Origin of the sequence: Acetobacterium fimetarium, assembly GCF_014284475.1 — a bacterium.
GTDB lineage: Bacteria > Bacillota > Clostridia > Eubacteriales > Eubacteriaceae > Acetobacterium > Acetobacterium fimetarium.
On the sequence record NZ_WJBC01000004.1, the window covers coordinates 57,672 to 173,014 of the forward strand.

The following is a 115,343-nucleotide window of genomic DNA, read 5'->3' on the forward strand; positions in this document are numbered from 1 at the left end:
CATGATGGCTGAAGCGAACAGCGGCTTGATGAAAATATGAAAAAAGTCCAACCTTATTTTTGTAAACCGTTTGACCGAATAGTAGTTCGCAATTGCCAGATAAGCAAAAGTGATGATGCTGCTTACGACAATCCCCTGGATGTTAATCGACGGGATCGAGAGAAACACCCAGCCCGTGACGAAACGGATGACAATCGCAACACCAAGGTTAATCAGCGGAATCCGAAAGCGGTCAATGGATTGCAGAATACTCTGAAAAGTATTCGACAGCATCATGAAAATGGTCGCATAGGAGAAGGTGCTTAAAATCGCGCCCCCATAAGGCGATCCCGGAAAAAGCAGGTCAAATATGCCATAGGAAAGAACCGATAAACCGATGCATGAAGGAAATGCCACCAATAAAACAATCCGAATGGACAGGATAATTTTCTGGTTCATTTCCTTTCGTTCTCTTCGCGCAAAGGATTCGGAAATCGTCGGGATCATCGCTACTGCCAGATTTCCGCTGATAATCAGAGGAATACCAATTAGCATATCGGCATTGGTGTAATCCCCGAACATCATGGTCGCCGTCACTTCATTAAAGCCGGCAACGCCAAGACGGGAAACGTAAATAAAGGAGTCAATGATTGAAAACATTGAAACCAACGCTGAAGTCAGTGTTACCGGAATGGCGATGATGACCAGTCTTTTCAGGAGTGATCCATTGGTTCGCTGTCGCCTTCTTGTTCGGGTTTTTAATAACTGTTTGTTTTGGGAGGTAAAGCCATGATATAGATAACCGAGCAGGATGGCGGCCACAATTCCGCCTGCCGTAGCGCCAAAAACAGCACCGCCGACACCCAGTCCGATGCCAAAACTACTGGCAAAAACCCAGCATAAAAGCACCCCCAGAAAGACCCGAATAATCTGTTCAACAATCTGGGAAATAGCGGTCGGTGTCATGATTTGAAAGCCCTGAAAAAAGCCCCGATAGGCAGCACAGATCGATATGAAAAAGGGCGATAATGCAATTGCCACGATCGCAGGGTAGCTTTCGGCTGTCCAGTTTGCCGTTTCGATAATCCACTCGGCGCCGAAAAACAGGAATAGACTTGACGCCACTCCCATCAGAATCAGAATTGCTAGCGAAATTTTAAACACCCGATGTGCCGTCGCATATTCATTCTTTGCTATATTTTCAGAAACCATTTTAGAAATTGCCACCGGCAAACCAATCGTCGAAATCATTAACAGCAAATTGTAAATGTTTGTGACATTGCCATAGATTCCAATCCCGTAGCTTCCAACCAGCTGATATAAAGGTATTTTGAAAAAGAGGCCTAACAGCCGGGATAAGATACCGGCGGCTGCTAAGATACTGGCGCCCTTTAAAAAACTTGATGATCGATCAGACATAGAAAAACCTCATTAATTTTTTTCTGCGGATGCCAATGATTGCATTCTTATTTTGCAGATTTTTTTATTATATCCTTAACGCCGTTTCAACGCAATCAAAAAGCACTGAAATTCAGTGCTTTTTGACTGTTGAAAAACAATTATTAATATGCGTTTAGCTAGATTCTTTTTTCATAAACTTTTACGTTTAAGTCCTTTTTCAGTTGTTCAACATAGGTTTCGGCCGGATCGACAATCTCATTAATCGTGATTTTCGATTTAGCCACCAGTTTGTTTTTTAGTTTGTCGTATTCATCCGAGACTTTGTCACTTTTCAAGGTTTCTGTAATTTCGTCCTTTTTATCTTCCAGTGATGCCACTTCGCCTGGTGTTTTGGCATAGACATAGATAACATGGTAGCCATAGTCCGATTTTACCGGTTCGCTGACTGTATTAACCTCCATTTTAAAGGCTGTATCCGAAAATGCCGATACCATGGTGTTATAGGAAAATGCGCCCAGATCTGATGCATCTTCAACGCCATCAGTCGCTTTATATTTTGCCATCAGCGCATCAAACTCTTCAGCTGTTTTGATATTTTTTGCTTCTGCATAAATCTGATCGGCCAGCGCCTGATCCGATGTTAAAATATGTTTTGCCGAAACGGTACTGGTATCATATGACTGTTTGTTTTCATCGTAGTACGTTTTGATTTCCTTGTCCGTTACTTTTATCGAGTCTTTCAGGCTTGCCTTAACCGCTGTAATCGTTGCAGAGGCTGTTGCTTCCTGCTTTTCAAACTCACGGTATTGAGCAATGGTGAGATATTTTGTATCCAGGAATTGCTGTAATTGTTCATCTCCCTGAAGCATGTAGTTTAAGAACGCATCCTCGGTTTTAATAAAATTGTCAATATCGGTCTGCGCTGGCGTGATATTTTTTTCGCTGGCATATTGGGTCATCGCTTTTTGTTCCGCAATGGTGTTAAAAATCGTCTCATTAGTCGTCTTCATGGTTGCATCATCTGTCGCCAAGGCTTTCTGAGTTTGATAATAGGTTGTTAATTCCTGATTAGCCAACTGATAGTTGTAAAGATCTTTTTTTATCTCTTCGTCGCCGATTTTTCCAACAACCGTATTCAGCTCTTTACTCGGATCCGCCTTTAAAGAGTTGGTATAATTCGTTTCCTGCGTACTTGAATAGCTATAATCAATAAGGAATGTCTTCATGAAAGCTTCAAAAGAGGTTGTATCGGTATTGTAAGTTTTCAGAATGTTTGCATATTTTTCTTCGCCAAGTGTTGTTTTCAAGCTTGCAATCATGCTGTCGGTATTGGTCCCGATCGATGCTTCATCAACAGTAACCCCATCCTTTTTCGCCTGCGCGGTCAGGGTATTGACACGTACCAGATCGTTTAAAATGTCCGTTTTCAGAGTTTTCAGTTCATCTCCGGTCGGGAAAGCTTTGCTGCTGGCATTGTAATACATCTGGTAATAAGCCATGTAATTATTAAAGCTTTCTTTCAGTATTGGGGTGCCGTCGATTTCCGCAACCACCTGCTGTTTGTCCTTCTCAGGATTGACCTGAACCACACTGCATCCTCCGGCCAGCAAACTGATGAGCACAACGCCGATCAGCAGCAGGGACACGCTTCCAAATCTTTTCTTTTCCATATAGTTCTCCTTAATTTTATTATAATCTTGCCTAGTTTAACATAAAACAACAACTTTTTTCCTTAATTCTTTTCCGAAACCAGTGCTGCCAGAATTTTTCCCAGCTCATTCAAATAGGTCTGGTCCTTTTCATGTTTCAGCACAATCCGCCAGCGTATCTGGTCACCTTTTCCGGCATTGAATTTGATTTTGTATTCATCAAAAAGCCGCTTCATTAATTCCGGAGCCGGAATCGGGATCTCTCTTTTATTATCAAATGTGAATAAAACACTGCTCCCTCTTTCGCGAATTTCAGTCATTCCCAGTGATCTTCCCAAATGCTTGATCATGGCCAGTGCCATCAGATTATATACCCCATCCGGGATTTCTCCAAAGCGGTCCAGCAGCTCATCTTCCAGATCATTATAATCATCCTGCGATTTAACATAAGACAATTTTTTATAGATATCGTACTTCAGCTCTTCATCCGATATGTATCTTTCCGGAATATAGCTGCTGACATTTAAATTAATGATCAGTTCACTGGTTGCGAACGCCGTCTTCTTGCCCAAACGCTCATTGACTGCCTCATCAAGAATTCGACAATACAGTTCATAGCCGATCGTCGCCAGATTCCCGGATTGGGCCGATCCCAGAATATTGCCGGCACCCCTGATTTCCAGATCCCGCAGCGCAATTTTGAATCCCGAACCGAAGGCCGTAAAATCCTTGATCGCCTTTAAACGCTTCTGCGAAAGTTCTGAAAGCACTTTGGGACGATGGGTCACGTACGTGTAGCCCTGAACATTGGACCGTCCAACCCGGCCGCGCAGTTGGTATAATTGTGAAAGGCCCATGTAATCGCCATTGTCGATAATCAGGGTGTTTGCATTTTTAATATCCAGTCCCGACTCGATAATGGTGGTGGTCACCAGAATATCATAATTGTATTCCAGAAAATCCAGCATGATGTCTTCCAGTTCTGATCCCGTCATTCGTCCGTGCGCCACCAGAATTCGGGCGTCCGGGACCAGTTTCTGGATCTTTCTGGCAACTTCAAAGATATCATGGATCCGGTTGTGGACAAAATAAACCTGTCCATTTCTTGCCAGCTCCCGCTCAATCGCATCTTTGACAATAGCGTCATTGAACTCCATGACATAAGTCAGGACCGGTCGGCGGCCTGCCGGTGGTTCATCGATGATGCTCATATCCCGCACCCCGATCATCGACATATGCAGCGTTCGCGGAATCGGGGTTGCGCTCAGCGTCAGGACGTCAACATTCTCTTTCAACTGCTTGATCCGCTCTTTATGACCGACCCCAAACCGCTGTTCTTCGTCAACCACCAGGAGCCCCAGATCTTTGAATTTCACGTCTTTTGATAACAGGCGATGGGTTCCGATAACCAGATCAATCTGACCCGCCGCCAATTCTTTGATTGTCTTTTCCTGCTCTGTTTTTGTTCTGAAACGGCTGAGGACGCCAACGCTCACCGGATACTTTTTGAACCGGTCCATGACCGTCTGGTAATGCTGCTGCGCCAGAATCGTTGTCGGCACCAGAAAAGCGACCTGTTTTCCTTCCATCACCGCTTTGAAGATGGCCCTCAGTGCAACCTCCGTCTTGCCGTAACCGACATCTCCGCAGAGCAGCCGATCCATGGGGCGGGTCGACTCCATATCCGCCTTGATTTCTTCCACGGCCTGGAGCTGGTCATTGGTTTCTTCATGGGGAAATGATTCCTCAAACTCCCGCTGCCAGTTGGAATCCGGTCCAAAGGCGTAACCTTTCAGGTTTTGCCTTTGGGCATAGAGCGTAATCAGTTCATCTGCCATCTCCGCAACTGCAGCCTTGACGCGTGACTTTGATTTGCTCCAGTCGTTGGTTCCCAGTTGATTGATCTTCGGTTTTTTCTCACCCGTGCCGACGTATACCTGAATGGCATCCATCTGATCCACCGGGCAGTAAAAACGGGCATCGTTGGCGTATTCAATCACCATCAGATCTTTTCTGGTTTCATCAATTTTCAGCTGTTCAATGCCACGGTAGATCCCAATTCCATGGGTATCATGAACGACAAAGTCGCCCTGGTTGAGTTGGGTGAAAGAATCGATCTTTCGCCCTTTTTTCTTTCTTCTTTTTTTATCCCGGCCGGATTCCTTGATGATTTCACTTTGATTGACACAGACCAGTCTTTCCTCCGGCATTTCAAAGCCACTGTTGATTTCCCCAATGACAAGCTGAATGCCCGGCATCACGTCTTTGGTAAAACGGTAAATTTCCGCTTCTGTCAGCAGTTTTTCGATTTTTTGTAAACCGGCTTCATCCCGGGCCCGCAGCTGAATGATGGCATTCTTTGCAAGCTGTTTTTGAATAAACGCAACAAACAGAGGCCACTGACCTAAAAACGAATCGTTGTCCTTTACCCCCATATCCAGCGTGATTCCCTTTTTTCCCCGGGAGGTGAATAAATGATATTTCAGCTGAGTCTGTTTTTCTACCGCCTTCTCGATTTTCGAAAAAGAATAGAATTTATTCTTTTCTTCCGGCAACATCAAATAATCCTGCATCAGGGTTTCGAGATCACTGAACAGTTTTTTCTGAAAAACGCCTTCTGATTCTTTTATCCGCGGCGGCTCATCCCAAATGACGAGGCATTCTCCGATATAATCAAGCAGCGTCGCATCTGTTTTGATGAAGGCAAACAGTGTTTCGTCATGCGCAGTCGGGTCTTCACTCAGCCGCTCAATCAGTGCTGCATATTCTAGACTGTCACCATAGTTTTTTCTGATTTGCCTGAATGCCTTGCTCCGCTCGTCTTCATCAAGGATGATCTCACGCCCCGGCAGTATCTCTGCTTTTTCAAGATTATGCGTAGATAGCTGTGTCTGCGGATCAAAATGCCGGATCGACTCGATGGTGTCTCCGAAAAAATCAATCCGATAAGCCTGTTCGCCGGTGGGTGGAAAAACATCAATAATCCCGCCGCGATGGGCAACTTGTCCCTTGGCTTCGACCTGGGAAACCGCTTCATACCCCAAATCATAAAAACGGGTCATTAATTCCACCGGATCTGCGGTGTCCTCCAGCGCTAAAGAAAACACCAATGACTCAAATCGCTTCCGCGGCATCAGTTTTTTCAGGAGCGTTTCGGCGCCTGCCACCACCACATATTTTTCATCTGACAGCAGTTTTTCAAAAACATCTAACCGCTGATGGCTGATTTCGTGGCTATGAACATCCGCAAAATAATCATGAATGGGCTCCATCGGAAAGTAAAGCACTTTTTGGGGCAGTATTGTTTCCAGTTCCCGGGCTATTTTTTGAGCCTGATAATCCGTTGCGGCGATATAAAGAATCCGCTCACCGACATGGCCGAAAACCAGGCCGGTAAGGACTTCCTTTAAACCGCCATTCATATTGGAAAGATTGATGATCTCCCGGGATGATAGCTGTCCTATCAACGTTTCTATTTTTTCTGACCTCATCAGGTCTTGATAAAGTAATTGCATCGGTCACTTCTTTCATTAACAAACACGGATAGCCCAGGTTTTTCAACCCGGGCCTGTCCTCGTTCAATTTTAATTCAATCGATTATTTTCATGATTAAACACAAACGCAAGTTGCTTTGATGACGGTTTCCGCAACCAATTTTGTAACGTGTAGGCGAACAGTCGATAGACTGTCCGCCGTACAGTGTAAAAATTGGTTCGCGGAAACCATCAGCGAAGCTCACAGCAGTTTCTTAATAAGCGATACTAAACATCGCTTTCTTCTGGTTTCTTTCGAATGTTCACCTGATTCATTGCCAGATCAACGCCATCTTTCACAAAAAAATCGATGCCTCTGGCGGCTTCCGTCACGGCGTTTTCCATCAATGGCAGTTCACTTTTGGCAAAACGCCCCAGCACAAAGTGAACTAAATCTGCTCCCTCTTTGGGCCGGCCGGTTCCAATTCGGATTCTCGGGAAATCCTGGCTGCCTAAATGCTGAATGATCGAACGCATGCCGTTGTGGGTGCCGGCGCTGCCGCGCTGTCTGATCCGCACAGCTCCGGTTGCCAGATCGATATCGTCGTAAATGACGAGCAGGTTTTCTGGCGGCACCTGATAGAAATTCACCAGACCGGCGACGCAAAGCCCGCTGTTATTCATATAAGTCGTGGGTTTTGCCAGCAAAATCTTTTCCCCGAACTCATGATAAACGCCGGTAAGGCCATTCTGTTCTTTCTTTTTTACAGCGATCCCTTTTTTCGCGCTGAGATAATCGATCACTTCAAAACCAATATTATGTCGGGTTCCATCGTATTCTTTGCCGATGTTTCCCAATCCCACGATCAGATACATGATTTTTTCCTAAGCGTATCGGCCAACAAAAAGCTTGCTCAATGAACGTCCAAAATGCACATAATCGATGGCACGGCCAAAAAGCGTTCCAGTGGACAGAATTTTGATCTTGTCAATCTGTTTTTCCTCTGGAATAACCAGCGTATTAAGCGTCAGCAGTTCTTCGATGGCCGAATCCTGGATCCGCTGGATCGCCGGTCCCGAGAAAACGCCGTGGCTGCAGGCGGCAAAAATGGAATTGGCCCCCAGGTCAATTAAGGCATTTGCGCCGGTTGTGATGGTTCCGGCGGTGTCGATCATATCGTCGATGAGAATACAGTTTTTTCCTTTGACCTCGCCGATGACATTCATAACCGCCGTTTCATTGGGGCGGGGACGTTCCTTATCGATGATGGCAAACGGACAGTTTAACGCTCTTGCCAATTTTCGCGAACGCTTGACACTGCCGACATCCGGTGATACGACGACCATGTTATCCAGATTCTTGTTTCGGTAGTATTCGGTTATCAGTGAACTCCCTGACAGATGATCCAGGGGGATATCGAAGAATCCCTGAATCTGGTTTGAGTGAAGATCCATGGTGATCACGCGGTCGGCTCCAGCGGTTGTCAGCAGATTGGCCACCAATTTTGCCGTAATGGGATCTCTCGATTTTGCTTTACGGTCCTGTCTGGCATAGCCATAATAGGGAATGACCGCATTGATCCGACCAGCCGAAGCACGCTTCATGGAATCAATCAGAATCAGCAACTCCATCAAATTTTCGTTAACTGGGGTTCCGGTGGATTGAATAACAAAAACATCGGCACCACGAACTGATTCGTAGACATTTACTCCGATTTCACCGTCGCTAAATGACACAACTTCAGCATTGCATAATTGCACTTCCAGATAATCGGCAATTTCTTTGGCCAAAGCAGTGTTTGAGTTTCCAGCAATAATCTTAATTCCACTATACTTTCCATCCATACGTTTTATACCTCTTCTTAATTTCTCTTTTTTCTTTATTTTAATGGCGGCTTATTTTTTTAAATATCCAACCTTATTAACTTGTCTTGCTCTGGCAATCGCCAGGCTTTCTTCCGGAACATCATCGGTAATGGTCGATCCCGCAGCGATATACGCGCCTTCTTTCACGGTTACCGGTGCAATGAGATTGGTATTACACCCCACAAAAGCATCCTTCTCTACAACCGTCCGATATTTCTTCTTGCCATCATAATTCACAAAAACGGTTCCACAGCCCAGGTTTACATTTTCACCCACATCGCCATCTCCGATATAAGTCAAATGCGAGGCCTTCGCGCCATCACCCATTGTGGAATTCTTGACTTCCACAAAATCGCCAACTTTGCAGTGTTTGCCAATTTTGCTGCCGGGACGAATATAGGCATAAGGTCCAATGCTAGTGCCATCATCCACTTCGCTGTCCAAAATAGTGGAAATTTGAATGGTCACGTCATTCCCTATTTTTGCATTAACCAGACGGCTGTTCGCTCCAATTGTCGTGTTGCTGCCGATCGCGGTCTCGCCCTCGAGGATTACCCCGGGATACAGAATGGTGTCCTGACCGACAATGGTTTGACTGCTGATGTATGTCGTTGCCGGGTCAATCATGGTCACCCCGGCATCCATCAGTTTGCGGTTAATTCGCTTTCGCATCACGGCTTCTGCTTCAGCCAACTGACTTCTGGAATTAACGGCCTGAATATCTTCACAATCCGGTGTTGTGTAGGTACCGGCCGTTTTTCCCATTTTTCGCATGATCTCAATCACATCGGTGAGATAGTATTCGCCCTGAACGTTATCCGTTTTGAGCTCCTTCAATGCCGAAATCAGCGTTTGGGTATCAAAGCAGTACATCCCGGAATTGATTTCCGTTACTTTTTTTTCTTCCGGGGACGCGTCTTTTTCCTCGACAATTTTAATCAGTTCATTCGCAGCGTTCTTAATCATCCGTCCGTAACCGGTCGGATTAGCAAATTCCGCTGTTAAAACCGTTGCGGCATAGCCATTTTTTTCATGGATAGCAATAAGGCCCTGAATGGTTTCCGGTCGGATCAGGGGGGCATCCCCGACCAGTACGATCAGATTCCCCTTTAATTCATTGAAAAAGGGCAATGCCTGTAAAACGGCATGTCCGGTTCCCAGCTGTTCTTTCTGCAGAATTGTCTCAATTTCAGGTGAAAGACTCGCTTTTACGGTCTCCGCCTGGCAACCCACAATCACTCCAATATCGCTGATTCCAGATGCTTTACTCGCTTCCACCACATAGTCCAGAATATTCTTTCCACATACCTGATGCAGAACCTTCGGCTTCTGTGAGTGCATCCGGGTTCCCTGCCCGGCAGCCAAAATAATTGTTTTTGATTTTTTCATCATTTAATCTCCAACATGAATTTATAATCTCAATAATTTAACAACAAAAAAAGGGAAGTACTGCTCCCCCTTTTCATTTTAACTTTTATTCTTCTTCGTAATCCACTTCTAGTTCAACGTCTGCTTCTTCTTCATTGGTTTTCTGGTTGTCCTCTGCTATGGCCTTCTCGTAAGCTCGCAGAACGCATTCCTGCATTTCTCTACGGGTACCCATGTTTATTGGATGGGCAATGTCTTTAAACTCGCCATCCGGTGTTTTCCGGCTGGGCATCGCAATAAAGAAACCGCTCTGGCCCTCAATCACCTTGATATCATGAACAACGAATTGATCATCAAATGTAACTGAGACAATCGCTCTCATTTTTCCATCTGGATACGTTTTCCGTACTCTTACGTCTGTTATTTCCATCTCGTAAGCTCCCCCTTTGAAATAAAGTCACATGTCTAGTTTATACGTATATCCTACCACAAATTCAACAATATTAAAACAAAAACCTAAACTTTTTTCCACAGCTTATCATTTCTTAAAAGGGTTAAAAAAACGATCTGCAATCAGGCGATAAAATTCAGCGGTTTAATTGTCTGTTCATGTTGTTGTTTCAGGATTTGCGATTTAAACCGGCATGCCGGCATCATGGCGGCAATGTCTGCACGCGACCTCTTTCAAAGCAGTGTTTCGGTTTATGCTTCATGACAAACGATCCTGTCTCGGGGTGAGACGTGAGTCAGTTATGTCATGATTCTTTAATACTCAGCAGAAAAAGAAACGCCGATTCCGTTTCCCTCGATGTTCTCATCATCCATCCAAATTAAAGAGGTGAAGTTGTCCACCAGCTTTTCAAGCGGTGATCGGGTCACAAAGATCACACAGATTCCCATCACTTCAGCGCCGACCTCTTCCATCAGATTTGCCATCCCCTTGGCTGTCCCGCCGCCTTTCATAAAATCATCAATAATCAGGACTTTCTTGGCTGTCAGATCAATACGCCGGCTTAAATACATGGTTTTTATTTTATTCGACGACCCCGAGATGTAATTGACACTCGTTGTGGCGCCTTCTGTCACACGGTTTGATCGTCTGATGATACCCATTGGCACATTCAGATAATGGGCTGTTTCCAGAGCCGCGGGAATTCCCTTTGTTTCCGTTGTGACCACGTACTCAATATTCATATCCACATATTTTGAAGCGATAATGCGTCCGATTTTCTTTGAATAGCGTGGGCTTGAAAGGATATCGCTGTAATAAACAAACCCTCCCTGAATTTTACGGGAAGGCTCCTGCAGCAGATCGGCTATCTCTGTGAGAATTGCCATCTCTTCTGTCTTGGTAACGCCGGGACGGTAAACGACCCCTCCCGAAGCGCCGGAATACGTTTCAACACAGCCTGCACCCATCATTTCGACCGCATTTTTTACGATGGCCACATCCTCACAGACACTTGATTTTCCAACCTCCAACAGATCGGTAAAATAATTATAGCTGAACACCTTGCTGGGATGGTCTGATAATACTTTGGTTATGATGCTGATTCTTTCATTTTTCTTCATTTTCCACCTGTTGACCAATTTTTTCTAAAATCCGAACATTATTCTCAATATTCATAATTTTATTCGTATTTTAAAAAAAGTGCAAGTTTTTTTTAATCTTTACTCTGATGAAACAGATGTGTTATAATTTTCCGTAAAGTGTTTTTCTGGATTTAACGTGGTATTTTCGATTATTTTATACCCCCGCTCAGAGAATAATTGGACACTTTAAATATATCATTAAGAAATAATTAAGATTTTATCATCAATCAATAAAGGAGCTGTTTATTTGAAATCGCAACTAGAAAAAAAATTCAATCGACCCATTAATAAATTATTCTTCATTGGAATCGGCGGAAGCAGCATGAGCGGTCTTGCATCCATGGCTTTATCTCAGGGTTTTACCATCGAAGGTTCTGATATGGTTACCTCGTCCTATGTTGAAAAACTGGAAAGCATGGGCGTGAAGGTACACATTGGACACAACTACGAAAATATTCCCACCGATACAGACTGTGTAGTATATTCCGCGGCTATCCATGAAGATAATCCTGATATGATTAAAGCAACCGATTTGAACATTCCCAAAATCGAACGTTCGAATTTTCTGGGACTTTTTTCCAATATTTTCGATAAAACCATTGCCGTTTCCGGTACCCACGGCAAGACAACCACTTCATCCATGATCGCCTGTCTGTTGCACTACGCTGATTTGAAGCCAAGTTTAAGCATCGGCGGCAAGCTTGACGAGTTCGGCGGCAATGCCCTGATCGACTCCAAAGACTATTTTGTCGTCGAAGCCTGTGAATATGTGGACAGCTTTCTGACGACTTCCCATTCCATCGGTGTGATTACCAACATTGAAGAAGACCATCTGGATTATTTCAAAGACGGGCTTCCCCAAATCAAGGAATCCTTTCATAAATTCGGAAAGATCCTGCCTGCTGACGGACTGATGATCGCCTATGGTGATTCTCCGGATGTGCTGGACGTTGTGAAAAAATTAGCCTGTCCGGTTGTCACCTACGGCTTAAGCGCTGAAAATGACTGGCATCCTGAAAACATCCAGTACGACACTGTCGGTAAACCAACCTTTGACGTTTATAAAGGCAACGCCTTTTATGGTCATTATGAACTAAACATACCCGGCCAGCACAATGTGCTGAATTCCCTGGCCGCCATTATCTGCGGCGACTTCCTCGGCATTCCCGTTGAAACGTCGATCCCGGCGATGGCACGCTTTCATGGCGCCAAACGCCGGTTTGAATTCCGCGGTGAAGTCAATGGCATCAATGTCTACGAAGATTATGCTCACCATCCCACTGAGCTGAAAGTCGTGATCGATGCTGCTCTGAACTATGAACACAATAAACTCTGGGTCGTTTTTCAGCCCCATACCTACTCCCGAACCTACTTTTTCTTTGATGATTTCGTGGATGCTTTTGCGAAGGCCGACTTTGTTATCCTCAACGATATTTATTCAGACCGGGAAGGCAATGACTGGAACATCTATTCCGAAGATCTCCAAAAGGCCATTGAGGAAAAATACCATATCCCAACTGTAACCATTTCGGTTTTTTCCGATATCATCGACTATCTGACCAGCCATCTGACTAAAAATGACCTCGTGCTCGTAGCCGGCTCTCAGACCATTAACCATGTTGCTTTTGATCTCATTGACAAGTTAAAAGAAATTCATAATTCTTGACATTTTTTCCTGATTAGTATATTCTGAATTGAAATATATTTTTTAGGAGGCTATTATAATGGAGCAATATAATAATAAAGCGACCGCTTCCCTTGTCTTGGGAATCATCTCTTTGGTTTGCATCTGGTTTGGCTATTCCGCACTGATCGGTATTGTCTGCGCAATTGTCGGTTTGGTTTTTGCAGTTCAAATTCGCAAGGCATCTCAGGAAGAAGGCTTTACCCCGAGTGCTATGGCTACCGCCGGTTTAGTTCTCTGTATCATTGGCCTGGCATTATGCGCTGTCGGCTTTGTCGTCTGTGTAACCTGTGTCGGTTGCGTCAGTATGGCCGCCTATCTATAAAACTGCATTTAAAATAGACGATTTCAATCGTCTATTTTTTTTATCATTGACTAGTAAATGATAAAAAAGTACCGTAAGCTTTGCATGCAGTTTCGCACGAACCAATTTTTACACTGTACGGCGGACAGTCTACCGACTGTTCGCCTACACGTTACAAAATTGGTTGTGGAAACTACTTGCAAAGCAATCGTTGTTCAGTGTTTATAAATTTTTCAGTCACCTAATTGACTGAAAACGAAGGGAGCCTTATGTATCCGGTTATTCATATTTTAAATTACGCGATTCCGACTTTTGGTATTTTATTTCTGATTGGCGTCGGAGCCGGGTTCCTGCTGGCGCTTATAACCGCCAAAAAGTATGCAATTCCAACGATGGACGCCATGTTCTTTGGCCTTTTTGCGATTATCGGAGGTGTTTTGGGGGCGAAACTGCTCTACATTATCGTGGTGCTTCCCAGCTTCTTTGCCAACCCGGAAACGGCTTTAATCAAACTCATGACCGGTGGCGCCGTTTTTTACGGCGGGCTGATCGGCGGCATTCTCGGCGGATTTCTTTACACTCAGGTTTATCATCTTGACACTATCCGATATTTCGACATCGCGGTGCCCTGTCTCGCCCTGGCGCAGGCTTTCGGACGAATTGGCTGCTTTTTCAATGGCTGCTGTTACGGAATTCCCTATGAGGGATTTGGCGCTGTGCATTATCCTGTCGGATCCTACCCGCCATCCGGCATCGGTCTTTTCCCTGCCCAGTTGGCCGAGTCGTTTTTTCTTTTCATCCTGACCCTGGTCCTCGTTCTTGTTTTATCAAAAAGCAACACCCCCGGCTTTACCACCGGTATCTACCTGAGCGGTTATGGCCTTTTCCGTTTTATCATTGAGTTTTTCCGTTCAGATCCCCGAGGGAATATTTTATTTCTTTCCACTTCCCAGGTGATCAGTCTTTTCATTTTTCTGCTGGGATTGCTTTTTATTTTCAGAATTCCCCAACGCCTTTATAAAAAACACCTGAAAAGCATCGGATAAATTAGATAATTAAAAGCGTTTGGGGTATAATCACTTTAATTCATTCAAATTCAGGAGGTTTTATTATGAACAATTTTGAATACTATTTTGGAAATACGATGCCATATTCTTCGCATTCAGATGATTTTTGGACCGTCATGCCCCTGGTCATGACGATTCTTGCGATTGTATTCGCCATTGTCCTTATCATCGGCATCATTTGTTATGTCTTCAGCTCCATCGGCTTGTATACAATGGCAAAGAACAGAAACCTGGATCACGCGTGGTTGGCCTGGATTCCGATTGCGCAGTTCTATATCATGGGTTCCCTCATTAATGATGATGTATCCATCAGCACGTTGCACATTCCCTACGCTAAAATATTCCTGCCGCTGCTGAGTCTGGCTTTCTCCCTGGTCATGTCAGTCCTCGGTCTCATCCCTTACCTCGGTGTTCTATTCGGCATTGTTTTATCTTTGGCTGTCGGCTTTTATTATTATACCGCTCAATTCTGGCTTTTCAGTATCTATGATCAGGAACATCACGTCCTTTATCTGGTACTGAGCATTATCTTTCCTTTTATGGGACCGATTTTTACATTTGTCATCCGAAATCGGGATGGTTATGATGAACGACATCCGGAAGAGATTGTTGAAGTCAACTATGATTCAAAATCCATCATTGCACTTTGTCTCGGTATTTTTTCGATTGTCAGTTTCTTCACCTTGATGGGCTCCGGATTACTCTCCGGTGCTGTTGGCATTATTTTTGGCATCATCGCCATGAAAGAGATGAAATTAAAACAGAAACCGACAAGTATGGCCTTGGCCGGTTTGGTCTGCTCAATTGTCGGTGCCTCACTCACGGTTCTGATCCTGTTTGCCTGCATCATTTGCATTGGCGTGGGCACCTCTGGCATGATGGGCGGTATCTTAAACAACATCTATTGACACAACTTAACGTTTTTTAGTATAAAGAGGTGAATCAACAATGTCTCAGTGTGAATATGGTCTGGTCCTCAGTGGCGGCGGCGCAAAGGGCGCCTTTGAAATGGGTGTATGGAAAGCGCTCAGGGAATGTAATTATTCACTGGGCGCCGTAATCGGAACATCGGTAGGTGCCCTGAACGCAGCTGTCATTGCCCAGGACAATTTTGATCTTGGCATGGAATTCTGGTCAAATCTCACGATCAACCAGGTTCTTAATCTGAACCGGGAAATGACCAATACCTATTTGAATCAATGGTCAAAAGAAAATTTTGATGTGTTTCGAAATGGTTTTCTGAACATCCTTTTTTCCGACGGGCTGGATATTACCCCGTTGCGGGAAAACCTCAACCGTCTGATCTCTGAAGATGCCATCCGAAAATCACCCATTCGGCTTGGCCTGGTTACGGTCGATCTGACCAGCCTCACGCCCAGACAAATGATGATTGAAGAGATTCCCGAAGGGCAGCTCATTGATTATCTGCTTGCCAGTTCGGCTCTGCCGGTTTTCCAGAAACAGGAAATAGACGGAAAAACCTATCTCGACGGCGGTTTTTTCGATAATGTTCCGATCAATTTTATGATTGAGCAGAACTTCAATAAGATCATTTCTGTCGAATTTCCCGCAATCGGCATGCGCAAATGGGTCCGGGAGAAAAATGTTGAGATCATCACCGTCAATAATTCCCAGCTTTTAGGTGGAACCCTGAATTTTGATACCGAAAGAATTCAGCAGAATATTCAGCTGGGTTATCTGGATGCGATGAAAGCATTTGGCGCTGTTGACGGCAAATATTACTATCTGGACACGCAAAACAACAATACCATTTATCAGAAATTTCAGAAACAATTGGGGATGCCCCTTTCCAACCCCAAGCAACGAAAAAAAATGCTGTCATTGCTGCAGCTGCCGGAGACTGCTGATCAGAACGCAATATTGGCGGCGCTGGAAAACCTGCAAAAGAAAACAATCTATAAAAATCGTTCCTTGCCTCTTTCCCTCCTTGAAATAACCGGAAAAAACCTCGGTGTATCCCGTCTGGAAAACTACCCCATTGATTTTTTCTTTCAGGCGCTTTTAAAGCAACTGAATACGCTTTTGGCTGAAAACCTCAATGTGCTTGAAAACCCCGGAATCATCAAAACTTTTTTTACCCCGTCAAGCGATAATTTCCTGCGGTTCAATTTCATCACATTCTATATCGTTTTCTTGAGCATCCGAAACGATCTGGCGCCTGATCGGGAATTGACTTTTATGAGCAAATTCACCCCGGAAGTATCCCTTTCCATGATCACCATTTTTTACATTCACGAACTGATCAAGCACTAAAAAAAGAGCTTTCGCTCTTTTTAAGTTATCGGCTAACCCCGTACCGACCAATTGTTAATCTGTTGTTCGCTGCAGATTCGGACAGGCTATCGCCGTGTCCGCTCTGATGCGTACAACATGATGTAACAATTGTCGGTACTACGTTAGTACTTTATTATCTACCGTCTCAAGAGTGTTTTGCTCTTTATTTGCTTAACGACCGCAGCATTTTTTGTATTTTTTGCCGGAACCACAGGGGCAGGGATCATTTCGGCCCACTTTGACCTCATTGACCACTGTTTTCGAACGTTTGTATTCTTTTGTCAGCTCATCCCGTTCTTCTTTCGTGAAGATATTGTCCCATTCTTCCAGGGTATACAACCATTCTGCCGGAACGCCTAACATGTTTTTGTAAAGCTTTGAAAAATCGATGTCCAGTTTTATTTCGGTATCCGCTTCAATGGCTTCAAGATCAATTGGTGTGATCAGGCTTTCGCTGATTCCATCAATAAATCCCATAAATTGCGGAAGCACCATATTGTTTTCTTTCGCCAGATCTTCCACTTTTCCGGCAACTGTTTTTGTTTTATTTCCCAGTATCTTTTGATACAGATCTTTTTCCTCGGAACAGTATTTTTCCCAGAATGCATTCTGTTCTGTTTCGGTCTTGCAATTCTCTTCTATATAGTTTTTCCAGTCTTCGTATAAACTCATTTATTTTCTCCTCATCGTAATCTAATCGTTATTATATCGCAAATTCACTCAGAGTAAAACAACTTTCTTTCTATTCGCTTCCACATTATTCTGCCAGCCCAATTCTTTTTATCTTCATCCTTCCAGTCACATTAACTTGGTGGCCAAAATATGCGTTGATACCGCGTTTCCGGCACCGATTATTTCGTGTAATTTAATTAGATTTAATACTTCGGTTGCTTTAAATAGGATTCCAGTTTACAATATTTATATCAGTATATCTTGAGAGGATCAATCATGAAAAACAACAAACAAATCAAAAAAAGCAAACATAAAAAAAGTGCCAACCGGCAACTGCGTTCCACTTTTTTAAAATATTCACTCTTCGCACTGGTGGGTGCCGCCGTATTAAACATCTTAATCAACATCATCATCCTTCCGGCTTTTGATGGCGCCAGTTTATGGCTGACTGTGGTGCTGAACCTGATCCCCTATTTATTTATGAGTGTGGTTTTTGCCGACTTTTTTCGAAAAAAAATCCGCTATATCAAAAGAATCCGAAATGAAACCCGCATGCTCAGATCGGGGAATTTTGACTCTGCCCTTCCCATTCAGGGCGAGGACGAACTCACCGCAATTGCTAAGAACATCAACACCTTTCATCAGCAATACGATGCCAAAAGCAAGGCCGAAACGCTCGCACAGATGGAAAACCATCAAATCATCACTTCGGTTTCCAGAGAAATCCATGCCCCTTTAACCAGCATCATTGCTTATCTTGAACGCATGCAAAACGACCAAGATGATGATCAGGCCCAAAAAGACAATTATCTGGCCACCGCTTTAAAAAAATCCTACCATATTAAAGCATTTATCGAGGACCTGTTTGATCGTGCTTTTACCGATGATGGAAAAGGCTACTATCAGTTTAAAGTCTATAACGGAAAACTGCTGCTCAATAGAATTCTCGATACCACCACCGCAGCACTCAAAGAAGGCGATTTTAACATTGTTGTCGAAAACTGTCTTGATCAGAATTTTTCATTGTGGGTCGATTTCGAACAGATTCAACGTGTATTTGACAACCTGATTTCAAACATCATCAAATATGCCGACCCTGCGAAACCGGTTGATTTCGGACTGATCCTCAATAAAAACGAACTGTGTATTATTCTGCGCAATAAGACCCTTACTGATTCCGGGACTCCGGGAAAAAGCATCATTGAAACAGCTGGTTCCAGTTTGGACTCCTGCAAAAAAATCATTACCCGTCACCAGGGACGCATCGATTATTACCAGCTCAATCAGCTGTTTAAAGTTGAAATCACGCTTCCGATTCACCAGTAGAAAAGAACCTCAAGGCGTTCTTTTTAAACTGCGGATCATCTTTTTTGTACCGGCATCAACTCTTCTCGACTCGGTAATCTTCTGCAAGGCCTTATTAAACGTAAAGGTATCGAGTTGGCTGTCATGCAAATAATTCATGGTTTTATCGGGATCATCCACAAAGAAACTTGAAATCGCCCAGGCAACAGCCATCTTCACGTAGTAATCGTCGTGGCTGATGGCATCAAAAACCGCAAATGCCTCGTCAATATAATCACACTCCACAAAATAAGCGTTGATCATGACCACCCCGAAACGGATTTCGTAGGTCTGATCCGACCGGAAGTAGGGCCTGAGAAACTGCCATACTTCTTTTTTATGTTGCTTTGTGAATTTCAGTCCGGTGATAAAGCTGTCGCAGATCGACCAGTTGTCTATTTTTGGCAAGAACGCTGCTATCAGTGAAAAACGCTGTTCCAAACTCACATCGACCAAACCGATTACAATTCCCTGCAGCATCACTTCTTCAAAATACTCGTCGTCCGCCGTACTCAGATAGGTCTCCCAGTCTTTTTCGACAATCTGTTTTGCCAGTTTCCTCAGCAGCGGCAGTCTCACGCCGATCATGTTATCGGTTCCCGGCAGCAAAGCACTCGAAAATTTCTGATACTTTTCATCTCTCAGCTGCAGCAGTTCCTTTTTTACGTTCTTTCCGGTTATCTCCATCATTTATTTTCCTGTCCTTGAATGACTAAAATAAAAAGGGGGCATCACAAAATAAAATGAAACTTATTTATCGTTTCACTTAAACCTCTATCATTGTCTGAGGCTGCTCATTATCCTGTGATGCGCGCCCCGGCGAAACACTCGCTAGAGTGTCCGATCTCATGCGTGTCACGGATAATAGCAGCAACGGACAATCACATCGGAGTTTTGCAAAAGCCCCCTGAATTTATCAACCGCCATTTTCTATTTTATTTTCATGGGAATGCCGGAAACCGTGAAGTAGACTTCATCGGCGCGGCTGGCCACCAGCTGGTTCATCCGTCCAGCGATATCTCTGAAATAGCTTCCCAGTTTGTAGGATGGTACGAGTCCCAGGCCGACCTCGTTGGACACCAGAATCAGGGTTTTATTTCCACAGACATCCAGCAGCTTTTCCACTTCGGTTTTTATTGCCGTCTCAATTTCCGATACCGTATCCATCGTACAGGTATCGTAGTCCACCGGGAAATCCAGCATGTTATTGGTCGTCATCACCGTGAGGCAATCAAAAAGCACGACATCCGAATTTTGAAAGACTGGATTATCTGCCAATGTTTCAAAATTTTTGTATTGTTCAATGGTTTGCCAATCATCGGGACGCTGAGCCTGATGTTTGGCAATACGATCTATCATGCCGTCATCAAAAGCAATCGCCGTGGCGATGTAAACCACTGGCCTTGACAGCTGCTTTGCTAAATGCTCGGCATAACTGCTCTTACCACTCCGGGCACCCCCGGTAATAAATACTAAACCCATTTTAGGCCCTCCAATTTTTAAGAAACGAAAGCAGTCGATCATTTTCAGCCGGCTGCTTAATGGCAATCCGGAAATAGGACGCGTCCAGACCGATAAAGTCTTCGCAGGTGCGAATGGACATGCCTGCCAATTCGATCGCCCTTTTCAAGTCCGCCGCTGTACCTTCTATCAGGCGGCAGAGATGAAAATCCGTTCCGCTTTGATATACTTTTATCGTTGTAATTTTTTTCAGTTCGTTGTAAATACGATACCGTTCCTGCTCAATGTAGTCTCTTGTCTTTTTGGCGTAGTCAATTTCATCGTAAACAGCGGTTGCAGCAATCAGCCCCAAGCCGTTGATGGTCCAGGGTTCTTTGAAACACTCCATCTGCTTGATGACAGCAGGATTGCCAACCCCGTATCCGATTCGCAGACCCGGCAAGGCGTAAAATTTAGTCAGTGATTTTAATATGAAAATCCGATGGCTAGCCTCTTTAATCAGAGCAAGCCCGCCGGTTTCGTTTGAAAAATCCATAAATGATTCATCCAGAAACCAGGTGATCTCATCTGATGATTTTTCAATCAGCTCGGCAATAAATGCATTTGAATAAACGATGCCGGTCGGGTTGTTGGGATTGCACAGGAAAACCGCCTGGGGCTTTGTTTTAGACAAGACCTTCTCTAGTTCAACCGGATCAATGATAAAATCATTTTCTTCCTTCATGCGGTAGTATTCGACATCCCAGCCATACAGTTTCAGCGCCCGTTCATATTCATTGAAGGTCGGCTGAATCACCAGCGCCTTGCCCGGTCCATTGCTTCGGGCAAACAGATAGATCAGCTCAATGGCACCGTTTCCCAGAATCACTTGCTCCGGCTGCACGCCCAAATCCTGCGCGATCTTTGCGATTGCCGAACATCCGGTAATCTCCGGGTATTTCACCAGCTCATCAATGCCGTCGATGAGTTTTTTCTTGATTGTTTCGGGAATTCCCAGCGGATTGATGTTGACGCTGAAATCAACCATCCGCTTATTTTCTCCCGTATATCCGCCATGTTTATTCATTTTTGCTCCCACTCAATTTCTTCAGTCTTTTTTGTAAAAACAATCGGTCATTACGCTATTCTTAACACCGAACAATTGTTGCTTTGCAAGTAGTTTCCACAACCAATTGTGTAACGTGTAGGCGAACAGTCGATAGACTGTCCGCCGTACAGTGTAACAATTGGTTCGTGCGAAACTGCTCGCAAAGCTTACGGCACTTTCGCAATAACCTGTTAAATCGAAAGCATGAGAATTGCGATGATGGTACTGACAACCATGACGACAACCTCACTTCCGTACATAATGGTGATGGTTTCTCTGATATCCAGTATTTCCAGCGGCGTTTTGGCCTCGCCGATCGTCGGTTTTTCGAGCGTCTCGCCAAAATACTGGTTGGTTCCGCCCAATTGAATTCCCAGAAGTCCCGCCACGACCGATTCCGGATGTGCCGAGTTCGGGCTTTTATGTTTCAGACGATCCCGTTTGAAGATACGACAGGCATCATTAAACGGATACCCCAGGAACATGCCGGCTACCAGCATAAAAAGACTGCCGATTCGGGCCGGAATGAAATTGATGATATCATCAAATTTTGCCGATGCGTAGCCGAAATCCTTGTACGGTTCCTGCACATATCCGACCATGGAATCCAGGGTGTTGGTTGCTTTATACAGCATCACCAGCATTGCCGGATTGAGCCAGGGAATCGGGATCAGGGCGCCAATCAGCAAATAGAATATCGGTGCCAGAACGCCGTCAATGGTGTTTTCTGCCGTGGTTTCCACCGTCGCCCGAATGATCTCTTTTTCTTTAAGCGCCGATGTATCCCGCCCTACCAGGTAGCCTACCTGCGTCCGGGAAACTTCAATATCGCCGCCTTTTAAGGCGGTCATGACTTTCTTGACTTCAACCGCCAGCGTTTTCGCCGCCAGCGACGTCACGATCAGATACAAATTGAAAATGATGTACAAAACGATGTGAATCTTTAAGCATATCCATTGCAGCGCAAAAACAGCGAAGGCGGTCAATGCGAGCATTAAAAACAGCAGCAGAAACCCCTTTGCTTTGCGGTGATTGCCACGATTCAATTTCTTGTTTAAAAAGCCGATGGTTTTTCCCATTCCGACAATCGGATGCGGCAGCCAGGCCGGATCGCCGATCAACCAGTCCAGCAGAATTCCCGTGAGGATGAGCAAAAACCAGAAACCGCCGCCCAAACCGGAGGTAAGTCCTTCAATCAGATTCAATTTTCTGTCGCTCCAATTATTTCCATTATTTTTTTCATATCGATGTTGGTTTCCACAGTTTCCGCCAGAAGATCGTATTGTTCTTCCTTGAAAGCTTTGAAATCAAAGGCAACCGGCCCGGCTTCCAGATGTTTCTTCTCCCGGATTGTCTCGACAATTTTTTCCCGGAAATCATCATTATCAAAAATACCATGCAGATAGGTTCCCATGACGGTTCCATCTGCCGCAATAACACCATCCACGGTACCATCTTCCAGGACGGCAAAACTTCTGGCATTATCAAGCGCTTCGCTTTCGCCCATGTGAATTTCATAGCCTTCCACCGTCATGTCAGTCAATTCCATTCCCATGAAATTTCCCTGAACTTTTCCGGTCGTGCGGACGGTCCTTTTTTCATCTCCGATGGTGGTCACAATATTCAGCAAGCCCAAACCTTCAACACTGCCTCTGGTTGATTCCACACACAGAGGATCCCGGATCTCTTTGCCGAGCAGCTGATAACCGCCGCAGATGCCGACAATGGGGACCCCGCTGTCATGGATCCGACGGATTTCATCGGCCATTTTGCTTTCTATCACATGGCAGGTATCATCAATGGTATTTTTGGTTCCGGGGATCACCAGCAGATCCGGGCTGGCCAGCTGGAGTTCCCGCTGGTTCCGGTAGTATTCAATCTTGACATCCGGATGCATTTCAAAAGCGGTGCAGTCGGTAAAATTCGAAAGATGCGGCAGATAGACTACGCCAATGGTGATCAGACCCTCGTTCTGGTTGTCAAATCGTTCGGAGACGCTGTCCTCGTCATCGATGACAAAACGTTTGTAGGGAATAACGCCGAGGCAGGGAATATTGATTTTTTCTTCGATCATTTCAATCCCGGGTTTCAACAGTTCAACATCCCCCCGGAATTTATTGATCACAAAACCCTTGATTCGCTGCTGCTCTTCCGGCTCCAGCAGCATGATGGTTCCATAAATGGATGCAAAAACGCCGCCTTTGTCAATATCACCGATCAGGATAACCGGCGCATCGACAAGCTCTGCCAGTCCCATGTTCACGATATCGTTGTCTCTCAAATTGATTTCGGCCGGACTGCCGGCGCCTTCGATGACGATGATATCTTTTCCTTCGGCCAGCGTGTCATAGGCCGAAACAACGGTATCCACCAGTTTCGGCTTATGTTTATGGTAATCCATCGCATCCATATTGAATTCCGCTTTTCCCATCAGAATGACCTGCGCCCCCATATCCGAATTGGGTTTTAACAGCACCGGATTCATTTCCACCTGCGGTTCCATTCTGGCACATTCTGCCTGAACAACCTGCGCCCGGCCCATCTCTTTGCCATCCCTGGTGATAAATGAATTAAGGGCCATATTCTGTGATTTATATGGTGCCACCGTATAGCCATGATTATCTAATATGCGACACATGGCTGCTGTAAGAAGGCTTTTTCCAACCGAAGAGCCCGTGCCCATGAACATAATATTCTTTGCCATTATTTCTCCTTCTTATTTTCAACTAATACCGTCTTTGCAAAACGACCGTGAGCTTCGCTGCCGGTTTGCGCGAACCAATGTGTACACTGTACGGCGGACAGTCTATCGACTGTTCGCCTACACGTTACCAAATTGGTTGCGTAAACCGACATCAAAGCAACAATTGTTCGCAACGATCTATTTTCCACTTAAATCAAACGTCATATTTTCTCTGGTTGCCAGATCAACGGCTGCCGCAACTGTCGTAATGACTTTGGGATAGGCAACCACCGGCCGGCGGATGAATAATACTCTGGCACCAACTTTCCGCGCTGCCTCAACTTTTTCACCGACGCCGCCAACATCGCCGCTGTCCTTGGTCACGACAAAGCCGATGTTGTATTCTTTCATGATGGCCGCATTCAGTTCCACTGAAAACGGCCCCTGTAAAGCAAGTATATTCCGTGTTTTAAAGCCGAGATTCTCACATTTTTTGAGGACGCCAGCCGTCGGCAGCACGCGGATATAGGTTCTTTCTTTGGGAAGGTCTTCAAAAATTTCCAGTTGCCGGCTGCCGGTCGTCAGCAGAATGTTGCCGTTGTTATTGCCCATGGCCCCGACCAGATAATCCCGAACCTCTTCGTAAGTCTCATAGGACAGGATATCGTCACCTTCATCAATATGGGACGGTCTTTCCAGGCGGATGTAAGAAACGTTCATCGCATCACAGGCCCAGATGGCGTTTTCCGATATTTCCCGTGCGTAGGGATGGGTCGCATCGATGCAAAGATGAATATTGTAGACAGTCAGGGTTTCCCTAAGGGTGTTTCCATCCAGCTGACCGGAAATCTTTATCAGTCGGGGATTTTCTTGAATAGTATCTGTCGAAATATTGGTGAGAGACGAATAACAAACCTCTTTGCCTTTTGCTAGCAACGTTTCAGTCAGTTCCCGGCCATCAACGGTTCCTCCAAGTACTAGAATCATAGCTGATACCCTCTCGGTGTGATCATTTTTAACTGGTCTCTGGTGACATATGTTTTTGAATTGCCGATAATGACCATTGAAAACATATCGATGTCGGCCTCATTCATTTTTTTGAGGGTGGTAATCACATAGGATTCGTCCTGCCGTTTGGCGTTTCTGACAATGCCAACCGGTGTTTCCGGCGCTTTGTATTTCAACAGGATTTCCTGGGCCTTTTCAATATTATGGGGTCGTCCATTGCTTTTCGGGTTGTAAAGACTGATGACGAAATCCCCGTCGCCGGCACAATGGAGCCGTTTTTCAATCACTGCCCAGTCAGTCAGCAGGTCGCTGAGGCTGATGACGGCATAGTCATGCATCAGCGGCGCGCCTAGTGTTGCCGCTGCCGCATTGGCGGCCGAAATGCCAGGAATGATTTCAACTGCCACCGCACTGTGCTTTGCCTCCACCACTTCAAGCATGATGCCGGCCATGCCAAAAACGCCGGCGTCCCCGCTGCTGACGAGACAGATGTTTTTGCCTTGCTCGGCCAGTTCCAGCGCTTTTTCGCAGCGGTCAATTTCCCGGCGCATTCCGGAAGATAAAACTTCCTTATCTCCAATCAGATCTGCAATGATATCGATATAGGTTTTATACCCGATAATGATATCCGCATCGGCCAAACTCGCTTTAGCCGCCTCCGTCATATGCTCATAAAGTCCCGGGCCAATGCCCGTGACGTAAATTTTACTCATCTTGTTCTCCTTCTTATTCACAGGCTGCATTCCTGCATCTATTTTTCCGGCAGCCACACCGATAGTGTGATGCCATTCATTTTCCGTTTTTCCAAAAGACATTTTCCAAAACTCGAAGCGATATAGCCGCAGGGTTCAGAAACGGCATACAAGCCGGTTGTCTTGAAAACAAAATCCGAGCCGTCAAAGCGACTCTGCACCATCTGAACCATCGCATCGGGAATAATCACCTTTTTGGCTTTAAACTGTTTGCATGCTTCTTCAATACCGGGCTCATTCTGCTTTAACGCAATGGTTGCAAAAGCCTTGATGCATTTTTCATTAAGCTGAAGCTCCGCCAGTGTCGCCGCCACGGCGGCAATTATTTTTTCTCCCGGGGTATCCCGGCGACAGCCGATTCCCAGCACCAGTTTTTGGGGCACCAGCTGCACCGAAGGTATTGCGAATTCCGGCTTCTGTCTGCTCATTGACGTCAGAATCACGCCGGCATATTTGCCCTCTTCCAGATCCCGCGATGTCTCGAGCAGCTCCAGATTATTCGGCAGCACCACGCCATCGAGCTCACAGTTTTCCTGATTGACCAGGGCGACGGCCTCATTGTTTAAAATCAGTGCCGTCACATCCTTGGCAGCTGTAAAATCGGCGATGACACAGTTCAGTTTTTCGGCCAGCACATCCACGGCCATGCTGCCTTTGACGTCCGTGCCGGTGGTGATCACGGCCTGCGCATCCATCCGTTTAGCCAGCAGCCGCGCCGCATCATTGGCACCGCCAAGATGGCCGGACAATAAGCTGATAACATAATCCCCTTTGGTATCGATGACCAGAATTCCCGGATCGCTTGACTTATGCCCCAGATTCGGGGCAATCGCTCTGACGACAATGCCGGTGGCCATAATACCGCAGATGATATCGTACTGATCCATGATACTCCTGAAAAAGGAGGTAATATCGGTGTCAAAAACCTGCATGTTTTGTTTTGCGTATTTTTCTTTGGTGTAGATATGACACATCTTATCATCAAGCTGTTGGGCAACCCGTTGTGCCAGGGCAACGCCATCCTGAGACAGGGTGACAATGGCCCATTTTTCTTTATTCACTTTTCTGATCGGTTCCTTGTCGATATTCAGTGGTAAAAGCGGGATCATACAGTTTAGACAGGCTGTATTCATCGCCTAAAAAATCGCCAACCAGTATTTGAGCGGTTTTTGTGATATTTTCTTCTTTAACCTTCTGAGCAATGGTTTCCAGTGTTCCCATGACGATCTTCTGATCTTCCCAGGTTGCCCGCTGAATGACTGCAATCGGCGTGGTGGGGGCATAATGCTTCATTAATTGGGCTGTCACATCATCGATCATCTGAACGGATAAAAAGATGCACATCGATGCCTGGTGCGATGCCAGATTCTCCAGTTTTTCCTTTTCCGGAACCGGTGTTCTGCCCTCTAAGCGAGTCAGAATAACAGTCTGGGATACATCCGGCAGCGTGAATTCTTTTTTAAGAACCGCCGCGGAGGCCACAAATGAACTGACCCCCGGAATCACTTCATAGGGAATGCCGAGCGCATCGAGACGGTCCATCTGTTCCCGGATGGCGCCATAGATCGAAGGATCTCCGGTATGAACCCGGGCTATTTTCTTGCCTTCGTCGGTGCCTCTTTTGATCACGGCAATGACCTCATCCAGCGTCATGTAGGCGGAGTTAAAAATCTCCGCATCCGCCTTGTGTCCGCCGATGATGGCTTTATTGACCAGCGATCCGGCGTAAATGATGATGTCCGCTTCGTTGACAATCCGTTGGCCTTTGACGGTAATCAGCTCTGGATCTCCAGGGCCTGCACCCACTAAATAAACAGTATTCATAAATAATTTCTCCTAAACTCTATAATGTCCCTACATTTCTGTAACGGGTTGTGCCTTTTTTAAATGTTCCACAAACAGGTCCTGAATGCCGGGATATTCCCCCAGGCCTTCCAGAATACATTCCACCCTGAAACGTTCTTCTTCCAGAACGCTTTTCCACGACTCTTCATCATCGCTGGCCATATCATTGGTGGCATGATCGCCGGCGACTAACATAAATGGTGCCAGATAGACTTTTTTGTATTTTTTCTCTTTCAGGATCGGAACGATGTTTTCCAGTTCCGGGAAACCCTCCACGGTGCCGACATAGACATCCTCATAGCCCTTCATCTTGAACATGTAATCCAGACATGGATAGGTTGCGTTGGCATGGTGATCGGTGCCGTGTCCCATGTAAACAAGCGCTTCGCCTTTTTTAAGCTTCGGCAATTTGCCCATCACGATGTCGATGGTTTCTTCATAGTCTTCCACCGTGGTCAGCAGCGGCCGTCCCAGTGTCAGGGATTCAAAATCAGCTTCAAAATCCTTGATTTCTTTTAACGTGATATCATACTCATGGCCATTGATGATGTGGGTGGTCTGGCAGCGGACATGGGTATAGCCGGCTGCTTTCAGTTTTGTTAATACCTCCCGAGGCACATCCACAATTTCATTGTCCCGTTTCTTCAGCTTGCTGATGATCATCCTTGACGTGAAGGCACGGTAAAAATCATGGTCCGGAAAGGCTTTCTGCAAACGCTGTTCCGTTGCCGCGATGGTTTTTTTCCTTGTCTCAGCGTAGGATGTTCCAAAGCTGATGACCAGTAACGCTTTTTTCTGCATAGTGTGTCTCCTCTGTAAATTTATACTTAGCTAATTGCGAAACTATTGCAAACTTCGCTGCCGGTTTACACGAAACAATTTTTACACTGTACGGCGGACAGTCTATCGACTGTTCGCCTACACGTTACAAAATTGTTTGTGCAAACCACCATCGAAGTAACCATTGTTCGATTATTTTAAATTTCGCAATTATCTGAAATTTATACTAACTGCTGCAATGCCTGGTAATTGTCGGCAATGGTTTTTTCGATATCCTCTTTCGTATGGGCAGCGGAAATGAAAATTGCCTCAAACTGGGACGGCGGCAGGAAATTGCCGGCATCCAGCATCGCTTTGAAATATTTTGTATAGGCTCCGGTATCGGAGGTCATGACGGCTGCGTAACTGTCAACCGGCTGATCGGTAAAGAACAGACAAGTCATTCCCTTGAAACGAACCACCTGCGCCTTGACGCCGGTCTTTTTTATGTTTTCTCTGAAGCCGGCTTCCAGCAGCTTGGCCTTTTCTTCCAGCCCCTGATAAACCTCAGGATGATCCCGCAGATAGGTCAGGGTGTTTAAACCCATTTTCATGGCAATGGGGTTTCCCGACAGGGTTCCCGCCTGATAGACACCGCCAAGCGGCGCCACGGTTTCCATGATATCGCGGCGACCGCCAAAAGCACCGACCGGCATGCCGCCGCCGATGATTTTTCCCAGGGTGGTCATATCCGGCTTGATGTCCAGAACCGCCTGGGCTCCGCCGTAGGCCAGCCGGAATCCGGTGATGACTTCATCAAAAATCAGCACCGTCCCTTGATCCTCGGTAATCTGTCGAAGACCTTTCATAAAATTGATATCCGGGGCAACAACGCCCATATTGCCGGCCACCGGCTCAACGATGACGGCTGCAATCTCGCCGGGATTTTGTGCAAAAAGCGCTTTCACGCTGTCGAGATCATTGTAAACCGCGACCAACGTATCTTGGGCGGTTCCCGGTGTGACGCCCGAGCTGGTCGGGACGCCAAAAGTCAGGGTGCCGGAACCGGATTTTACCAGCAGTCCATCACTGTGGCCGTGATAGCAGCCTTCAAATTTGATGATTTTATTGCGGCCGGTATAGCCTCTGGCCACACGCAGGGCGCTCATGGTGGCTTCGGTTCCGGAGCTGACCATGCGCACCATTTCCATGGAAGGATACGCTTCGGTGATCAGCTTGGCAATTTCAACTTCAACTGCCGTCGGTGCGCCGAAGGTGGTTCCTTTTGCGAGTGCTTCCTGAATCCCCTCGTAATAAACCGGGGAAGCATGGCCTAAAATAAGCGGCCCCCAGGAACAGATGTAATCGGTGTATTCGTTTCCGTCCACATCATAAATCCGGGCACCCTTGCCGCGGTCGACAAATACCGGTGGCATATCCACCGACTTGAACGCGCGAACCGGGCTGTTGACCCCGCCGGGGATGTATTTTTCGGCTTCAATAAATAATTTTTCTGACTTTTCTCTCTTCATCTCTATCTCCAATAATGATCATATTTTTCGTCTGAATTCCTGATTTTTACAAGGATGAATTCAGCCCAAAATTACGTTAGCTTTTACACCAGCCACACGCTCGCGCTTAGTGGCTTACCAAATTTAAAAAAAATTCGGGTAAAAGCGTCACTGGTAATCTTTAATCATGGCCTGCAGTTCTTTGGCAAAATAGGTGATGATGATGTCGGCGCCGGCACGTTTGATGCTCAGCAGGCTCTCAAAAATCACGCGGGAATCCATCAGGCCATTATCGACCGCGGTTCTGATCATGGCGTATTCGCCGCTAACCTGGTAGGCTGCCATCGGCAGGTAGGACAGTTCCTTGCCCTGGGCGATGATATCCAGATACGGCATGGCCGGTTTTACCATGATGATGTCGGCGCCCTCGTCGATATCCAGCATGATTTCCTTCAGTGCTTCGCGTGAATTGGCAGGATCCATCTGATAGCTTCGTCGGTCACCGAAAGACGGCGTTGAATTGGCTGCTTCCCGGAACGGGCCATAAAAGCTCGACGCGTATTTGGCCGAATACGCCATAATCGGAATCGACTCGTAGCCAGCCCGATCCAGCGTCTCACGCATGTGGCCGATCCGGCCGTCCATCATATCCGAAGGCGCTACCATATCGGCTCCGGCTTCGGCATGACTTAACGCCGTTTTGCTCAGCGTTTCCAGCGTTTTTCCCCGTTTGATATCGCCGTCGTCTTCAAAGAAACAACAGTGACCGTCGCTTTTATACTCGCATAGACAGACATCCGTAATGACGTACATCCCGGGGTCGGTCTTTTTAATGATCCGGATGGCTTCCTGTACCAGACCGTTTTCGATAAAAGCCGGTGTCGCTTCACCATCTTTTTCATCCGGCACGCCGAAAAGAATCACATAGCGGATTCCCAGCTCTTTAAGGGCTAAAGTTTCCGCCCCCAGCCTGTCCAGAGACAGCTGGTACTGGTCTTTCATCGCGCCGATTTCCTTGCGGATTCCCTGTCCATCCACGACAAACAGGGGATAAACCACATCGTTCATCGAAAGCTGCGTTTCTCTAACTAAATTCCGGATTTCGCTATTTTTTCGCAATCGTGTTGGTAACATTTTTCAAGCCTCCAAATTTATTTTTCTGTATTTTTTAAGATGGCATCCAGCATTCCCTGAATGGTATATTTTTCTGCTTCAATATCGACATTTATACCCAGCTCCGCACATTTTTTTGAAGTCTGAGGTCCGATGGATACGCATTGGGCTGTGTTGATCGCATCGATGTGATCGGCGCCGATTTTCTCCACGAAAAACTGGACGGTGGTGGAGCTGGTAAAGGTGATATAATCAATTTCCCTGTGTTCAAGCATTTCCAGGGGATTGACGGTGGCATGGTCTTCCCGGACGGTTTCGTAGGTTTGAACCTCATCCACCGAACAGACTTTGGATAATTCCGCCACCACATAAACCCGCGCATTTTTGGATCGCGGAATCAGAATTTTCGAGTCTTTATCGATGATCGGCAGCAGTCCGCTGACCAGCTCTTCGCCCACATATTTGTCCGGCACGAAATCCGCCTGAAGGCCCCGGTCTGCCAGCGCCTTTCTGGTTCCTGCTCCGATGGCGGTGATATGAAGATCGCCAAAAGCTCTGGCATCCTTGCCGCATCGCGTCAACGAATCAAAGAAGATTTCAACACCATTGCTGCTGGTAAAGATGATATGGGTGTATGCCTTTAAATTCTTCACCTTCTGATCACAGATATCCTGGTTGATCGGTGCAATCCGGATCGTCGGGAATTCGATGGCATTGCCGCCCAGCTCCGCGATCTTTTCAACCATTTTCGAACTCTGTTCGCGGGATCGTGTGACGATGATGTTTTTCCCGAACAGTGGTTTTTCGTCAAAGAACCGCAGTTTTTTGCGTTTGTTGACAACTTCGCCGACTACGATCAAACTGGGTGCGGTTATTTTCGCCGCGGTGGCGATCTCATAAATGGTTTCCAGATTGCCGGTGACCACCCGCTGGAAGGGGGTCGATGCCCGGTGTACAACCGCCACCGGCATCTGCGGATTCATGCCGTTTTTGACCAGCTCTGCACAGATTTTTTTCAGGTTTTTGACACCCATCAGAAAGACGATCGTGCCTTTGAGTTTTCCGAGCACCGGCCAGTCCAGATCCGAAGACCCGTCATAGGCATTGGATTTCAAGTGCCCGGTGACGACATGAAAAGAGGAAACGCAGTCCCGATGGGTAATCGGAATACCGGCATAGGCCAGCCCGCCGATCACCGAAGTGATTCCCGGGATGATTTCAAAGGGAACGCCGGCATCATAAAGATCCTCGCCCTCTTCGCCGCCCCGTCCGAACACGTAGGGATCTCCGCCCTTGAGGCGCAATACGTGTTTGCCCTCTAACCCTTTTCTGACCAGCAACGCGTTGATTTCTTCCTGAACCATGGCGTGATTTCCCGCGCGCTTGCCAACGTAGATGATCTCAGCATCCTGCTTCGCTTCGTTTAAGAAGGCTTCATTGACCAGGGCATCGTAAACCACCACATCGGCCTTTTTCAGGATTTCGCTGGCTTTGACCGTCAACAGGCCGGGATCGCCGCAACCGCCGCCGGCCAGATAGACTTTGCCCGGTTTTTTATTCAATTCCTGATCACATGCTTTTGCCAGTTTTTCGCCCAAAATTTCTGCCTCCTCCGGTCGTCCTTCAATCGTCTGAATCACCGCACGGCTGCCGTCTTCCAAACCATAAAGCCCGTATAACTTAATTTTCTCTTCCTTAATCTCACAATAAGCGCCGATGGGGATATGACAGCTGCCGTCAAGCGCCTTGAGGAAACTGCGTTCGCCCTTCATCTGAACCAGGGTATTTGCATCGCAGATGGCCGCCATCAGTCCTTTCGCCGTCTCATTATCCGCTCGGACTTCCACGGCCAGAATGCCCTGGGCCGGTGCCGGAATAAACGCCGTTTCCGGCAGCGGCACCGTCTGATAGGCGGCGTCTTCAAAACGGCCAATCCGTTTGAGTCCCGCTGCAGCCAGAATGATGCCGTCCAGTTTCTGCTCCTGCATTTTCCGGATCCGGGTATCGATGTTTCCCCGGATTCCCACCACTTCAAGATCCGGTCTCAATTTCTGCAGCTGATAAATGCGGCGTTTGCTCCCGGTTGCCACGACCGCGCCATCCGGCAGTTCATCGAGAGAACTGATTTGATGCGGTGTCAGCAGCACATCCCTAGGGTCTTCCCTTACCGTGGGGACCGTCAGCATCAACCCTTGTGGCAACCTTGACGGCATGTCCTTCATGCTGTGAATGGCCATCTGTATTTCTCCCGACAGTAAAGCTTCCTCCAATTCCTTGGTGAATAGCCCTTTATCGCCGATTTTATCCAGCGGTTTGTTCTGAATCAAATCGCCTTTTGTTTTGATGATGACCATTTCAAAATTTATCTGCGGATGCGCCTTCGCCAGCACGTCGATCAGCCATTGACTCTGAATTCTTGCCAGGGTACTTCCCCGGGTTCCAACTTTTATATTCATCTGTTTTTCTCCAATTCCTCTTGTGTCCGTTTATCTTTTGCAACCGGATTCCTGATTTCTTTGCATTTCTCTCTGAGCGCTGCAAGGGAGCACCGTGAAAATGCTTCCAGTTTTTCCGCTTTTTCTTTTCTCGTTTCATCGCCGGCTAAAATATGTTTCCTGAGCACACGCAGCAATTCCGTTCTCTCGGCGTAGCTTTCGTCATACTGTTTTGACAAATCGGCCACGATGCTTTTTGTCAGAAAAGGACTGGCCCCTTCGGTGCATACCGATACCGTTAAATCACCCCGTCTGATCACGCTGGGAAAAATGAAATCCGAATCATCCGGATCATCCGCCCGATTGCACCAGATTTTTTCGGATGCGCAGTCCGCTTTAATCTGCCGGTTCAGCTCGCGGCAGTCGGTCGCCGCCACCGCCAAATCAATCTCCTTCAGCCATTTTCTTTCATAATAGCCCTGAACCAGATTCAGCCGTTCGTTTTTCATCTCGCGAATGCGCTCTGAAAATTCCGGGCTGATGCAGACAACCCCTGCGCCGTTTCCTAAAAGCGCGCTGATTTTTCGGGCGGCCACCTGCCCGCCGCCGATGACCAACGCCGTTTTATCGTTCAGATTAAATAGCAGCGGCATCATCATTTTTTTTGATCTCCCCAAAGCGATTTTTCATTCATACCCGGGAAAAGATAAGTGACTGTTTTTTCCATCCGGATGATTTCCTCTTCGGTGTCCAGCGACTTCAATTGTTTGATCGGCGGCATGACCATTTCCCTGAATTTAGACCGGATAATCTTTGACAGATAGGTTTCTTCCTTTTCGCTGAGGCTCAACCGGCCGCACAGATTTTCAATGGTTTCTTCCGCCAATTGACGCGAGGTCTCATTGAGATCCCGAACCATGTTATCAACCTTGGCATGAGTGACCCACGAAAGCAGGCCATCGATTTCGTGCTGTATTTCCCCGGAAATCGCTGCCGCGACTTTGAGGCGATACGCCATCGTCTCATCGATAATCTCCCGGAAATCATCGATGGTCAGCAGCTCGACGCCGGCAATATTTCCCACCGCTTCCTCGATATCCCTCGGCAGAGCCAAGTCGATGACGGTCAGCGGTTTAGTCAGTTCTGGCATTTCGTCGGCCTTCAAAATGACATGGGGGGATGCCGTTGCTGAAATGATGACATCCATTTCCGGGATCAAATCGTAGCGGTTTTCATAATGGATGGTTTTGACATTTTCATGGATGGCTTCGCATTTATCCATATTATGAAAGGTCCGGTTGGTCATGTAGGGATTCTGAAATCCCTCGGCCTTCATATAACGCAGAGCCAGCTCGCCCATTTTACCGGATCCGATAATCAGTATTTTTTTAGCCCCATAATCTTCGGGGTACTGTCGTTTAACATGCTTGACGGCGGTTGAGCTTAACGACAAAGGTGTCTCGGAAATTTTATATTCCGTCTTGACCTTTTTGGAAAAGGTGATCGCCTCGCGGAACATTTTGGTCAGGTATTTTCCGCAGCCCTTGATGGCCTGGGATTTTTCAAGCGCATCTTTGACCTGGCCTAAAATCTGATCTTCCCCCAGAATCATCGAATCCAGGCCGGTCACTACCTCGTAAAGATGCACCATGGCCGCCCGCTCCTTTTTGATAAAAAGATAGGGTTCCAATTGATCGGATTTGTTTTTCAGATAGAATTCCTTTAAAATTTCTCCGGCTGCATCCGCATTCCGGGTGGCCACATAGATCTCGCTTCGGTTGCAGGTTGAAAGGATGATCGCTTCGGCAATATCATTTTCATTCAAAAGCGTTCGAATCCCTTCATTGAGAGTCCGATGAATAAACGCACCCTTTTCCCGAATTTCTAAAGGGGTATCCTTATGATTAATACCGACTGCCACCAATTTCATTTGGTTAATTCCTCCTTTTAGTGTCCTTGAGTCCTTCTTCGACTTCTTGTCTGCTTTACTGATATGCCCTTTTTTCAACGCATCGCTCCGATGCTAATCAAAAAAAGCACATCAAAAAACCTCTTTTTCCCATATCTCAACGAAAAAAGAGGCTCAATTATTAGTATTACCTGATCTTTGATTTTCAATTTTTGACATTAAAAATCAATTCCTGTTAATGTTACTAATTTCCCTTTTCCCTGGAAGGATATTTCAGTACTTCAATTTAGTAGGTTTCCTGACTTATAGCTTTTATTCTCCTTGCCTTCCCAGGCATGATGCCCAGTGGCCTGTTAAGGAGGCATAACTAATCACAGTGACCGGATCGTTCTGGATTCCCACCAGATTCCCTCAATGAATGCTTCAGCCTAAATGAATTTATACATTTTATTATTTAGTTGCATTTTATATTATAACATGCTTCGCTTCAAAATAAATGATTTTTTGGTTGCAACGATATCGGCTGAACCCGTTCTTTATTCTTACTGTCCGCTGCAGACAACCAGTAAAGGTCTGACCCTCAACCTTCTGCTGCCCAAATCAGATTTTTGAAAACTGCTCCACCGCTTTGGCAAGGCTGCCGATCGTGCGATCAAAGTCACCATGCTCAAGGCCCTCTTTTACACAGTGATTGATATGACCCTCAAAGATAATCTGACCCACTTTGTGAGTCGCCCCTTTCACCGCATTCACCTGGATAAGAATATCTTCACAAGGGATGTCCTCGTCAATCATCTTATCAATTGCATTCAACTGCCCGATTATCCGGTGAATCCGCCGATGCAGATTCTCCGAGTCCATACACTGTCGCATATGATGCACCTCTCTTTTTTGTTACCCCCACGGGTATCTATATCGTATCATTACCATAAACTGATGTCAATATAACAGTTTTCTATTTTGTGAACCATATAACAGTTTTCTATTTTGTGAACCACCAGAGCATCAACAACAACACCACAAAAATCGCTGCCGCGATGATCTGGCCTGCTGCCACCTTTTTTTCTTCCTCCAGAAAGACCATTTCGCCATCGTAACATCTGGATTCCATGGCATCATAGTAAACATTCGCCTTTTTCAGTGAAACGATCAGCATATTTCCCGCAACGCCGCCAAAGGTATAGCAGGAAGTCCTGAAATCGCAATAGCCCTGCCGGGAATCGGCCGAATTTTTCATTTTGGAGTAAACGTCCAATAAGATAAAAATATAACGGTAAATGATGTTCATCAGCTCGATGATGAGTGTTGGCACATGGGCCTTGCGCATCACCGAAATAATCTCGGACGACGGCGTCGACAATGTCATCATCTGCAATGCGCTGACGGCGGCAAATACTTTTAGAATCAGGAAAATCATCTCTTTGAGCTTATCCTGCGACGTATAAACATAGAAAAATCCGCAGTGCAGATTATACTGACCGATTGGCTGATACGAAAACTCAATGGCAATGGCCAGCGTCCCCAGAAGAATAAAGACAATCGGGATCATCATCACCGACAGATACTCACTGACTGAAAGCCCGCCCTTCACCATGGTCAGGTAGGCCATGGCGATCAGCACTGCAAGGGATACGCAGGGGTTATTCAAAGCGATGCACAGAACCAGCGTCACGATCGCAAGGATCACTTTGAAGGTCGGGTTCCAATGGCTGATCTTCGAAGCATAGGCATGCATGTCGATCACGAAGCCTTCCCCATGTTTATGCCCGATTTTATGCCGATGGTGTGTCCCTTCATGAGCATGGTTGTGCTGTCTAACCTCTGCCAGCAGAAAAACAGCCGCCAAAAGCCCGCACAAAAGCAGCAGCATCATTTCATTCATGGCAATCCCCCTTTCTTCTTGCAATGATTCAGAGGCAGATCAGCTGATCGCCTGAATCATTTTCTGGAATTCCTCGATGCTTCGCGGATATGTTTTTTCATCCGCCACCAGCTGTTTCTGCACCAGCGATTCATATACATTCAGCAGCATCGGCTGCTTCAAGTTTGACTGCTTCAGCACTTCTTCATTCTGAAAAATTTCCAGCGGCGATCCGTCGGCGATGATTTTCCCCTGGCAGAACACAATGATCCGTTCTGCCCAGCGGTAGGCAAAATCCACATCATGGGTGGAAATCAGCATTGTTTTTTCTTCCCTGCTCAATTTTTCCAGAACCTCTTCCAGCATTTCTGCATTCAGCGGATCCAGAGCAACCGTCGGTTCGTCAAAAATAATGATCTCCGACTTCATCGCGATGATGTCTGCGATACTGACCTTTTTCTTTTCACCGCCGCTTAAGTAATGGGGTGGCCGGTCTTTGAAATCCAGAATATTCATATAGGTCAATGCCTCATCAACCCTTTTGATGACTTCCTCTTTTGGCAGTTTCAAATTCATTGGTCCGAACCCCACCTCGGCCCGGACTGTCGAAGCGATGATCTGATTATCAGCATCCTGAAAGACAATTCCGATATTCTTTCGCAGCTCTTTCAGATTCTTCCGGGTGATAGTCGTGCCCCGATAAATGATCTCGCCGCGCTCCGCTTTCAGAACCCCGTTCACATTCAAAAAAAATGTCGATTTTCCGGCGCCGTTGGAACCGATCACGGCAATCTTTTCACCTTCATTGATATCAATATTGACTCCGTCTAATCCGGCCTGGCCATTGCCGTAGACGTAGTGTAAATCACGGACACTTAAAATTGGTTGTTTCATAATCGATCCTCTTCATATTTATGTATAGACTCGGGTAATTGATTTTCTTTTTCTCGCAACTTTTTCTCCCATTTCGTTTTTTCAACATATCGGCCCAGAAAGAAAAACAGCACGCCGGCACCGATGCCGGTCTGCAGGCAGAACATCAGGCTCTCCACTTCACCGGGTATTTCTCCGCCCATCCATTTTTCCAACACCGGTGTAAACCAGGGCTGATAATCCGACCCGGTAATTTCTTCAATGGTCTGGCTTCCGGCATCATCGGAACCGCCAAACGCTGCTCCTTTTAAAACGAACAAAGGGATCACTGCAATCAATACTGCAATCAGCAATAAAACAATAATCGTCATTTTTTTTGACTTCGGCATCATTCCTCACCCCTTTCAACTATCCCATCTCATGTCATTGCGAAACTGCCATAAGTTTCGCTGCCGGTTTGCGCGAACCAATTTGTACACTGTACGGCGGACAGTCTATCGACTGTTCGCCTACACGTTACCAAATTGGTTGCGGAAACCGACATCGAAACAACTTCTGTTCGAGTTTTTAATCATCATTATACGAAATCATCCCGAAAAAAAGCTCTTTTTCCATATTCCTATAGAAAAAGAGCTTTCATTATTAATTTTCGATCGATTCTAAATTCATGACATAAAAAATCAACTTATTTTAACGTTACTAATTTCCCTTTTCCCTGGAAGGATACTTCAGCACTTCAATTTAGTAGGTTTCCTGACTCATAGCTTTTATTCTCCTCGCCTTCCCGAAACAAAACGTGCTCAGTGACATATTAAGGAGACATAACTAATTACAGTGACCGGATCGCTCTGGATTCTAACCAGATTCCCTCAATGAACTTGTTCAGCCTAAATGAATTTATACATTGCTTATTAAATTGTGTTTACATTATAACATGGTTTACTTAAAAGTACAGTTTTTTTTTGCGTGCGTCCCTTCCGCTAAAACAACTGCAGGCGTTTCAGCTTTCTCTTTATATCTGTTACTGCTTATCGTTTTTCACTTCTTTTTCGCCATCAATTGGCTCACTACAAGTTTGGACATGTTATCCGGATTTTGAGCTTTTACTATGGCATAAGCATATTGTGGTGAAAAAGGTTTGGGATAGTACGCTATATATCGTTCTTCCCAATATGAAGGTGCATACTTTTCTTTGGCATGATGAAGTGCCTTAAAATCATAGGCATCATTCATATTGTTATAAACATAGGCAAAGAGTTTTTCATTGATCGTTTTTTTATCTCCTGAAGCCACATTATAGAGTGGCGACAGTCCCATATTCACCAGCTGAACGCCTTCACTCTTAAACAGCATAAATGCCTCATAAATGATTTTTTCCAGAACGCCCTGAGGGGCATCATTTTTTCTTCTCGTAACATCAGCCAGATAAGCCGTTCCATCTAAATAGGGCAGAAAGACAACAAAACCAAGCATTTCTCCCTGATCATTCCTGGCATAGAAGTACCGCCGATCAAGGGGATTGTCAAGTCCGATGCCGCCTAACATGAACGTCATTTCCGATGCTTTCTTGCTACTAACCCATTCTTCCGATATTTCCAGTATTTCTTTTTCAATTTCCGGATCATGCGATTTTTCTGGTTCATATTCCGAAACAGAAATTCCGGCCTTGTTGGCATGATTGATCGCTGCCCTTACCTTGGCGACCTTACCGCCGGCAAGGCTGTATGCAGACAGATCAAAGCAGGCATCTTCGCCATACTTGACAATGCCAAATTGAGCGGCTTTGTATAAATCAAGAAAATAATCGGTCACATTGAGCAGTAGAACATCAAGGCCGTTCTGTTTCGAGAAAGTCAGCAGTTCAGTTAAAAAAGCAAATCCGTCAGTTTTTTTACAAATGATATCACCACAGCAAACCAGAACTTTACCCACGATGGTGTAAGAGCATAGGCCTTCAACAGTTTTGCTGAAAAAATAGCGTTTGTCATTTTCAAGCGACAGGTAAGACATCGGGTTTTGTCCGTACTCAAGCACAATTTTACGGACCCTTTCCTTGTCATGTTTATCATGAATATGATCGTATATCAGCGGTTTCATCAGCAGCAGTGCCGAAGCAAAAATGCAGATCCAGTTTAAAACAATCAGGGAATCCGCATAAATCTGGCCCAGATTATTCTTGATGTCCAGTACCGAAGTGTCCATAAAAATCAGTAAGTTCACTGATCCCAAGAGCGCATTGTAAATGGTATGGACATCATTGATATGCGCTCGCATGATGTAAAGACCGATTGAAGCATTTGCGATCAGCAGTGCAAATGAAATGCCGATGAATATCAACGCCCATTTCAGCGTTACCCGGTTTGATACTCTTGAAAAATCCCGATAGGAAAACAGCAGCACTAAAAGCACCAGCGACTCGATGATGATAATAGGTACGGTGAATTTATGAAAATGTCCAATTTCCGAAATTAAAGCAGCAAACAGCACAAAGACTTCAATAATCCAGGCATTGCGAATCCGCTTGTACAGGCTGTAGGCCAGAAGCAGCATCAGCAGGCCGAGCAGGAAAGACAATACGCCATGGGTTATCGCCACATTCGGATCGATCATTTGACCGTAGATATGCTCAAACGCTCTGGCAAACTTGAGCGGCAGCGCAGCAAACAGTTTTCCCAGTCCGATAATCACCAGCAGCATAATCGCAAAATTCTGAATTTGCCGTCTTATGAATATATTCATATTTCACCTTATCTTTTTTTGTCTGTTCAGCAAAAGAAAAAATCTGTTGCGGATTTATCATTAAATCAAAAATCATAACGACTATTATAACGATCAAATCTGAATTAATTCTATAATATCTGATCGTGTTTCATAATACGCAATGAACAATGAAGGCGATGAGAACCGCCCCGATCATGTTCATGTTTAGCGCACCAGTTTAAAATAGGCTTTTGCCGTCCACCAGTAGACCAGGGCATAGATTAAAGCATAAATGACAGTCACCGCAACCGTGCAGATCAAAATCAGGCCAGTGTCGGTCAGCCTGAAGGCCGCCAGCATCTTTGCCATCACCCGGAAGGCAAAGGCCACATGAACCGCCGCACCCGCAAGCGGCAGAAAGAATACCATCAGGATCTGTTTCCCAATGGTTTTTCGGACTTCCCTCTTATCCATTCCAACCTTCTGCATGATTTCAAAACGGGCCCGGTCTTCGTATCCTTCTGAAATCTGCTTGAAATAGATAATCAGCACCGTAGCCATCATGAACATGGTCCCGAGAAAAATTCCGAGAAACAGAAAGCCGCCAAAAATTGAATACCAGCTAGCAAGTGACACATAGTAGTTGCCCTGACTGATATCGGGGTTAATTCCTTCCACCTGCTGAAACAAATTATTCGAGAATGTCTGTTTGGCTTCGTCATTTCCTTCCAGATTGAAGAATTTTCCAAACGATAAATGGTTGTCCAATTTTTCAGGATTCAGAGTATTCTGAATTTCTGAAATAATTTCCTCATTTTCAACAATTATAAAAGCGGTCTTTTCAATGACTTCGGTTTTCTTTTTTTCAAGAGGAAAGGTCTGAAGCTCCTCTTTGACTGAAAAGCTGCGATCGCCAATATTCATGGTTTTTTCATTATAGTTGTCTCCGATAGAGAAAATCAGAACCTCGTTTTCATTTAAAGTCACCGCTGTTTCACACATCTTGTTGTAGTCCGCCAGCGGAATCAGCCAGATATCGGTTTCGCTTGTGTAATAATCGGCACTTCTTTCGTTCTCAGGCACCTGATCCGGCCTGAAAGTATCCCCTTCCTGAAAAGCGGTTGCATTTCCCAGCTTAATATCATTCCGGTTCAGCAGCTTCACGTCATACAGATTTGCCGTATTCACTATCGTTTCATCGACCCGTGCTTCATCATTCTCGGTGATTTCGCCCATGATTGAATTGTCGAAAATATACATGTCCCGCATCATACTTTCCTGTCCGACATAAAGGGATACAGTGGTGGAAATAGTCACCAGCACCATCGTTGACAGAATGCAGATGTTGGCCAGACCAACGGCATTCTGCTTCATCCGGTAGATCATGCCGGAAACAGAAATGAAATTACGGGATTGATAATAAAAGTCTTTATTCTTTTTCAGAACTTTCAGAAAAGCAATGCTGCCTGACGTGAACAAGGCATAGGTGCCGATGATGACAAAAATGACTGCCACAAAGAACAGGACAATGGCTTCGATGGGCGATTTCACTGTCAGTGCAATGCCGTAGCCGATTGCCAGCGCGATCACACCAATCAGTGTGATGATCCATGAGGATTTCGGTTCTTTTTCGCCGTGTTCGCCGCCCCGCAGCAGATTGATGGGATTGGCCATTTTCACCTGGAGAAAATTAGTCACCAGCGTCAGGAAAAAGATCGCCAGAAAAACGCCAGCGGTAATCAGCAGCCCCCTGCCATCGATATAAAACTGAATGGGGGTGGTAAAATGGAGCAATTTGAGCAACAACAAATACAAAAGCTTACCGATCAGAATTCCGCCCAGCAGTCCGAGGGTCAGACTTGTCACCGTCACCACCACGGTTTCATAAAATAGTACCCGGGCAATGTGCTTTTTTTCAAGCCCCAGGATGCTGTACAGTCCCAGTTCTTTTTTACGCCGCTTGATCAGAAAACTGTTGGTATAGAAAAGAAAGATCACCGAAAAGACGCCGATCACGATGGTTCCCAGAAACAGGATCGTCTTGAGATTATATGAACCGGGCATCTCATCCAGTCCTTTGTTTCCGTAAAAGGAGATCATCGTATAGAAAGCAATGACCGAACCGATGCAGGTCAGGATATACGGCACATAGGTGTCAGCGTTTTTTTTCAGATTGATCAGTGCCATCTTGGGGTAAAAAATCTTATTCACCCTTCACACCCCCAGTTGCCAGCACCGTGAGCGTCATGGAAATCTTCTGATACATCTCATCGTTATTCATCGCTCCGCGGTAAATCTGGTTGTAGATTTCGCCGTCTTTGATAAAGAGTACCCGTTTGGCATGGCTAGCCGCGGCAACGCTGTGGGTTACCATCAGAATGGTCTGACCGGCCTCATTGATGTCCGAAAAAATCTTCAGCAGATTCATCGCCGCCCTGGAATCCAGGGCCCCGGTCGGCTCATCTGCCAGAATCAGTTTCGGCTTTGTTATCAGCGCCCTGGCCACTGCCGTCCGCTGTTTCTGCCCGCCCGAAACCTCGTATGGGTACTTCTCCAGAATTTCACCAATCCCCAGCTTCTTTGACAGCGGTTTTAGCCGTTTGTTCATCTCCTCAAACGGTTTCTGGGACAGCACCAGAGGCAGAAAAATATTATCCTGGATGGAAAAAGTATCCAGCAGATTGAAGTCCTGAAAAACAAAGCCCAGATTGTCCCGACGGAAAGCCGAGATCTCGCGGTCTTCAATTTTTACAATATTTTTCCCGTCGAGAAAAACCTCTCCGCCGGTAGGTTTGTCCAGCGATGCCAGAATATTCAAAAGGGTCGTTTTCCCCGAACCGGATTCCCCCATAATCGCCAGGTATTCGCCCTGTTCCACCGAAAAGCTGACGTTGCTCAAGGCCTGAACCTGATTTCCGCCGAAACGGGTGGTATAAATTTTCTGTAAACTCTTTACTTCTAAAAGACTCATTGTTGCCTCCTTCTTTTATTACACTTTTGATAATTGCAAAATTCAAAACCACGAACATTGGTGGCTTTGGGTTCAGTTTCCACAAACAATTTTGTAACGTGTAGGCGAACAGTCCTAAGACTGTCCGCCGTACAGTGTAAAAATTGTTTCGTGCGAAACTGGACCCAAAGCTCACGGTACTTTCGCAATTACTTACACTCAGTATAATAAAAAGGGAAATGCCCCACCATAGCCCTGGCTTACATTTCCCGGTTCAAACTTACAGTTTTGTAAGGTTAGAATAATTCCATCTCTTTTCTGGACAGATCAATTTTTATTTTTGTGCCCGTTCCCAGCTGGGACTCCACCGCGATGGGGTGAGCCAGTTTATCCAAAACCGACTTGACGAGATAAAGACCGATTCCTGTGGACTTCTGATCCATTCGTCCGTTGTATCCCGTAAAGCCGCGGTCAAAAATCCGATCGATGTCTTCAGGATGAATCCCCACGCCGGTATCTGCAACAACCAGTGTTTGTTCAGCGTCATCAGCCAGATAAATCGATATTTTCCCCTGCCTGGTATACTTCAGCGCATTGGAAAGAACCTGTTCCAGGCAAAATGCCAGCCATTTTTGATCCGTGAGCACGACAGAGTCCATTTCCTTCAGATCAAGGGATATCCGCTTATTGATGAAAATCATGCTGTATTTTTTGACACTCTCCTGAATCAGCGGCAGCAGCTCGTATTCCTTGAGAACCATATCCGCCGCCATGCTTTCCAGCCGCAGATACTGAAGCACCATTTCGACGTATTCCTTGATTTTAAACAGCTCCTGACGCAGCTCAGCCCGGTGATTAAAGCTGTCTTCAGCTGACTGCAGCAGCAGATCCATTGCCGAGATCGGCGTCTTGATCTGATGCGCCCACAGCGTGTAATAATCATTGAGCTCTTTTTTGCTGTTCGCAGACCTGAAAGCAAGCTCGAAGCGGCTGTCCACCAGGGCTTTTACGACTTGCTGATACTCTTCTTCAATCCCGTCTTTCGGCTTCGGCAAGGGCTTCAATTCCACCAGCGCAGCATCCCTGACTTCTCTGAGCGTTCGCAGTTTCCGGTAATAGGCGACAAAATCCGCTGCTCCAAAAATCAGAGCCAGCGTTCCGATCAGCTGGATGCTGTAAATCAATGGTTCCGGATCCAGCCCGTACAAATAATACACCATGACAACGATAAAAACAAACAACGCAAAGGCCAGAATCACCTTGATCCGCGCCTTCAGATAAGCAACGATGACGGCCCCCAATGAATCCTTCATATCAGTCCTCCACCAGATAGCCGATTCCTTTTTTGGTGGTAATAAACCCCTCAAGTCCTTCTTCATCCAGTTTTTTCCTGAGCCGGGCGATGTTCACGGTCAGGGTATTGTCATCCACAAAGCAATTGTCATCCCAGAGATGCGTCATCATCTGATCCCGCGAAACGACTTTGCCCTTGTTTTCCATGAGAATCTGGAGAATACGGAAATCATTTTTGGTCAGCTCTACCTTTTTATCCTGAACCATCAGACAGGTATCCGAAAGATTCAGAATGGCGCCCCGGTGCTCCAGCAGATTGGCCTCGCCCTGAAATGAATAGGCCCGACGCAGGATTGCCTGAACCTTGGCTACCAGCACATTCAAATCAAACGGCTTGGCAATAAAATCGTCACCGCCCATGTTCATGGCCATGACAATATTCATGTTGTCGCTGGTGGATGAAATAAAGATGATCGGAACCTTGGACAGTTTTCTGATCTCTGTGCACCAATGATAGCCGTTAAACAGCGGCAGCGCAATGTCCATCAGTATCAGCTGCGGTGAAAAGCGGACAAACTGGTCGATGATGCCATTGAAATCCTCCACCAGTTCCACTTCATAACCCCAGTTCTGCAGAAATTTCATTACTGAATTGGCAATTATCCCGTCATCCTCGACAATTAGAATTTTATACATAACATCCACCCCGACTTTTCTTATTCTTCCTGGTTTAATTATAATTGATCTGACGGAAAATTCACAGTGCAAATATTCCCGGCAATTTAAACCACTCGGCTACTGTCAAAACAGTTAAAGTATGTTTTTCTGGGTAAAAAGAAAATATAGGTTGGCAGTTGCGAATCTCATAAACATCGAACAATTATTGCTTTGCGATTAGTTTCCACAACCAGTTTTGTAACGTGTAGGCGAACAGTTTGAAAAACTGTCCGCCGTACAGTGTAAAAAATCCGCGAAGGCAACGAGCCAATCACAAGCTTGCTTGTAGTTGGCGACTGCCCGCGACCTCGAAGAAATTCGCGTAGCGATTTCTTCTGGTGGTTCGTGCGAAACTGATTGCAAAGCTAACGGAACTTTCGCAACTACTTAAGCAAATATTGGAATTTGGAAATACGTTTTGAATTTAAGGGGGTGTCAGTGATGAATGATCAGGACGAACATACTAATGAAGAAGCGGATGAAAGAAAAGCGTCTGACCAGATTCGGAAACGAAAAATAATTATTATCATCCTGAGTGTGCTCATCGGTATCCTGGTTCTGGGGATCCTGGGCTATGTTGTTTTCAGGCAAATGCAGCCTTCAGATTCAATCCAGGGCACGAAGGATAAAATTGAAACGACCACCAGCAAAGAAGAACTCAAAAAACTCTACGATGAATTAATCCGTTCCTCAGTGGCCGCCGGCGCATCCGAAGCCGAGATCCTCGCTTTACTGGAACAAGCAGCCACTGAAACCGGAGATCAAAGCTATCTGGCGCAGAAAGACAGCTACACGATTAAAAATCCCAGCTTCAGCCTGGCTCCCGGAACCTATCAGGGTGCTCAAAGTCTGGGCATCAGTAAGGGGAATTCTGCCGATGCGGTTTTTTACACCACCGACGGCAGTCGTCCAACCACCGGCTCTACCGAGTACACCACACCCATCAGCCTGCCGGAGGGAACAACAACGGTAAAAGCCGTTGAAGTCAATACCAAAGGCCTGATCAGCCCGGTTCTGGAAGGTCAGTACATCATCGCACCGGCCACCACGACCGAAACCCAAAGTAATCTGACTTCGCAGGAATTCATCGATAAAGTCTACGGGGTCTGGTACGCTCAGGAACCTGAGCACAATGTTGTCGTGACCATTTCCGACAGTGAGTTTACCTTTACCCGTTATTATATCGATGGTGTCATTAACGGGCCCTACACCGTTGTCAGCACAACGGATAACGGCGGAACCATCAGCGCCCCGGGCTATGTTGAAGGCCATTACATGGGCGATATCCTGGTGCAAATTGACTTCGGCGTTCTCGGCGACAATAAAATCAACATCAACAGCAACGCCAACGGCAACAACTGGGGAGAATACCGTGCTGCTGAGTATCTCGGCAGCGGCCAGTACCGCCTGCCGTTTGATCCCGGCGGCGGTGGTGATATTGTCGTCTTGAATTAAATTGATGTTTATGCAAAAAAGCGAAAACTTCCGATCAAAACAAATTGGAAGTTTCCGCTTTTTTTACTTTTTTTTGACTCAAAAACATCGCCACTGAACTAACATGACTCATCCAGAGTTCCTATCGATCATCACTTTTCTACTCAACACTCCAGGCTTCAACATAAGGAACCGTTAATTCCGTTCCGGATTCCAGCGCATATGAATCAAATAATTCCGCTGTCGCCCATACCGTTACGGATTGGTCTTTTACCGGAGGTACCTCGCCCTGATTCAGGAGATAGGAGACTCGGACAATCTGACTGGGATCACTGCCAAGCTGCATAAAGAAATAAGACATCGCTGGTTCTGACTCCGTCTTTTGATCGACCTGAAAAACGCGTCCCGTTATTTTCACCTTTTTGCCGGTTTCATTTTTGGCATTGTCAACAATTTCGGAATAAGGCAATTCAACCGCTTGGGCTTTAAAAGGTTCCAGTCTGGCTTGTCTCTGCTCGGAAGTTTCAGTATAATACCCCTTCGAAAAGTTTCCGGAATATACGACTTCACCGCGATAATTCGTTAACGTCCCCTGACCATCATATTGGTTGTTTTTATAATTTCCTTCATAGAAGAGTTGATCATCCCAATATTCTTTGCCAGCTCCATTTAATTCATCATTCTGATAAACTCCGGTTTCTTTGAAGCCACTGTCATAAACGGTTTCTCCAGATCCCTGCATATGACCTTTTTCCCATTCGCCTTCATATGACCAACCGATACCAGATCCATTTTCTGAAGTGAATGTTCCCTTCCCCTGAGGCAAGCCATCCACCAATTCTCCGGTGTATGTTCCTGTTTTTTCACCAAACGACAAGGTTAATGTCATTTCTTTGTCAGTCACCTTGTCAGCACTTTTTGCAGACCCTGGCATTGACGAACAAGCTGATACGACTAACATTAAAGTGATTGCCATAAAAACCAAACCAATTTTTCGCATCCTATTTCTCCTTCATTCTCTAAATTCTATTCAGAATAATACCCCTTTTATTGGAATTGAAACAGTCAGATGCTACCTTCCTGATCCATTCTTTTGACCTGATCAAGGAACTGATCCATCAGTTGATTATCCTGAAGCATTGATGCGTTCTGCGATCGAATCACTTCCGGCTGCTGAATATAGTCTCCCGCGGTCAGTTCATCGCCGCAGTTTTCAATCAGCGCTTCAATGATCGGGCGGGTATTTTCCAGATGGAACTGCAGGCCAAAGACTCTCTCTTGGTAGACAAAGCCCTGATTGTGGCAGGCCTCACTTTCAGCGATAACCACCGCCGCTGCGGGCAGATCGGCCACCACATCGCCATGCCAGTGAAAGACGACTGGTCTTTCGGGAAAAAAAGAAAATGCTGGCGAAAGTCTGGCTTTTTCACTCAAGGTAATGGGAAACCAGCCGATTTCTCTGTGGTTGTTTCTAACGACTTTCCCGCCGATCACATCCGCAATCAGCTGGCTCCCCAGACAGATGCCGATTACAATCTTGCCCTGCTCGATGGCATCCTTAATCAGCTGCTTTTCCCCGATCAGCCAGGGGTACTTCTGATCTTCATAAATATTCATGGGGCCCCCCATAACCACCAGCCAGTCAAAATCAGAAACATCGGGCAATGTTTCGTTTTTGTACAAATGGGTTGCGGTCACCGTGCAATTATTTTTATCGGCCCATTCCAGAATCCGGCCCGGATTCTCAAAAGGGACATGCTGTAAATAATGGATTCTCATTTTCTGCCTCCAGATCTTAATCATCATATTAATGAAAGTATAACATTACCGCCATCTATTTTATAATCATTTCACAAAAAAAGGCAATAAAAAAAGCCTATCCTGCGATACGCTTCTTTTATTGATGCTCAAGTTTTCGGCCAGAAAAACTCAAGCGAAGGAATGAACTATCTATCTTGCAAATTAATGAAAGCACTAAAAATTCGGGGATGCCACACATCATCCCCGAGGAAGGGAATTAAATACTGACTTGGAGATGTCCTTTTATTCGAAGAGATTCTATATCTATTGGCTAGGAGAAAAACCAAAAAAAATCCTTCTCCAACGGAGAAGGATAAAAGAATCATACTTTAAATTTTAAATATAATGCTCTTACTTCCTCTAAATCGGAGGCGTTAATAAGAAATCACTACAAACAGGTCTTCTGGCTCAACAATCAACTTTCCATCTCCCTTCCCGCTAATTTCTTAACAGTGGTTTCGAGACAGTCATCATGCATTACAGCTGCGATTACAGCAAAGGATTCACACCTTTTTCCCTTGAATATAGGACAAGTTCACTATTTAATTAAATGTATTTTACACCATCTGTTTGCGATTGTCAATGCTATCTGACAAATTATTCGCTTCTCTATACTTCTTTCGTTGCCACGTCTCCGGTAATGATGAAAATCGGGTTAGCTGCTTTTAACATCGTCAGTCCGCCGATGCCTTCACCGCGGCTGATGCCGACCTGAATCAGTTCAACCTTGTCAAAATAGCGGTTCATCAGGGTTGTCGCCTGGGCGGCGTTTTCGAGCGTAACAAAATTGGCAACCACCCGACCGCCGGGGCGGATATTGTTTCGGCACCATTCAAACAGATCTTCCATATTGCCGCCAGAACCGCCGATGATGACGCGATCCACCTGCTCTGTTATTTGGTCCAGCGCTGCCGGCGCTTTGCCGGGAATGATCACCACATTGTCGGCCTGAAAATGCTCTTTGTTTTGCTGCACCAGTTCCAGTGCCGTTTCCTTGGCTTCCACCGCGTAAACCCGTCCCGGTGCCGCCGCATAAGCCGCTTCCATGGTCAGTCCGCCGGTGCCGGCGCCGATATCCACCACCACATCACCTGGTTCAATGCCCAGCAGCGAAATCGTCAGAATCCGGATTTCTCTTTTCGTCATCGGTGCTTTTCCCCGAATATAGGCCTCATCCTTGTATCCTGCTATCTTACTCATTGATGACCACCACTACCGCCATTCCTTTCTCCTGAAAAGTCAGGGCTTCTGCAACTGTCAGACGCGTTATTTTTTCATTGGGATAGGACAATTCCTCACCCACGTAGATGGTGCTGTTTGTTATGCCGGCCGCTGCCAGCGTTTTGGCAATGAAGGCCGTGTTGTTGGATTTGTCAGTCAAAATCCCCAGTTTCCCGTTTTCTTTAACCGCGGTGGCCAGATCCTGATCCCGTCCGTGCAGGCTCATCAGTCTGGCATCCTGCCAGGTTTCTCCCAGCTTGGCAAAAAGATACTGCAGTGAGCTGATTCCGGGGATGCAGACGATGTCTTTTTCCGGAATCACTTTTTTCGTGTAGGACAGCATGCTGTAAAAGCCGGTATCGCCCGATACCACCAGCGCCGTTTTTTTAGTCCGGTAGACCTTCGCAATCTCAGCCATCAGTTCGCTCAGCGGTGTTCCCTGGCCGATAAAGAGCATCTGCTTGCCGCTGATATCAAAGCTTTCGGCATGTCTTGTCCCGCAGAGAATCACCTCGGCCGCCTCAATCTCTTTTTTGGCAATCGGCAGGATATAGTCCGGATGTCCCGGCCCCAGGCCGATGATTTTTAGTGGGTACATAATCGTTTCCTCAATTCTTCGGCATCTTTACTTTGGCCCAACAGGCCGTGAACCTTGGAGAATAAAACCACTTCGAAATCGATGTTCCCGTAAACGCGGGCAGTGACCTTTTTCTTGACCACTTCCGCCAGATGATTGAAATAATCCGGCAGTGCGGCGTCCAGAATGATATCCACCGCCTCATCCGTCGTTTTGGCGGCCATGATGTTCGCAATGACGGTTTGGGATGCGCCGAGCAAACCCGCATGCGCGGCCAGAATTTCCATGCGCGCATCGGCAACACTGCTGTGGGTATTGAAGATGCCGCCGGCCACCTTGACCAGTTTCCCCAGATGGCCGATCAACAGGATTTTTTCAAATGCCATCCGTTCCGCCTCATCGAGCATAAAGCCCATGTAATTGCTGGTTTTGATGAGCAGCTCCAGGTTGAGATTCAACGATTCTGAAAAGTCTTTGCCATAATTGCCCGGTACAAAAATAATTTCCTTGAAGCCCTTGGCATTGAGAACACTCATTTCAAGTTTCAGGGAAGCCTTTAACGCGACTTCGCTCATCGGTTCGACGATTCCCGATGTTCCCAGCACCGACAAGCCGCCTTGAATACCCAGCTTCGGGTTGAAGGTCCGTTTGGCCAGTTCCACACCCTCAGGAATGGAAATTTCGACGATCCAGCCTTTCGGTAGCTCTGTTTCCCCACCGGTCTGATGCTGTTTTACCGTGTTTTCAATTTCCCGGGTGATCATTTCCCGCGGCACCGGATTGATTGCCGGTTCTCCGACCGGGATACTGAGTCCCACCGAGGTGACCGTTCCCACACCGATCCCCGCGACAAACTGCACCCCGGCCTGATCCGTAGGGGTTATTTTGGAAAAAACTTTGGCGCCATGGGTGACATCCGGGTCATCACCGCCATCTTTGACTACCGAACAGGAAGCTTGTTTTTGATCAAACGCCTGATCGTGCAGGATCAGATCCAGGGTCCAGCCCTTGGGCGTGTTGATCTCAATGGTTGCGAGTTTTTTCTGGTTCAGATACATCAGCAGTGCTGCTTTTGTCGCTGCGGCGGCACAGGAACCGGTGGTGTAGCCATAACGCAGTTCTTTGCCGTCTTTCTCAATCGTTCGATTTAACATAAGCCTACCTCGATCATTGCAGGGGATAATTCTTTTTGATTAACAGGGTTGACAGATAGGGAATCTTTGCCTTGAGCACATCGATGTCCCGCACGACCTGCTGATTCGCCATGCCGATATTGGACACCAGCACAAACGACTTTTCCAGCCCCCTGGCTTCCAGCTCCTGCGCCATCCAGGCATTGTTGGCGGAAACTTTCATCACGACGATATTCTGATGGGCATCCAGAATCGCCCGGATTTCTTCGACCGGCTGTGTCATCGCCACAATCGCCAGAGATTCTTCGCCCTGAGTCAGCGGGATATTGAGCTGCGCGCCCAGATTGCAGAAAGATGGTACCCCCGACAGGGTAACCACTTCGATGTTTCGCTTGAGCAGATATTCCATCACATAAGAATAGGTGCTGAATACCATCGGATCCCCCAGCGTGATGAAGACCACATTTTTTCCTTCGTTCAAAAGCAGTTCAATCTCATCCGCATTTTCTTGCCATTGTTTTTCCAGCACGTCCCGCTCTGCGCTCAGGGAGATCATCGGAAAATTCATTTCCAGCACCTTGGACAGATCGGTAATATGGCTCTTGACAATTTCAAAGGCAATGCTTGGTTTGCCCATTTTTTTCGTCGGGGTGATCACGACATCACAGCTATCCAGTACCCTGGCTGCTTTTACCGTGATCAAATCGGGATCTCCCGGTCCGACTCCGATGCCATAAAAAATTCCTTTTTTCGCTGCCGTCATTTTGCTACCATTCCCTTCCCAGTTGATACAACATCGCATTCAGAATGGCTGCGACCACAGGGCTGCCGCCTTTTCTTCCGTTAATCCGGATGATCGGACTGTCGATCTGATCCAGCGCCACTTTTGATTCCGCCGCACCGACAAAACCAATGGGTGCACCGATAATCAGATCCGGTGCGGCTTCCCCGGCTTTCACTTTCTCGATCAGGGTGTACAGCGCCGTCGGCGCATTACCGATGGCATAAATACCGATGCTTTCATCCTTGAAGGCTTTTTCCATGCCGACGGTGGAACGGGTCACGCCACGTTCTTTGGCTTCTTTCATCACATCCGGATCATGGACATAATTGACAATCTCGATGCCATGATCAGCCAGTGCTTTTTTATTGACCGCCACCTGGATCATCCGCGTATCCGCATAAATCTTCTTGCCTTTTTTCAGGGCTTCCATGCCTTTTTCATAACCATTGTTAAGGATCTCCAGCAGATCGGCATATTCAAAATCCGCAGTGGTATGAATAATCCGTTTGACCATCGGCGCGATGTCTTCCGGAAAAACCTTGTCTCCCATTTCCGCGGTGATAATCTCAAAACTGCGTTCTTCTATTTCTCGTGGGTTGTTGATATATGACATATTTTCTCACTTTCCTGTCTTTATTTATTTTTTATTTAATCTTCCTCGCGGGATATCTCGATCCCGCCGGGAATCAGCTGATTGCAATATATTTTAGCGTAAGCCGTCTCCGGAATCTGTTCTGCAAATGCCTTTTTAAACGCTTTTTCCTGAAAATGCGCTTGCTCATGCATAATCCCGATCACCGTGCCGCTGTGTCCGATAACGGTTCCCAGCCCTCCGTATGTCACCGACAATTCATTTAGTATCTCCAGATAGGGTTTTTTCAACCTTTTCTGGTTGAGAAAGGCACTTCTGGTACAGGCCGCTCCAATGTCTCGCAGATTTTTTGTTTTGACGCCATGCTCAAACTGTTCCACAATTTCCGCAAAGGTTTCCAGATCCTGCTTTGAATAATCATCCTGGGTTTCATTGAAGGACATCGTGTCGATGCCGCCATGAAAATCGATGATCAGCAGGTCCGCTGCCACGCAACCGCCGAAACTTTTAAGCACCCGGCCGTCAATGTGATTGAACAGATTCAGCTTAGGAAACATCAGATTATCCGATGGTTCAATCGCGGTGCAGACGGCCCCGACTTCTGCCGGCGTCAGCCCCAGCTCAAAATATGCTGACAGTCCCGCCGCCATGCCGGCCAGATCGGCCGTGCTGCTGGCCATGCCTTTTTCCAGCGGTATTTCGGAAGCCATTGAAATGTTCAGCCGGTCTTTCTCCTTTTCTGGAATGGCGTAACGGCGAAACACCGCTTCAATCATCGCGACCGTCTTGGGCTTTTGAAGCTTCAGATTGCCCTGGCCCTCTGCGATGGTAATCCGGGAATAGCGGTCGATCGGCGACGAAACCAGACAGGGATTGCCAGCAAACCAGCCCTGAATGAATTCGCCGCAGGTTCCCGGTGTTCTGACCTTGACCCGTCTCATTTTTGTTCCTCGCGGTATGCCAGCACGGTCGTCAGCAAAGCCTTCAGAAATAACGGATTGCTGTAAAAATGAATGTGCGGATAGCCGGCCAGCACGTTTTTACGGCGATAGCCGCAGGTCCAGGTGCGGCTGTTTTTGGTGATCACGTAAGCCGTCGGAACCGCTTCGGATATCGTCACATCGCTGTGGTGAAATTCATGGCCCCGGATTTCGATCGATTTTCCGCCCAGATAGGCGCAGATTTCGACATAGCCAAAACGCTGCAGGCGCTCCGTCATTTTGGCATCCCCGTCAATAAAACCGACCGCACGGTTGGTTTCGCCACTGTTTAACGTCATCGATTTTGTCAGATACATCAGCCCCCCGCATTCGGCATAACAGGGCAGTCCGGCTTCTAGTTGATGCTTGATGTCAGCCAGCATCGTCTCGTTTTGCGCCAGTTCGGCACCAAAGACTTCCGGAAAGCCGCCGCCGATATAAAGCCCGTCCAGGTTTTTCGGCAGCCCGCTGTCATTGAGCGGGCTGAGTGGCACCAGTTCAATTCCGGCATTTTCCAGCGCCCGGAAATTATCCTCATAATAGAAATTAAAGGCCCGGTCTTTCGGCACGCCGATGCGCAAGCCCCGGTATTTTTCCTGCCAGCCTATAAACGGATCGACATAACGGCTGGCGCGCTCCCCGTGTCGGCTGAGCTCCAGAATCCGGTCCAGATCGATGTGCGCTTCAGCCAGTTCAGCCGCTTTGTCCACCTTTTCTCTGAAATCGGCAATCTCCTCCACCGGCACCAGCCCGAGATGACGGCTGTCCATGATGATGTCCGGATTGTTCGGGAAGTATCCCAGACAGGTCACATCATTATAGGCTTCAATCATTTCCTTGAGCAGCTGATACTGCGACTCCGAAGAGATCCGGTTGATGATTACCCCGGAAATTTTAGTGTTTGGATCAAAACCGATGTACCCTTTCACCAGGGCTGCCGCGCTTTTCGACATGCCCCGGCCGTCGATGATTAAAATCACCGGGGCGGCGACGGTTTTGGCAAGATAGGCACTGCTGCCGACATCGGATTCCAGACTGTGTCCGTCATACAGTCCCATAACCCCTTCCGCTATTCCCAGATCGTTCTCTGTTTCCAGGCGACGGTCGAACAGTCCCCGGATCGTGTCCTCATCCAGCAGCCAGGTATCCAGGTTGATGGAAGGCTCCCCGGTGACAAAGCTGTGAAACATGGGGTCGATATAATCCGGTCCGGTTTTAAACGGCTTAACACGGATGCCTCTTTTTTTAAAGGCGGCCATGATTCCCATGGTCACCGTTGTTTTGCCCACATTACTGCTGGCGCCGGCCAGCATAAAATAATTCATAATTTTGTTTCCTCCTAAAAATGACCGTCAGACCCTGAGTGTCTTATAATTTATATGCTTCTTGATTCTTTTTCTATCAGTGAGCGGTTTTTTACAATTTCCAGAAATTCCTGATGATCGTCAATTTCCGTCAGCATCTTCTTAGCCCTGATCTGCTCCAGGCAGCGGGTTAGTTTTCCTTCCGTAAAATCATTGTTGGAACAGTTCTGATGATAGTATATTTCCCCCCGGAGATTTTCCAGCCCCAGGAGATTGTTGATATTGCCGTGTCCGAAAGGCAGATCCGAAATCAGAATGAAATCGCAGTCTGCCATCATGGCCAGATTTTCCTGCTGTTTTTCCTCGCTGATGGATGTAAACGGACTTTCCTCAACCATCGGAATGCCGAGAACATCACAGATCGTCCAGTCATCGCTGCCCTGGTTGACCACTCCCGCCGTCACCTGATGCCCCAGGGCATCCAGCTCCTCGAGAATCTGAGAAGCTTTGTTTCCGCCGCAGATCACATGAATGCGCAGACTGCGATAGTCCTCGGTTTCTTTAATCACCCGCAGCGGAATGATTTCCGGTTTTCCAAACAGCTTGTTCTCCTGAACAAACATTTTCATCTCATAAACTTTTTTCAGGTTGTCTTCGGTGATCACGTCTTTCGGCGTTCCATCGGTCACCACCTGTCCGTCTTTCATCAGAATCAGACGGTTGCAGTAGCGGGAGGCCAGATTGATGTCGTGGAGTACCGCCACAACCGTCACCGATTTTTTCAGGTTGAGATCGCGGATCAGTTCCATCACTTCAATCTGATGGTGAATATCCAGCGCTGAGGTCGGCTCGTCCAGAAAAACGATGTCGGTATCCTGAGCAATGGCCCGGGCAATGATGACCCGCTGCTTTTCACCGCCGCTCAGATTTTTATAATAACGCTTTTTGAAAGACAATGTTTTGGTCATCCGCATGGCTTCCGTGACAATGTCATAGTCGTTCTGACTTTCCTTGACTTTATAACTCAGATAGGGATTTCTGCCCATCAGTACGATATCCTCAACGGTAAAATCGTAGTCGATATCGAAGGACTGCGGCACCACTGCCACCATCTGCGCCCGCTCCCGCTGGGAATAGTCGCGGTTGTTTTTCGCCTCAAGCACAATTTCTCCCGATTTTAACGGCAGCAGCCCGGAGAGGCATTTCAGCAGGGTCGATTTGCCGGTTCCATTCGGGCCGATCAGCCCCACAAATTCGCCCTGGCAAATCGTCGCAGAAAAGCCCTGCAGCACGTTTCTTTCACCATAGGCGGCCACAACATCCTCAAACTTCAGCATGATTTTCGGCATTAAACGCTGCATTTTACATCCCCCCTTTCTTTCTTCTTCGCAGCAGAAAAACGAAAAAAGGTCCGCCGAAAGCTGCCGTGATAATTCCCACCGGAATTTCCTGGCCGGTGACCGTTCTGGCCAGCGTATCGCACAAAATCAGGAAGGCACCGCCAAACAGCAGCGAAAACGGCACCAGCACGCGATGTTTCGGACCGGTAACCATTCTGACAATATGGGGAATAATCAGTCCGACGAAACCGATGATCCCGGTAACCGACACCACCGCCGCCGTAATGATCGATGACGAGATCAATACCTTCTTCTTCAAACGCTCGGTATCCACCCCCAGCTGGGTTGCCGTATCTTCTCCCAGCAGCATGATATCCAGTTCCCGCACCGAAGTCAGCAGAATCACACAGCCCAGCAGCACATAAGGCAGTACGGCAATCACCTGAACCCAGCCCAGGCCATTCAGGCTTCCCATGGTCCAGAACATGATCTTCGCGATGTCTTCCTGGTTGAAAATCATCAGCAGTGAGATGATCGCGCTCAATGTCTGCCCAATGGCGATGCCGCTGAGCAGCAGGGTTGCCACCGGCACCTTGCGGCCCACCTTTGAGATATTGTAGACAATCAGGATGGTGGCAAAAGAACCGATAAAGGCCAGCACCGCGGTGCCGCTGAGTCCCAGAAAACCGCCGGAAAAATTCAGGACAATGCCGATGGAGGCTCCCAGCGCCGCTCCGGACGATACCCCCAGCAGGTAAGGATCCGCCATCGGATTTTTGAAAATCCCCTGATACGCAGCACCGCAGAGCGCCAAAGCCCCGCCGGTGATAAAGGCCAGGATAATTCTCGGCAACCGGACATTCCAGATGATGGCAACGGCCCCGGCGCTGATGTTTTCCATGCCCAGATCAATGTGAAAAAGCTGATTGAGCAGAATTTTATTGGCATCCAGAAAAGAGATGGACGCCACCCCCAACAGGGTGCATAGATAGATAATGATGATGCAGCTGATAATCGATATCAGCATGCCGTATTTTTTAAACCTGCTTTTCATTGCCACTCCCATTGTTCTCATTTTTGCTGTTCACACCTGAATTGTCTCTTTGCTTCTGAGAAAACTCAGAGGCGAACAGCATTCGCCTCTCAGGCTGTCAACAAACCCGTACCGACCAATTGTTAATCAGTTGTTTGCTTGCAATTCGTACAGGCTATCGCCTGTTCGCCTTGATGCAAAGAGCCTGCCCCTTAGGGTGCAACACGATGTAACAATTGTCGGTACTGCGTTAGTACTTTGTCTACAGCCTTCGTCTCTGTCATTTTATTTACTGAATACTTCCGGATAAATGCCCGCTGCAATCAACGCCATTCCGTCGATGATGCGGGGACCCGGCCGCTGAATCATGTCGCTTTCCGGGGTCAGATAATCAAAATAGACCACTTTGTCATTGGCAATGGCATTGATCTTATCAAAACCGGCGGTTGCTTTGATTACATCTGGTTTGGTGTAAAGCGAAACGTAAACATCCGGATTATCAGCGATGATTTCTTCCGTGCTCAACTGCGCCCACTGACTTGAAGCATCAGCAGCGATGTTCTTGGCGTTCAGCTCGGTCAGCATCGAATCCAGCATCGAACCCGGACCGGCTGTGTAGAATTTTCCGATATCGATAAAGACCGATTTCTGATCCTTCACGGTCGCTGCCTTGTCAATCAGTTCCTGGCGCTGCTTCTGCATGCCTTCGACAACTTCTTTGGCCTTGTCATTGGCATTGGCAATCTGCCCGGCCATGACGATATTGTTCATGACCCCATCAATGCTCGTGGGGTTGACCACAATTATCTTCGTGCCGATGGCTTTCAGCTGCTGTGCCATTTCATCCGAGACAAAATCCGAGGACATCACGATATCCGGTGCCAGCTCGATGATTTTTTCAAGATTCGGAGTTTTGAAAGTTCCGATGCTGGTGACCGCCGATGCTTCTGCCGGATAATCACAGTAATCGGTCCGACCGACCAGTTTGCTTCCCGCGCCAATCACAAAGATTATTTCAGTGTCAGATGGCGACAGCGAGACGATCTTCTGCGGTTCCTTATCAATGGTGACCGCCGTGCCGGAATCATCCGTGATGGTCAGCGGGTAGGTGGTGGCGCCGCTTTTGGTATCCACACCCGACGCCGTCTTGGTTGCGCCTGACTGCTGACAGCCGGAAAAAGGCATTACTAAAGCAATAACAATCAAAACCGCCAGAATACTTTTCATTCTTTTCATTTTCTTTTTCCTCTTTTCATTGATAGACTAACTGTACCGGTTACAGGCTCGCTTTTTTTTGCCAAAAATAAATCCAGCTTCCTGAGGAGGCTGGATATTAAACAAAAGGTCTAATCCTGTTCTTCCCACCGAAGAAATACAATGATCAATGAGTTTCCTGACTTTTGCTTCATCCGCCATTCTTCCTTCCGATCTTCTGATCGTGGTTTGCAAGAATCTTGTCAGCAATTACAGTAGCGGGGGCTGTAGGGGACTTCCACCCCTTTCCTCATTACTTTACTATTATATTATTCGCAGTGTACCATAAATCAAAATATATTTCAATTGATTTATATTGCGTCTGTCCGGCATCTATGCTTTCATCCTCAGACTTTTCAGCACCGCTGCTGCAAACGCCGCGGGCTCCTGCTGTCGCCAGGCTTCGTTGGCCACGACCTCATAGGAAATGGTTTCGATCGTCGGTACCGTCAGAATTTCGGCCATCACCTCATCGAGCGGAATGTTTCCCTCCCGCGGAATCCAGTGGCGGTCCTGTTTAAAATCATTATCCGACAGATGCAGAGCCTTGATCCGCTGCTTGTACTTCTTTAAAATCCGGCCGCTGTTCTGTTCCTCCAGAAAATCATGGGAGCTATCGTAGCACATGCCGAAACGCGGGGTATCGATTTCTCCCAGCAGGTAATCCAGCAGATGTTGTCGAGAGACATTTTCGACGGCCAGATCGACGCCGTATTTTTCGGCGGTATCGGCCAGTTCCGAGAAGAAGGCCTTGCCCTTGTCCAGATCCGGTTCGAATTCGTCCAGGTCATTGGTGTGCATCACCATCACCGGAATGTCGAACCGCCGGCAGTCGCGGATGTAATCCCTGAACACTTCCAACTTCGGCTGAATTTCCAGCCGGGAGGCGGTCCAGATATCGCTGTAGCCGATAAAGGGGGCATGAATATTGGTGATTCCCAGTCCGCTTTTTCTGACGATCTCGGGGAAATCTTCCTTCTTCAAAGCCCAGGGCTCCAGTTCATCCTCCCATGAAATCATCGCTTCGTCAAAACCGGCGTCGGCAATCACCCTGATGCGTTCCGCAAACTTCATAAAATAACCGAACCAGGAAAACATGCTGTATTTCATAAACTTCACTTCCTTGTTTACTGTATTTATTCACTCATCGTTTCTACCGATTCGATGGTGTATTTCTGTTTGCTGAAGACCAGATCGATCAGCATCGACAGGTATTTGATCACCACCGCCAGGATTGCGAAGACGCCGAAGAATCCGAACACGATCACCATCATCGTCGAAGTGTAACCCGAAATGACCTGATCCGTAAAGAAGCAGGCCAGAGTGTAAATGCCGATGCCCAGGGTCGCCACCATCATAAAAACCGCCGCCAGCAGCGAGGCCCGGTAGGCCACATTGGTGTACAGAATCAGCGAGTCCGCCGCCATTTCCTTGCGCTGATGCCGGGTCTCCTTGTCATACTCTCTGGTACTGGACAGATCGTTGTCGTATTCAATGGTGTCGATTTTCAGTCCGCAGTTGGCATAAACCGCTTTCCGATAGGGAATGGTTTTGCTCATTGAATGGACTCGGTTGATCGCCCGCCTCGACAGCACCCGGAAATTTTCCGTTCGCAGTGGATGAGGACTGTGGGAATAACGGTTGAACACGGTATAGAACAGCTTGGAAGTTTTGCGTCCGCATTTTTGGGGAGCAGCGTTGACGATATCGAAGCCAGTCAGCGACCGGTGATAGACCGCCATGATCAGACTGAGGTCATAATCCGTTGCCATCTTGTCAAATTCAAAGACAAAATCGCCGATCGAGATATCGATTCCCGCATTCATCGAAAGCTCCACGCCCTGATAAAAACTCATGTTGACCACATTGATCACCGTTCCCGTGATGGTTTTGGCCGTCTCCCGGATGGCCTCAATGCTGCCGTCGTCCGATGCGTCGTTCACACAGATGATCTGGTAGTGATCAAAATTCTCGCTTAAAACCGCATTGATTTTGAGCAGAAAATCCCGAACCCGCTGAGCATCATTGTAAACATAGATGACCGCCGAGACAAAGTTTTTTTCTTTTTCTTTTATTTCAATGGTATTCTTTTGCGCTTCAGTCATTTCGCAACACCTCATCTAAATCATAAACTGTATTGATCTTCCCCGATAAAACGGAAACAAAGGTCGGCTTTTCGCTGGCCTTTCGGATCACCGTCGGCCGGGAATCGTCCACTTCCGACGCCTTGAGTATCGGCTTCATCGAAAACAGCGAACCGGTGTAGCTAAAACCGTAGGCTTCTTTCAGATACTTTCTTGCCATACTCGACATGTAAGGCCAGGCCGATTCCGGCTGCGCCGGACAATCGTTGCAGTTGCCCAGCTGTTGCGGCGTGCAGTAACCGCCACTTCGCGCCTGGCAATGGAAAGCCGGCAGGCTCTCAAAAGAAGACACATGCGGCGTAAACGTCACCGATGTCAGCGAATGGCTGCCGGTTTTTCCGAACGGCATGATCGAAAAAAACGGGCCGTCCATCACGGTAATCCCCACATCGAGCAGCTGTTCTTTCGCCTCGCAGAGAATGATCTCGCAGAGCTCGTACTTTATTTTAAACGCCTCAAAACCGGCCAGATCAAGAATCTGGTTGGTTGATCCGTAGGTGGCATTGAGCAGAAAGCCGGTTTCCACCCGTTCGCCATTTTCAAGCAGAATCTCATAGACATCGCGCTGTCTGACAATATCCCGGATGCGAACGCCGTAGCGGATCTCGACATTGTCAAGCTTCTCAATCGCGTCCATAAAAAACTGCCCCAGAATGGCAGCGTCATAGGTGTATTCCTTGGTCAGAAAGGCGCCGTCGCACATGCCCTTTTTGAAATACTTTTCCGGAACCACTTCTTCACAGGGAATTTCCGCTGCCCGGCAGAACTGGACGAACTGTTCCCGATTGGTCCAGCTGAAGCTGCCGCTGGTCGCATAAACCTGCTCAAATTCGCTGTGAATGCAGAAGTCGTAATCCCTGATAAAGCGGTTGAAATAATGGGCCGATTTAATCGCCGTCGCATAGGACCGCGGATAATGGTAACCCATATGGACCCGCGCCTGATTGATATAGGTCGCCCGTTTAAACGGCGCCGCTTCCCATTCCAGCACCAAAACCCGTTCTCCACGCTCGCCGCAGGCTTTCGCCGCATAGAGACCGTAGAGGCCGGCTCCGATAATGATTTTGTCCCAGGCCATCTTATTGCTCCAGCGCCTTTGGCACAAAGGCATTGATCGCGTCGATGACTGTATCCATCTCCGCTTGCGTCATGCCGTAGAACAATGGCAGCGAGAGCACCTCGTTGGCCACCCTTTCGGTGATCGGCAGGCTGCCCTTTTTAACATTCAGATAGGCATAGGCCTCGGACAGATGCGGCGGTATCGGATAATGAATGATGCTGCCGATGCCCTGCTCTTCCAGATAATCCTTGAATTCATCCCGGTAGGGTGTCATGACGACAAACTGATGCCAGACGGCTTTCGAATCCTTTCGGCATTTCGGCAGCTGGATCACCGGATTCTTGATGCCGGCCAGATAGGTATTGCAGACCCGGCGGCGGTCTTCATTCAAGGCATCCAGATACTTTAGCTTGACATTGAGCATCCCCGCCTGAAATTCGTCCAGCCGCGAGTTGGTTCCCACCACTTTGTTGTAGTAGCGTTTTTCGCTGCCATAGAAACGGTACATCCGAAACGCTTTGTAAAGCGCTTCGGTATTGACGGTCACGCCGCCGCCGTCGCCGAAGGCGCCGAGATTTTTGGACGGATAAAAGCTGAAACAGCCGATATCGCCGAAAGAACCGGTTGCCTGTCCTTTAAAGGTGGCACCATGGCTTTGGGCACAGTCCTCCACCAGGTAGAGGTTGTGTTTTCTGGTGATGTCCACGATCTTGTCCATTTCGCAGCATTCGCCGTAAAGATGCACAACCAGGACCGCTTTCGTTTTGGCGGTGATTTTTTCTTCGATTTTGTCCGCATCGATGGAATGATACTCATCCGGTTCAACAAAGACCGGAGTCGCACCGTTGATGGTGATTCCCATCACACTGGCGATGTAGGTATTGGCCTGAACGATGACTTCGTCCCCGGGGCCAACGCCTAAAATCCGGAAGGAAAGCCACAGCGCATCCAGACCGTTGCCCAGTCCCACGCAGTATTTTGTTCCGATATATTTTGCGAAGTCCTGCTCGAATGTTTCCACTTCATTCCCCAGCACATAGTTGCCGCTTCGCATAATTTCCAGCGCTTTTTTTTCGTATTCATCCTGATGTTCTTCGTAATGTCTCAATAAGTTATTTGCAGGTACCTTCATCCTCGTCTCCACCTCTGTCAATATTTAAATAATCGCGTATTCTATACTCTGGAAGCCTTGCGGTCTTCCCTGATAAATTCTGATTTCAAAAACTGAATTTGCCGGAGATAGGATACCACAGTTTTTATAACTTTTACTTTAGTATCGTAATCATCCTGCCAGATCACCGGGATGTCGTGGACTTCAAGACCCATCCGCTCCGCCCGCAGCAGCAGCTCAACGGTATAAAACCAGCCATTGTCCTGGCTGGAAGCCGCAATCAGTTTCTCGATGGTTTCTTTCCGGTAGAAATCAAACCCACAGAGCGCATCGGTGAATTTGTTCCCGAACACAATGTGCAGCAGGGTGTTCAGCCCCTGCGAGGTAAACTCCCGGGACGGCTTGCGCCCGATGACCGTGGAATCCTTCATCAACCGGGAACCCTTGATGACCTGCACCTCGGGCTGGTTTTCAAAAATCTCCTTCACCTCTCTGAGATGATCGATTTTTGTGGACAAATCGATGTCCATATAACCGACGATATCGCAGTCATTATCGGCAATGCCGGTTCTCAAGGCCACACCAACACCACGTTGTGCCGTTTTCAGATAGCGCACCTCTTCGTGTTTCGCGCAGAGGCGCCGGCTGATTTCTTCCGTTGCATCGGTCGATCCATTATCGATGATGGTCAGCTGATACTCAAACAGTTTGTTCTTCTTCAGGAAAACCAGGGTTTTCAGAATCCCTTTTTCCAGTCGCCGTTCTTCATCCAGAACGGGAAATAATATATTTACTTTCATTTTTCCCCACTTAACTTTGGAATATTGATATCAAAGGGCGGATAGACCACCCCTTTTTCGGTAATAATCGCCGTCACATTCTGATGCGGCGTCACATCAAAGGCCGGGTTTTCCATCGCCACACCATCCGGCGCGATCTGAATCCCGCAGATGTGACTGATTTCCCGGCAGTCCCGTTCTTCAATCACAATCTCGTCGCCGGACTTGATCGAAAAATCGATGGTCGATGTCGGTGCCGCCACATACATCGGAATCCCATGCGCTTTGGCCAGCACCGATACCGAATAGGTGCCGATTTTGTTGGCCACATCCCCATTGGACGCGATGCGGTCCGCCCCCACAATCACGCCGTCGATTTTTCCCTGCTTCATCATCCAGCCGGCCATGTTGTCGGTGATCAGAGTGACCGGAATGCCGTCAGCCTGCAGCTCGTAGGCCGTCAGCCGGGCGCCCTGCAGAAAAGGTCGCGTTTCATCGGCATAGACGGAAATGTTCTTGCCCGCCTCATGAGCCGCGCGGATCACGCCCAGCGCGGTGCCGTAATCCGCCGTCGCCAGGGCGCCGGCGTTGCAGTGCGTCAGGATGGTATCGCCGGCATGAATCAGCTCGGCGCCGTGTTTTCCCATATCCTTGCACATTTTGATGTCTTCGGCGCAGATGTCATCCGCTTCTTCTCTGAGCAGTTCGATAATCTGAGAACAGGTTTTATCCTGATTGTCCGCCAGCACTTTTTCCATCCGCCGGATTGCCCAGAACAGATTGACGGCGGTCGGACGGGTGGCGGCAAGCAATGCGCAGACTTCTTTCATTTTATCATAAAAAATCGCTTTGGGCTCGTCAATATATTCCAGCGCACCAAAATAAACCCCATAGCCGGCGGTTACTCCGATGGCCGGTGCGCCCCGCACGATCATATCGACGATCGCTTTGGCAATCTCGCGATGATCGGTATACGAGCGGATAATCAGTTCTGTGGGAAGCTTGGTCTGATCGATCAGTTTCAGTTCCCCGTCCTCACAATAAACCGGCTTCACCTTACACCTCGAATTTTTCGACAAATTTGAAGATCAGCGCCTTCACTTTTTCCGCATTTTCATTCAGAACCCGGATCACTTCGTCGTTGGTCACCGGTTTGATGTCCGGATGTCCTTCCAGGCCGGCATCATAATCGGTGATCAGGGCAATGTTCACCACCGGAATTTCCTGCTCCAGACACAGATACCCCTCGGGATACTGGGTCATATTGACCACATCCGCGCCCAGCAGTGCAAACATGCGGCTTTCAGCCACGGTTGAAAAACGGGGCCCGTTGATGACCATCACGGTGCCGCCATCATGGACGGGAATGCCGCATTCCTTTGCTGCTTCAATCGCCAGCACTCTGAGCTTGTCATCATAGGGATGGGCTGAGCTTAAGTGATTCACCTTGGGTTTTTCAAAAAATGTATCTTTTCGGCCGGAGGTCAGGTTGATAAACTGATCGGTCACCACAAAATCGCCGGGTTTCATTGCAAATTTCAGGCTGCCGACACAGCACGGAGAAACAACGGCTTTGACGCCCAGGCTTTTTAAGGCATGGATATTCGCCCGATAATTGATTTCTGAAGGATTGAGAGTATGCTCTTTGCCATGACGCGGGATGAATGCGATGGTCTTAGCACCGACTTTCAGTAAACTCACTTCATCGGATGGTTTTCCGTAAGGCGTATCTACTTCAATTTTTTTTACCTCTTTACCCAATTCATATAGACCAGAACCGCCAATAACACCAATATCTGCTGAATAATACATCATTTTTCTCCTTCTTATCGTTATCTTCGGCATTTGCCAAACTGCCGTGAGTTTCGCTGCCGGTTTGCGCGAACCAATTCGGTAGACCTTTTATCTGATTATACCTTAAGATGCCTGATATGCAAATAGATTGTGTCCACAGTGCTGAAAAATCAGCAACAGCAGAAACAATCCATGTTGTTAGATGCTATTTTTTTTATCGGGATAATTTATTCGGGAATGTTTAAAGTTGACAATGTGTTCTTGGTGACGATGGGCTCTTCCTCATCATCCACCCGGGTTTTGAAACCCAGCCACTGATATTTTGAATCATCCTCTTCTGCTACCGGTTCTGTTTCGTCCGTTTCTTTTGCAGCCGCTTCGATGATGACTTCCTCTGAGGCGACTTCCGGAACGATCGTTTCCTCAGCAACCGGCATGTTCGCAGCCGGCGGTGCCGCTTCGACCGCTTCCGGCTCCGGCTCTTCTACATCGGCACTTGCCTTTTCCGGATCAGCTGCTTCTTCCCCGTCCAGCACCAGTTCGCTCATTTTTCGGATCGGCCGTTTGAGAAATTCATCATCATCCGCCTTCGCCTTGAACCCGAGCCAACGGTATTGGGAATCATCCTCTTCTTCTAGCTCCGGTTCCGGTTCCGCCGTTTCTTCGGGAACAGCCGCCACGACAATCACTTCTTCCTTGACTTCCGGAGCGGTGTCCTCTTCAAACACCTGTTCAGCTGCCACTTCCTCGGGTGTCTTTTCCGGCTCTGTCGTTTCCTCGCCCTGAACCGTCACTGTCCAGCCCATTTTTGTCGGCGCATCTTCCGGATTTCTTTCCGCTTTATAGCCAACCCAGCTTTTTTGGGGACGGTATGGCGGGATCTCATCATCGATGATCTGAGCAGTGGCCTTAACCTCTTCTAACTTGCCATGAATCGTTTCCGACGGCTTGATTTTTTCCGAGACATGAAAACCGGTATCGTACTGATCCGGCGCATACTTGACCCAGCTTTTCTTTTTATCCGGGAAATATTTTCGCAAGATCTCTTTCGGAATCTCCTCGTTGCACAGAATCGCCGAAACCGATGTCAGCACCTTGGGCAGGCGCATATTTTCCGGCCATTCCAGGGTCATCCCCACCTCATATTTGACCAGCGAGGCCACGTCGAATCCCAGCGATTCCAGTGAGTACCGCATCAGGCCGGGATTTCGGCACGGCTGATTGGATTTTCGGGCACAGGGCAACTTCTGGATTTCACAAATGGGGCAGTTGCCGGGAATCAGCCCGATGGCACCCTCCACTTCGTTCTCAATCTCCAGGAGTGTTTTCCAGGTCATCACTTTCATCGCATCGAGCTTTTCGGTGCAATAGCGGCTGATCTCCTTGGGATCGCGGATATTCCGGATATCATCCCTCGGCACTTCAAACTGTCTTCCAATGATATGCATATATTTAAACTGTTTCAAAAAGATTGCTTCATCAAAGATGTAAGTAGGACATGACCAATACTTAGAAAAATTGGGACACTGCTTGCAATAGCCCAGCGTTTTCTCGCGATCGAAATATTCTTCCATCAGATATTCTACGCGTTTGGCGCCAAAGCTTAATTTATTTTTTAATTCCATTCTTTTCCATCCCTTCCTAGTCAATTCGACAACTGTCTGATCTTCATGGTTTTATTTAATTGAATGTTAAGATAACTTTAAAATTTGCAGCTAAAATTCACCTATTTCAGGCTTCTGATTCATTCTACATCGATTTTCATCAATCATCAATTCAACTTTTTGTCCAATACGGGTATTTTTCCCCTGTTTTTCTTAATAACATAAAAATTACCTGTTATTTTTAATATTTTACGTCTATAATAAAAATGAGTAATTTTTTGAAGGGAGATTAATGAATGGAATATTCTCACGAAATTAAAAGTATGTGTACCGTTGGCAATAATGCAAACCACGGTTGTGCACCGATCCCCGAGGAGGGCAAGTGGGTTCAGGCAAAGGACGTTACCGATATCTCCGGCTTAACCCATGGTATCGGCTGGTGCGCTCCTCAGCAGGGCGCCTGCAAGCTGACTCTCAATGTAAAGGATGGCATCATCGAGGAATGTCTGATTGAAACAATCGGTTGTTCGGGAATGACACATTCAGCTTCGATGGCCTCTGAAATCATGCCAGGCAAAACAATTCTGGAAGCACTCAACACGGATTTAGTTTGCGATGCAATTAACACCGCGATGCGGGAATTGTTTTTACAAATTGTATATGGTCGTACCCAAACCGCTTTCTCGGAAGGCGGCCTCCCCATCGGAGCCGGTCTTGAGGATTTGGGCAAAGGCTTAAGAAGTCAGGTCGGCACCACTTACGGCACCCTGGCCAAAGGACCACGCTACCTTGAAATTGCCGAAGGGTATATTCAGAAATTGGCGTTGAATAAAAATGATGAAATCGTCGGTTACTCCTTCGTTCATCTTGGAAAAATGATGGAAAGCATCAACAACGGTGTTGAACCTGCTGAAGCTTTGGAAAAAGCCTCCGGTAAATACGGACAATTCGACGATGCAGTCAAATACATCGATCCAAGAAAAGAATAGGAGGAGATCACATGGCATTATTTGAAAGTTATGAAAGAAGAATCGCTAAAATTGAAGAAGTTCTGGCTGCCAATGGCATTGCCTCTCTGGAAGAAGCAAAAGCGATCTGCGACGAAAAAGGCATCGATGTCGCCGCCATCGTAAAAAGCATCCAGCCGATCTGTTTTGATAACGCCTGCTGGGCTTATACCCTGGGCGCTGCACTGGCCATCAAACGCGGTATTACCAATGCTGCCGATGCGGCCGAAGTCATCGGTGAAGGGCTGCAGGCTTTCTGTATTCCCGGCTCGGTTGCTGAACAACGCAAAGTTGGTTTAGGACACGGCAATTTAGGCGCGATGCTCCTGCGAGAAGACACCGAATGTTTTGCCTTCGTGGCCGGACACGAATCCTTTGCGGCCGCTGAAGGTGCCATCGGCATCGCCCGTTCCGCCAACAAGGTCCGAGTCAAACCATTACGCGTGATCTTAAACGGTCTCGGCAAAGACGCGGCCCTGATTATTTCCCGAGTCAACGGCTTTACCTATGTCAAAACTGATTTTGATTTCAAAACCGGAAAACTCAATATCGTTTCCCGTACGCCTTATTCTGAAGGTGAACGGGCTGCCGTCAACTGCTATGGCTGCAACGATGTGCAGGAAGGCGTTGCCATCATGCATTATGAAGGTGTCAATGTTTCCATCACCGGAAACTCCACCAACCCGACCCGTTTCCAGCACCCGGTTGCCGGGACTTATAAAAAAGAAGCCCTGGAACAAGGCAAGAAATATTTCTCCGTTGCCTCCGGCGGTGGCACCGGCCGTACCCTTCATCCTGACAATATGGGCTCCGGTCCTGCTTCCTACGGGATGACCGACACCATGGGCCGGATGCACTCCGACGCTCAGTTTGCCGGTTCCTCATCTGTTCCCGCCCACGTGGAAATGATGGGCCTGATCGGAATGGGTAACAACCCAATGGTTGGCGCGACGGTTTCTGTTGCGGTGGCGGTTGAGGAAGCGAGTAAGTAGAGGTCAACACAAAAACTGAATTATTTCAGACCCAAACCTTGATTATTCAAACTTTGATGGTATAATGATATTAACAGAGTTGCCCGAGACGTTTTACGTCCTATCGGGGACCAGGGCCGGCGTTTATGCTGGCCCTTTTTATTTGGAGGAAATCGAATGGGATTAAAACCACCCTTAAGTTATGTAGATCAAATTGAACGATTAAAGAAAAACGGCGTTGAAATTCCAGATTATGAAACTGCCTTGTCCGTTTTAAGCGAAGCAAATTACTATCGCTTATCCGGTTATGCCCTTCAATTTAGAATCGACCCCCAAAAAAGCCGCTATCAGTCCGGTACCAGCTTTGAGAAAATCCACAACCTATATTTGTTTGACACTGAATTGCGAAATCTCTTAAAATCTTATCTTGAAAAAATCGAAATTCTCTGTCGTACCCGCATCGCCTATGGCTTTTCCTTGAATAAATGTCAGTTGCCCCCCCATGATGGACATTATGAAGATCGAAATTTTTATAATAAAGACAGTCATAAAAAAATTATTGAAAGCCTCCACCGTGAAGAAAACTACAATAAAGATTCATTGATCGTCAAACATCACCGTGCGAAATACGAGAATAAAATGCCTTTATGGGTCTGCGTCGAGATCATGTCCTTTTCCAACCTGTCGAAACTGTATCATGCGATGTACATCAGTGACAAAGAAACCATTGCAGCTTCTTTATCGACACGGCATGATATTTTATCCAATCACTTGCATTGCTTATCGAATCTCCGGAATAAATGTGCCCATGGTGCCCGTCTTTATAACTCGGTCTACAATCCTCCACCAAAACTGGGGATTGCTACGCTTAAAAAATACCCCGATTTAAAAAGCAATTCTTTTCTCGCCTATCTGATTATCATCATCCGACGGCTGACCCAAAATGAGGATAAGAAAGCCCTGGTTGATTCTTTTTTTAATTTAATCGACAAATACCATATTTATCTGGATCTCGATTATCTGGGTTGCCCGGTTAATTATGAAATGATCTTGCGTGGCGAAATTAATTAGATTCAAAACGACCTTTTAACCGGGGACGGTGAAGTGGCTGGCTATGCTGAGTACTGTCAGTCGTTATTGCAGAAGGCCAGCGACGGCCAGGGGTTACTGGTTCTCTCAAGAACAAAAAACACTATACCATTCATTGCCATTGACAGAATACACATTTCAGTGCTCTGGGTGAAGTCGGCATTGCGGGAATAACACCTAGTCTTCATATTTCGAAATAACCGATCTATAACCTTTAACGCAAACTCTTGATCACTTTGAGATACTTTTTAGTGTAATACAACGCTTCGATACTTTCTATATTTTTCAATATTTTGTCAAATTGACTAATACATTCGAGAAGAAATTTGTTGTAAACAGCTTGATACTTTTGGGGTTCTTTTGAGCCAATGATTATTTCTTCAAAAACGAGTTCATAATAGCTTAATTCCTTTTCACAATCTAAAAGTATACTAACGTTATCATCCATTAAGTGGATGATTTTGCGTTTTTTTTTACTGAATTTAAACATGGAATTAAGTTCATTAAATGTGAATTCTACGAGATCTTTTTTCAGTTCTGTATATTCATCTTTCAATACTTTAAGCCCTTCACCCAATACATCAGTATCTTTTTTTCTTTCCAGATTAAATTGAAAAATTATTATTCTATCATGCAGGCAAGTTAGAAATTCAAAAACATCCCTTTGTTTTCTCTTAAAAATAACTATGGAAAAACCAACGGTTATTATTGCGCCTGTGAAAACTGACATAACTAAACCAACATAGAAAGCTCTATGACCAATGAATACTGGTTGAATTATTAAAGGGAGTACAGCAATATCTGAAAATTCTAATATTAACATTACAACCAAAGATGCAATAACAATAACAGCGCCTACAGTTATAACACACTTATTTTCTCTCATAAATAACCCCTCTCATAAATTGTGTTATTAGTTAAAAAATGATCCTTTATTACGTTCAATTCTTGACACTTTTCTTACCTTAAAATAAAACTTAGTACAGTACCCAAAGTCAATTGAAAGCAAATTTTCATATTATTTTAATCCTTAATAACACCGTATAGCTTTTAAAAATCTTTGCACTCATATTCTTCAATGTTTCTTCCATTGTATTCAATCTTAGTATCATAATCGAAAAAACGAATCTTATAATTTTCATTTGAAACGAACATTTTCACAACTCTGATACCATATTTCTGTGCTTGGTTCATTAACAACTCTTCATTTTTTTCCGTAATATTCACACCCAAAATTATTGTTTCCAACTCACCAATTTCAAATTCAAAATATTCTTGACTTACAGGCTTTAGAATCCGATATTCCTTTTCATATTTCCACTCTTCACATTTTTTATAATATGATTCCGTTATGATTTCAAGGATTTCTTTTTCTCCACCTTTTATTCTTTGTTCATCATGTGTCGTAACACTAGGTATATATTTAACCGGCTTAATTTGACTAAACGTACTTTTTGTCGAAAACTGCAAACAAAAACCTCTATAATTATCTGCATAATGCGCCCACATTTGCGGACTTTTACAATTCTCACTCAATGACAATATTCTATGTTGATTCAATCGATCTTCAATGATCGGGTGATGTATATTTAGTGCTTTTGGTATGCTCTGACCTGACACTCCAAGACTGACGTTGAAATTACACCCTTCAAACGGATCATTTAAGTCTTTCCTTCTTGCTAGATATAGACGCTTTTTTTTAAAAATATCTTTCACATATTTTATTTTGACAAATGTTCTATATTTATATATTTTTTCTGGTAAATTCATTAAAACCTCACTTCATTATTGTCAATAATATAGTCAAAATTTCATTTTACATTTACTCATTCCAGCCATAATGAAAACATAAACGTATCATTTTCAACCACCGTATTAAGCTAAACCATAGAACTCAAAGTAATGCTTTATGGTACATTTTTCCGGTTTATTACCGTGGTTCATCAACTACCTCTTCTAACGCTTTCTTTTCTACATGATTGCTTGTCTTTTTATTGAAAAAAACAGCAACCTGTCACTGTTTATGAAACGATTTAAGGTTTTAATATAAAATCCATCTTCGATTCTTTTCCATATTCTATTTTAAGAATTAAATTATCAATATCTTTTTTTAATGCATCTATTTTGTTTTCTAAAAAGCCAGCTTTGGAACCATGGCCATTGTAACCAGCAAACTGTCCAGCTCTTAGATTTCGCAGCTTATTTTCAATATCTTCAATTTCAGGTGCATACAGTGTCGCAATATCAATTTTCTTTTCCATTTAATTTTTCCTCTCTTATCTCACGCCAAATTTTACTTTGAAATCCTGGTAACTATTCACCCAATCGAATTTCACCAGATTTGAAACCGCTTTAAAATGTAGCTTGCCACAACTTATCTTGCTTGTTTCGACTGGGGTCAGATCGCTTTGTTCTTTATCAGCTTTGGTTTCCACAATAAAATAAATACTGACTTCACCATCTTTTAGCCCCTCTTCACGATAAACAACGGCCCAGTCTGGGGAGTAGTTACCGTAGGGTGTATCAATGACAAAACCACCTTTTTTAAGTTTGGTAAATAACAGAACATTATCATCGGCTTCCAGATGTTTGGCAAAATCCAGTTCACCGTCGCTGTCCAGTTTGTAGTAAGCGTTAATGGCTCTTTTTTTATATTGATCGGCATGAAAAACCCGGGCGTGGTTGTTAAAGTCTTCAATACTGATGGAATCCACGCCAAAGATCTGGGCGGTCTCCAGTTCATAACCATCAATGACTTCATAAGAAATAACATTAGCGGCTTTAAGATCCTGCAGCTTTGTCAGAATTTTCTGGGTAACCGTATCCAGAACATCCTGGTTATTTAACAAGTCACGTTTGTTAATCCCATTGATGATTTTAAAGATAGCCAGTCTGGGCAGCATGGTATGGTACATAATATAATTGGCAATTTCAAAATCGCTTTTCGGCAGCAGATGGATTTCTGTAGCCGTTTCGATGTCTTCATCAATGGCTTTTTCCAATTCAAACAGTTGGGCATCGGTATAACCAGCCTTACCGGTCTCTACGACAAATTTAATGCGTTCAGCCAGACTTTTTAAATACAAATTAAGTTCTTCTGCGCATTCAGCAATAAATTGATCTTTTTCAATTTTAAATTTATAAATAGAACGCTTGGTAAGCTGATTGGTTAAGGTCTGGTAAAAAGACGCAAACTCGCTCTCATTAATAAATGAACGGATCTGATTGGGGAAAGGTTCATTATCGGCATTTTTAATATCGATTTTACGGGTGCCTTTTTGCACCATTAATGTGGTAAATTCTTCTTTAATTTTGATGACATGGGCTGCTAAGGTTGCATCTGTGAAAGTTAAATTTTCCAATAAAGCGGTAGTGTCTTCCATGGATTTGAAAAGAAGATTCTTTTCATTTAAAATACCATTTTGCACCAATTCGTTTCTAAAGGTATCCACCAATTCTGCGGTGATTGCTGGCAAAGGTAGCCCGGCCTTTCGCAAGGCATTTTGGAGAATATCCGCTGTGACCTCATTTTTATTAAAACCGGATTTATCATTGAAATCACGGTGCAGAGCAGCTGCAAAGTCTTCATAGTAATCATTTGCAATGACGGTCAGCTCATTGATACTGGCATCCAGGCAGCGATTCCCGGTGATGTCCACCGGCAGTCGCAGGCCCCGACCAATCTCCTGTTTTTTGGCCAGATCTGAGCCGCCAGCTTTCAAGGTGCAGAGGGTAAATACATTGGGATTGTCCCAACCTTCCCGGAGGGCTGAATGGGAAAAGATAAAGGCCAGCGGTTCAGTAAAAGAAATCAGCTCATCCTTTTTTTCAAGAATCAGTTCAATTCCCCGGTCCACATCTTCCTGGGGTTTCGCTTTGAGTTTAACCTCTTCTTCTGTTGGGTTCCAGCCTTCCACATCGACGGCTTTTTTATTTTTATCGATGGCAAAATAACCTTCCCGGACTGCCTGTATATTTGGCTTTTCCGGAAAATAGGCAGCAAATTTCTGGAGCCCACTGTGATTGTGTTCTAGAAATCTTGTATACTCACTGCTATATTCTTCATCAAATATTTCTAAATATTCACCCCGGCCATCCGGTGCATTGGTATCACGCACCTTTGCTACGGCATCAACAAAAAATAGGGTTAAGGTCTTGATGATTTTCCCGGTTTTCAGAATTGACAATTGTTTTTCAAGATGATTTCTAATGGCCAGGCGAACCTGGATGCGCACCGTATCACTCAGATCAATGTTGTCATTGCTATGTCCTTTTTCAAGAAACAGCGGTTCGCCCGGGGTTGAGATTTTTAAGGGCTGTAATTTATGGGGCTCTTCAGCAATCCGCATCCCTTTATACTGGGGCAGGCCCCCTGACAGGTCTTCCAGGGAAGCATTCCCGCCAACCGTAAAGTTTGAAAAACAGATTGGACCGCCCTGTTTCTGTGAAAAGATTTCAATCCGGGCTTTTAAATCTTTGGTAAACTCCACATAGCGCACATAGGGATAATCTTTGGGGGTGATGCCATGGACAGTCTTCACCTGAATTTTCTTGACCAGATTCTGCTGGTAAGCCGCATAGGAATCGAGCTTGTAAACCTGATTGTATAATTGCTTGTGGGTGGCTGAATAACGCAGGGTAAACAGTGGGTTTAATTCCTCGATGGCTTTTAACGATTTTGATTTATCTCTTTTAGACCCTTCCAGCTTCTGGGGTTCATCAATAATCACAATCGGTTGGACATATTCAATTTCATTCCATAAAATTTTTCCGCCCTCATCTTCAGTACGGATCTTATTGTTATCCTTATTGAAAGCCTGAATGTTTAACACGCAGATGCTTAAGGTGTTGGATTCTACCAGGTTGGTGCTGACCTTCTGGGGATTGTTACTGTCATAAACAAAACTGTGTTTGGACAGATCCACACCATATAGGGCCTTGAAATGATCTTTTAGCTGATCGATGGATTTTTCTACCCCTTTACGGATGGCAACAGAAGGAACCACGATCATAAACTTTTTAAATTCGTATTCTTTATGTAGCTCTAAAATAGTACGCAGATAGACATAGGTTTTCCCGGTACCAGTTTCCATTTCGATGGTAAAATTATGATTGGGTTCCAGGTTATGATCGGCAAACAGATCATTGTCCAGCTGGACCCGGTTCAGATTTGTTTTAAGCCGGCTGTCGACTACAATACCAGGATTACGGACGGCGACATTTTTCATTAAACCATGCGTGTGTTGGGTTTTATAGAGACTGCTGCTGTTTTTTTGAAGCCCGGAAAAAAGATCCACCACTGACTGAATGGCCTGAAGCTGGTAGTCCAGATGATCATCAAATTGGAATGTAATACGGTTTGACATAATCCATTCCTCCTTAAATAAATTCTACAGTATAGGTTTTTTTGCTGGTACCGGCATTCTTTTCAATTAAGGCCTTTAAGCGTCTGAAGGTTTCATCTTTCAAGGCAATATCATCCTGGAAAGCTGAATCTCTGAAAATGAATTTGAATGGCAGCGGATTTAAAGCTGCCAGTTTATCAACCAGTGCCACGGTGATCTCGGTTTCCAGGCAGACCAGATAGCTGCTGGCATAGAGATAGGTTCTTTGTCCGATATCGGTTAATGTTTCCAGCGTTGACGATAAGGGCACGTCATTTTGCCGCAGCATGACCTCATAGACAATGTCTTCATCCTTCGCACCGGGCATAAAGTCCATCAGATCTGGGGTGTAAACAGCAGTATCCACGGTAAACTGTTCATCTATTTCTGTTTGATGATTCCATTTGATATTGGTATCCGCCACCTTAAAGACTTTAAAACCGATGTCCAGTTTACCCTTCAGTTCAGGTTTTTCTTCAATAATTTTATCACCTGCACGGCGTATTCGTTCCTTGCCGATTTCACAAATGTTCTTATAACCCGTTTGATTTGCTTCGCTATTTTCTGATGTTTTTTCTGGTATTTGCACCATAATAAACTTACGTTTGTTAATACCTTCATCTTGTGCATTAAGTTGCATTAGTGCATGTGCTGTGGTAGCTGACCCTGAGAAAAAATCTAAAATTATTCCATCATCAGTATAACAACGTTCAATAATATATTTAACTAACTCAATAGGTTTAGAGTATGGAAAAATACCCCCCAATTTCATATTTTCAAGTAATTTTGATGCTTGTGTACTGGAGAATGACTCAATTACGCCCATTGGTCTTTGAGTTCTATTTATCACATTTCCTTCGTTGTCGCAATTTAGATATTGTTTAGTATAAATAGTCCAAACATCATTACTATCTTTTTTCCTTACTATAAAACCATTCGCAAATCCCCATTGATACTTGATTTTCGACCATCTCCAACATGCTTTCCTACCATTATTATTATCTGCTGGTTTTACAAATGAACCATCAGGTGCTTCAATAGGATAATCAAGTGATTCTGAATACTGTATTGAACCCATACCTAATTTTTGCAAATAATATTTACCTCTAGTTTTTTCAAACTCGTCACTTGACTTATACCTTTCCTCATTACTTATGGGCACGCCTTTAATTTCAATTTCTACAATGTTTTTTGCATAACATAAAATATGTTCATGTTTTATTCTAAATAATTTACTATCGGAACTACCACCACCTTCTTTATTGCTCCAAATTAAATCAGCTACAAAATTTTGATCACCAAATAACTCATCACAAATCTTTTTTAAATTGTCCACTTCATTATCATTAATACTTATAAATATTAACCCATCCTCAGTTAATAAATCTTTCGCCATCTTCAATCTCGGATACATCATATTCAGCCAATTGGCATGATAGCGGTTCTGAGATTTAGAGTTTGGCTTATATTTCTCTCCCAGTTCATCCCGATTCCCCTCAGCAATTTCGCTTTCTTCTACGCTCATGGCAAAATTATCGTTATAGATAAAATCATTCCCGGTATTATAAGGCGGGTCGATGTAGATCATCTTAATGGCCCCATAATAATTCTGACGCAACAGCTTTAAGACCTCCAGGTTATCCCCTTCTATATACAGGTTCTCAGTGGTTTCGGGATTCTTGCTGTCTTCCGGCACATAGTTCAGGGTTTTACCATTCACATCTTCCAGGGCCACTTTTTTGGCGTTCTGTTTTCCTGCCCAGGTAAGCTCATATTTTTCACTGCCAACTTCTTTAAAAGCACCCAGCTCTTGTTTCAAAGCTTCAAAGTCCACCTCGCCGTCTTTTACGGCGGCGGGGAAAAGCTGAGCTAACTTGCTTAGATTATCGTTTGCAAAATCATTGATTGTCTCTGCCACTTTTTTATATTCCAGTTCTTCTGCCATTTCAGCCTCCATTAATTATGTTCTTTAGTTCATCAAGGTTTGTTTTTATTGCCTGATTCATTTTTATTTTTTCACCGTTTCCGGTGAGCTTGTTCATTTTGTCTTGGTTTTCCACCAGGGTTTTAATCAACTCATAGGTTTTCCATGTTTTTTGGGGATCATACCAGATATTTGAAGCCAGGAGTTTTACCATTTCATCATCCGCTTTTTGATGGTTGAGGATGTAGGCTCTGTTATACATTTCCTGATAGTAAACCACCTTATTATTTTTATTGCGAATATTGGGAAATGCCAGTTGTTTTAAGAATTCAGCTTTGGCCGTATCCGGCAGCACTACCGGGTATGCCGGGGTGAGCAGGCTGTCGGTTATGACGATCTTATTTTCTTCAATCTGGCTCAGTCGTTTTAGACCCAGTGAAGAAATGACGCGAGGACGTTTCGTTCGTCATGTCCAGGTTATGCAAAGGAGCCGTTTTTTTATTCCATCAATGTAAGCTGCTCCTCTATCAAAGCTTTAGCACTATCCGTTGCCTTGATTAAATTTTCAAGCCTCCGATAATGTGAAGTTCCTTCATCAAATTTTACCTGTGCTTTTTCACACTTGCTGATAATTGAAACCACTGGCCTGAGCGCTTCGGTTAATTCTTCGTTAGTGTACTTATTCATAAGAATGCGCCCTTTCTTTCGGAATAGTTTCATCCTTCCAGACCTTATTCATCGTCAACCGCAAAGCATAGAGCTTCCTTTATACTGAATCTTTCAACACAATTTATCATTCTTTGCCTATGGATTGATATGAAAAGCCGGGTCAAACCTAAACCCGGCTTAATTTTCTGCTTTACTCTTCCGGTAAATCTTTAAACAAAATTCGCAGATAGTCTCGTCTGCCATAAAGAACTCTAGACACAAAAACGAGGTCGTCTTCACACCAGTAAAAAATCATATAATTCTGGCAAGTCAGATAACGATAGTTCGTTTGCATAGCAATTCGTGATGTTAAGGACGGCCCTAGTTGAGGATGTTCGATCAGGTTTCGCATTTTTGCTGTGATTTTTCGCATTAACTCGATTGCGGCCTGGGGATTCCCCAATTCCTCGGATATGTATTCTTTAATCAGCAATAAATCATCTCTTGCTTCTGGAGAAATCTGAAGCCTAGTCATTTTAAATTCCCAACTCCGATTCCACCGCATCGATGGTCAGCCAGCCCTTTTCACGACCTGCCTGTTCGCCTTTAGATAGCTGCGACATTAGCTTCAGAGAAGCCTTCAATGATTCATATTCATTGATATCAATAATGGCAAACTTACCTCGACCATTTTTTGTTAAAAAGACTGGTTCGCCCACCGCAACATCCCGCAATACTTCCGTATAGTTTCTTAAATCTGATATTGGTTTGATATTTGGCATTGTCAACAACTCCTTTCCTGCTGATTGAATTATACCCTTATTTGATGTTATATTCAACAGCAAAACACAAATGCCTCACTTCTCTCAGTTGATTATGGCAACATTGTTAATCATTCTTTGTCCCATTTTCATATTGTTCCCAAAAATTCTGAAAATCTTTCAACTTTGATAAAGTCTTTTTCAATTCTTAATATTTGACGTATAATATGACGTGGGGACGTTTTATTCGTCATATTCATCGCTTCAATACCAGTTTCACGACGATCTTGCCCAGCCCCAGCACCCGACTCAATTGGCGGATACTGCCACCAATTTCCTTTTGAATCTGCCTGATCAACTGGTTTCGTTTGTCTACCAACAATTCCCCCGCCAACGGTCATTCGTTTAATGCTGATGCCCAGTTCTTCCCCTTCTGTTGATTGGTTATCGCTATCCCAAAGGCAAACAATTTATATCCGCTGGTTTCTCTTATTTTATCCAATTTTTCCATAAAAACAGATCGTTCAACATCATCTTTTGTAAAAGCGCTCATTGAGTTCGTAGAGCGCAAGCAGAGGCCCCTGATCGTAGGTTTCGGATTGATACAATTTTTTCAATTCGAAGTACCGCTCCATCATCCAGGGTATGCTGTCTTCGTCCCCTCGAAAGCCGATGATCAGGCAAACCAGCGACTGCACATAGGGACTGCGTATCTCCCCAAACCGCTGCTTTAGTAATGCTGCCGGGTTTTGTTGACTCTGTGCAAGCAGACGGACTGAATTTTCAATGAAAATACTCTGATTATTGGTCATCAGTTTATCGATCACCAATGGCAGTATCACTTCTTCAAATTCCAATGCCTTTTTAATCAGCGTAACCCTATTGACCATCTCGATTTTCTGACGCATAAGCTGTACAATCGCTTCATGGTTTTGCTCAGCTTGGATCTGTTTTTTTTCGTGGGTAATCTGTGTTTTGCGTTCATCATCAAACCCGATTTGATTGGTGATGATCTCATCGACCATCTCTTCGCCGCCTTTATATAAAAGAATGTTATAGATAAACTGCTGCACTGTGTTTTGCTGGCAGGGATTCTCCTTGAAAAACTTTTTTGTCAATAACTTTTCAGACATATTCACACCTCATATTCATCTCCTTTTCGCAACCGCAAACTGCTGGCGGGCGGCCGCAAAATTAATCATCCGCTTTTCCTGGCGCTTATTGCTGCCATCAAAGGCCAGCGGGGTACACTTTTCCAGGATCCGGTCATAGATCCGTTTGTGCGCCATTTGCGCCGGAGTCTCCATCTGCTCAAGGGTCAAATTGGTGGTAATGATCAGCGGTTTATTGCTCTTATAGCGCTCATCAATGATGGTGAAGAGATTCTCCAGGGCAAAGTCGTTTTGTTGCCCAACCCCCAGATCATCAATAATCAGCAGCTGATTATAATTAATCGCATCGATGTACTTGTTCTTATCACGCTCAGAAAATAATTCGTTAAAGATCCTGGTGAAACTGGTCATCAGGGCAGGAATCCCGGCGTCGATCAGGGTATTGGCAATGCAGGCAGCCACGAAACTCTTACCGGTGCCGACATCACCCCACAGCAGCAGACCGCTGCCTTGGGGATAAAATTTTTCGCTGAAGGTTTCGGCATAGGTTTGGGCGATTGCCATGTTCTCCGGGTTGCTGCCGTCGGACTGCTCAAAGCTGCACTCCCGCAAGGCCGCATCCTGGATGCCCCGGGTTCTCATATTTTCGTGGTAATGCTGCCGTTCCTTAAGTTCCCGCTGTTTTTTCTGATCTTCCCAATCCTGTTGTTTACACTCGCAGTTGCAATTCTCCGTGCGCTCGTTGGGGCCAAACTGCACCACTACCTGTTTGGGCGTATGACACCGATGACAGTAAAGCAGCCCGTCTTTGAGGTAATCCCGGGGATCAGCGTCAGGGGGCTGCTGGCTGAGACTTACAATGCTCTTCAGACTCGCATTCATAAACTCCGCTCTCCTTTCCCGGCATAGTTATAGCCGTTTGGCAAAGTGGCTTCGGGAGGCAACGATTTACGGCTCTGGTTGAGGTAGCCTTCGAATTTTGATCCGAACAGAGTCTGCGGCCGCAGGTACTGATTCATCTTGGGATCACTGAGCCATTCGGCCGTTTTGGTGTCAATGACTGCCCTGAAGTCATCAAACCCGAAGCCCTCGTGCGCCCGGGCAGTTATCAGTCGACCGGTTGCCGCCGTTGCCGCTTTAAATTCGGACCGACAGCTGTGATTAAGATAGTCCACCACCTGGCCCACCAGCGGCGAATCAACCGGCTGCTCATCCTGAGCGCTATTTTTTTGACCATCACCAGCGACTGCGTTGCGATTTTTCTTTTTATCTTTCTGAATAATTGTTTTGTCTTGTTTTTGTCTAGTTATGTCAGTCGTTTCTACTGGCGGATCAGCTGTCGTTTCTACGGTCATAAACACTGGCAGATTGACTGTATTATTTACCGTATTGATGGCTTCAAAGCTGACCATCCGGTAAGCGTTGGGACTGCCCTTTTTACCTCTGCGATAAACAAACAGACCCTTTTCAATCAGACTGTCACGGGCGCGGATAAAGGTCTTTTCTGATTTACACTGGATTAACACCATCAATCTCTGGTTGTCTACTGTAATCCACTCAGCCCAGCCGCAGCGATTGAACAGCGCCACCAGCTTGTACCACAACAATTGTGCGGTTGCGGGCAAGTAATTTGTTTCGAGCCATCGTTCAAAAGCATTAAGCTCCTGGATATAATTCATATCTGACCATCCGGGGGCGTTTAACCCGGTCCTTTCTGGATAATTTTTCAGGTACTTGCGGAAGTGCTGGATCCGGTGCAGCGTTTTCTTGGTGATTAGCAAGTTGACGGCGCAAACAACCATTATATCCGGCGTAATCCTGGTCAATGCCGCAGCCATCATTGCATTTTTAGCAATTTATGTGCTTATATTACCCTGCCCAAAGGTAGAAGTCTAGCACTTTTTACATTTCAGAACGCGCCGTACGGTTTAACTTGCTAAGTGCAAGTTTAGTGCTATGATCAACATGAAATACGCTATCGAAAGAGGGCTGCGGGGCGGATATTGATACCGAAATGATTGCCCGGGTGCTGACCATTCCCCAGCATCCGATTTGCATAATTAAGACAAAGGGTAAGACAAAGGGGACGTTTCGTTTGTCATATCCATCGCTTTAATACCAGCACCATCATCGCCTTTCCCAGCCTCAGCTACCAACTCAATTGGGGGATACTGCACCCAATTTCCTTTTGAATCTTCATAATCAACTGAGTTCGCTTGACTACCAACAATTCCCTCGACAACGATCATCCATTTAATGCTGATGTCCAGTTCTTCCCCTTCTTCTGATCAGCAAATAAACATAGTTGCCGACCATACCCATAGGCAACAATTGAAACCCGCCAGTTTATCTATCTTTATCCGGTTTTTTAATAACAACCGATCGTTCCGCATGATCCAGAAATGATTACGCCCATCCAGACGCTTCAGCATTATATGGTAAATACGAGTAGTGCCGTTTTTTTGCGCTTGCCTTGCCATTTCCTATTTCATCTCCTGTTGTTCTAACTTGCATATCATAGATTGCCGAACATGACAAACGAAACGTCCCCATATCATATTAAAAACCACGATATTTCAGAGTCACTTAAACTTGAACCGGTGATCCGACATTTTGCTTCTCAGGATCATAATCTTTTGTTGGGAGTATTGAAAGTATCAGCCACCGGAAATGTAATGGATTCTGGTGTTTATAATAATTTGGAGATTGAATCCTGTTTAAAGAAGGAAGTGGAAAAACCCTTTGCCATCTGTGATCTGGATTTATTCAAGAAAGATCTTCAAAATGCTAAATTGATTTTAATAATTGGCGACAATGCGGGCGAAGTTGTTTTTGACAAGCTTTTAGCAGAATACCTATCTCAGAATTATCAGGTGATTTATGCAGTAAGGGGAGCAGCTATTATTAATGATGCTGTTATGGAGGATGCCCTTAAAACAGGCGTAAATGATTATGCTCAGGTGATTTCAATGGGATGTGAAACGCCAGGTGCTGTTTTAAATTTATGCTCACAAGCATTTATCGATCTTTTTAATCAGGCGGATATGGTGATCAGTAAGGGCCAGGGAAACTTTGAAGCGTTATCGGATTATCAACGGGAGATATATTTTTTATTAAAAGCGAAATGCCATCATATTGCAAAAGCACTTGATGTAGAAGTTAATGATTATGTATTTAAGAAAAACATCAGTAACTATAAATAATTACCTTGAATACACAATAAGACGTGGAGACGTTTCACAGGTCCCGAAACGTCCTCGCGTCATACACAAAAATCAACAAAGACCGAGGTTTCCGGATTTTTTGATGCATTTGATAAACTGTCTAATATGTACAGGATGCACCTTGTTTTTTTTGTAAATGATATATAGAAATCTGTAACTCGACAACTCTCCCAGCCTGAAAACTAGTATTTTCCCTTCATTCATATGGTTTTGAACTGCTTTTTCGGAAATGATTGAAATCCCCATATTATTGATGATTGCTTTTATAATTGCCTCCTGATCATTCATGGTCGCAATGACGTTAAGTGAATTTTTATTTACCCCAATTTTTTCGATAAGTAAATCACTTTCTTTTCTTGTTCCCGAACCACTCTCCCGCATTACAAACGGTTCTTTTAAAAGTTCCTCGGATGATGCATTATTTTTTTTTAACTGCATGAAATGATCGCTTGACGATGTCGCAATCACGAGTTGATCCTGATAAAAAGGATCACTCACACATTCTTCGTATCCTGGTTTCGTACCAACCAACCCGATATCCACCTCCCCTTTCATCACCTTCTCAATGATTTCGCCGCTATCCGATTGATGAATCTGAAAAGAAATTCTCGGATGCACTTTACAATATTCTGTAACGACCTCCGGAAGAATATAAATAGATGGTATGGTTGATGCCCCAATTCTTATTGACCGCTCATTGTCACCATTGAATTCCTCATAAATCTTTTCGCGAAGATTGAGAATGCTTTTTGCATACTCATAGAGTTTTTTACCATCCTTTGTGACAAAAAAAGTTCTGGTGGTCCTGTTGATTAATTGATTGTTTAATTCGTTTTCCAGCGAGCGGATATGCACACTAACGGTTGACTGTGTCAGAAAAAGCTTTTTTGCTGCAGCAGAGAAACTTTTTTGCTCGACAACGTTAACAAATACTTCCAGCTGTTTAAATTCCATTTAAGATCTTCCTTAATGCTTCTGCGACATAGCAGATTTCTTCTTTGGTATTGCCATGCCCCAACGAAAAACGCAATGTTCCGGTCGGATATGTTTGCAACGTTTCGTGGGCACTGGGTGAACAATGCAGACCAACTCTTGTCATAATGCCGTACTCACAATCCAAACGAAAAGCAATACCAGCCAAATCATGATTCAACGCCTGCACCGAAACAACTGCGGTCCGGTTTGCGGTATTCGACATTCCGACAATTTCAAGCTCCGGGATGTGGCTTAATTCTTCCAATAATAATGCTGTCAGCATCATTTCTTTTTCATAAATCGTCTGAATCCCGACAGCCATTAAATATTTCAATGATGCATTCAATCCAACAATTCCCGGAAGATTCATGGTCCCGGGTTCAAAGCGATCTGGCATAAAATCCGGGATCTCTTCCGTATGCGAAATACTTCCAGTACCACCACTTAATAACGGCTCGATTTTTTCAATCATCGCCTCTTTTAAGATAAAACCACCAATTCCCTGCGGTCCTAACAGGCTTTTATGTCCAGTGAATGCCAACGCATCGATCCCCATCGCGTCCATATCGATGGGCAGAACGCCCGCCGTTTGCGCCGCATCGACAATAAAATCAAGTCCGTTCTCTTGGCAAAATAAACCAACCCGCTCAATCGGTAAAACCGTTCCACAGACATTCGATGCATGGGTCATGACAATGGCCTTTGTATTCGGCTTAAGGCACTTTTGTAGCTCTTCAAGCAACAGCTCCCCCTTTGTATTGCAGGGGATTCGATCGAACGCAACGCCAAATTGTTTTAATTGTGTCAATGGACGCATCACCGCATTATGCTCCATCGATGAAACCAGCACGTGATCGCCGGTTTTCAAATAGCCCTTAAGGATTATATTTAAGCTGGTTGTCACGTTCGGCGTAAAAATGACATTTTTACAGTCGGAACAATTAAACAATTGACTCAGCATTTCCCTGGTCTCAAAAACCATTTCAGCGGTATCATAAGCATCCTGATAACCGCCCCGGTTGATATTGGTGCCATTTTTTTCGATATAATCCACGATCGCCAAAGCCATCCCTTCCGGTTTTGGAAAAGACGTACAGGCATGATCAAGATAAATTCTTTTTTTTAACATGACTAACTCCTTCTGTCCGTTTTCTTATCTAAATATACCCTAACTAAAAAAAAACGCCAACCATTTATTTGTATTTTCTATATATATAATCGATTCTGCGTATCTTTCAATTACCGTTTCTTTGCTTAACATGTTATATTGATACCGTAACTTTTTTGAAAGAGAGGGATTTTATGAACTTAAAAAATGAAAAAACTGCAATTATCCTTGCTGGTTTACTAATTGGTGTGATTTCCGCACTATTGGTGGTCTTTGGTAATCCAGCGAACATGGGCTTTTGTATCGCCTGTTTTATCCGTGATACGGCGGGAGCCCTGGGCCTGCATCAGGCTGCCGCTGTCCAATACATCCGTCCGGAAATCATCGGCCTGGTGATTGGTTCCTGTGTAATCGCATTGGTAAAAAAAGAATTTATTCCCCGCGGCGGTTCTTCACCGATGACCCGTTTTGCGCTTGGATTCTTTGTGATGATCGGCTGTCTGATGTTCCTCGGCTGTCCTTATCGTATGGTTTTGCGGATTGCCGGCGGCGATATGAACGCCGTGATCGGTCTTATCGGCTTTATCGCCGGGATTCTGGTCGGTGTTTTCTTCCTCAATCGTGGTTTTACTCTGAAACGAACTTACAGCCTTCCCAAAATTGAAAGTGCGATTTTCCCAACTGCTCAAATCGTGCTACTGATCTTACTGATTACAGCGCCGGCCTTCATTTTCTTCACCGCCGTTGATGGCGGACCTGGCGCCAAGCATGCCGCCATCCTGATTTCACTGGGCGCTGGTTTAATCGTCGGTATTCTGGCCCAACGGACAAGACTATGCATGGTCGGAGGTATCCGTGATGTCATCTTATTCAGAGAATGGAAACTATTCTTTGGTTTTGCCGCAATTCTGGTTGCTGCATTCATCACCAATCTCATCACCGGTCATTTTTCACTTGGTTTTATCGATCAACCAATTGCCATCACCGATGGTTTATGGAATTTTCTGGGTATGTTGACCGTCGGATTTGGTTGCGTGTTACTTGGTGGCTGTCCTCTGCGTCAACTAATCCTGGCCGGTGAAGGAAATACCGATTCGGCCATTACAATTTTAGGTTTATTCGCCGGCGCTGCCATCGCTCATAATTTCGCGATGGCTTCCTCCAGCAAGGGCCCGACTTTTAATGGCAAAATTGGTGTTATCATTGGGATCATTGTCATCCTGATCATTGCTGTTACAAATACAAAAAAAGAAAAATTAGCTTAGAGGTGAAAAAAATGTTAGATGCTAGAGGACGTTCCTGCCCTGAACCCGTGATTATTTTAAAAAAAGCCATGATTTCTCAAGAAAATTCGTATACAATATTAGTAGATAATAAAACCGCTTTGGAAAATATTACCCGCTATGCTGAACACAATGGCTATCAGGTTGCTTTTACGCAAAGCAATGATGATTTTACGATGATACTCACAAAAAAATAAGTAGGTACTTAATGATTTATATTGCCACTTTCTATTCTCATTTTGGCGCTATTCGATTTAAAAAGAAATGCATCGCTGATGGTTTATCCGCATCAGTCATGCCAGTCCCGAGAAGTCTGAGCAGCTCATGTGGAACCTGTGTAACATTCACTGTTTCGGATGAATACTATTTAGATGAAAATATCAACGAAGAAATTGAACAAATCGTCTGTGTAGAAGAAAACAAATATCGGCAAATTTATCAAGCATCAGATTCCTGATGCTTGATTTTGTCGTACAGAAAGGTTTTAAAAATGGAAAACGAAATTAAATTAACTAAATTAGCCAGTTGTGCCGGATGTGGTGCAAAAGTCGGTGCCGGCACCTTAACCGAAATTCTCGATAAACTACCAACGCTTCATGATCCCCGTTTGATTGTCGGCTTCGACAAAAGCGATGATGCCTCTGTTTATATCATTAACGATGAGCTGGCTCTGGTACAAACCCTTGATTTTTTTCCACCGATTGTCGATGACCCCTATATGTTTGGACAAATTGCCGCAACAAATGCATTAAGCGATATTTATGCAATGGGCGGCGAACCGAAACTGGCCATGAATATCATGTGTGTCACCAATCAAATGAATAAAGATACTATTTACGCCATTTTACGCGGTGGCTACGAGAAAGCCTTTGAAGCGGGTGCCATCATTACTGGTGGCCATACCATTGAAGATGTCGAACCCAAATATGGGTTATCGGTATCCGGATTTGTTCACCCCCAAAAAGTGTTAAAAAATTCCACTGCCAGGGAAGGAGACGTACTTATTCTAACCAAACCGCTTGGTATAGGAATCCTGACAACCGCTGCCAAGGCAGATATGGTGGAGCCCTCTGTCTTAAACCGTGTTTATGAACAAATGGCTACATTAAACAAAACCGCACGTGATATTATGGTCAAATATGATATCCACAGCTGTACCGACATCACCGGTTTTGCTCTGATTGGGCATGCTTATGAAATGGCCCAGGGCAGTAATCTAACCGTCCATCTGGACAGTCATTCTGTTCCCTTCATTCCCGAGGCTTATGTCCTGGCTGAAATGGGGATGATTCCCGCTGGCGCTTATCGAAACCGGGATTACGCTGAACAAGGTGTGACGGTTTCTAAAAATGTTTCAGTCGCCATGCAGGATATTATGTATGACCCCCAGACATCTGGCGGCTTATTGATGGCCGTTAACGAAAAGGATGCCACCAGACTATTCAATGAGCTGAAGGATTCGATTGAACATGTTGCTATTCTTGGGCATGTAACTAAAAGAGACCAGTCTGAGATTGTCATCGACTAAGTCTTTTCAAAAGGTCTGGGAAGGACAAGGGACAGTTCTTTTGTGCTCTTATTACAAACTTTTTTACCCAAAATGCAAAAATATTAAGCCTCATTAATAATTTCTTTTTCATTTGCCGCGATGGTTTTAGTTGGTGTATACTCATGGTGGATATCCCAAGAAACAGACTTAAACTATATTTTCTAAGCATTGAAAAATTTATTTCCATTAAAGCAGGTGAAAAGTCATGCCGGAACTACCAGAAGTAGAAACCGTTCGTAGAACGTTAAAGAACTTTATTATTGGAAAAGAAATTAAGGAAATCTGTGTTCATTACGATAAGATCATCGCCGGGGACACGAATAACTTTGTGGCATCGTTAACAGGACAAACCATTCGCGATATCGATCGAGTTGGTAAATATTTAATCTTTATTTTGGACAGCCAGGCGTTTATTTCTCATTTGCGTATGGAAGGCAAGTATCATGTTGTCGATGATTCAAGGCCGCTCAATAAACACGAACATCTTACCTTTGTCTTTAGTGATGGCACCGAATTGCGCTATCAGGATACCCGCAAATTTGGTCGTTTAGAACTAGTGAACAAAGACACCTATCGTCAGGATTTACCGCTTTGCAAACTGGGGCCCGAACCATGGGATGCTGATCCTAAAGAAATCTACGCAAAAATACATAAAAGCAGTCTGCCGATTAAAACATTATTGTTAGATCAACGCATTATGACCGGAATCGGAAATATCTACGCCAATGAAATCTGTTTTAAGATGAAACTGCATCCTGCCACACCAGGGAAACGCGTCAGTAAAAAGCGGGTAGTCGAATTAATAGCCGTATCAAAAGAAATATTGGCGCAGGCGATTGCCCAGGGTGGAACGACGATTCACTCTTTTGATGCCAATGGCATTACCGGCTTGTTTCAGGTGCAATTACAAGTACATCTGCAAAAAGTCTGTCCGGTATGCAATGGGGCGATCACGAAGGAAATGGTTCGTGGCAGAGGGACCTATTATTGTAAATCGTGCCAGAAAAAGAAACGCTAAGGTTTAATCCGCAACATTTCCGCATTTCTTTTCTTACAAGTTAAGTGAGCGGTTCCAGCAACACAGGGTCGCTCAGAAAATTGTCGATTCGTTCTTTGACATTCGCCTGGAGGTTACGGTAGAAAAATTGGTAATCATAGAGATGATAAACCCCATTCTGGAAAATATCGAGTACTGGTGGAAAATCAGCTGGGGTGACATCGGTCACCCGCAGGGTTCCCCGAATTGAATCCAAATAAGCCCCGGTCAAATTTGGCACTTCTTTAACAACACCTCCAGAATAATCCGTAAACACAGCACCGTTATTTTCACTAGCGAAAGCTGGGGTACTATCGGTTTTCCAGTTCAAGGGATTGATCCCCAGCGTTTTATCTGGAACAATCAAAGAGGTTTGAATCCCTTCTGCCTCCGAGTTAAAGGAAATAATCACGCCAGTGTCCCCGGAATTCTGCGCCATTTTCAGAAAGGGATAGTTAATCAAATCTTCTGGTGTCACGCGCCAGCCAATGATATAGGCGGCTACCAACTGGCCGCTTAAAGTCGGATCATCGAACTTTTCCTCCAGCAACCGCAGCAGCATTTCCGAACCCTGGCTAAACCCTGCCAGAATAAACGGCCGCCCATTATTGTAGTCTTTCATATAGAGATCAAACGCCTGTGAAACATCCTCGTAGGCCAGATTAAAATACTGATCCGATTCGGATGCATTCATGGTGTAGGCATTCAACGCCGCCTGACGATAATAAGGAGCAAAAAAATTGGCTTCCCCGTCATAGAGACTTTTTTCCATATTGGTCGCACCCAGGAACTGGGCTTTTGTTTCTTCATCCCCAATATCCATGGAATGGGAAGTATCGGTACCCAGATAAACCGTTGGCGCTACAAAAAACACATCGCAGTTTTTTGTAACAGTTTCGCCAAGCGGCAAATAAGCCCAGTTCTCCGATTTCGTATAATCCACCCCGGTCGGTTGTTGGACACATCCGTACAGCAGCATCGTAATGATGAGGAAGACGGTCAAAATAGCAGTCGGTGCTGAACGATTCATTCTTTTTTTCATGGTTTTCTCCTTTTATTTTTTTCGACACTCATTCTAGGCGCAACGCAAATTCCGCTGCATTCCTTAAATCCTCACTGTTTGGTCTGCCTTTGTTCATTCCACCAAAGAATTTAATAAAACTGTTGGTGTTAAACCCTTTGCAGCTAAACTCCCCTTTTACAATGTATTCTTTTGACATACGGACATAAAGTTGAAGTACTTGATTGAATCTAAATAAATCCTTCCGTCACGATCATTAACAGCCCAATCGTAAATCCGATGATGGCTCCAGTGTAGACTTCTTTTGGTGTATGTCTTTTTAATTCAACTCTTGACCAGCCAATAGGTCCAGAAAAAAGCAGCACAATTATGCCGATAATTAAATTTATTGGCATAATTAAAAATGCGAGATAAATTGTCAGAGAAACGTGCCCTGAGCATTTTATGAAAAAATTGACAAGATACGAAACAATCAGTAGGAATAATGCAAACAATGCCCCTAAAAATAAGTCTTCTGATTGTTTGGTGAAAAACAAGACGCAATTTATAATCACTAAAAGCGTGATTGCAAATAAATACACCGAATTGCGTTGCTTTTTTACTAAAACATCAAAGTTTGTATATTCTCCATTTTTTGTTTTTGTATAATTTCTTATGGTTGACGGAACAATTACACATCCAACAAGTAAAAATGAGATAAACAAAGCTTTATTAAATTCTTCATAAGAAAACATAACAACTAAAATAAAAATTGAAATGGTGATTAATGGGTGCGCCATCAGAGATATGTATGCTGCAATTTTTTGTTTCACTTAAAACCACCTTTACTTTGTTCGATCATCAACCGTCCCTTTGTGCTCATATCTCATTCTATGAATTTAAAAATTCGATCACTTCTTTTAGATATAAATCCAGGTTTCCGATACACAATTCCCCGTGGTTAAATTCTTTGAAAACCTTGATCTTAACACTGGGTAATTTTGATAATAAACAATTTGCATATTTTTTTCCCAGCCACGCCTCCTTGGAACCATACCAATATGCGATATCTGTTTTTGTATCGGCAATTGAATTTGGAAGTGCATAACTAAAAACCGATAAGTGGGCATTTCTGCAGCTTTCATCTGTCATATTTGCACCAATTCTAAAAACGTCATCAACCATTTCTGGGGGATAAAAGGTGCGACTTAAAAGATACTTCAAAAACCTGCTTCCTTTTTTCATACTATGAGCTTGCCTTATTCGATAATTCACAGATAAGCCCAGCAAGAATTTATTCATTGGAACGATCGGCCCTGCATCAACAATTGCCTTATCAATTTCAAGGCTGTTTTGATGATCTCTTTGACCGATGTTGGGTTGCATCAGCTTAACAGATGTCAAGCTTAACGCTTCTCCCTAACCCGATACCTCAAAATGGTCTTCAGTTTTTTACATTATACCACTGTATGCAAGGAAAAACCGGAAGACTTGATATTCAGGTTTTTCATGGAAACGGTTACCTCTATCCGCCCCCTTGTGCTCTGATAAACCAGCTGAAATAGCCGGCTGAGGAAGGTCGGATTAAATAATAATTTATTTCCCAACAAATGACTGGTGAAAAATTGGGTAAATATAAACCAGTAAGAAATATTTGACGAAACATTTTTTTGAAAGGAATTGTATGATGAAAAAGGTAATGCTTAATGAAATGACTGCTTTGGAAGTTCAGGAGATGTTAAAATACGCCAATCAGATAACCGCCATTGTGACCTTTGGATCCTGCGAGAGTCATGGCTGGCATTGTTGCCTGGGGCCGGATTTTTTCGTGCCATCGGAGGTTGCCAAACGAGTGGCGCAGAAGCTGGACAATGTGGTAGTGCTGCCCTGCGTACCTTTCGGGACATCCATTCATTATAATCGTTATCCGATGTCGATTACTCTGCAATATGAAACGGAAATTGCCATTGCCGAAGATATTTTCGAGAGCCTCATTAACAACGGTATCAAACACATTTATATATTAAATGGTCATGACGGCAATATTCCGGCGCTGGAAATTGCTGCCCACAAGGTCAAAAATCGACATCAGGAGGCAAAATTTCTATATCTGCCGGATTGGTGGACCAAGGTTGGACCAATTATGGGTGATCGTTTTGAGGTCTGGAATGGACTGGGACATGGTGGTGAAGGCGAAACCTCGATTATGATGGCCTTGCGCCCGGAACTGGTCAAGCTGGAAGATGCAGTTTCCCAGGTGCCGGAAAATATCATTAAGATTAATGAAAAGGCGGACATTATCTGGGACATCAAGGAACTCACCGCCACCGGTGCCACTGGAGATCCCACCAAAGCCAGCATTGAAAAAGGCGAGCAGATGTTGGAAATCTTTGTTAACCTAGTTGCCAGCACGATTGAAGAGATGAATGGGCGGGGCTGGGAGTACTGATTGGGCAGCGTTGGATAACGAAGTGCTTACTAATCACAAAAAGAAAGGAGCATCTCAAATGAAAAAGTTCTTGGTTCTCTTGTTTGTTTTCATCCTCTTTTTGCTTTGCGGATGTACCCCCGGAGCAAAAAACAATAGTGATACGGTCTCCCAAACTGACCAGATATCCAATAGCACTTCTCAGAACAACTTTGAAGTCAATTCATTTAAAACAAAAGATGGCAACGACTCCTATTATTTTGAAACAACCCATGACGAATTGATTGCCGCAATCAACGAAGCGGTTACAAAAGCCGGTTATCCGCCGTTTGTGTTAGTTGATACTTATATTTCCACGAATGACGATTTATCCGATTCCTATTATTACAAAATGGAAGGGAAAACCGGAAGACTTGATATTCAGGTCTTTCATGGAAATGGTTTTCTCTATCTTGTCTACATGGATATTTATGACAGTGAATCCGAAATGCCCCTGGATCAATTTCTAATGGAAACATTATCCGATATTTTTACTTCCGGCAAGGGAAAAGAAGTCTGTACACAACTAGATATCTATTCCATGAAACCCACAGACCCAACTGATTGGCGTTCCACTACAATCGGTAATACTGATTTTGACCTTTCAATCCCTTATGAGTTCGGGATAACTACTACCGAATACTAACAGACACAATATAGACCTTGTATTTTTAGAATTTCAAAACACCCGTGAATATTAACTCCTGGATGTTTTTCTTGATGTAGTCACATGATCATCTGTCTCTTTTACTGCTACGCAAAAAAGTGCCCGATCGAGATTTCCTTGATGCTTTCGGATAGTTTGTTAAACCCTCAGCAGCTCCGGATAATCAACACGATCGGACACTTCTTTTCCTTATCGGTCTGTTCTTAAAATAAATCATCGTTTAACCATTTCTTACTCATCATAGCCGCATGGACTTGGGTAGATTGTATGGTCTGTTCTTCAAGGCCAAAAATCCATCCGCTGTGATTTCATCTCCAATCATTTCTTCTGCAAAGGCCTCGTCATCCGGGGTCAGAATCAATCTATCAACTGCCGGCATCATGTCGCGTCCCTGATCCAAAAGTCCTCTCGACAGACTGTCAGCTTCAAAGCCTTTCTCTGTTTCACTGCTGAATGATTTATCACCGATAATCTCATCGGCAATCATTTCATCAGTTAACGTCGTGTCATCTGCTTGTAGCGCTTTTGTTTCTTTTGCCGGCGTCATTTCCCGTCCGCCATCAAGAAATTCTCTGAAAGAACTTCTGCCTGCCATCGTTTCCTTTTCAAGGAATTCATCAGCGATTCGTTCGTCAACAACATCCGTTGTCAACACCATGCCACAAAAACTACATACGGTATCGTCAAGACTCAAAATGAATGTACATCTCGGACAATACTTCGGCATTTTACTCACTTCCTTCCGTCTTGATTCTATCATAATTTCCCCGCATTAACAAATGAAAGCGAGCCATTTTCCAAAGAATCATCCGGTAATAAAGCAACGGTTAAGCTATGTAAACAGGGCGTTACAGAAATGACAATTCTGCATCTGCCTGCATTTGATTTGATAATGATGTAACCAAACAAAGCACCCACAAATAGTCATAACTTTCCCAGCGCATAAACGTTTGTTCAGAACCGATCAACTTTCTTTTTTGGTAACATCCGGCATCAGTCGATAACGGTTTTTAAAAAACTGGAAAGCTGCGATTCCGATTAAAAGAACGATGCCCACTAAAGTCGCGATGGACAGGTACCCAAACTGTCCCTGAAAGCCTTCCGGTGCCGTCAAATACTGATGTATCCCAAAATATCCCCAGGCAATCGGCAGCGGAAAGACCGCATTCCGGGTGCTTAACGCGATGACTGCCGTCAGCACCACTGCCACCGCCTCCACCATGATCCCCCAGTATTCCGGCGTGATGCCAAAGCCGCCCCACTCAATCTTGACCAGCCATGCCGCTGTGTTCACAACCGTTGCGATCAGCAGCCATCCGGCGTACATTCCAAAAGCTGCCGGCAGCAGCCAGCGATTTCCGGCCTGAATTTTTCCGATTTCTTTGACAATCAAACTCAATGTGACGGCAAAACCAAAAATCAAAACGACCGATAAACCGATCCAGGTATAGGAAAAGCTGATAATCCATAGCATATTGAGGGCGCAGGATAACCAGAAAAGATAAGCGATGCGGTCAATCGCACCGCCATAGTAATCATCCTTGTTTTTGATGATCATCACAACCATGGCGCTGATCAACAGCGCATAGATGACACTCCAGATGCTGAAAGTAAAAGGCGCCGGAGTAATTAACGTCATATACCGGTCTGAAACGGCTTTCTGCGACAGACCATTGAATAATCCGAATGCTCCCAATCCGTTGATGACCAGCGTACTTGCCAACAGAACCAAACTGATCCATGCCTTTGTTAATCGATTCATATCATTCACCTCATTCGTATATTTATTGTCTATATACCAACTTTTCTGTGAATTATTCAGCCCAAAAGAAGCCAGTTCTTTTGGGCTCTTATTGCCAAACTTATTCTAACCCCAAACACAAAAATATTAAGGCCCCTTAATAATTCCTTTTTCATTTGCCGCGATGGTTTTAGTTGGTGTATACTCATGGTGGATACCGCCAGAAGCACCCTTAAGTAAACGCGTATCCCTTGCCATAGGAATCAGATTTCCTTTGTCTCATGACCTGAAAAATGGAGCTCCGGTGTTTTGATACTCACCTTGGTTCCTTCCGGAACTGATTTTGTAATAAACACGTTACTGCCAATAACCGCGCCTTTTCCAACAATCGTATCACCGCCTAAAATTGAAGCCCCGGAATAAACGGTTACCTCATCTTCCAGGCAGGGATGCCGTCTCACCCCTCTTAGCTTCTGACCACCTCTGGTGGACAAAGCACCTAATGTTACCCCCTGATATATTTTTACATGCTCGCCAATGATGGCGGTTTCTCCAATCACCACGCCGGTTCCATGATCGATGAAAAAAGATTTTCCAATGGTGGCTCCGGGGTGGATATCGATTCCGGTAATATTATGGGCATATTCGCTCATGATCCTTGGAATCAGCGGAACGGAAAGATCATACAGTTCATGAGCCAACCGGTGAATGCTGATGGCAAAAACACCAGGATAACAGAAAATAATTTCATCCCTGCTCTTTGCTGCCGGATCCCCGTCAAACGCTGCAATAATATCGGTTGCCAGGAACTCTCTGATTCGGGGGATCTTGCTTATAAATTCATAACAGATTTTTTCCGCTTCGATGTGATACTGTTCTTCACCAACATTTTCCGATTTGCCGGCCTGATGTCGCAACGCCAAAGTGATCTGTTTCGTCAAGCTTTCGATGATACAAACCAATAACTCACCAATGTGATAGTCCTGAATTTCGGTGCGAAAATTAGTTATTCCAAAATAGCTGGGGAAAAGCAGTTGCCGTAATGATTTAGTTGTATCAATAATCACATTTCGATTTGGCAAAAAACCAAAATTATGGGGAGCAATATAGCACTCTTTTTTATAACTCTCTGAAATACTGTCAACCAATGTTCCTATTTTCGTTTTATATTCGTTATTCATGGCGTTTCCTTTCATATTTGTATCTGACGGCGCAGTTATCGGGGCGATTAGCGCTCGCCCCGCTGACATCGAAATTTTGCTCAACGTTTGGCGTGAAATCAACGGCGCAACTGATCTATACTGTTTTTATTCCAATCCCCTTCTTGAAAATATAAGATGCGCTCAGAAAAGAGCCCAGAATCAAAAACACTGCGATGACAAGCTGCGTCTGAATGTTTCCTTCACACACTCCGATAAAAGCAAAGCGGGCGATATTCACCAATGGATAAATGGGGTTGATGTATTTGATCGCCGCCAGCAGACCCGGTAATTTTGATATTTCAAAAAACACACCGCCTAAATAGGCCAGAGGGGTAATGACAATGGCCAGAACAAAATTCATTTTTTCAAAATTATCAAAAATCAATCCACAGATTAAACCAAGTGATGCAAAAACAAATGATGTTGCGGTCAGCGACAGAATAAAATAAATGGGATATTCAATTTCATACCCAACAAAAAAGATTGTTGCCGCATAGGTCAGCAAGCCGACTAATACACCTCTAAAGACACCGCCAAATACAAACGCCAGAATTTTTTCGGCGTTGGATATCGGGTAACTGTTCAAATCCTGAATGGTGTTCTGAAATTTCTGGGAAATGATTGAAAATGCCGGGTTCTGGAACGCGGCAAAAATGGCGCCCATTGAAGCCAAGCCCGGCACCAGAAAATGCAGATAATTGACCCCATCGATCCCAACCTGTCGGGTCTGGAGCATTCCCCCGAAAATCGCCAGATACAGCATGTTTGAAATCAGCGGCGCAAGAACGGTCTGTACCGGTACCTTCATAAAACGATGAATCTCCCGGTTCAAAAGCGTTGTAAAGCCGGTTCGGTTATAAAATATAATGCGTTTTTTCATTTTCATCTCCTAATGACTGATCAGTTTCAAATAGATTTCTTCAAGTTTTGGTTTTTCCACAAAAATATTGGTAAACTCCAAATTTCTCTCTGTCAACATCCGAAAAACTTTTGCCAAATCTTTTTTGGGAACTTTCAATTTCAAACTTGTTTTTTCTTCTATTTTGGGATCATAGCCTTTCAAAAATTCAAAATCAACCGCATTCAATTCGTGATCAAAATGCAATTCAATCCTAACTTCATCAGAAAATGAATCCATCAGCTGTTCCTTGGGTTCATCGGCAACGATCTTTCCATCATCAATAATCACAATCCGATTGCAGAGTTTTTCTGCTTCTTCCAGATAATGGGTCGTCAGGATGATGGTCGTTCCCGACTGATGCAGCTTGATCAGAAACTCATACAAGGTATGCCGCATTTCAATATCGACTCCGGCCGTAGGCTCATCCAGAATCAGAATTTTAGGCTGATGAACCAGTGCCTTGGCGATTAAAAATCGTCTGCGCATTCCGCCTGAAAGATCCCGTAACCGGGCATTTCTTTTTTCCGTTAAGTAAAGCGCCTCCAGCAGTTCATCAATATAGTCCTTATTGTGTTTTATGCCAAAATATCCGGATTGCTTTTTCAGCGCCTCGTCAACGGTAAATACAAAATCATATCCCGTATCCTGGGGGACAATCCCGATTATTTTTTTTGTTTCAAGCTCATTCCGGTCAATACTATATGGGCCAATTTTCACGGTTCCTGCTGTTTTTTTGACATTACCAGCCAGTATATTGATCAAGGTACTTTTGCCGGCACCATTTTGTCCCAGGAGCGCGGTAAATTCTCCCTCTTCAATTTTCAAACTGATATTTTTTAAGGCCTCTTTATTTCCTCTCTGATAGGTTTTTGATAAATTACTAATCTCCAGCATACACTTTTTCTCCATTTCTCTACTCAGCCACGGGGACGGCGATATTGTTGATTAATTTTCCCGGGCATTCTTTTCAATATCTTTGTCGTCTTTATTATCCTGCTCCTTTATAAATCGGATTGTTTGAAGCAATCTGAATTTGATATTTTTTATATTCTATCATATCACTAAAATTACTCAATTATTATATCATCTATTTTGCGGCATTTCTATAGACCTACTGCCAGAAACCAGCATAATGGAATACCCTTTTGCGGCATGGCGGTGACCATGCCAATACATAAAACAGCAACTGAAGACGCATTTTGGATTTACATGTTATAATGAGACTAAACCTTTATTTTCAGAATCACAGGGAGTTTAAAAATGAAAATTCGCGAAGATTACACCTGTCCCCTTGAAATTGTTCACGATATTATCAAAGGCAAATGGAAAACCATCATCATCTTTCAAATGAGAACCGGTTCTGTTTCACTTGCTCAACTGGAGAAAAGTATTGAAGGCATCAGTCAGAAGATGCTGTTGCAACAATTGAGTGAGCTTCGGCATTTTGGCCTTGTCGACAAAGAAAACGCGCCGGGTTATCCGCTTCATGTTGATTACTATCTGACCGAACGGGGCATCAGAATACTCAAGGCCGTTGAAATTATGCAGGAAATTGGAATTGAATATATGGTTGAACACCATCTGACCGGTATCTTAGATCAGAAGGGAATCTGCTATTCGAAATAATCGTTCCGATTTTTTTTCATCCATACCCACAAAAAAGTGGGTAATTTACCTCCTGTTCAATCTGCATTATACTGTAAAAAAACGAGGAGGTCAGATAAATGAAAAAAGCACTACTACTGATTGATATTCAAAATGATTATTTTAAAGGTGGGCGGTTTGAGCTTAATCATGCCGATGAAACTGCCCAAAACGCCAAGAGAGCTTTGGACTATTTTAGAAATAAAGGTCTTCCAGTCTTTCATGTTCAACATATCAACGCAAGACCGGATGCCCCCTTTTTTAGCGCCGACACTGAGGGCGTAAACATCAATTCACGGGTCTCTCCCTTTCCTGGGGAAACGGTCGTTATCAAAAATACCCCCGACAGTTTCTTGAATACGGATTTGCTGCCACTCCTGAAACAGCTGGGAACAGAACAGTTGGTGATCTGCGGAATGATGAGCCATATGTGTGTTGACACAACGGTTCGCTCGGCCAAAAGACTGGGGTTTGAAATTGAATTGCTGAGTGATGCCTGTACCACGCGGGATTTATTCTGGGAAAACACCCCGATCCCTGCTGAAGTTGTCCACTCTGTTTTTATGGCTGCATTGCAGAATACTTTTGCCGCCGTAAAGAGCACAACGGATTTCATAAACTCTGATTCATAAACATAGTGATCCCGATCTGATTGCTAATCGCCACCATACACTGCCTCCAATTCTCGGCCACCTTGATCGATGATCACACAGGGACTGTTCACACCCTGACTCTTAATCATGGTGTCATTCTGGTACTGCAATATTATTTCCAGTTCTTGCGCCGGCATCGGCCTGTGATAATAGAATCCCTGAACCGAATCACATTGTATATCTTTCAAAAAAGCAAGTTGTTCATGTGTTTCAACCCCTTCGGCAATTACATTGAGTCCCAGATTTTTTGCCAGGAGGATGATCGTATTAACAATGGCCTGATCCGTTTTACCTTTGGCTACCCCATCAATGAATTGCTTGTCTATTTTTATCTGATCGATGGGTAGTGTCTTCAAACGGCTCAACGATGAATACTCCGTTCCAAAATCATCGATTGAAATAAATACACCCTGCTTTCTCAATCGGTCTAAAATTTCGATAATATAGTCTGACTGGTTAATTGCAATATTCTCCGTCAATTCCAGTTCAAAATATCGTGGCTTTAAATCTGTTTCCTTCAGCAGTTTCTTGATAAGGGTTGTCAGTTTCGGATTTCTGAACTGTGTTGCGGAGATATTTACCGCCATCCGTACCGGAGGCAGCCCCATTTCCTGCCATGCTTTATTCTGACAGCATGCCGTTTTCAGCACCCATTCACCAATCGGATTAATCAAGCCCGTCTGTTCTGCAAGAGGAATAAACACATTGGGCGGTATCATATTCAACTCCGGATGCGTCCATCTTAATAACGCTTCAACGCCAACTATTTTACCGGTTTGAAGACAAATCTGGGGTTGATAGTGCAGTTCCAGTTCATCGCGCTCCAGCGCATGATACAAATGGTTGGTGAGTTTCGTCTTAAAATTGACTTCTTCTTTGATTACAGGCGAACACAGGACAAAGTGATTTTTTCCTTTTTCTTTTGACTTGTACATGGCAATATTGGCATTTTTTATCAGTTCATCAGCCTTTTCCCCATCAGCCGGATAGACAGCAATTCCCAGATTGGCTGAAATGTAAAACTCCTGTCCATTTACAATAAAAGCCTGTTTGAAAAGGTTGAGGATCCGGTTTCCAATCTTCAAAATCTCTTTCTCTTTAGCAATATTATTGAGCATGATCATAAATTCATCGCCCTCAAAGCGCGAAACGGTATCCGTCTTTTTGATGGACCTGATCAGTTTTTCGCTGACCTGGATCAGAAGTTTATCCCCACCTTCATGCCCCAGGCTATCATTAACGTTTTTGAAGCTATCGATATTCAGGAAAACCACTCCGATCATTTTCTCTTTTTGCCTGGCTGACAGTATTTCGTGATTCAATTTATCACTAAACAACAGCCGATTTGGAATCCCGGTCAACTGGTCATAATGAGCCTGATGAATAATCTCTTTTTCTTTTTCCAATTTTAACATGGCAACGGCCAGAGTATTGGCAATGATTTCAAAAAGATTTCCATATTTTTCGTTTAATTGCGTTTTAGCGGTTTTCAAATTAAATGCAATAACCCCCTGAACGTTTCCATCGCAGGCAATGGGAATCGCAATATCAATCTCATTGCCGATATCCGGTTCTCGATTGATAGCTGATTTTTCTTGCTCACTGTCATCCTTATTAAAACGATGAACAATCTTATTTTCAAGAATGGTCTCAATCCAAACTGGTGCTTCTTCAACCGGAAAATCCTGGTGTATTTCTTTATTTGGCTCAACACCTTCCCCGCACCACTCCTGGGTGCAGGTAATTTTCTTTTTGTCTTCATCAAAAAAGCAGATGTGCACACGAGTCAGATCAAACAATTCTCCACTTTTTGTGATCCATTTTTCAAGCATTTTATCATAATTCATCCGATTGATGTTCACAAAGTCACTTGAAAATTCTGATATGCTTTTTTCGATTTTTAACTGCTCCGCATTTTCCTTCAATCTTTGAACATACAATTTATTGACAAAAAAAGCAATCCAGATGGCGATTCCAAACAAACCGATCCGCACCAGATGGTCATCACTGTCAATTTTAACAATTGCCTGGGGCATGGAAATGAAAACGAGAATCTGCGTTAAAAAAGTGGACACCGTGATTCCCACAATAGCCATACGATTGTTAAAAACCAACGAAATGATAATCAAAACAAACGGGAATGCCCAGATGGTCAAGCTGGCCATGCTGATAAATTTGAAGGTGATCAGCGGGATTATCAGCATCATTAAAAACAGAATCAAATAGTCCCGCTGTCTATCTAATCCTTTAATGCGCTGGATCAGTTGAATCAGAACACCCATCGCCAGCAGCAGTCCGCTAAAACAAAGAACAGATGCCAGATTACCATTTTCTTCAAGAAAATACTGAGTTATCAGATTTAAACAACTGCCGGCGAGAAAGGCTACTGACAGGTAATTGTAGATTCGGGTTCGGGTCTGATTGTTTAAAATGACTTCGTTCTTATTGACGGATGACTTTTTTACCAGGGTGTATTTTTTAATCGTATAAAAAACACACCCTGCTATGATAAACATAATATTGGGCAGAAGTTGAAACAAACCGGCTGAAAGTTGAATGCAGGAATAAATCTTTGTTGAAATTACCAGAATTAGCGACACCATGAATCCATCCAAAATCGTTTTTCCCTGTTTTCTGTTCAATTCATCTTCTGTTTTTATGGTCCATCGCCACAGTACACCCATGGAGATCAGCATAAACCCGTAATAATAGCAATAAAACAAAATATCCCATAAATTGTCCTCAGCAAGGTTGATCCATCCGTATGGCGTTCTTAAAAAAGTATACTGCAAAATAACCAGATCCTGGGAAAGTGAAAAAACATAGCTCATAATGGCCACTGGTGTATACATCAGTAAATAAAGCCACCACTTCTTAAGCAAATCTTTTTTCCCCGTTAAAACTAAAGTATAATGCAAAAAAATCCCGGGACATGTTCCCCATCCCAGTGCCGCAACCCGCTGCCAAAACATACATGATTCAGCATCGGGTGCAGAAACGGACATTGCAAAATCAAAGGCCCATACACTCAAAAAAATACTGAATACAAAGAAAAGACGATTGCTTTTTTCTCTTGAATAGAATAACACAATATAACTGCCAAAAAAAAGATTGCTTCCTGATATAAGGAAAAAAATGATCGAAATCATGAATGGTAGTGTCTCCACAGGAACTCCTTTCACTGGATCGTGATTGTTTTATATTTGAAATGTATTTAAATTTATCAGTTTTTATTATTTATACCCACAAAACAAGAAAAACATAAAAATTTGATGTCATTGGACGTTTTAATACAAAACCTAACACAAGGGGGCGGTTCTTTTGTGCTGTTTCTCTCGTTCAGAATTAGACGCAAGGTACCAAAGACGGCTCTTTTCTGCTGAAACAATTTTATTATTATCTGGTATTGACTTCTGGGTTTATTCAGTTTATACTATACCGGTATACAATATACTAGTAAGGAAGTGAATAAATGTCAACGGTTGATTTGATGATATTGGGAGTTCTGATGCAAAAGTCGATGAACGCCTATGAGATGAAAAAAGAGATGGAATATCGGAATATCAATAAATGGGTCAAAATCAGTTCACCGTCGGTTTATAAAAATCTGGTGAAACTTTATAAGACAGGATTTATCGATGGCGAAACGGTTCGCGAGGGTGAAATGCCCGAAAAAACCATTTATACCATCAACGAGAAAGGCAGAAATTATTTTATGCAGTTAATGTCCCAGTACTCTGAAAATCCCGGGATAATTTATGTTGATTTCTGTGCCTTTATTGCCCATCTTCATCTCATGGATCATGAAACCGGCTTGAAAATGATCGAAATGCTGCAGACTGGTCTTGCCTTCAAGTATGACTCGATCAATGTCCAGCTTGAAAGCATGGACGGTGTCTCTTTTTATGCGACTTCCATCGTCGATCTCTATTCGCAGATGTTCACTCTTTTTAGCAACTGGCTGGAGGATTTTAAAAGTCAGTATAACGAGTATTATAAAAATAGCTAACCAGACGCTATTTTTTTTACCCATCTAGTATAATGTATACTACTATATCAAACATTATTAAGGATGAATTTTTAATGAATGAAAAACAAATGAGCAAATCAAGAACCGCCCTGATCCTGGCCGGCATCATGGCCAGTCTGCTGCTGTCCGCACTGGACTCGACGGTCGTCAGTACGGCCATGAAAAATATTGTCGATAATCTGGGGGGATGGATGTTTATTCATGGCCCTTTACCATCTACATGCTATGTTCGACGATTGCCGTACTCATTTGCGGGGGACTGGCCGATATTTACGGGCACAAATTGATGTTTATGATCGGTATCACGACTTTTCTCGCTGGCTCCATGCTCTGCGGTTTATCGCAGAGTATGATGCAGCTGATCGCCTTTAGAGGCGTACAGGGCATCGGCGGCGGGATCATTGTTTCAAGCGTATTTACAGTCGTTGCTGATATGTTTGAACCGGCCGATCGGGGCAAGTACACGGGTATTGTTACCTCGATGTATGGACTAGCCAGCATTATCGGACCTTTGGCCGGTGGTTTTATCACCGATGCGCTCGGCTGGCGCTGGATTTTTTTCATCAACCTGCCGTTGGGTATCCTGGCAATCGTTATCGTCGCGATTGCAATGCCGTCCTTCAAAAACAGTGGACTAAAAAAGGCGGTGGATTTCCCCGGGATCGCCGCACTTGTTTTTTCCCTGGTGCCCATGCTGCTGGCTTTTAGTATGGCCGGCAAGAATTTTGCCTGGATTTCGGTTCCCTGTATTGGCATGTTTCTTTTTTCGGCCGTCATGCTGGTGCTATTTGTTTTTCTGGAAAAAAAATCGGCCAACCCGATGATTCCGCTCACCTTTTTTAAAGATCGTGCGATCTGCGTCTCCTTTCTGATTGCCTTCTTTTCCCAGGCTTTGATGTTTTCAACGGTGATCTATCTGCCCTACTTTGTTCAGGGTGTGATTGGCTCGTCGGCGACAACCTCCGGCGCCGTCATCACCCCAATGATGTTCGGGCTATTGTTGTCAAGCAATATCACCGGTCGGCTGGTTTCAAGAATCGGCAAAGCCAGAATATTATCGGTATCTGCATTTCTGGTCATGGGGGTGGGAGCGTTGCTGCTTTCCACCATGGGCATCGGCACTTCCTACTCCAGTGCCATCCTTTTTATGGTGATTTTGGGGTTTGGTGTCGGGATGAGTATGCCCATTACCAATGTTAACGCGCAAAACGCTGCCCCGAGAGAACAGATTGGTTCCGTCACATCAACCGTGATGTTTTTTCGCAACATCGGCAGCACCATCAGTTCAGCTGTCTATGGGATAATCATGACCAATTCTCTGAACAATGGATTTTCGGGATTAAACATGCAGTATTTGCCGCCGGAAATCCAAGGCATGCTCAAAAACACCCAAATCATTACAAATGCACAGACGGTGGCAGCCATCCGAACTTAGGTGCCGGCGTTATATCTGAGTTATTTTGATGATTTATACCTGCAGGCGAAAACCGTCCTGGCCGGCTCCATTCATGATGTCTTTCTGTTTTGCGTCGTCATCGCCGCGGTCGGTTTTCTGTGCTCACTATTTCTGCGTGAAGCACCAATGACAAGAAATAAAAAAATAGTTACTGGCGACACAGTAAAAGTTGTTGATCTAGCCGATGATTTAGCCCATAGTTAACATGCTGTAAATAAAAAAGCCTTGGAACCGTTGATGTAAAATGGCTCCAGGACTTTTTCATTTTTTTGCTATTAGCGCGATGGAACAGGTGATATTTTCTTCACTAGCATTTACCGTTTCATTGATACGATGAATAGCCTGATTCATGCTTACTGTTTAAATCTCTCCGGCGTTTATTTTTTTCGCCGTTCAAAATCTTCGTCAATTTCCGCCTTCCAGTTGGCCGGAATTGGGTTGCAGGCCCGCATTTCACAAACCACCTCGCTGACTACCTTGTAGTTCAAACGGGTTCCTTCGCTGTCGGCATGATAGTTTGCGGCTCTGTCGGCGTCGATTCCAAACTGGGCGGCAGTCTCGATGGCGTCGATATTGGCGCCCAGAAAAATGAATTCCCAGTGATACCGGGTTTTCTCCAGTTCGATCATTTCTCTGATCTTTTCATAGGAATACTCCCGGCTGGCGTTTTCCAGACCATCGGTGGTGATCACAAAGATAACCTGATCCGCCTGGTGGTTCCTGCCAGTGTGTCGCTGGGCATTGACAATTTTATGAATGGTCTTTCCGATGGCGTCCAGCAGGGCTGTGCAGCCGCCCACATAATATTCTTTCGCAGTAATGGGTGCAATTCCCCGGATGTCGATGCGGTCGTGGAGCAATTCGTAGTTGTCGTCAAAAAGCACCGTGGTGATCGTAGCCGCTCCCGGGGCCGCCTGCTGTTTTTTGAGCATGGCGTTGTAACCCCCGATGGTGTCACTTTCCAGACCCGACATGGATCCGCTTTTGTCCAGAATAAAGACCAGTTCAGTTCTGCCTGATTTTGTTTCGTTTGTGTTCATGTTCTTATCCTCCGTTTCTTTGATAACTAAAGGATAACCGATTTTCCACCGCTTGTGGTCGCTTTCAGAACGACATCAGGCACCCAACAAGGCCTGATCGAAGGCAAACAGGGCTTCGTTGATTTCATAGATATTGTAATTTTCGGCGTTGATGAAATACTCGATAATCAGATCAAAGGCGTTGCTGTGGGACAGGGCATAGCCGGCCCGGCCCAGCAGATCATGGGTTTCGTCCAGATTCAGCTCCAGGGCAATCGCAAAAGCGATGGCCGTTGCCTTGCTGGGGCTGTAGTCTTTTTTGCTGCGGATCTTGGAAAACAGCTTCCGGTCAACATTGGCTTTTTTATAGGCTTCCACATCCGTCATGCCCTTTTGATCAATGAGCCGGATCAGCATTTCTGAAAACGAGTCATCCAAATGCCCCAGCACATCCGCCAGGCTTCTTGACACCATTGGCTGCGGTGATGGTGTCATTGGCTGCCGCTGAGGAGCCGGATAAATCATTCTGGCTTCTTTTAAATTCCGGACTTCGTACTCCGCCGCTTCCAGATGGCGTTCAGAAACCAGATGTTCTTCCACGTAATGGTCATCGATATATTTTTCTATATCTGAAAACAGTTTTTCACTGAATGCAAAGGCCTTCTTGTCAAAAACAACCAGATAAACCATCATCTCATGGCTCAGGAGAAATTCACTGATGGCTTCCACTGCAATCTTCAGCGCCTGATCCTTGGGATAGCCATAGATTCCCGATGAAATCAGGGGAAAGGCAATGCTTTTACCGGCGTGTTTCAGGGCGAGATTCAGGGAACTGGTATAGGCATTGTGCAGCAGCTTGGCTTCGTTGGCACCGCCGCCCTGCCAGATGGGACCCACGGTGTGGATGATTTGCTTTGCCGGAAGCCGGTAGCCGCCGGTGATGACCGCCGCCCCGACATCGCAGCCGCCAATGCGGTCGCACTCGGCCTGAAGCTTGTCTGCTCCGGCCGCTGTAAAGATGGCCCCGCAGACACCGCCGCCCATTTTCAGCCCGGTATTGGCGGCATTGACGATGATGTCCACCGGCATTTTGGTAATATCGTTGCGGATGATTTCAAATGGCATAAGTCAACAATCCTTCCTGTTCTAATCCAGTTTATCATAGAACTTGCCGTTTTCCCTCATCATACCAGTTGCGTCATCTTTTTTCAATCGTTCTATTTAGAAAACGACCTTCCCCACCTACGCTCTTGCCATTGATCCGTTTTCATGGTTTAGTCGTCTGAGCCATGCTGCAGGTCTTAATCCACACCCTCTTCAAACATTCTGCAGGGACTGATTTTCCGGATACTGTTTGCCACAATCAATACGGTCGCCAGTCCCAGCAGGCTGATGCCGATGATTGTGAACAACACCAGGCGGGGATCCACATAAAATTCACAGTTTAATATCCCGTTGGCGGCCAGCATCAGTGCCAGCAAGGGATTGGTTGCAAAATAACCGGCGACAGCCCCCAGTGCTGAAGCCCCGATAATGACGGGCATTTGACTGATCAGGATCTGTCCAATCAGCTGGTTGGCGGTGAACCCCAGAGCTTTGGAAACCCCCAGCCGGATCCGCTCTCGCAAAATCCGCACCCGGATCACCAGAAACATAACGAAGACAATAATCACGGCAATAATCCCCAAACATCCCGTCACCACAATTTTAATAGACGCTTCAAACGAATCCAGCATCATTTCAATGGACTCAAAATAACTGGCCGTCTGAATATTCTGATTCGCATACTGATTGTTGATTCGGGTCACAAAGCTTTTTGTATTTTCACCGTCTGCCAGATAAACCATCAGATTTTTCTCCTGATAGGCAGGCATCAGTTTTTTCATGCCGGCTGTTGTAATGGCGGCTCCTCTTCCGAGCATATTGAACTGCTGGGTTACACCCACCACCAGAAATTCCCGGGTTATTCCGTTATAGTCAATCGACACCGTATCCCCCATCTGAGCGCCCAGCTTGTTCAATACGATGCTGGTGATGGCAATTTCATTATCATTCACCGGCATTCTGCCTTTCACACAGGTATCCACCTTCAACCGGCTGTAATCTTCGGTGATTCGGGTACTGGCGCCGCATTCTTTTTTATCGTATTTGATCACGCCGTCAAAAGAATCCAGCTTGACAGTATCTGCCACTCCCGGCATTGCGGCAATTTCATCGAATATCGTTTCTTCATTTTCCATCGCTGTCACCTGAACCTCGGCGGTTTCCAGACCGATCAGTTTAATCATGGCACTCTTGTCGACTGCAAAATTGTAATAGGCGGCAAAAGAAAACACGGTAACCAGACTCAGCATCATGATGATCAGTCCTGCAATCAGATTCTGCCGTTTATTGAAAATCAGTGATTTATAACCCATTGCCATATTCAGGCTGAGTTTCGTCCGCTCCAGAGGCACTCTGTTTTTTCCGAAATGATGGGTTTCAATGCCGTTTCGCAGGGCTGTCAGGGGCGTGATTTTTTTGATTTTAAAGGCGCTGAAATACGAAATTCCCAGTACCGCAATCATAATCACCGCCAAACTGATCAGTATGGTCCGGGGATAAATTCCGGTTGTCCAGCGCAGACCAATCGATGACGACACCACGTTGGTGATTACCGGTGAGATCAGCATCGACGCACCCAGTCCTACTGCAAAACCGACTGCCGTAATCAGCAGATATTCCACCAGAATTGAACCAAGAATCTGACCGGAAGTGTATCCCATCGCTTCCAGAGCACCAATATTTTTGATGTTGTTTTCGATATGCGTAGTAGTTGAAAATTTAATGACGATGGCGGCAATGGCCAGAATGATGATGGAGAAAGCCACCAGAACCGCCATAATGATATTAATGAACACGGCAACCCCGATCTTCATGGTTCCATAACTGAGGGTGGCATAACTGCCGGTTCGCTCCGGCCAGACAGTCTTCAGGTCTTTTGTAAATTGGGATTCAAAAGCTTCCGTATTATCAATGTCATCGGTGATGACCGCGCTGTAGCTGCATTTTGATCCATATACCGGCTGATTCATTAAATCATTAAACTGCTTGTCCCCCACATAGAGCTTATACATACTCACATTGGAGGGACTGGCAAACATCAGGTCTTCATAGAAGCCTGCGATCTCCAGTTCGGTGGTGTTATCATCGACCATAAATTTCAGCGTATCTCCGGTTTTATAGCCGTTGGCGATCTTTAAAACATAGGGAACAATCACCCCATTTTCAGGTATCTGCGCGGCCTCATCAATGATGGTCACCCGGGAAATATCGCGCGGGGTCTCGCGATTCAGAAAGAGCGTGGAAAGGCTGTACGCTTCTTCCCCGGTATCCACGTTCTGATATTTGGAAGACATCGACATCAGTCCCTCTTCCCTTTCACTGCTGGCATAGCTGTCAATGGATTCATAGATCTGATCAATCGCCGCATCATGACTGCCATCGGTGATGGAAATAAAATGAGCGCCGTTTGTCTCGGCATTTTTCCCATCGATAAAGGTGTCCAGATTGGACAGTACACTGATTCCCACGTAGAGAAAGATGGTGGCGATGGCAATGAGGATAATCAGTGTGGCCGTGGCGACCTTGGCCTTCCTGATATTGTTTGTTGCGATCATCAAGATTTTCATGACTACCATCCCATTCTTTCCAGGAATTCCCGGAGAATTTTATGCCGTTGGGGATCGTCCTTGACATAGCTTCCCAGTTTGAGCTCATCGATGATGACCCCATCCTTCAGATACAGGATACGGTTGGCCCGTCTGGCGGTTTTGATGTCATGCGTCACCATGATGATGCTCTGACCCGAGGCATTGACCTCGGTCATCACATCCAGCACATTGATGGCATTGGTTGAATTGAGAGCCCCGGTGGGTTCATCCGCAAAGACGATTTCCGGCGCATTGATCAGCGCTCTGACGATGGCCACCCGTTGGGCTTCCCCGCCCGAAAGCTGGGACGGATATTTCTGATAACAGACCTCGGTCATGCCCACCTGATGCAGCAGTTCTTTGGCCCGTGCCGCAATGGCCTTTTTATCCCGGCTCACCAGCAGACCGGAAATGATGATATTGTCTAGCACGCTCATGGTTTCATTGAGATAAATCTGCTGAAAGACAAACCCGCAATGCTTGCGGCGAAATACCGCCAGCCGGTCGTTGGAATATTTTGATATCTCTTCACCTTTGAAATCGATCTTTCCCAGCGTGGGCTTGTCCATCCCGGACAGGGCATAAAGCAGCGTGGATTTTCCCGAACCTGAGCTCCCCATGATGACGGTGAAGTCCCCTGCTTTGATATCGATATTGAGATTTTTTAAAACGTGCTGCATGATGCTGCCGTTTGAATAAGTTTTACTGAGCATTTCTGCCTTCAGAATGGTGTTTTCCATTGTAATCCTCCCGATTAACTGAGTTGATCATTATCACGATGATAAAAGACCATGGCCAGCGTTTGCTTTCCATGGTCCTATTATAGCGCATACTTTCTTAACGGATCTTTTTCCAAATCTTATTAAATTCTTATCTGTTTCTTAATTGTAAAGCTCACGGCAGTTCGGCTTTAGACCACTTTGAGGCGCAGTTCCACGACGAACCCAGCCTCATTGTAACAACGGATGCTCCCGCCCATGCCTTCCATAAACAGTCTGGCCAGGTAAAGCCCCAGCCCGGAGCCCGGCGTATTCTGAACCGCTTCGCCAGAACCCCGAAAAAACTTTTCGCACACCAGCGGCCATTCATCGGGATTCACGCCATCACCATCATCTCTGATCTTTACTTCCAGGTATTTTTCTGTTTTATCCAGATCAAACCAGACGTCAATATCGGTTCCCGCATACTTGTAGGAATTGCTGATGATATTGTCAATCACCTGACCCAGCCGCAGCGGATCACAGCTGATCAGGCACTCAGCCAGGTCATTTTTGAAGCGGATTTTACCGAAATGATCCATCTCCCTAAACATCTTAAGCATCACAGTGCTGGGCTGTTCGCTCACATTGACCTTGAGCATTTCCAGTTCTTCCAGCGTGGCGTGAAACAGATTGCTGATCAGGGCATCAATAACACCGGCTTTGGCATGGATCACCGCGATTTTTTCGATACTTTCGGCAATCGTCGTTTCTGCGGCTGATCCCGTCTGAGTATCAAATTTCACGCCGCCAAGTTTCGCCGTCAGCAATTCGCAGATGGCTTTGATGGTGGCCACCGGGGTTTTGATATCATGGGACAGTTCCGCCACCAGTTCTTTCTTGCTGATATTGGCCTCATACTCCCCCTGCCGGGCTTTTCTCAGCTCCTCCCGCATGAGATCAAAGCTCTCGGTGAAGGCGCCAAAATAATTGCCCCGATCCATCGGCAGCCTGAACTCCAGATCACCGTCGGCAATTTTTTGGGCAAACTGTTTCATGACCCCGAATGGCCTGAGAATGGAGAAATGCACCATCCCCAAAACCACATCAACCAGGATCAGCACCATCAGAAAAACAACCGTAATCATGGCCAGCAAATTATTTTTCATCTTTTCTTCTTCACTGCCGTCCGTCAGAAAGATGACCTTGCCCAGCACTTCCGCCTGCCCATCCGCCGAAACAGAAGTCAAATCCATGATGGTATGACGATTCCTGATGCCTTCAAACAGCAGCGACTGGTAGTTATCATCCGTGACCAGCGCGATCTGGTAAGCCATGCCGCCACTTGCACCTGTTTTTTCGGTATCGCCGTTCGCCCAGTCTTTTTCGATGGTTTTGACAACACTGTTAATCTGCGTGACATCGACAGCATTGATCTGGGTGGCATTAATATAGCAAAACAACACCCCATAGCTGGCAGCTAGCAGCAATGTAAAGGCGATGATGATTCTTTTTATTTTCATGAATTATCCTCAATTGCAGAATCCTGTTTTCAACCGATCCATTTTAGTCTTCTAAGGTCTCGAACATATACCCGGTTCCCCAGATCGTTTTAATGTATTTGGGTTTGTTGGGATTCTCTTCTATTTTTTCTCGGATTTTCCGGATATGCACATTCAGAGTCCCATCGCTGAAAAAGGCATCGCCCCAGATATTAGCAAATAACTCGTCTTTGGAAATCACCCGGTTCTTATTTTCATATAGGTATTGAAACAGCTTGAATTCTTTTGTTTTAAAACCAGCATCTTTTTCATCGACGTAAACCTTCATGGCGTCACCATCAATTCTCAGGTTTTTGCAGCAGTTATCGTCTTTGCCTTGAGAAACCCCATCAGCACTGGTCTCAGCTTTTAAAACCAGCGCATCATACCGTTTGATGATCACCTTCACCTTAGCCAGCAGCACACTGAGCGAATAGGGCTTCTTGATGTAATCATCGCCGCCGATGTTCAAGGCAATCAGCACATCGTCATCACTCTGCCGGGCGCTGATAAAGAGAATCGGCACATCGGTTTTTGTGCGGAGTTCCCGGCACAATTCAAATCCGCTGTCATTGCCCAGATTGATATCCAGCAAAATCAGTTTGACCCCATTCGTCTTAACAAAGCCCATGCAGTCATTATAATCCGTGACATACGCCGCCGTTACTCCGAACATTTCAAAGTATTCACAGGTCGCTTTTGCCAGCTCGACCTCATCATCAACGATCAAACAATCCCAGTTCACATTTTCTCCAATCCGCCTGACTGAGGCGACCAAACGCCCAAGTCTGACTTTATCCTTACGCTCTTTTAAATAATCATATCATTATTCCCGTGTAAATGCATCCATTTAACACAAGAAGTGGTCGGCGGTTCTGGCTAGATTTTAAAACTGCTGAACTGGCGGTTGTTTCAGAAATCCGCGTAAAAAAACACCCTTTTGTTTATCCCTCTTTTGCCAGAAATTCTTCCTGGTCCAACAGGATGTGATCGGCATGAAGCAATAAGTTTTCATAGAATTTGATCAGATAGCTATCTGTGCTGTCGATTTTTTTTGCCAGATTGGTATAATTTGCCCGAACCAGCGCATTTCTGAAATAACTGGCATGCTTTTCAAAAGGAGCGTTGTTAACGGTGAAGCCCAGGTCATTCAGGTACTGAACCATGAACACGGCTACAGTTCTGGTGTTTCCCTCCCTGAAAGGATGAACCTGCCAGATGGAAGATGTGAAGGCTGCCATGCTTTTTATCGTCTCATGAATTTCCATACCCGCATATTTTTTCTTGCGTTCAGTGTCAAAATCATAACCCAGCGTATCTTCAATCATGAAATAATTGGCATAAGTCACCGTTTCCCCGTTGAGAACCGGTTCCATTTTGTAAATGTTTTTCTCCCTGAATTTACCAACCCACTTTTCCGGTAAAATATCTTTAAAAAGATATCGATGAATGCCTTTGAGGGAAGCCGGACTAAAAACAAAACCGGAGTTATCGAGTAAGCTGGCGATGCGGGTTGAAACAAAATCACATTCACGTTCTCGCTGATTCTGATCGTCTTTCGGCAGTGTTTTATAGTGATTGACCAGCGCCTGCTCAACCTCCAGATAAGACAGTCTCCCGGCGAAATGAACCGGTAATAATGTTTCAGTCAAATATTCTGACGGATCAAGTAAATCGATTTTATTTAACCCAAAACCCGTTTTCCAGTATTTTTCCTTTTGTTCCGGATTGATTGTTTCTTCAATTTCCTGATAGTTTTCTTCATTTTTTCGATCAGTCATGATTCATTGCTACCCCCTTTATCGTTAAATCGAACTGTTTAACAACAATCCTGAATCTGATAATTTTAATATTCTATCATATAACATAATAATTATTATACATTATAGCAGCTCTTTTTAGGTATATCTATTTCAGCGTTTTTGTAATCAAAAACCGCCAGTTCCGGCAGCCTTAAGCGGCCGAGTCTGGCGGTTGTTTTTAATTGGCAATAATCTGTTTCAGATATTTGATGACTAGATCTGCGAAGCGGTTGATGTCCTTGATGTAGGCAAAATCCTTGCCATAGATCAGTTTTTCGGCCATCAGATCCTGTTCTTTCCCGGTGAAAACGCCGAGCACCATGATGCCCAGCTGTCTGGCCAGGCGCACCTCGCGGGCCGTATCGGCGATGGCGACGCGTCCCCGATAGGCTTCCCTGACATCATCCACCTGGCCCTTGCCGACCTTGATGTCGTTGGGGCGCCCGTCACTGAGTACGATCAGAATTTTATTATCCTCCCGGCGCTTGAGCAAATCCTCGCAGGTGGCCTTGATGGCCAGACCGTCCCGGTTGTTGCCGGAACAGAAATATTCGAAAATATTGTCATTGGCCGATAGCGGCGATTCGTAATCCCTAAAACGCTTGATGACGGTGTAATCGAGAAAACTGGAAAATCCCAGCACCCGGTTGGGAATCCCCACCAGTGTCAGTGCCTGGGCGATAATATAAGACTGAATGGCCACCTTAGACTGGTTGCGGCGCTGAGACCCGGAAGAATCCATCAGGATATCCACCACAAAGCTGCCCTTGTTGTTGTCGATGTTCTTCACAAAAACCTTGTGGTTGCTGCTGCGGTTGATCCGCCAGAGTTTGTTGGCCACCAGCAGACCGGCGTCTGACGGAATGGCATCCATGATTTCCTCCTGCACCAGCGTGCGGGACATGCTTTCCTTCAGCTTATTGACATTCCGCTTGCAGATCTTGAAATTCGCCCGGAAGACTTCGACATTTTTCGTCTGCTGGCGCTTGACGTATTTCTGCTGAAACTCGTTTCTTGAATCGCTCCGGATGACGCCGTCGGTCATATGGATCCGGCAATTGCCATGCTCGCCCTGACAGACCCGGTTCTGCAGCTTTTTGACCTCACTGATCGGCAAAAATGAACTGCCGTAGTAATAAGCCACTTTTTCATAAATTTTTTCC

109 protein-coding genes and 4 riboswitches (2 of these 113 cut by a window edge) are annotated in these 115,343 nt (G+C 45.1%); of the genes, 24 read left to right on the forward strand and 85 right to left on the reverse strand.

Translation table 11 applies throughout. The features are described from left to right. The 8 genes from GH808_RS04015 to purR all read right to left on the reverse strand — a co-directional run. Nucleotides 1-1,398 carry the 5' portion of a putative polysaccharide biosynthesis protein gene (locus GH808_RS04015; protein WP_186841507.1) on the reverse strand. It extends 240 nt beyond the left edge of the window, so the window shows 1,398 of its 1,638 coding nt (coding positions 1-1,398); its start codon is at nt 1,396-1,398; its stop codon lies beyond the left edge, outside the window. Between the two features lie 158 nt (nt 1,399-1,556). After that, complete coding sequence (locus GH808_RS04020; protein WP_186841508.1) at nt 1,557-3,050, reverse strand: peptidyl-prolyl cis-trans isomerase; 1,494 nt, start codon at nt 3,048-3,050, stop codon at nt 1,557-1,559. A 62-nt stretch (nt 3,051-3,112) separates the two neighbouring features. Further along, a complete protein-coding gene (gene mfd / locus GH808_RS04025) occupies nt 3,113-6,544 on the reverse strand; it encodes a transcription-repair coupling factor (RefSeq protein WP_186841509.1) in 3,432 nt (1,143 codons plus the stop codon). A 246-nt stretch (nt 6,545-6,790) separates the two neighbouring features. Next, nucleotides 6,791-7,378, reverse strand: a complete 588-nt coding sequence (gene pth, locus GH808_RS04030) for an aminoacyl-tRNA hydrolase (RefSeq protein ID WP_186841510.1) — start codon at nt 7,376-7,378, stop codon at nt 6,791-6,793. Nucleotides 7,379-7,387: 9 nt separating this feature from the next. After that, nucleotides 7,388-8,347 (reverse strand): ribose-phosphate diphosphokinase, encoded by a 960-nt coding sequence (locus GH808_RS04035; protein WP_186841511.1) that lies wholly within the window; start codon nt 8,345-8,347, stop codon nt 7,388-7,390. Nucleotides 8,348-8,398: 51 nt separating this feature from the next. After that, on the reverse strand, nt 8,399-9,757 hold the full coding sequence (glmU, locus tag GH808_RS04040; protein WP_186841632.1) for a bifunctional UDP-N-acetylglucosamine diphosphorylase/glucosamine-1-phosphate N-acetyltransferase GlmU: 1,359 nt from the start codon (nt 9,755-9,757) through the stop codon (nt 8,399-8,401). Between the two features lie 85 nt (nt 9,758-9,842). After that, nucleotides 9,843-10,166: a septation regulator SpoVG gene (gene spoVG / locus GH808_RS04045; RefSeq protein WP_186841512.1), complete on the reverse strand. Its 324-nt coding sequence runs from the start codon at nt 10,164-10,166 to the stop codon at nt 9,843-9,845. A gap of 335 nt (nt 10,167-10,501) precedes the next feature. Continuing rightward, the gene (gene purR, locus GH808_RS04050; protein ID WP_186841513.1) at nt 10,502-11,308 is read right to left on the reverse strand and encodes a pur operon repressor; all 807 of its coding nucleotides are present in this window, start codon (nt 11,306-11,308) and stop codon (nt 10,502-10,504) included. A 268-nt stretch (nt 11,309-11,576) separates the two neighbouring features. Here purR and murC point away from each other — a divergent pair, with 268 nt between their 5' ends. The 5 genes from murC to GH808_RS04075 all read left to right on the forward strand — a co-directional run bounded on the left by murC (nt 11,577) and on the right by GH808_RS04075 (nt 16,658). Next, complete coding sequence (murC, locus tag GH808_RS04055) at nt 11,577-12,995, forward strand: UDP-N-acetylmuramate--L-alanine ligase (RefSeq protein ID WP_186841514.1); 1,419 nt, start codon at nt 11,577-11,579, stop codon at nt 12,993-12,995. Between the two features lie 58 nt (nt 12,996-13,053). Continuing rightward, the gene (locus GH808_RS04060; protein ID WP_186841515.1) at nt 13,054-13,338 is read left to right on the forward strand and encodes a hypothetical protein; all 285 of its coding nucleotides are present in this window, start codon (nt 13,054-13,056) and stop codon (nt 13,336-13,338) included. A gap of 248 nt (nt 13,339-13,586) precedes the next feature. Further along, complete coding sequence (locus tag GH808_RS04065; RefSeq protein ID WP_186841516.1) at nt 13,587-14,363, forward strand: prolipoprotein diacylglyceryl transferase; 777 nt, start codon at nt 13,587-13,589, stop codon at nt 14,361-14,363. 65 nt (nt 14,364-14,428) lie between these two features. Beyond that, nucleotides 14,429-15,292, forward strand: coding sequence for a DUF4190 domain-containing protein (locus GH808_RS04070; protein WP_186841517.1), 864 nt, complete (start codon nt 14,429-14,431; stop codon nt 15,290-15,292). Between the two features lie 40 nt (nt 15,293-15,332). Continuing rightward, nucleotides 15,333-16,658 (forward strand): patatin-like phospholipase family protein, encoded by a 1,326-nt coding sequence (locus GH808_RS04075; protein ID WP_186841518.1) that lies wholly within the window; start codon nt 15,333-15,335, stop codon nt 16,656-16,658. A 192-nt stretch (nt 16,659-16,850) separates the two neighbouring features. On the opposite strand, the gene GH808_RS04080 is transcribed toward GH808_RS04075, so the two are convergent. Next, complete coding sequence (locus GH808_RS04080) at nt 16,851-17,351, reverse strand: SEC-C metal-binding domain-containing protein (protein WP_186841519.1); 501 nt, start codon at nt 17,349-17,351, stop codon at nt 16,851-16,853. A gap of 276 nt (nt 17,352-17,627) precedes the next feature. Here GH808_RS04080 and GH808_RS04085 point away from each other — a divergent pair, with 276 nt between their 5' ends. Then, nucleotides 17,628-18,677, forward strand: coding sequence for a HAMP domain-containing sensor histidine kinase (locus tag GH808_RS04085; protein ID WP_186841520.1), 1,050 nt, complete (start codon nt 17,628-17,630; stop codon nt 18,675-18,677). A gap of 9 nt (nt 18,678-18,686) precedes the next feature. Here the strand turns inward: GH808_RS04085 and GH808_RS04090 are convergent, their stop codons facing one another. The 24 genes from GH808_RS04090 to GH808_RS04205 form a co-directional block, all read right to left on the reverse strand. Then, nucleotides 18,687-19,382 (reverse strand): DNA alkylation repair protein, encoded by a 696-nt coding sequence (locus tag GH808_RS04090; RefSeq protein WP_186841633.1) that lies wholly within the window; start codon nt 19,380-19,382, stop codon nt 18,687-18,689. Nucleotides 19,383-19,625: 243 nt separating this feature from the next. Beyond that, the gene (gene cobU, locus GH808_RS04095) at nt 19,626-20,177 is read right to left on the reverse strand and encodes a bifunctional adenosylcobinamide kinase/adenosylcobinamide-phosphate guanylyltransferase (protein ID WP_186841521.1); all 552 of its coding nucleotides are present in this window, start codon (nt 20,175-20,177) and stop codon (nt 19,626-19,628) included. 1 nt (nt 20,178) lies between these two features. Further along, nucleotides 20,179-21,222 carry a pyridoxal phosphate-dependent aminotransferase gene (locus GH808_RS04100; RefSeq protein WP_186841522.1) on the reverse strand — a complete coding sequence of 348 codons (1,044 nt, stop codon included), beginning with the start codon at nt 21,220-21,222 and terminating at the stop codon, nt 20,179-20,181. A 212-nt stretch (nt 21,223-21,434) separates the two neighbouring features. Further along, nucleotides 21,435-22,448: an adenosylcobinamide-phosphate synthase CbiB gene (gene cbiB / locus GH808_RS04105; protein ID WP_243166097.1), complete on the reverse strand. Its 1,014-nt coding sequence runs from the start codon at nt 22,446-22,448 to the stop codon at nt 21,435-21,437. Further along, nucleotides 22,445-23,947 (reverse strand): cobyric acid synthase, encoded by a 1,503-nt coding sequence (locus GH808_RS04110; RefSeq protein WP_186841523.1) that lies wholly within the window; start codon nt 23,945-23,947, stop codon nt 22,445-22,447. The genes cbiB and GH808_RS04110 overlap by 4 nt, the downstream gene beginning before the upstream one ends. A 177-nt stretch (nt 23,948-24,124) precedes the next feature. Then, complete coding sequence (gene cobK / locus GH808_RS04115) at nt 24,125-24,913, reverse strand: precorrin-6A reductase (protein WP_186841524.1); 789 nt, start codon at nt 24,911-24,913, stop codon at nt 24,125-24,127. Continuing rightward, nucleotides 24,910-25,647 (reverse strand): precorrin-3B C(17)-methyltransferase, encoded by a 738-nt coding sequence (cobJ, locus tag GH808_RS04120; protein WP_186841525.1) that lies wholly within the window; start codon nt 25,645-25,647, stop codon nt 24,910-24,912. Before cobJ ends, cobK begins: the two co-directional genes overlap by 4 nt. Before the next feature lie 38 nt (nt 25,648-25,685). Beyond that, nucleotides 25,686-26,747 carry a cobalt-precorrin 5A hydrolase gene (locus tag GH808_RS04125; protein WP_186841526.1) on the reverse strand — a complete coding sequence of 354 codons (1,062 nt, stop codon included), beginning with the start codon at nt 26,745-26,747 and terminating at the stop codon, nt 25,686-25,688. Further along, nucleotides 26,740-27,510, reverse strand: coding sequence for a precorrin-4 C(11)-methyltransferase (gene cobM, locus GH808_RS04130; protein WP_186841527.1), 771 nt, complete (start codon nt 27,508-27,510; stop codon nt 26,740-26,742). Before cobM ends, GH808_RS04125 begins: the two co-directional genes overlap by 8 nt. A 30-nt stretch (nt 27,511-27,540) precedes the next feature. Further along, nucleotides 27,541-28,332, reverse strand: coding sequence for a sirohydrochlorin cobaltochelatase (locus GH808_RS04135; protein WP_186841528.1), 792 nt, complete (start codon nt 28,330-28,332; stop codon nt 27,541-27,543). A 200-nt stretch (nt 28,333-28,532) separates the two neighbouring features. After that, nucleotides 28,533-29,822, reverse strand: a complete 1,290-nt coding sequence (gene hemL / locus GH808_RS04140; protein WP_186841529.1) for a glutamate-1-semialdehyde 2,1-aminomutase — start codon at nt 29,820-29,822, stop codon at nt 28,533-28,535. A 147-nt stretch (nt 29,823-29,969) separates the two neighbouring features. Further along, entirely contained in the window at nt 29,970-30,935 is a 966-nt protein-coding gene (gene hemB, locus GH808_RS04145) for a porphobilinogen synthase (protein WP_186841530.1), read from the reverse strand. 17 nt (nt 30,936-30,952) lie between these two features. Next, on the reverse strand, nt 30,953-33,370 hold the full coding sequence (gene hemC / locus GH808_RS04150; RefSeq protein ID WP_186841531.1) for a hydroxymethylbilane synthase: 2,418 nt from the start codon (nt 33,368-33,370) through the stop codon (nt 30,953-30,955). Continuing rightward, a complete protein-coding gene (locus GH808_RS04155; protein WP_186841532.1) occupies nt 33,367-34,008 on the reverse strand; it encodes a precorrin-2 dehydrogenase/sirohydrochlorin ferrochelatase family protein in 642 nt (213 codons plus the stop codon). The genes hemC and GH808_RS04155 overlap by 4 nt, the downstream gene beginning before the upstream one ends. Then, on the reverse strand, nt 34,005-35,279 hold the full coding sequence (gene hemA, locus GH808_RS04160) for a glutamyl-tRNA reductase (protein WP_186841533.1): 1,275 nt from the start codon (nt 35,277-35,279) through the stop codon (nt 34,005-34,007). The genes GH808_RS04155 and hemA overlap by 4 nt, the downstream gene beginning before the upstream one ends. 250 nt (nt 35,280-35,529) lie before the next feature. Next, a riboswitch (cobalamin riboswitch) is annotated at nt 35,530-35,706 on the reverse strand. Between the two features lie 152 nt (nt 35,707-35,858). Continuing rightward, nucleotides 35,859-36,131: a metal-sensing transcriptional repressor gene (locus tag GH808_RS04165; RefSeq protein WP_186841534.1), complete on the reverse strand. Its 273-nt coding sequence runs from the start codon at nt 36,129-36,131 to the stop codon at nt 35,859-35,861. Nucleotides 36,132-36,240: 109 nt separating this feature from the next. Further along, a complete protein-coding gene (cbiQ, locus tag GH808_RS04170) occupies nt 36,241-37,131 on the reverse strand; it encodes a cobalt ECF transporter T component CbiQ (RefSeq protein ID WP_420797519.1) in 891 nt (296 codons plus the stop codon). Between the two features lie 48 nt (nt 37,132-37,179). After that, nucleotides 37,180-38,013, reverse strand: a complete 834-nt coding sequence (locus GH808_RS04175; protein WP_186841536.1) for an energy-coupling factor ABC transporter ATP-binding protein — start codon at nt 38,011-38,013, stop codon at nt 37,180-37,182. Further along, on the reverse strand, nt 38,010-38,381 hold the full coding sequence (locus GH808_RS04180; protein ID WP_186841635.1) for an energy-coupling factor ABC transporter substrate-binding protein: 372 nt from the start codon (nt 38,379-38,381) through the stop codon (nt 38,010-38,012). Before GH808_RS04180 ends, GH808_RS04175 begins: the two co-directional genes overlap by 4 nt. A gap of 337 nt (nt 38,382-38,718) precedes the next feature. After that, nucleotides 38,719-38,899, reverse strand: a riboswitch (cobalamin riboswitch). A 131-nt stretch (nt 38,900-39,030) separates the two neighbouring features. Beyond that, a complete protein-coding gene (locus tag GH808_RS04185; protein ID WP_186841537.1) occupies nt 39,031-40,731 on the reverse strand; it encodes a bifunctional lysylphosphatidylglycerol flippase/synthetase MprF in 1,701 nt (566 codons plus the stop codon). 186 nt (nt 40,732-40,917) lie between these two features. After that, nucleotides 40,918-42,903: an ABC transporter permease gene (locus GH808_RS04190; RefSeq protein ID WP_186841538.1), complete on the reverse strand. Its 1,986-nt coding sequence runs from the start codon at nt 42,901-42,903 to the stop codon at nt 40,918-40,920. Beyond that, nucleotides 42,896-43,663: an ABC transporter ATP-binding protein gene (locus GH808_RS04195; RefSeq protein ID WP_186841539.1), complete on the reverse strand. Its 768-nt coding sequence runs from the start codon at nt 43,661-43,663 to the stop codon at nt 42,896-42,898. Before GH808_RS04195 ends, GH808_RS04190 begins: the two co-directional genes overlap by 8 nt. 275 nt (nt 43,664-43,938) lie before the next feature. Beyond that, the gene (locus GH808_RS04200) at nt 43,939-44,955 is read right to left on the reverse strand and encodes a sensor histidine kinase (RefSeq protein WP_186841540.1); all 1,017 of its coding nucleotides are present in this window, start codon (nt 44,953-44,955) and stop codon (nt 43,939-43,941) included. Between the two features lies 1 nt (nt 44,956). Further along, on the reverse strand, nt 44,957-45,631 hold the full coding sequence (locus GH808_RS04205) for a response regulator transcription factor (RefSeq protein ID WP_186841541.1): 675 nt from the start codon (nt 45,629-45,631) through the stop codon (nt 44,957-44,959). Between the two features lie 462 nt (nt 45,632-46,093). On the opposite strand from GH808_RS04205, the gene GH808_RS04210 reads away from it, so the two are divergent. Next, nucleotides 46,094-47,107, forward strand: a complete 1,014-nt coding sequence (locus GH808_RS04210) for a chitobiase/beta-hexosaminidase C-terminal domain-containing protein (protein ID WP_186841542.1) — start codon at nt 46,094-46,096, stop codon at nt 47,105-47,107. Between the two features lie 139 nt (nt 47,108-47,246). Here the strand turns inward: GH808_RS04210 and GH808_RS04215 are convergent, their stop codons facing one another. From GH808_RS04215 to GH808_RS04310, 20 genes are all read right to left on the reverse strand, one after another. Beyond that, entirely contained in the window at nt 47,247-48,086 is an 840-nt protein-coding gene (locus GH808_RS04215) for an MORN repeat-containing protein (RefSeq protein ID WP_186841543.1), read from the reverse strand. 65 nt (nt 48,087-48,151) lie between these two features. Next, entirely contained in the window at nt 48,152-48,865 is a 714-nt protein-coding gene (locus GH808_RS04220; RefSeq protein WP_186841544.1) for a type 1 glutamine amidotransferase, read from the reverse strand. 397 nt (nt 48,866-49,262) lie between these two features. Then, nucleotides 49,263-49,447, reverse strand: a riboswitch (cobalamin riboswitch). A 48-nt stretch (nt 49,448-49,495) separates the two neighbouring features. Continuing rightward, nucleotides 49,496-50,086, reverse strand: a complete 591-nt coding sequence (gene cbiT, locus GH808_RS04225; protein WP_186841545.1) for a precorrin-6Y C5,15-methyltransferase (decarboxylating) subunit CbiT — start codon at nt 50,084-50,086, stop codon at nt 49,496-49,498. Beyond that, nucleotides 50,079-50,705 (reverse strand): precorrin-6y C5,15-methyltransferase (decarboxylating) subunit CbiE, encoded by a 627-nt coding sequence (gene cbiE, locus GH808_RS04230; RefSeq protein ID WP_186841546.1) that lies wholly within the window; start codon nt 50,703-50,705, stop codon nt 50,079-50,081. Before cbiE ends, cbiT begins: the two co-directional genes overlap by 8 nt. Beyond that, a complete protein-coding gene (gene cbiD, locus GH808_RS04235; protein WP_186841547.1) occupies nt 50,693-51,838 on the reverse strand; it encodes a cobalt-precorrin-5B (C(1))-methyltransferase CbiD in 1,146 nt (381 codons plus the stop codon). The genes cbiE and cbiD overlap by 13 nt, the downstream gene beginning before the upstream one ends. Nucleotides 51,839-51,851: 13 nt before the next feature. Then, nucleotides 51,852-52,580, reverse strand: coding sequence for a precorrin-2 C(20)-methyltransferase (gene cobI / locus GH808_RS04240; protein ID WP_186841548.1), 729 nt, complete (start codon nt 52,578-52,580; stop codon nt 51,852-51,854). A gap of 4 nt (nt 52,581-52,584) precedes the next feature. Further along, on the reverse strand, nt 52,585-53,214 hold the full coding sequence (locus GH808_RS04245) for a precorrin-8X methylmutase (RefSeq protein ID WP_186841549.1): 630 nt from the start codon (nt 53,212-53,214) through the stop codon (nt 52,585-52,587). 35 nt (nt 53,215-53,249) lie between these two features. Next, nucleotides 53,250-54,134, reverse strand: coding sequence for a GHMP family kinase ATP-binding protein (locus tag GH808_RS04250; RefSeq protein WP_186841550.1), 885 nt, complete (start codon nt 54,132-54,134; stop codon nt 53,250-53,252). Then, the gene (locus GH808_RS04255; protein ID WP_243166098.1) at nt 54,131-55,498 is read right to left on the reverse strand and encodes a cobyrinic acid a,c-diamide synthase CobB; all 1,368 of its coding nucleotides are present in this window, start codon (nt 55,496-55,498) and stop codon (nt 54,131-54,133) included. The genes GH808_RS04250 and GH808_RS04255 overlap by 4 nt, the downstream gene beginning before the upstream one ends. Before the next feature lie 50 nt (nt 55,499-55,548). Continuing rightward, a complete protein-coding gene (locus tag GH808_RS04260) occupies nt 55,549-56,838 on the reverse strand; it encodes a heme ABC transporter ATP-binding protein (RefSeq protein ID WP_186841551.1) in 1,290 nt (429 codons plus the stop codon). Nucleotide 56,839: 1 nt separating this feature from the next. Continuing rightward, a complete protein-coding gene (locus GH808_RS04265; RefSeq protein ID WP_186841552.1) occupies nt 56,840-57,871 on the reverse strand; it encodes a FecCD family ABC transporter permease in 1,032 nt (343 codons plus the stop codon). Nucleotides 57,872-58,135: 264 nt separating this feature from the next. Further along, nucleotides 58,136-59,086, reverse strand: a complete 951-nt coding sequence (locus tag GH808_RS04270) for an ABC transporter substrate-binding protein (protein WP_243166099.1) — start codon at nt 59,084-59,086, stop codon at nt 58,136-58,138. A 130-nt stretch (nt 59,087-59,216) separates the two neighbouring features. Beyond that, a riboswitch (cobalamin riboswitch) is annotated at nt 59,217-59,410 on the reverse strand. A 27-nt stretch (nt 59,411-59,437) separates the two neighbouring features. Next, nucleotides 59,438-60,214, reverse strand: coding sequence for a sugar phosphate isomerase/epimerase family protein (locus tag GH808_RS04275; protein WP_243166100.1), 777 nt, complete (start codon nt 60,212-60,214; stop codon nt 59,438-59,440). Nucleotides 60,215-60,240: 26 nt separating this feature from the next. Continuing rightward, entirely contained in the window at nt 60,241-61,209 is a 969-nt protein-coding gene (locus GH808_RS04280) for a glycosyltransferase (protein WP_186841553.1), read from the reverse strand. After that, entirely contained in the window at nt 61,202-62,326 is a 1,125-nt protein-coding gene (locus tag GH808_RS04285; protein ID WP_186841554.1) for an FAD-dependent oxidoreductase, read from the reverse strand. Before GH808_RS04285 ends, GH808_RS04280 begins: the two co-directional genes overlap by 8 nt. Nucleotide 62,327: 1 nt before the next feature. Next, nucleotides 62,328-63,440, reverse strand: a complete 1,113-nt coding sequence (locus tag GH808_RS04290; protein ID WP_186841555.1) for a DegT/DnrJ/EryC1/StrS family aminotransferase — start codon at nt 63,438-63,440, stop codon at nt 62,328-62,330. A 41-nt stretch (nt 63,441-63,481) separates the two neighbouring features. Then, the gene (locus GH808_RS04295; RefSeq protein WP_186841556.1) at nt 63,482-64,219 is read right to left on the reverse strand and encodes a glycosyltransferase; all 738 of its coding nucleotides are present in this window, start codon (nt 64,217-64,219) and stop codon (nt 63,482-63,484) included. Next, nucleotides 64,216-65,253 carry an S-methyl-5-thioribose-1-phosphate isomerase gene (gene mtnA, locus GH808_RS04300; protein WP_186841557.1) on the reverse strand — a complete coding sequence of 346 codons (1,038 nt, stop codon included), beginning with the start codon at nt 65,251-65,253 and terminating at the stop codon, nt 64,216-64,218. Before mtnA ends, GH808_RS04295 begins: the two co-directional genes overlap by 4 nt. 1 nt (nt 65,254) lies before the next feature. Then, a complete protein-coding gene (locus tag GH808_RS04305) occupies nt 65,255-66,013 on the reverse strand; it encodes an MTAP family purine nucleoside phosphorylase (RefSeq protein WP_311135749.1) in 759 nt (252 codons plus the stop codon). Nucleotides 66,014-66,219: 206 nt separating this feature from the next. Continuing rightward, nucleotides 66,220-67,617, reverse strand: a complete 1,398-nt coding sequence (locus GH808_RS04310) for a DUF2284 domain-containing protein (RefSeq protein WP_186841558.1) — start codon at nt 67,615-67,617, stop codon at nt 66,220-66,222. Nucleotides 67,618-67,892: 275 nt separating this feature from the next. On the opposite strand from GH808_RS04310, the gene GH808_RS04315 reads away from it, so the two are divergent. The 3 genes from GH808_RS04315 (at nt 67,893) to GH808_RS04325 (ending at nt 70,645) form a co-directional block, all read left to right on the forward strand. Beyond that, entirely contained in the window at nt 67,893-68,585 is a 693-nt protein-coding gene (locus tag GH808_RS04315; protein ID WP_186841559.1) for an iron-sulfur cluster assembly scaffold protein, read from the forward strand. 11 nt (nt 68,586-68,596) lie between these two features. Then, entirely contained in the window at nt 68,597-69,595 is a 999-nt protein-coding gene (locus tag GH808_RS04320) for a GGGtGRT protein (protein ID WP_186841560.1), read from the forward strand. A 156-nt stretch (nt 69,596-69,751) separates the two neighbouring features. Then, complete coding sequence (locus tag GH808_RS04325) at nt 69,752-70,645, forward strand: Abi family protein (protein ID WP_186841561.1); 894 nt, start codon at nt 69,752-69,754, stop codon at nt 70,643-70,645. A 232-nt stretch (nt 70,646-70,877) separates the two neighbouring features. On the opposite strand, the gene GH808_RS04330 is transcribed toward GH808_RS04325, so the two are convergent. The 13 genes from GH808_RS04330 to GH808_RS04385 form a co-directional block, all read right to left on the reverse strand. Beyond that, entirely contained in the window at nt 70,878-71,549 is a 672-nt protein-coding gene (locus GH808_RS04330) for a hypothetical protein (protein ID WP_186841562.1), read from the reverse strand. Between the two features lie 164 nt (nt 71,550-71,713). Continuing rightward, nucleotides 71,714-72,433 (reverse strand): DUF2971 domain-containing protein, encoded by a 720-nt coding sequence (locus GH808_RS04335; RefSeq protein ID WP_186841563.1) that lies wholly within the window; start codon nt 72,431-72,433, stop codon nt 71,714-71,716. Nucleotides 72,434-72,696: 263 nt separating this feature from the next. Further along, complete coding sequence (locus GH808_RS04340; RefSeq protein ID WP_186841564.1) at nt 72,697-72,924, reverse strand: hypothetical protein; 228 nt, start codon at nt 72,922-72,924, stop codon at nt 72,697-72,699. 15 nt (nt 72,925-72,939) lie between these two features. Then, entirely contained in the window at nt 72,940-76,029 is a 3,090-nt protein-coding gene (locus tag GH808_RS04345; protein ID WP_186841565.1) for a restriction endonuclease, read from the reverse strand. A gap of 13 nt (nt 76,030-76,042) precedes the next feature. Next, entirely contained in the window at nt 76,043-77,992 is a 1,950-nt protein-coding gene (locus GH808_RS04350; RefSeq protein WP_243166101.1) for a site-specific DNA-methyltransferase, read from the reverse strand. A gap of 1 nt (nt 77,993) precedes the next feature. Further along, nucleotides 77,994-78,416 (reverse strand): DUF4391 domain-containing protein, encoded by a 423-nt coding sequence (locus GH808_RS04355; RefSeq protein WP_186841641.1) that lies wholly within the window; start codon nt 78,414-78,416, stop codon nt 77,994-77,996. 53 nt (nt 78,417-78,469) lie between these two features. After that, nucleotides 78,470-78,658 (reverse strand): hypothetical protein, encoded by a 189-nt coding sequence (locus GH808_RS04360; protein ID WP_186841566.1) that lies wholly within the window; start codon nt 78,656-78,658, stop codon nt 78,470-78,472. Nucleotides 78,659-78,830: 172 nt separating this feature from the next. Beyond that, on the reverse strand, nt 78,831-79,154 hold the full coding sequence (locus GH808_RS04365; protein WP_186841567.1) for a type II toxin-antitoxin system RelE/ParE family toxin: 324 nt from the start codon (nt 79,152-79,154) through the stop codon (nt 78,831-78,833). A 1-nt stretch (nt 79,155) separates the two neighbouring features. Then, nucleotides 79,156-79,401, reverse strand: coding sequence for a type II toxin-antitoxin system prevent-host-death family antitoxin (locus GH808_RS04370; protein WP_186841568.1), 246 nt, complete (start codon nt 79,399-79,401; stop codon nt 79,156-79,158). A 235-nt stretch (nt 79,402-79,636) separates the two neighbouring features. After that, nucleotides 79,637-79,759 (reverse strand): hypothetical protein, encoded by a 123-nt coding sequence (locus tag GH808_RS15530; protein WP_279289660.1) that lies wholly within the window; start codon nt 79,757-79,759, stop codon nt 79,637-79,639. 151 nt (nt 79,760-79,910) lie between these two features. Continuing rightward, the gene (locus GH808_RS04375) at nt 79,911-80,513 is read right to left on the reverse strand and encodes a hypothetical protein (protein WP_186841643.1); all 603 of its coding nucleotides are present in this window, start codon (nt 80,511-80,513) and stop codon (nt 79,911-79,913) included. 15 nt (nt 80,514-80,528) lie between these two features. Further along, nucleotides 80,529-81,374 (reverse strand): ATP-binding protein, encoded by an 846-nt coding sequence (locus GH808_RS04380; RefSeq protein WP_186841569.1) that lies wholly within the window; start codon nt 81,372-81,374, stop codon nt 80,529-80,531. Further along, complete coding sequence (locus GH808_RS04385) at nt 81,371-82,171, reverse strand: conserved phage C-terminal domain-containing protein (RefSeq protein WP_186841570.1); 801 nt, start codon at nt 82,169-82,171, stop codon at nt 81,371-81,373. Before GH808_RS04385 ends, GH808_RS04380 begins: the two co-directional genes overlap by 4 nt. A gap of 843 nt (nt 82,172-83,014) precedes the next feature. Here GH808_RS04385 and GH808_RS04390 point away from each other — a divergent pair. Then, the gene (locus tag GH808_RS04390) at nt 83,015-83,695 is read left to right on the forward strand and encodes a damage-control phosphatase ARMT1 family protein (protein ID WP_338000865.1); all 681 of its coding nucleotides are present in this window, start codon (nt 83,015-83,017) and stop codon (nt 83,693-83,695) included. A 72-nt stretch (nt 83,696-83,767) separates the two neighbouring features. Here GH808_RS04390 and GH808_RS04395 read toward each other — a convergent pair whose 3' ends face one another. Both GH808_RS04395 and GH808_RS04400 read right to left on the reverse strand, forming a co-directional pair. Continuing rightward, the gene (locus GH808_RS04395) at nt 83,768-84,670 is read right to left on the reverse strand and encodes a selenium metabolism-associated LysR family transcriptional regulator (protein ID WP_186841572.1); all 903 of its coding nucleotides are present in this window, start codon (nt 84,668-84,670) and stop codon (nt 83,768-83,770) included. After that, nucleotides 84,660-85,820, reverse strand: coding sequence for an aminotransferase class V-fold PLP-dependent enzyme (locus GH808_RS04400; protein ID WP_186841573.1), 1,161 nt, complete (start codon nt 85,818-85,820; stop codon nt 84,660-84,662). Before GH808_RS04400 ends, GH808_RS04395 begins: the two co-directional genes overlap by 11 nt. Nucleotides 85,821-85,993: 173 nt before the next feature. On the opposite strand from GH808_RS04400, the gene yedE reads away from it, so the two are divergent. From yedE to mutM, 5 genes are all read left to right on the forward strand, one after another. Continuing rightward, nucleotides 85,994-87,064: a YedE family putative selenium transporter gene (gene yedE, locus GH808_RS04405; RefSeq protein ID WP_186841574.1), complete on the forward strand. Its 1,071-nt coding sequence runs from the start codon at nt 85,994-85,996 to the stop codon at nt 87,062-87,064. Nucleotides 87,065-87,075: 11 nt separating this feature from the next. Then, a complete protein-coding gene (locus tag GH808_RS04410; protein ID WP_186841575.1) occupies nt 87,076-87,279 on the forward strand; it encodes a sulfurtransferase TusA family protein in 204 nt (67 codons plus the stop codon). An 11-nt stretch (nt 87,280-87,290) separates the two neighbouring features. Beyond that, nucleotides 87,291-87,539 carry a putative Se/S carrier protein gene (locus GH808_RS04415; protein WP_186841576.1) on the forward strand — a complete coding sequence of 83 codons (249 nt, stop codon included), beginning with the start codon at nt 87,291-87,293 and terminating at the stop codon, nt 87,537-87,539. Nucleotides 87,540-87,572: 33 nt separating this feature from the next. Continuing rightward, the gene (selD, locus tag GH808_RS04420) at nt 87,573-88,610 is read left to right on the forward strand and encodes a selenide, water dikinase SelD (protein ID WP_186841577.1); all 1,038 of its coding nucleotides are present in this window, start codon (nt 87,573-87,575) and stop codon (nt 88,608-88,610) included. A 226-nt stretch (nt 88,611-88,836) separates the two neighbouring features. Then, on the forward strand, nt 88,837-89,649 hold the full coding sequence (gene mutM / locus GH808_RS04425; RefSeq protein ID WP_186841578.1) for a DNA-formamidopyrimidine glycosylase: 813 nt from the start codon (nt 88,837-88,839) through the stop codon (nt 89,647-89,649). Between the two features lie 40 nt (nt 89,650-89,689). On the opposite strand, the gene GH808_RS04430 is transcribed toward mutM, so the two are convergent. From GH808_RS04430 to GH808_RS04440, 3 genes are all read right to left on the reverse strand, one after another. Beyond that, a complete protein-coding gene (locus GH808_RS04430) occupies nt 89,690-90,709 on the reverse strand; it encodes a DUF3089 domain-containing protein (protein WP_186841579.1) in 1,020 nt (339 codons plus the stop codon). A 209-nt stretch (nt 90,710-90,918) separates the two neighbouring features. Further along, nucleotides 90,919-91,500, reverse strand: coding sequence for a phosphatase PAP2 family protein (locus tag GH808_RS04435; RefSeq protein ID WP_186841580.1), 582 nt, complete (start codon nt 91,498-91,500; stop codon nt 90,919-90,921). Between the two features lie 58 nt (nt 91,501-91,558). Then, entirely contained in the window at nt 91,559-92,071 is a 513-nt protein-coding gene (locus GH808_RS04440; protein ID WP_186841581.1) for a hypothetical protein, read from the reverse strand. A 280-nt stretch (nt 92,072-92,351) separates the two neighbouring features. On the opposite strand from GH808_RS04440, the gene GH808_RS04445 reads away from it, so the two are divergent. Both GH808_RS04445 and GH808_RS04450 read left to right on the forward strand, forming a co-directional pair. Continuing rightward, nucleotides 92,352-93,116 carry a creatininase family protein gene (locus GH808_RS04445; RefSeq protein ID WP_243166102.1) on the forward strand — a complete coding sequence of 255 codons (765 nt, stop codon included), beginning with the start codon at nt 92,352-92,354 and terminating at the stop codon, nt 93,114-93,116. A gap of 58 nt (nt 93,117-93,174) precedes the next feature. Continuing rightward, a complete protein-coding gene (locus GH808_RS04450) occupies nt 93,175-93,780 on the forward strand; it encodes a hypothetical protein (protein ID WP_186841582.1) in 606 nt (201 codons plus the stop codon). Between the two features lie 259 nt (nt 93,781-94,039). Here the strand turns inward: GH808_RS04450 and GH808_RS04455 are convergent, their stop codons facing one another. From GH808_RS04455 to GH808_RS04475, 5 genes are all read right to left on the reverse strand, one after another. Then, entirely contained in the window at nt 94,040-94,528 is a 489-nt protein-coding gene (locus GH808_RS04455) for a zinc ribbon domain-containing protein (RefSeq protein WP_186841583.1), read from the reverse strand. Between the two features lie 237 nt (nt 94,529-94,765). Beyond that, nucleotides 94,766-95,563, reverse strand: a complete 798-nt coding sequence (locus GH808_RS04460; RefSeq protein ID WP_186841584.1) for a TspO/MBR family protein — start codon at nt 95,561-95,563, stop codon at nt 94,766-94,768. A 242-nt stretch (nt 95,564-95,805) separates the two neighbouring features. Then, nucleotides 95,806-96,723: a serine O-acetyltransferase EpsC gene (epsC, locus tag GH808_RS04465; RefSeq protein ID WP_186841585.1), complete on the reverse strand. Its 918-nt coding sequence runs from the start codon at nt 96,721-96,723 to the stop codon at nt 95,806-95,808. A gap of 115 nt (nt 96,724-96,838) precedes the next feature. Further along, entirely contained in the window at nt 96,839-97,624 is a 786-nt protein-coding gene (locus tag GH808_RS04470) for an ABC transporter permease (RefSeq protein WP_186841586.1), read from the reverse strand. A 9-nt stretch (nt 97,625-97,633) separates the two neighbouring features. Next, nucleotides 97,634-98,539 (reverse strand): ABC transporter ATP-binding protein, encoded by a 906-nt coding sequence (locus GH808_RS04475; RefSeq protein WP_186841587.1) that lies wholly within the window; start codon nt 98,537-98,539, stop codon nt 97,634-97,636. 366 nt (nt 98,540-98,905) lie between these two features. On the opposite strand from GH808_RS04475, the gene GH808_RS04480 reads away from it, so the two are divergent. Both GH808_RS04480 and GH808_RS04485 read left to right on the forward strand, forming a co-directional pair. Further along, nucleotides 98,906-99,271 (forward strand): winged helix-turn-helix transcriptional regulator, encoded by a 366-nt coding sequence (locus GH808_RS04480; protein WP_186841588.1) that lies wholly within the window; start codon nt 98,906-98,908, stop codon nt 99,269-99,271. Between the two features lie 98 nt (nt 99,272-99,369). Continuing rightward, the gene (locus tag GH808_RS04485; protein ID WP_186841589.1) at nt 99,370-99,921 is read left to right on the forward strand and encodes a cysteine hydrolase family protein; all 552 of its coding nucleotides are present in this window, start codon (nt 99,370-99,372) and stop codon (nt 99,919-99,921) included. 23 nt (nt 99,922-99,944) lie between these two features. On the opposite strand, the gene GH808_RS04490 is transcribed toward GH808_RS04485, so the two are convergent. Next, a complete protein-coding gene (locus tag GH808_RS04490) occupies nt 99,945-103,109 on the reverse strand; it encodes an EAL domain-containing protein (protein WP_186841590.1) in 3,165 nt (1,054 codons plus the stop codon). 305 nt (nt 103,110-103,414) lie between these two features. Here GH808_RS04490 and GH808_RS04495 point away from each other — a divergent pair, with 305 nt between their 5' ends. The 4 genes from GH808_RS04495 (at nt 103,415) to GH808_RS15315 (ending at nt 105,632) form a co-directional block, all read left to right on the forward strand. After that, nucleotides 103,415-103,951 carry a PadR family transcriptional regulator gene (locus tag GH808_RS04495; protein ID WP_186841591.1) on the forward strand — a complete coding sequence of 179 codons (537 nt, stop codon included), beginning with the start codon at nt 103,415-103,417 and terminating at the stop codon, nt 103,949-103,951. 74 nt (nt 103,952-104,025) lie between these two features. Further along, nucleotides 104,026-104,259: a hypothetical protein gene (locus tag GH808_RS15310; RefSeq protein ID WP_243166103.1), complete on the forward strand. Its 234-nt coding sequence runs from the start codon at nt 104,026-104,028 to the stop codon at nt 104,257-104,259. Then, on the forward strand, nt 104,193-105,407 hold the full coding sequence (locus tag GH808_RS04500) for an MFS transporter (protein ID WP_243166111.1): 1,215 nt from the start codon (nt 104,193-104,195) through the stop codon (nt 105,405-105,407). The genes GH808_RS15310 and GH808_RS04500 overlap by 67 nt, the downstream gene beginning before the upstream one ends. Next, a complete protein-coding gene (locus GH808_RS15315; protein ID WP_243166104.1) occupies nt 105,408-105,632 on the forward strand; it encodes a hypothetical protein in 225 nt (74 codons plus the stop codon). 173 nt (nt 105,633-105,805) lie between these two features. On the opposite strand, the gene GH808_RS04505 is transcribed toward GH808_RS15315, so the two are convergent. The 8 genes from GH808_RS04505 to GH808_RS04540 all read right to left on the reverse strand — a co-directional run. Continuing rightward, nucleotides 105,806-106,468 carry a vWA domain-containing protein gene (locus GH808_RS04505; protein WP_186841592.1) on the reverse strand — a complete coding sequence of 221 codons (663 nt, stop codon included), beginning with the start codon at nt 106,466-106,468 and terminating at the stop codon, nt 105,806-105,808. Nucleotides 106,469-106,543: 75 nt separating this feature from the next. Then, nucleotides 106,544-107,572: a macro domain-containing protein gene (locus tag GH808_RS04510; RefSeq protein WP_186841593.1), complete on the reverse strand. Its 1,029-nt coding sequence runs from the start codon at nt 107,570-107,572 to the stop codon at nt 106,544-106,546. Between the two features lie 176 nt (nt 107,573-107,748). Further along, nucleotides 107,749-110,118, reverse strand: a complete 2,370-nt coding sequence (locus GH808_RS04515) for an ABC transporter permease (protein WP_186841594.1) — start codon at nt 110,116-110,118, stop codon at nt 107,749-107,751. Between the two features lie 2 nt (nt 110,119-110,120). Next, nucleotides 110,121-110,879, reverse strand: a complete 759-nt coding sequence (locus GH808_RS04520) for an ABC transporter ATP-binding protein (protein ID WP_186841595.1) — start codon at nt 110,877-110,879, stop codon at nt 110,121-110,123. Between the two features lie 170 nt (nt 110,880-111,049). Next, on the reverse strand, nt 111,050-112,360 hold the full coding sequence (locus GH808_RS04525) for a HAMP domain-containing sensor histidine kinase (protein WP_186841596.1): 1,311 nt from the start codon (nt 112,358-112,360) through the stop codon (nt 111,050-111,052). 43 nt (nt 112,361-112,403) lie between these two features. After that, nucleotides 112,404-113,123 carry a response regulator transcription factor gene (locus GH808_RS04530; RefSeq protein ID WP_186841597.1) on the reverse strand — a complete coding sequence of 240 codons (720 nt, stop codon included), beginning with the start codon at nt 113,121-113,123 and terminating at the stop codon, nt 112,404-112,406. A gap of 199 nt (nt 113,124-113,322) precedes the next feature. Further along, a complete protein-coding gene (locus tag GH808_RS04535; RefSeq protein ID WP_186841598.1) occupies nt 113,323-114,159 on the reverse strand; it encodes a Fic family protein in 837 nt (278 codons plus the stop codon). A gap of 199 nt (nt 114,160-114,358) precedes the next feature. Next, nucleotides 114,359-115,343 carry the 3' portion of a cobaltochelatase CobT-related protein gene (locus tag GH808_RS04540; protein ID WP_186841599.1) on the reverse strand. 788 nt of this gene lie beyond the right edge of the window, so only the last 985 of its 1,773 coding nucleotides appear in the window; the start codon falls outside the window, past its right edge; it ends in the stop codon at nt 114,359-114,361.

What these genes read in the sequence shown, in the direction of transcription:
- GH808_RS04020 (WP_186841508.1), bottom strand. Translation starts at nt 3,050, where the DNA reads ATGGAAAAGAAAAGATTTGGAAGCGTGTCCCTGCTGCTGATCGGCGTT.
- mfd (WP_186841509.1), bottom strand. Translation starts at nt 6,544, where the DNA reads ATGCAATTACTTTATCAAGACCTGATGAGGTCAGAAAAAATAGAAACG.
- pth (WP_186841510.1), bottom strand. Translation starts at nt 7,378, where the DNA reads ATGTATCTGATCGTGGGATTGGGAAACATCGGCAAAGAATACGATGGA.
- GH808_RS04035 (WP_186841511.1), bottom strand. Translation starts at nt 8,347, where the DNA reads ATGGATGGAAAGTATAGTGGAATTAAGATTATTGCTGGAAACTCAAAC.
- glmU (WP_186841632.1), bottom strand. Translation starts at nt 9,757, where the DNA reads ATGAAAAAATCAAAAACAATTATTTTGGCTGCCGGGCAGGGAACCCGG.
- spoVG (WP_186841512.1), bottom strand. Translation starts at nt 10,166, where the DNA reads ATGGAAATAACAGACGTAAGAGTACGGAAAACGTATCCAGATGGAAAA.
- purR (WP_186841513.1), bottom strand. Translation starts at nt 11,308, where the DNA reads ATGAAGAAAAATGAAAGAATCAGCATCATAACCAAAGTATTATCAGAC.
- GH808_RS04060 (WP_186841515.1), top strand. Translation starts at nt 13,054, where the DNA reads ATGGAGCAATATAATAATAAAGCGACCGCTTCCCTTGTCTTGGGAATC.
- GH808_RS04065 (WP_186841516.1), top strand. Translation starts at nt 13,587, where the DNA reads ATGTATCCGGTTATTCATATTTTAAATTACGCGATTCCGACTTTTGGT.
- GH808_RS04070 (WP_186841517.1), top strand. Translation starts at nt 14,429, where the DNA reads ATGAACAATTTTGAATACTATTTTGGAAATACGATGCCATATTCTTCG.
- GH808_RS04075 (WP_186841518.1), top strand. Translation starts at nt 15,333, where the DNA reads ATGTCTCAGTGTGAATATGGTCTGGTCCTCAGTGGCGGCGGCGCAAAG.
- GH808_RS04080 (WP_186841519.1), bottom strand. Translation starts at nt 17,351, where the DNA reads ATGAGTTTATACGAAGACTGGAAAAACTATATAGAAGAGAATTGCAAG.
- GH808_RS04085 (WP_186841520.1), top strand. Translation starts at nt 17,628, where the DNA reads ATGAAAAACAACAAACAAATCAAAAAAAGCAAACATAAAAAAAGTGCC.
- GH808_RS04090 (WP_186841633.1), bottom strand. Translation starts at nt 19,382, where the DNA reads ATGGAGATAACCGGAAAGAACGTAAAAAAGGAACTGCTGCAGCTGAGA.
- cobU (WP_186841521.1), bottom strand. Translation starts at nt 20,177, where the DNA reads ATGGGTTTAGTATTTATTACCGGGGGTGCCCGGAGTGGTAAGAGCAGT.
- GH808_RS04100 (WP_186841522.1), bottom strand. Translation starts at nt 21,222, where the DNA reads ATGAATAAACATGGCGGATATACGGGAGAAAATAAGCGGATGGTTGAT.
- GH808_RS04110 (WP_186841523.1), bottom strand. Translation starts at nt 23,947, where the DNA reads ATGGCAAAGAATATTATGTTCATGGGCACGGGCTCTTCGGTTGGAAAA.
- cobK (WP_186841524.1), bottom strand. Translation starts at nt 24,913, where the DNA reads ATGATTCTAGTACTTGGAGGAACCGTTGATGGCCGGGAACTGACTGAA.
- cobJ (WP_186841525.1), bottom strand. Translation starts at nt 25,647, where the DNA reads ATGAGTAAAATTTACGTCACGGGCATTGGCCCGGGACTTTATGAGCAT.
- cobM (WP_186841527.1), bottom strand. Translation starts at nt 27,510, where the DNA reads ATGAATACTGTTTATTTAGTGGGTGCAGGCCCTGGAGATCCAGAGCTG.
- GH808_RS04135 (WP_186841528.1), bottom strand. Translation starts at nt 28,332, where the DNA reads ATGCAGAAAAAAGCGTTACTGGTCATCAGCTTTGGAACATCCTACGCT.
- hemL (WP_186841529.1), bottom strand. Translation starts at nt 29,822, where the DNA reads ATGAAGAGAGAAAAGTCAGAAAAATTATTTATTGAAGCCGAAAAATAC.
- hemB (WP_186841530.1), bottom strand. Translation starts at nt 30,935, where the DNA reads ATGTTACCAACACGATTGCGAAAAAATAGCGAAATCCGGAATTTAGTT.
- hemC (WP_186841531.1), bottom strand. Translation starts at nt 33,370, where the DNA reads ATGAATATAAAAGTTGGAACCCGGGGAAGTACCCTGGCAAGAATTCAG.
- GH808_RS04155 (WP_186841532.1), bottom strand. Translation starts at nt 34,008, where the DNA reads ATGATGATGCCGCTGCTATTTAATCTGAACGATAAAACGGCGTTGGTC.
- hemA (WP_186841533.1), bottom strand. Translation starts at nt 35,279, where the DNA reads ATGAAATTGGTGGCAGTCGGTATTAATCATAAGGATACCCCTTTAGAA.
- GH808_RS04165 (WP_186841534.1), bottom strand. Translation starts at nt 36,131, where the DNA reads ATGCGACAGTGTATGGACTCGGAGAATCTGCATCGGCGGATTCACCGG.
- cbiQ (WP_420797519.1), bottom strand. Translation starts at nt 37,131, where the DNA reads ATGATGCTGCTGCTTTTGTGCGGGCTTTTGGCGGCTGTTTTTCTGCTG.
- GH808_RS04175 (WP_186841536.1), bottom strand. Translation starts at nt 38,013, where the DNA reads ATGAAACAACCAATTTTAAGTGTCCGTGATTTACACTACGTCTACGGC.
- GH808_RS04180 (WP_186841635.1), bottom strand. Translation starts at nt 38,381, where the DNA reads ATGCCGAAGTCAAAAAAAATGACGATTATTGTTTTATTGCTGATTGCA.
- GH808_RS04185 (WP_186841537.1), bottom strand. Translation starts at nt 40,731, where the DNA reads ATGAATATATTCATAAGACGGCAAATTCAGAATTTTGCGATTATGCTG.
- GH808_RS04195 (WP_186841539.1), bottom strand. Translation starts at nt 43,663, where the DNA reads ATGAGTCTTTTAGAAGTAAAGAGTTTACAGAAAATTTATACCACCCGT.
- GH808_RS04200 (WP_186841540.1), bottom strand. Translation starts at nt 44,955, where the DNA reads ATGAAGGATTCATTGGGGGCCGTCATCGTTGCTTATCTGAAGGCGCGG.
- GH808_RS04205 (WP_186841541.1), bottom strand. Translation starts at nt 45,631, where the DNA reads ATGTATAAAATTCTAATTGTCGAGGATGACGGGATAATTGCCAATTCA.
- GH808_RS04210 (WP_186841542.1), top strand. Translation starts at nt 46,094, where the DNA reads ATGAATGATCAGGACGAACATACTAATGAAGAAGCGGATGAAAGAAAA.
- GH808_RS04215 (WP_186841543.1), bottom strand. Translation starts at nt 48,086, where the DNA reads ATGCGAAAAATTGGTTTGGTTTTTATGGCAATCACTTTAATGTTAGTC.
- GH808_RS04220 (WP_186841544.1), bottom strand. Translation starts at nt 48,865, where the DNA reads ATGAGAATCCATTATTTACAGCATGTCCCTTTTGAGAATCCGGGCCGG.
- cbiT (WP_186841545.1), bottom strand. Translation starts at nt 50,086, where the DNA reads ATGAGTAAGATAGCAGGATACAAGGATGAGGCCTATATTCGGGGAAAA.
- cbiE (WP_186841546.1), bottom strand. Translation starts at nt 50,705, where the DNA reads ATGTACCCACTAAAAATCATCGGCCTGGGGCCGGGACATCCGGACTAT.
- cbiD (WP_186841547.1), bottom strand. Translation starts at nt 51,838, where the DNA reads ATGTTAAATCGAACGATTGAGAAAGACGGCAAAGAACTGCGTTATGGC.
- cobI (WP_186841548.1), bottom strand. Translation starts at nt 52,580, where the DNA reads ATGACGGCAGCGAAAAAAGGAATTTTTTATGGCATCGGAGTCGGACCG.
- GH808_RS04245 (WP_186841549.1), bottom strand. Translation starts at nt 53,214, where the DNA reads ATGTCATATATCAACAACCCACGAGAAATAGAAGAACGCAGTTTTGAG.
- GH808_RS04250 (WP_186841550.1), bottom strand. Translation starts at nt 54,134, where the DNA reads ATGAGACGGGTCAAGGTCAGAACACCGGGAACCTGCGGCGAATTCATT.
- GH808_RS04255 (WP_243166098.1), bottom strand. Translation starts at nt 55,498, where the DNA reads ATGAATTATTTTATGCTGGCCGGCGCCAGCAGTAATGTGGGCAAAACA.
- GH808_RS04260 (WP_186841551.1), bottom strand. Translation starts at nt 56,838, where the DNA reads ATGCAGCGTTTAATGCCGAAAATCATGCTGAAGTTTGAGGATGTTGTG.
- GH808_RS04265 (WP_186841552.1), bottom strand. Translation starts at nt 57,871, where the DNA reads ATGAAAAGCAGGTTTAAAAAATACGGCATGCTGATATCGATTATCAGC.
- GH808_RS04270 (WP_243166099.1), bottom strand. Translation starts at nt 59,086, where the DNA reads ATGAAAAGAATGAAAAGTATTCTGGCGGTTTTGATTGTTATTGCTTTA.
- GH808_RS04275 (WP_243166100.1), bottom strand. Translation starts at nt 60,214, where the DNA reads ATGAAATACAGCATGTTTTCCTGGTTCGGTTATTTTATGAAGTTTGCG.
- GH808_RS04280 (WP_186841553.1), bottom strand. Translation starts at nt 61,209, where the DNA reads ATGACTGAAGCGCAAAAGAATACCATTGAAATAAAAGAAAAAGAAAAA.
- GH808_RS04285 (WP_186841554.1), bottom strand. Translation starts at nt 62,326, where the DNA reads ATGGCCTGGGACAAAATCATTATCGGAGCCGGCCTCTACGGTCTCTAT.
- GH808_RS04290 (WP_186841555.1), bottom strand. Translation starts at nt 63,440, where the DNA reads ATGAAGGTACCTGCAAATAACTTATTGAGACATTACGAAGAACATCAG.
- GH808_RS04295 (WP_186841556.1), bottom strand. Translation starts at nt 64,219, where the DNA reads ATGAAAGTAAATATATTATTTCCCGTTCTGGATGAAGAACGGCGACTG.
- GH808_RS04305 (WP_311135749.1), bottom strand. Translation starts at nt 66,013, where the DNA reads ATGATGTATTATTCAGCAGATATTGGTGTTATTGGCGGTTCTGGTCTA.
- GH808_RS04310 (WP_186841558.1), bottom strand. Translation starts at nt 67,617, where the DNA reads ATGGAATTAAAAAATAAATTAAGCTTTGGCGCCAAACGCGTAGAATAT.
- GH808_RS04315 (WP_186841559.1), top strand. Translation starts at nt 67,893, where the DNA reads ATGGAATATTCTCACGAAATTAAAAGTATGTGTACCGTTGGCAATAAT.
- GH808_RS04320 (WP_186841560.1), top strand. Translation starts at nt 68,597, where the DNA reads ATGGCATTATTTGAAAGTTATGAAAGAAGAATCGCTAAAATTGAAGAA.
- GH808_RS04325 (WP_186841561.1), top strand. Translation starts at nt 69,752, where the DNA reads ATGGGATTAAAACCACCCTTAAGTTATGTAGATCAAATTGAACGATTA.
- GH808_RS04330 (WP_186841562.1), bottom strand. Translation starts at nt 71,549, where the DNA reads ATGAGAGAAAATAAGTGTGTTATAACTGTAGGCGCTGTTATTGTTATT.
- GH808_RS04335 (WP_186841563.1), bottom strand. Translation starts at nt 72,433, where the DNA reads ATGAATTTACCAGAAAAAATATATAAATATAGAACATTTGTCAAAATA.
- GH808_RS04340 (WP_186841564.1), bottom strand. Translation starts at nt 72,924, where the DNA reads ATGGAAAAGAAAATTGATATTGCGACACTGTATGCACCTGAAATTGAA.
- GH808_RS04345 (WP_186841565.1), bottom strand. Translation starts at nt 76,029, where the DNA reads ATGTCAAACCGTATTACATTCCAATTTGATGATCATCTGGACTACCAG.
- GH808_RS04350 (WP_243166101.1), bottom strand. Translation starts at nt 77,992, where the DNA reads ATGGCAGAAGAACTGGAATATAAAAAAGTGGCAGAGACAATCAATGAT.
- GH808_RS04360 (WP_186841566.1), bottom strand. Translation starts at nt 78,658, where the DNA reads ATGAATAAGTACACTAACGAAGAATTAACCGAAGCGCTCAGGCCAGTG.
- GH808_RS04365 (WP_186841567.1), bottom strand. Translation starts at nt 79,154, where the DNA reads ATGACTAGGCTTCAGATTTCTCCAGAAGCAAGAGATGATTTATTGCTG.
- GH808_RS04370 (WP_186841568.1), bottom strand. Translation starts at nt 79,401, where the DNA reads ATGCCAAATATCAAACCAATATCAGATTTAAGAAACTATACGGAAGTA.
- GH808_RS04375 (WP_186841643.1), bottom strand. Translation starts at nt 80,513, where the DNA reads ATGTCTGAAAAGTTATTGACAAAAAAGTTTTTCAAGGAGAATCCCTGC.
- GH808_RS04380 (WP_186841569.1), bottom strand. Translation starts at nt 81,374, where the DNA reads ATGAATGCGAGTCTGAAGAGCATTGTAAGTCTCAGCCAGCAGCCCCCT.
- GH808_RS04385 (WP_186841570.1), bottom strand. Translation starts at nt 82,171, where the DNA reads ATGAATTATATCCAGGAGCTTAATGCTTTTGAACGATGGCTCGAAACA.
- GH808_RS04395 (WP_186841572.1), bottom strand. Translation starts at nt 84,670, where the DNA reads ATGGAATTTAAACAGCTGGAAGTATTTGTTAACGTTGTCGAGCAAAAA.
- GH808_RS04400 (WP_186841573.1), bottom strand. Translation starts at nt 85,820, where the DNA reads ATGTTAAAAAAAAGAATTTATCTTGATCATGCCTGTACGTCTTTTCCA.
- yedE (WP_186841574.1), top strand. Translation starts at nt 85,994, where the DNA reads ATGAACTTAAAAAATGAAAAAACTGCAATTATCCTTGCTGGTTTACTA.
- GH808_RS04410 (WP_186841575.1), top strand. Translation starts at nt 87,076, where the DNA reads ATGTTAGATGCTAGAGGACGTTCCTGCCCTGAACCCGTGATTATTTTA.
- GH808_RS04415 (WP_186841576.1), top strand. Translation starts at nt 87,291, where the DNA reads ATGATTTATATTGCCACTTTCTATTCTCATTTTGGCGCTATTCGATTT.
- selD (WP_186841577.1), top strand. Translation starts at nt 87,573, where the DNA reads ATGGAAAACGAAATTAAATTAACTAAATTAGCCAGTTGTGCCGGATGT.
- mutM (WP_186841578.1), top strand. Translation starts at nt 88,837, where the DNA reads ATGCCGGAACTACCAGAAGTAGAAACCGTTCGTAGAACGTTAAAGAAC.
- GH808_RS04430 (WP_186841579.1), bottom strand. Translation starts at nt 90,709, where the DNA reads ATGAAAAAAAGAATGAATCGTTCAGCACCGACTGCTATTTTGACCGTC.
- GH808_RS04445 (WP_243166102.1), top strand. Translation starts at nt 92,352, where the DNA reads ATGATGAAAAAGGTAATGCTTAATGAAATGACTGCTTTGGAAGTTCAG.
- GH808_RS04450 (WP_186841582.1), top strand. Translation starts at nt 93,175, where the DNA reads ATGAAAAAGTTCTTGGTTCTCTTGTTTGTTTTCATCCTCTTTTTGCTT.
- GH808_RS04455 (WP_186841583.1), bottom strand. Translation starts at nt 94,528, where the DNA reads ATGCCGAAGTATTGTCCGAGATGTACATTCATTTTGAGTCTTGACGAT.
- GH808_RS04460 (WP_186841584.1), bottom strand. Translation starts at nt 95,563, where the DNA reads ATGAATCGATTAACAAAGGCATGGATCAGTTTGGTTCTGTTGGCAAGT.
- epsC (WP_186841585.1), bottom strand. Translation starts at nt 96,723, where the DNA reads ATGAATAACGAATATAAAACGAAAATAGGAACATTGGTTGACAGTATT.
- GH808_RS04470 (WP_186841586.1), bottom strand. Translation starts at nt 97,624, where the DNA reads ATGAAAAAACGCATTATATTTTATAACCGAACCGGCTTTACAACGCTT.
- GH808_RS04475 (WP_186841587.1), bottom strand. Translation starts at nt 98,539, where the DNA reads ATGCTGGAGATTAGTAATTTATCAAAAACCTATCAGAGAGGAAATAAA.
- GH808_RS04480 (WP_186841588.1), top strand. Translation starts at nt 98,906, where the DNA reads ATGAAAATTCGCGAAGATTACACCTGTCCCCTTGAAATTGTTCACGAT.
- GH808_RS04485 (WP_186841589.1), top strand. Translation starts at nt 99,370, where the DNA reads ATGAAAAAAGCACTACTACTGATTGATATTCAAAATGATTATTTTAAA.
- GH808_RS04495 (WP_186841591.1), top strand. Translation starts at nt 103,415, where the DNA reads ATGTCAACGGTTGATTTGATGATATTGGGAGTTCTGATGCAAAAGTCG.
- GH808_RS15310 (WP_243166103.1), top strand. Translation starts at nt 104,026, where the DNA reads ATGAATGAAAAACAAATGAGCAAATCAAGAACCGCCCTGATCCTGGCC.
- GH808_RS04500 (WP_243166111.1), top strand. Translation starts at nt 104,193, where the DNA reads ATGCTATGTTCGACGATTGCCGTACTCATTTGCGGGGGACTGGCCGAT.
- GH808_RS04505 (WP_186841592.1), bottom strand. Translation starts at nt 106,468, where the DNA reads ATGAACACAAACGAAACAAAATCAGGCAGAACTGAACTGGTCTTTATT.
- GH808_RS04510 (WP_186841593.1), bottom strand. Translation starts at nt 107,572, where the DNA reads ATGCCATTTGAAATCATCCGCAACGATATTACCAAAATGCCGGTGGAC.
- GH808_RS04515 (WP_186841594.1), bottom strand. Translation starts at nt 110,118, where the DNA reads ATGAAAATCTTGATGATCGCAACAAACAATATCAGGAAGGCCAAGGTC.
- GH808_RS04520 (WP_186841595.1), bottom strand. Translation starts at nt 110,879, where the DNA reads ATGGAAAACACCATTCTGAAGGCAGAAATGCTCAGTAAAACTTATTCA.
- GH808_RS04525 (WP_186841596.1), bottom strand. Translation starts at nt 112,360, where the DNA reads ATGAAAATAAAAAGAATCATCATCGCCTTTACATTGCTGCTAGCTGCC.
- GH808_RS04535 (WP_186841598.1), bottom strand. Translation starts at nt 114,159, where the DNA reads ATGACTGATCGAAAAAATGAAGAAAACTATCAGGAAATTGAAGAAACA.